Origin of the sequence: Dyadobacter sp. UC 10 (genome assembly GCF_008369915.1) — a bacterium.
Lineage (GTDB): Bacteria > Bacteroidota > Bacteroidia > Cytophagales > Spirosomataceae > Dyadobacter.
The window spans coordinates 4276604-4391946 of sequence record NZ_VSRN01000001.1 but is presented as its reverse complement, the minus strand read 5'-3'; the positions used below and the strand labels follow the sequence as shown (position 1 = coordinate 4391946).

Below are 115343 nucleotides of genomic sequence, written 5' to 3'. Positions count from 1 at the left end.
CAACCAAAAAACAGCCAATAACCCGGCAAGTGGACAATTTGAGGGGCGGGTTAGACAAATGAGCCGCTGCCCCCTTCCCCCCAATGACGCAAGGCATTCCAAAAAAAGCCCTAAGTGACGCCAGAGGGAATCAAAACAACTTTTGGGGTATTATTTAGACTAGTTATCGTTAACTTTGAAACACCTACCTTTGTGGATAAAAACGCAGATGGTACCCAGCTCTCAATCCATTTAGTTCATATGAAAAAATTTATCATTGCAGTTTGTACCCTGATTGCTTTCGGTGCGCAGGCACAGCAAAACACGCTTTTGGAACAATCGTTCTGGAAATCTTCCCCGGATGTGAATGCCGTAAAAGCGGAGATCGAAAAAGGCAGCAATCCTTCCCAATTCAACAACAATATGTTCGACCCCGTCGTGATGGCGATCAACTCCGGGGCTCCCAATGCAACCATAGAATACCTGCTTACCCAGCCAGGTAATACAGTTGACAAACTCACCCACGACGGCCGCATTTACCTGCACTGGGCTGCGATGCGCGGTAATGTGGAGCTCATGGAGTCGCTGGTAGCGAAGGGATCGAAAGGTAATTTTGTCGACGGCCACGGTGCTACGCCGATCAATTTTGCCGCCGGCAGTCAGCAGAATACCAAAGTGTACGATATCCTGATTGCGGCTGGCGCGGATCTGAAAAAAGACCTTAATCACGATGGCGCCAATGCATTGCTGATCGGGATTGCCAATGACAAAGATTTTGCGCTTACCAACTATTTCATTTCCAAAGGTCTTGACCTGAAAAGTACCGACGCGGCGGGCAACAATGCATTCAGTTATGCGGCCCGCGCGGGGAAAATTGATGTATTAAAAGCTTTGCTGCAAAAAGGCGTACCTGCCAGCCCGAATGCATTTCTGATGGCGGCGCAGGGAAGTCGCGGCGGCGCAAATACCATTGACGTGTACGAATACCTCGAAAGCCTGAAACTGAAACCGACGGTGATCGGTAAAAACGGTGAAAATGCGTTGCATTCGATCGTTCGCAAACCGAAGCAGGAGGAGATTATAAAGTACTTTCTGAGCAAGGGAGTTGACGTAAATAAGGCAGACGAGAACGGAAATACGGTTTTCATGAATGCCGCCGCCGCCAACCGCGACACTGCAGTACTCGGCATGCTGCTTGCAAAAGTGAAGGATATTAACCAGGGCAACGCAAAGGGCGTGAGTGCCCTGGCCATGGCAGTTCGCAGTAATTCACCGGAAGTAATCGGTTACCTCATCGCGAAAGGCGCCGATATTAATACAACAGATAAGAATGGCGACAACCTGGGTTTATATCTGGCACAATCCTACGATACACGCAGGGCTGATGATTTTGACCCCAAATTGAAAGTTCTCCAGGACAAAGGTTTCAAGGTTACTGCCGCTTCAAAAAATGGCAATACGCTCTATCACAATGCAGTAGCAAAAAATGACCTTGCACTCGTAAAACGGTTGGAAAGCTTACAGATCGATGTAAATGCGAAAAACAGCGAAGGTATCACTGCCCTGCACAAAGCTGCCATGGTATCCAAAGATGATGCAATGCTGAAATACCTGATTTCGATCGGTGCGAAAAAAGATATCGTGACCAACTTCCAGGAAACCGCTTACGACCTGGCCGGTGAAAACGAGTCGCTTTCCAAAAACAATGTTACAGTCAATTTCCTGAAATAATTTTCATGTCCAGCTTATTTAGAATAACCCTGCTGTTTCTGGCACTCACATTATCCCGGCCTGCGGCCACATTCGCGCAGGGAACGAGCAAATATAAATGCATGATCCAGATGACGAATTACATGGGCGAAGGCGCCTATATTGTGATTTCGCTGATCAATACCAAAGGTGCCTACGAGAAAACGCTTTACGTGCTCGGCCCGGACAAGAAATGGTACAACAGCATGAAAGAGTGGCACAAGTTTCAAGCTAAAAAACCTTCGAATATCAGTGCGGTCACAGGCGCATCGGTTACCGGCGGGGACCGAAGTGTCAATGTAATAGAGATTGAAACCGCTAAAATCGATGCAGGCTATAAATTGCGGTTCGAAAGCGCTGTGGAAGACAAAGCGTATCATGTAAAAGACCTGGAAATTCCGCTGACAAAGGAGGCGCTTTCCGCCAAGAGCGAAGGTACCGGCTATATCCGCTACGTTCGTTTCAGCCCTAATTAACGTTCCCGAGTACTTTATGACCATTTCTATATGGAGATACAGCCATTTAGCCCTGGCTGTATCTTCTTTTCTTTTACTGGCCCTCGCCTCTGTAACCGGTATCCTGCTGGCTTTTCAGCCGATTTCTGAAAAACTGCATGCCTATCGTTCCGAGCATTTCAGCGAAGCCAGTCTTGCTACCACACTCCCCCAACTCAGGAAGCAGTACCCAGGGATCAGCGAATTGTCTGTCGACGCGAACGGGTTTGTGCAGGTAAAAGGCAGCGACAAGGACGGCAAAAAACTGCTGGCCTACATTGATCCCATGAATGGCAGGATACTCGGGGTTCCCGAGCCTGAAAGTGAATTTTTTGAATGGGTCACAGCGTTGCACCGGTCACTTTTTTTGCACGAGGCAGGCCGCTTTTTCGTGGGCCTGACCGCATTTCTGCTTTTGCTGATCACGATTTCAGGTACTATGCTGATCGTGCAGCGGCAGCGCGGCTTCAAACGTTTTTTTACTAAAATTGTAAGAGAAAACTTTGCGCAATACTACCACGTGGTACTGGGCAGGCTCTCCCTGGTCCCGATCTTTATCATTGCTTTGAGCGGCACTTACCTGTCGCTGGCGCGTTTTGGCCTTATTGAAACACCACCGATTTCCTCAGACGTAAATTTTGACGAGATCCGCGCGGAGCCTGAGAAAAATGCAGCTGATTTTGAGATCTTTAAAATAATAAAACTTTCAGAAGTACAAACCATTGAATTTCCCTTTTCGGAAGATCCGGAGGACTATTACACACTGAAATTAAAAGACAGGGAAGTTACAGTAAATCAGATCACCGGCGACGTTCTGACCCAGGTCAAATACCCTGCCGCCGCCATACTGACCCAGCTCAGCCTCGACCTGCATACCGGTCGCACGAATGCGATCTGGGCAGTTGTACTGGCGATTGCTTCCGCCAATATCCTCTTTTTCATCTATTCCGGATTTGCGATCACGTTCAAGCGTCGCGCGGGGCGTGTAAAAAACAGGTACACCGCCGCTGAAAGCGAATATATTATCCTCGTAGGCTCGGAAAATGGCAGCACTTTCGGCTTTGCCAATGCAATCCACAAACAACTGATCAGCGGCGGAAAAACTGCTTTCGTGACCGAGCTCAACAATTATACTGTCTTTCCGAAAGCTTCCCATATCATGGTGATGTCGGCGACATACGGGCTGGGCAACCCTCCTACCAATGCGTCTCAGTTTGCCAAATTACTTGAAAAACATCCGCAGCCCAATCCGGTCCGTTACTCGGTGATAGGTTTCGGCTCGCACGGTTACCCCGATTTCTGCAAGTTCGCTTTTGAGACTGACCATCTGCTTGCAAAGCAAAAGTGGGCGGTGCCGATGCTGGAAATCCATACCGTGAATGATAAATCTCCCGAAGAGTTCGGGCAGTGGGCTACTACCTGGTCGCAGCACGCCGGGATTCCGCTCACGGTCAGCAGTGGGTCGCTCACTGTCAGGAATGAACGCCCGCAATCTTTGGCAGTTGTTGAAAAAACGCAGATTAATAACCCGGGAGAGGCATTTTTAATACGTCTCAGACCCAGGCGGCGGGCTGGCTTCACTTCCGGCGACCTCCTTGCCATTTACCCTGCCAGCGATCACCGCGAGCGGTTGTATTCGATCGGAAAAATCGGAAGCGATATGCAGCTGAGCGTGAAAATGCATGAGAATGGGCTTGGCTCTGAATACCTGTACAGTCTGAACGCCGGCAGTGTGATCAATGCACGCATTGTGAGCAATGCCCACTTTCATTTCCCCCAAAATGCTGCGGCTGTTTTGATGATCTCCAACGGAACAGGGATCGCTCCTTTTCTGGGAATGATCGATCAGCAAAAACCGAATGCAGATACTTACCTGTACTGCGGGTTTCGCGACCAGGCTTCTTTTGCGATTTATAAATCTGCAATCGATAAAAATCTGGCAGATCATAAGCTGCGCGGTCTGCATATTGCTTATTCGCGGGAGGGCGGGAAACAATATGTCAGGGATTTGCTTGTCAGAGATGAAGCCCTGGTGGCTGAGATATTGGAAAAAGAAGGGGTAATCATGCTTTGCGGCTCTTTGTCCATGCAAAATAATGTGATCGGGCTCCTCGAACAGATCTGCCAGAGCAGACTGGGCAAAAGTGTGAGCTACTATCAGTCCCGGAGCCAGATTTTAATGGACTGCTACTGATCTGTTTTGTATTTTGAAATATCGAAATTTCCCGAAGTCAACACCTTACCTTCGTCGGTGATCAGCAGGCAGCTGAATTCCGGAAAGCGGCCAAGGAATTCGAGACCGGCTTTTTCTCCCATCACCATGATCGACGTACTGAAACCATTCGCCTGTTCGGCGCCGGGGCCGAAGATTGTGACGCTTGTCAGGCCAGTCGCGGGATAGCCGGTTGCAGGGTTGATAATGTGCGAATAGCGTTTGCCGTTAAAAATCACATATTTTTCATAGCTCCCCGAGGTCACCACTGCACCTTCACGCAGGGGCACCACCGCAAAAAGCTCGCCCGACTGCGCAGGGTCGTTGATCCCGATCACCCAATCACTGCCGTCGGGTTGCTTTCCCCAGGCGCTCATATCGCCGGAACCATTCACGATACCGGCTTTGATGCCTTTTGCCAGCATCATCTTTCTGCATTTATCGGTTGCATATCCCTCCCCGAGTGCACCAAACCCTATTTTCATCCCTTTCTTTTTCAGGAAAATGGTCAGGTTCTCACGGTCGAGTACAATGTTCCTGTACCCTACCTTTTCCACCGATTTCCTGATTGCCGCTTCGGAAGGCATTTTTGTCATGGAACCATCGAATCTCCATATCCTGTCCATGGCCGCGAAACTGATATCGAAAGCGCCATTGGTCAGTTTCGAAAGCGCGAGCGCGCGTTCGGTCAGCTCGAAAACTTCCTGATCTACTTTGACCGGGCGGATACCCGCCTGGGCATTTACCTGAGAAACCTGGGAAGCGGGTTTCCAGTCCGAGATCAGATTTTCAATTCTGGTGATTTCCGCGATAACCGTGTCAATGTTGTTTTCGGCAGCCAGGGAATCGTTTGCTACAATGGTAATATCAAACCTTCCGCCCATCAGCAGGGTGGTCCTTTTCCGGAAAACCTGTGCTTGGGCGGTGAGCGTCCCAAGAAGAATAGCTGCAATCAGTAGTTTTTTCATGCCCGACAAAAAACCAAAGATACCTCCTGGCACCAAATTAATAGTGTTTCCTGTTATAACCACTGTTCAAATGATAAGACTTTCTGATTACAGCCGAAACGTCAATGTGGCGGCATCTTTGCTAAGCCTCGTATTGATCATTGCCCTGCTCTACGTGCTGCAAGGCGTACTGGTACCCCTGATGTTCTCGATCCTGCTGGCCATTTCGCTCTTCCCTATCACCCGCTTTTTTGAAAAATACAAAGTCAACCGGGCTACCGCTTCAATATTATCCGTCATTATCGCCATTATAGTCATCGGGTTTCTGGTCTGGTTCATCGTGCATCAGGTGATCGTGATCGGTGCCAATGGCAGCGACATGCAGGTCCGATTCATGCATATTCTGGAAACCATTCAAAAGTGGGTAACCATGCGCTTTGGTGTGGAAGAAGGGGAAATTACGAAGCAGATTACCGCATTTTCGAATCGGGTAGTCAGCAATGCGGGCGTGATCATCAGTACCGCATTCGGCTCCGTGGGTGGTATCCTGGCCAGCGTGATCATTGTACCATTATTTACCTTCTTCCTGCTTTACTACCGCGATTTCTTCCGTGAATTTTTCTTTCACGCATTCGCCTCTGCTTCCAAGGAGGTAGTGAGCCAGGTGCTCGACAAGATCTACTATGTAGTTCAGAGCTACCTGGTAGGGTTAGTGACGGTAATGGGCATTGTCGCGATTCTCAATACGGTGGGATTACTCGTTATGGGCATACCCTACGCCTGGTTTTTTGGCATTCTGGCCTCCCTGCTGATGTTGCTCCCCTACATTGGGATTGCGATCGGGTCGGTACTTCCGGCGTTGTTTGCCCTGGCCACCAAGGATAGTGCCTGGTATGCAGTAGGCGTGGTGGCGTGGTTTCAAGTTGTACAGTTTCTGGAAGGCAACTTTCTCACGCCCAACATTGTGGGCGGCAAAGTGAGTATTAATCCACTCATGGCCCTTGTAGGATTACTGCTTGGCGGTATGCTGTTCGGTCTTGCCGGGCTGATCCTTGCGCTGCCTATCACCGCAGTTTTAAAGGTCGTGTTTGATGCGGTACCTTCTATGAAAGCATTCGGGTTCCTGATCGGAGAGCCCGAGCAGTACCACCTGAAACGTTTTTCCGGAAAGATCATCATGAAGCGGTGGAAAATTCCTGCAAAGGATGCCTGAGTAAGAAGATCCGGGAAACGGGTGAAAACATACCTATGAAGTTTTGGCCCTGGCCAGAACTTCCAGTATCGTTCTGTCTTCCACGCGGTTCGACTCCCCATCGTGATAGTAAAATTCGTCGAGTTTCCGTTCGCGTTTCGTGTCGCTGATGCCCCTTTTGATCTTTTCCTGATATTCTTCCAGTGAGCGGCAATAGTAGTGGTTAAGCTGAACGGTATCAATGCTCGGCTCCGCAAAAGAATCTTCGATTTTGATTAAATGCTCATTGACACAGAAATAACCAGGCTTGTATTTGAAACAATGCGACTTGAACGCCGACTGCACATACCTGGGCTGCACGACGCTTTTGATGTGTTTATTGGCTAGAAAATCAATATCCGAGCGTTTTGTAAAACTTTCAAGCTGGCCTCCCAAAGGCCTGGTTTTATGCCCGTTAGAGCCAAAGATCAGCCAGCTCAGACCGAGCCCTCCGTAAGGCTCATAACCTTTCAATTGCCGGGTAAAATCAGCATCGCCTGTTTTCGGGACAATAAATTCGTCGGTATCGATAAAGCCTATCCACCGCGAACTGTTGCCGAAATGATCCAGACAATGCTGATAAGCTTTCACGTGCTTGTTCCTCCCTGGAATTTCTGTAACTGTAACAATATCAGCCAATCCCAGTGAATCGATCGTTTCTGCAATAGGCTTTTTGCTCCCGTTGTCGTAAATAAAAAAATGCGTCACTCCGATTTTCCGGTGATAGTCCAGCCACTCCGCCAGGTAATCGTTTTCGTCTTTGACAATGCAGCAAAGCGATAAATAATGCGAATCATCCGCAATGCGCTGGCCTCCGTTTGAAGTAAAAAGTTTCGAAAAAAGGGACTTGATGGAAAACATTTATCAGATTTTATGTCGGCAAAAAAAAGCATATGTGCACGGCGCATTTCTGTCACCGAAGGTACCTACTTTCAATTTGTTCACAAAATCCAGTCAGCCGGACTGCATATTTCCCTCTTGCGATCCGCTTTCCTACTCCACCCTTTCAAGCTGTATGTCGACTGCCTGCCAGTTTCCGCGGTGCGCCGGAACCATTCCCGGAGTTACCTGGAAGGATGGCGTAAACAATACGCTCGCTGATCCGATTGCCTTTGCAGGTTTGAGCCCAAACTTCGGGTATGCATTTGCGTAGGGACCAACGACTTTCATTTGAAGCTCTTCCCCACCGCGCAGCTTCGCTTTTATCGTGTATTTCCCAATGGGTATATTTAAAATCATCGCTCTCGAATAGCCGATCTTTTTGTAAACTTTAAATGATTTTGTCTCTCCGTAATACCCTTTTCCTTCCGGGATCAGGTCAATTTCTATCTCACCGTCGGGTGGGAGGTAATTAGGTACATTGTTATCCCAATCCACCTGATAATCAATACTAATCGCGCCGCCATAATAATTGGAAGGGTTACCGGGCTGCTGTAAAACTTCGTCCTTATCCCCCACCCCGAATGACTGCTGCACAAAGTTCTTCACCATCCCGGTTTCGGAAGCAAACCCGGAAGTATTGTCATCGGCCGGGGTAAGTCCCACCACCGCTCTGCTGGTGCCGTAGTCAATGGTATAACCCGTCGCATAATAATGCACCGCTCCGTAGGGCAGATTAATTTCATAGTACCCGTTTTCATCCGATTCCGCAGAAGCCCCTGAATAGGATCCACCTACAAGTGTTACACGTGCACCTATATACGCACCCTTGATCGGCTTACCGGCCAGGTCGGCCACATAACCGCGCAGAAATCCTTTCTTCACTTGCAGCGAGGGGAATTTGGGAGATCGCGGCTGCATATCACCCATTACATTTACCTCGTATTCGTTGCCTTCGATAGAGAAAGTTTCATGCCCGCCGATTACCGGCAGTTCCGGCTGATCGGGCCAGCCTTGCTCCTCGCCCGGCACCACGTCCGGGTCGGTAGTGGTGCAGCCTGCCAATAACAGCGCTGACCAAAATAATTGCTTCAATTTCATTTTTCGCGACTAATAGTTAATGATTGCCGCGAAGTTAGAGCGCTTGTTCCCGGAAATGAATTCCCGTCGACATACGTCATTTCCCCGGCGACAAACACCATTAGTCCTCCTCCACAAACCTAAGCCCGGACCACCAGCACCGATGGGGAATGCAAAAGCCAGGGGCTGTGCGCATGGACAGCTTGCTGCCAGCTTTGGTAGCTGATCAGCATCAGGTCCAGCTTCTGCAGAAAATCTTTTTCGAGTCCGTTTTCATTGTAAAATTCAATCTGCCCGGGCGAGTCGGTTTGCATTTGCAGGATAGTATCGCGGATCCCTGGTTCGTGCCCCATCAGTCCCGTCGGGTCCATGATCGTAATCCGCATTTTATCGTCACTGGTCAGCCTGGCTGCAAATGCAAGCAGGAACTGATCGGAAGCGTTGAAAACCGGGATGAAGATATGCTCGGTTCTGGTCAGGTTCTTGTCAATCAATAAAGCAACCGGCACTTTCACCGACCTGATCACATGACTCGTGCGGTCGTCGAAAATTTCAGTGTGAAACAGCTTTTCTTTGCCGGTAATGGTGTCAAAAAGGCGGACCGGGCTGATGATTTTATTGGTAAAACCCAACAATTTTCCCAGAAAGGTCCCTTCAAATACGCCGTGACCAATGCCCATCATCAAAAGATCAAAATCACCCTTGTTGGCGGATTCAATGATGTCGTGTTCTATATCCTGTGAAGGTTTGAACAGCGTCGTAACAGGCACTTTCAGCATTTCGGCCTCTTCTGTTACCGGCCTGAAGGTTTCGGTCTCATACTCCTGCGTATCGACCTGGCTTAAATAGCTGCTCGGGGAGAGATGCAGTGCGGTCAGATTTTTTGTCACCTGGCGGGTAACGAGCAGACTGGCGAGTTTGAGCATTTTCCGCCCGCTTTGCGGACTTGCAAAGGCGATCAGCACCGAAAAACGGTCGCCCGCAGAGCCGGCCGAATCCAGCACCGTTTTTTCTTCGGGCATGAACCGATCGATCAGATCGAGGGCAGGACCTGTCATGCAGGTAGTGAGCAGCGCCATGATAACCATCATGGTAAATATTTGCGGAGAAAGTACACCAATATCATATCCGATATTCAGAACCACCAGCTCCATCAGCCCACGGGTATTCATCAGCGAGCCAATGATCAGACTGTCCCGCCAGCTTTGCTTCACAAAACGGGCGGCCACCGCGCTTCCGATAAACTTACCGACCACAGCCGCCAGCATGATAATGCCGGTCATTTTCCACAGATAGAGATCGTTCAATAGGCCAACCTGGGTACGTAATCCGGTAAATACGAAGAACAAAGGCAGCAGCAAAACCATAGAAACGTCTTCTACCTTTTCAATGAAAATATTCCTGAATTTATGGTTCGAAGGCATGATCACCCCTGCCATAAACGCCCCGAACAGTGCATGAATGCCGATAACCTCGGTGCTGTATGCCGAGGCCAGCAGTACCACAAAGAAGATGGCAACTACGGGCTTGGTTAACCCCTCCTTATAATCGTAGTGATCCCCCAGCCTTTTCAGGAAAGGTTTGACCACATTCAACATCAGCAAAACGTACGCAACAGCCAGCAAAATGGTGTAAACGGAGCTTACAAAAGAACCCGCTTTCACGATCGCGATTACCGCCGCCAGGATACACCAGGCGGTGATATCGTCGGTAGCGGCACAGGTAATGACCATCATACCCAATCTGGTTTTCGACAGCCCCCGCTCCTGAACGATCCGTGCAAGTACCGGGAATGCCGTGACACTCAACGCAATACCTGTAAACAAAGAAAAAGAAAGAAAACTGATCCCTTCCGGCGCAAACTCCTGATAAAGCAAAAGCGCCAGCCCGACGCCGAGGGCAAAAGGCAGAACAATACTGGCGTGACTGATCACAATCGCCTCCTTTGCCTTGGTTTTCAACACTTTGAGATCCAACTCCATACCGATGATGAACATAAAAAGGATCAACCCGATCTGGCTCAGAAATTGCAGGTTACTAAGTGAGGCTTTTGGAAAAAGAAATGCTGAAAACTCTGGAAAGAGCGTGCCCACAAGTGAAGGGCCCAGAAACAACCCCGCAGCAGTTTCGCCAATTACAGTAGGCTGACCAATTTTTTTACAAAACCACCCGAACACACGGGCAACTATGATAATCGTGATGATCTGTAAAAGAAGGATCGCCAGCGGACTTGTAAGATCATGCAAAAGTGTGCCGCGGAACTGCTCCAGAGAGGAAGTAGTCTGTGCCGGTATAATGGCAGCGCCCGAAGGGTTTTCCAGCTTTTGGCCTTCCGTTATAAACCAGTAAACTGCCCCGGAAAAAACGGCCAGCGTGATTACATAGAAAAGTATATTGCGCAGATTTTTCATGAGATCGTTGGAGTGAAGATCCGCAAAATACGAAAGGTGATCTCAAAAAAGGGTAAAAAATGGCTATTTTATGGAACCAGGCCTCATAAATTTTACAGTAATATACCGGGAGCAATCGCATGAAGTACAGGTTCCGAAAGGCCGGTACTTTTCATTGATGAGCCTTTTATCCGATTATCTGCACCTTTCCGGCTTCGGGATTTGTTCCGGCATGGGAAGCTGCGGGACCTGCGAAGTATACATTCGCGGACGGATCGTACCGGCCTGCACCATTCCGGTCGACGACGCGCTGGCCGGCAGTATCATCAATATTGATGCAGCGAATGCACGCTGAGTTGTTGCAGCAATCAGAATGCACACAATACCCTATTCTGTCTGGGCGATGGAAGTCCCGCTCAATCGGATCTGGTACGGCCACTGTTCTTCCGGCGCGACGGTTTTTTGCCTGCCAAACGGGACTACCCAGTGTTCGGTAGGCGCGCCACTCACAACCAGCCACAAATTTTGGGTATCGGCCGGTACTTTGAACTTCAATTTCCCTTTCGCTTCGCGCGACATTTTGCCGTAAACACGGGTACCGTCCTTTTGAAATGCTACGAAGCCGTAGCGCCACCCTGCATGACCGGATTTATAATCACTATACCCCTTCGCACCCGCAATGCCCTCAAATTCAGGCGTTACCATTTTAACCGAAGCCGGGACAGTCAATGCAATTCCGTTGTAGCCATAATTTTGCGGGCAATTTGCTGAATCCACCTTCCACCAGCCTCCCTTCGCAGGATTAAGCCTGGTCGAATGCTGGTTGGCATATCGGGCGGCCTCTTTTGCAACCCTTTTCAAATCCCAGGTCATAAACCTGCCTGCTGCCTCAAACATTTCGTCATTGAATTTCTCCTGACTCACGCCTGTCAGCCTTTTATAGGTCATTACCGGATCTTCCCCTTCCTGCGTCGACCGGCATAATTCCCCGAAAAACGTCTTTCCATGCTTTTCAGACCAATATTCGAGCACATAAGGCGAATGGTACATATTCTGCGGATGCAGGAATGCGTAATGCGTTTTTTTGAGGTAACTTTTTAAATGGTAGTTCTCAAATGTCATCCATTCAGGATAAACCTGCCATAACATGTATTGCGCCGACATTTCCATAATCGGTCCGCGCGGGCCTGCCTTGCTGTCTGACCGGGACATATATTGAAATGCGTGGCCAAGCTCATGCGCCAGCGCCCCGTAAGGTGCTTTTGACATCCTTACGGCCGGAGTCCACAGTATACCGATCTTATTTTCAACACCGCCGCCAAATGCAGTCTGCTCGTCCCCGCCGATCACGTACAGAATCATTTTATATCTGTCTGTCAGCGAGTTACCTTTCTGCACCAGTTTAAGCTCGTTAACATAGTAACCATAAAACCGCTCGCACTCTTTCAGGGCCTCGTTGACATCAAACCTTTTCGCTGAATCGGCATTTTTTGCAGGGTCAGCACCGAATTCCCTGTGCCAGAAAATGGCGATATTGGGCGACTGCACCATGCGCTGGTAACTGAATTCGCTTTCATTGCTATGGTAATCATTGCCATCGGGGACACGCATTACTTTGCCAGGCAGGTAAAGCGATTTTTCACCGGTTGCACTCTGCTGCGCGCTGACGACCGGACTGCGCAAAACGAGCAGGTAACAAAGGAATTTGAATAAAATGGTGAACGAACGGTAGCATTTCATCACTTCAAAGCTTTATGGTTGTATGGAAATGCAAAATATGCAGTTTTCCCAGCGCTTGTTCCGCAGCCGCATTGATGTGTTAAAATAGGTAATGAAACGGTTAAAATACATTCCAAAAGCTGACCCTGCCGATTCTGCCTTTCCAATCAGCAGAAAAGAGTTCGAGGCGGTTTACCGGGAGAACTGGCGTGAGCTGTACGATTTTGCTGTTGCCAAAACCCACGACAAGGACGTAGCGGAAGAAATCGTGCAGGCGCTTTTTGTGAATATTTGGGAAAAACGGGACCAGCTCCTCATTTCCAATCTGAGAAGCTATCTGTTCGTTTCGGTCCGCAACAGGATCATCGACCACTATAAAGAGCGGATCTTCTCCGACCTCAACTCCGCGTCCGACACCACCGCACCGGACTACCCTCTTTTTCTGGACGAACTCGAAGCTGCGATCAGCGAAGCAATGAGCCAGCTTCCGGAAAAGACCCGGGATATCTTTCTGCTCAACCGTTTTGAAGGAAAATCAGCATCCGAGATTGCCGACAAACTGCACCTCCCCCCGCGCACGGTCGAGTACCACATTACCCAGGCGCTGCGTAAATTGAGGGAAAGCCTGCGTAAGAGCATCACCATGCTTCTGATTTTTATAAATATCATATTTTAAAGAAAATTTGGCGTTTATGAGTTTTAACTTATAAACTTTCCAGGAAAAAATTATCCGATTTGCGGTGGGGCGCTGCTTTTCAGTCTTACTAGAAAGGCTCCCATCCATTTCGTATGAGCAAAAAAAACTTCTACCAATTACTTGATCGTTACCGCGCCGGAAATTGCACCGACCAGGAAAGCCGGCTTGTGGAGCAATGGTTTGCAATGCTCGACGAAGAAGTGCCCGAACGTAGCGCGGAAGAGAACAAGGCGATCGAAGAGCGGATCTGGCATTCGATCCTCGCCAATGAAGATACCGGGGCCGAAGTACCTGCTTATTCATTTCCGTTGTGGAAATGGGCCGCGGCGGCTGTGCTGGTTTTAGGGATAGGACTGGCCGGGTATCAGGTACTTTTGAAAAAAACTCTTCCTGTCGCCACTATTGAAAAGACACTGCCTGACAACCTGATCACTTACATTAATAAAAGTACGCAGCCCGAAACCGTCACATTGCCCGACAGTTCGGTGCTGCGATTGTCTCCGGGAACCAAAATCTCCTACCGTGCCGGCCTGGCAGGGAAGAACAGAGAGGTATACCTGGCGGGAAGGGCTTTTTTCGATGTATTCCACGATACGGGAAGGCCATTTCTAGTCCACACCGGCGAGGTGGTGACCAAGGTGCTCGGAACCAGTTTCTGGGTGGAAGGAAGCAATAACAACAGCGCCATTGAAGTGTCGGTCGTGACGGGGAAAGTTTCTGTATCGAAAAAAACGAATGGGGAAGCCGACCTGAACAGTAAGGTCAAAGATGGTGTGATCCTGACGGCCAATCAGCGCGTCAAGTACTCCCACGAAACGCATGCATTTGAAACAGGTCTGGTAGCCAACCCTCAGCCTGTGGCCAGTACGGCGAAAGGAGGATCAGCGCCGGCCACATTCGTATTCCAGGACACTCATTTCATTGATGTGATTGAAAAACTGGAAAAATCTTTCGGGGTAGAGATCATCCTCGGTAACGATGCTATGCGCGAATGCCTTTTCACTGCCGACATTACGCAGGAACCTTTATTTACCAAACTGGACCTGCTATGTGCCGCAGTGAATGCAACTTATGAAGTACGTGGAACCCGCATTCTGATCAGCGGAAACGGATGTGCGCCAACTCAATAAGCAGCAGATTCTTTAATATAAAAAAGAGCCGAACGTGTTACCAGCACATTCGACTCTTCAAGATTTCCCCTCTTTTCCCCGGCATTTGGAAGACGTCAAGGGAGCGAGTGGGGCTTTGTTAAACCTTTTCACAGTCCTAAACAAAACATGTAAAAGTAATGAAAAACCGAATACGTCTCCATCCTCTCTTGATTCATATTATGAGGATCAGCTTCTTACAGTCTGTTCTAGCTTTTTTGACAATGACCTTTGCCTACTCGCACAGCGGGCATTCGCAGGATCTTCTGGACCGTTCGGTCACGATCCGGATGGAGAATACCCCGGTCAGTAAGGTGCTGTCGCGCATTGAGCAGCAGGCCAGGGTAAGGTTTGTATATAGTTCCAATACCATTGGTGCCAGCAGAAAGGTAACCGTAAATGCAGTGAACCTGCGCCTTTCCGAAGTTTTGGACCTGACCCTTAATCCCCTAAATATCACTTACAAGCTGGTAGGCGGACAAATCATGCTGCAAAACCTGCCGGCAGAAACCGCACCCTCTCCGGCACAGGCAGAAGAACCAAAACCTGCCGACCGGAAAGTATCAGGTAAGGTTTCCGATGCCAAAGGGGCTCCGCTGCCCGGCGTGAGCATTGTGGTGAAGGGTACGCAGCAGGGTACCAGCAGCGACGCCGATGGCAACTTTTCGGTGGTTGTAGCCGACGATAATGCCAGTCTGATCTTCTCTTTTGTGGGCTATATCAGTCAGGAAGTGGCCGTGGGCACGCAGTCGAACATTGAAATTGCTTTGAAGGAAGATGAAAAATCACTGGATGAACTGGTGGTAGTAGGTTATGGAAAGCAATCCACGCGCCAGCTTTCCAGCTCGGTTTCCACGGTGAGCGGGAAGGATTTTGCCGATTTGCCGGTTTCCCAGTTTTCGCAGAAATTACAGGGAAAGCTTGCAGGCGTACAGATCTCGCAAACTACGGGAACGCCCGGCTCGGGCATGGCGATACGGATCCGCGGCGCGGCGTCGATCACCGCAGGGGCCGATCCGCTTTATGTGGTTGACGGTAACCCGATCGTAGGCGGTATTGCCAATATCAACCCTAACGAAATTGAATCGATCAGTGTTTTGAAAGATGCTTCCGCCACGGCCTTATATGGTTCAAGAGCCGCGAACGGGGTTGTTTTAATTGAAACAAAAAAGGCGGTGCCGGGTAAAACGCGCATTGATTACAGTACTTACATCGGTGCCCAGCAGGTACCGCAACGCGGCCGGCCGGATATGATGAACGCGCAGGAATTTGCGACCTGGCGGAAAGAAATGGCAGAGGAAAGAGGCTTGCCCGTTGATCCTGCTTTCCAGAATCCCCAGCAATATGGCGAAGGTACCGACTGGTACGATGCCATCACGCGCACTGCATTGATGCAGGACCACAGCCTGAGCCTGAGTACCGGCACCGAAAAATTCAGTACCACGGCAACAGCCGGTTTTTTACAGCAGGATGGTGTGATCCTGGGCTCCGGTTACAAACGCTATTCGCTTCGCGTAAACACCAATTTTCGCCCGCACGAAAAGCTGAATATCGGTATCAACGTCGCGCCGACTTACTCCACGAACTCGAATACGGGCGTCGATGGCGTGGGCAGCATAGTGAACGAAACGCTGCAAACTACTCCGCTCGCACCGCTTAGAAACCCGGATGGTTCCCTCACACTGACAGCCACTTCTCCCGGTATGTTTCCGACTCCAAACTATGCCCGTACACTAACAGACCGCGTTGTTGACAACAGCGACACACGGATTCTGGCGAATCTTTTTGCGGAATACCAGATCACGAAAGAGCTTTCTTTCAAGACTTCGGCCAATATTGACAAAGGCGATGGTAGGAGTTTTGCATTCAATGGATTGACGACGGGTGCGCGGGGTACCGGCTTGTACAAAGTCCCTTTTTCCAAACTAAATCAGTCGAAGTATCTTTCCTGGGTTAATGAAAACATCCTGACGTTCCAAAAGAATGTAGGCGACCACAACTTTGATGCGATCGTAGGTTTTACTGCGCAGCGTTACAGAACTGACACAAGCAATATCAACGGAAACAACTATCCCGACGATAAAGTAAAAACGATCGCTGCCGCGGGTACGGTCACGGCTTCGAGCAGCATTCAGGAGTGGAGCCTGCTCTCCTATCTGGCGCGGGTGAATTACAATTACAAAGGCAAATACCTGCTTTCTGCGTCGATCCGCCGCGATGGTTCTTCGCGCTTCGGGACGCGCAATCGCTGGGGTAACTTTCCTTCCGTTTCTGCGGGCTGGATTTTGAGTGAAGAAGAGTTTCTGTCTGATATTCAAACCATTTCCTTCCTGAAACTTCGCGCGAGCTGGGGTATTGCGGGTAATTTCAATATCGGTAACTACACCCATATTCCAACGATCTCTACTGCCAATTATGTGTTTGGAAAAACCGTCGCCGGCGGCCGCCGGGTGGACAACCTGGCCGATCAGGGTATTGGATGGGAAAGCAACGAGCAATTCAATATCGGTCTCGACCTGAACCTGTTCAAGGACCGGATCAATTTCACCTATAACTATTACCGCAAAAAAACGAGCGACCTGCTTTTCAATGTGCGGGTGCCGCGGGCTTCGGGTTATGCCAATATCCAGACCAATATCGGCGAGCTGCGTTTCTGGGGCCACGAGTTCTCTGTCAATACTGTGAATGTGCAGAATAGCGCGCTCCGCTGGACTACCGATTTCAATATCTCGTTCGACCGCAACCGGGTGAAGTCGATGGGGACAAAAACCAATGAGCTGATCACGGGATCAGGCAGCGGACTCATAGGCGGCGACCACGTGACGCGCGTCGGCTACCCGATCGGAATGCTTTACGGTATGCAGCACGAGGGGGTTTACAAAAACCAGGAAGAATACGACAACTCACCCAAGCACAGTACTTCCCAGGTAGGTACCGCCAAGTTTAAGGACGTCAATGGCGACGGGATCATCACAGTCGACGACGCGACGATCATCGGTAACCCCCATCCTGACTTCATTTTTGGTATGACCAATAACCTTTCCTATAAAAACTTTGACTTTTCACTCACTTTATCAGGCACTTATGGAAACGACGTGGTGCGCGGTGCAGAACAGACACTGACCAACCTGGACGGCGTATTCAATGTACTGGCCAATGTAAAAGACAGATGGAGATCACCTGAAAACCCGGGAAGCGGCCGGTACGGAAGTCTGGAAGCAGGCACCACTTACCTGGAACGCGACTGGTGGGGAAGCCAGATGATGTACGACGCTAGCCACATTTCGATAAACAATATCACGCTCGGCTACACGATCCCGCTCAAAAGTAGCGCTGCGATCAAGCGGCTACGCGCTTATGCAAGCATTCAGCAGGCGCACATTTTCACCAAATATCCGGGCGCCAACCCGCAGGTGAGCCTCAGTCAGAGCACAACAGGTTTAGGGATTGATGGCGGTTCCTACCCTGTTCCGCGCACCTATTCACTCGGCTTCAATGTAGGTTTTTAAATTTTTGGACAACATCATTAAAATACGAAGGTCATGAAATCAAAGACCCTATCAGCAATATTGGTATTATCCGTGGTACTCGGCTCGTGCAGCGACTTTTTGAATATAGAACCTCAGAATGCAGTAGTACCCTCCAACTTCTTCGAATCTGAATCAGATTTCAAACAGGCAGTCGATGGCACTTATGCGCCTTTGCAGGCACTTTACAACAATGAATCGGGCTGGGCGATGGGCGAAATGCGGTCGGACAATACCCACTTTTTTTACAATATCGACTACCGCTCCCCTATTCCGGAAGAGATCGATGAGTTTGTGAACGGCTCAGAAAATTCGATCACAGCCGCCAAATACTACTCCGATTTCGACATTATTGCCCGCGCCAATCAGGTGCTGGCACAGATTGATGATTCAGGGCTGGACGCGGCGGTTATGGCAAATTTCAAAGGGCAGGTCCTTTTCCTGCGCGCACTGGCCTATTTTGATCTGGTGAAATACTACGGCGGTGTTCCGTTGCATCTGGAACCGGCTTCGGACCTGGCCACTGCTTCCCTGCCGCGCTCATCGGCGGAGGAGATCTATGCCCAGATCATTTCAGACGCAACCCAGGCCAGCGAACTCTTGCCCAACAAAGCAACGCAGGAGCCCGGCAGGGCTACTTCCGGCTCCGCATTCACGCTTCTGGCCGATGTTTATCTAAATCAGAAAAACTGGGCGGCTGCGGAAGCTGCGTCAGCCAAGGTGACGGGCTACTCACTGCTGGCCGATTATGCTTCTGTTTTTGATCCAAATAATAAAAACAATGCGGAATCGGTGTTTGAAGTACAGTTCCTGGAAGGTACCACGCTGAGTTTGCACAGCTATTTCCCCTATTATTTCATCCCGTTGACGGTCAACCACGCGCAGTATACCAAAGGCCCGACCGGCTCGCAAACTGCCCCGGGCTCTGGCTGGAATACGCCCACGGAAGATCTGCTGGCTGCTTATGAAGACCGCACGAAAGACAAGCGTTTCAATGCGTCTGTCGGTTTCATTACCGGGCCTTCGCAGGTCTCGGACACGAGTTATGTGAATTTGCCTTATATCAAAAAATACCAGTACCCGCATTCGATTTACGGGCAAACCAACCAGAATTTTCCGGTGTACCGGTATGCGGAAGTGCTGCTGATGCAGGCTGAGGCGGCCAACGAGCAGGGTAAGGCAGCTGACGCAGCTGGCTTCCTGAATCAGGTGCGCAAGCGGGCCGGACTGGCAGATTCCCCTGCGAAAGACCAGGCTGCATTGCGGGCCGCGATCCTGAAAGAGCGCCGCGTGGAACTGGCTTTTGAAAACAAACGCTGGATCGATCTGGTAAGAACGGGCAATGCCATAGCAGTGATGAATGCATATGGCGCAAAACTGAAAGCAAACCCGGCCTACTATTACCTGACCGCAGCGACTTATAACCTCGATCAGAACAAATTGCTTTTCCCTATTCCTTTTCTTGAAATACAAGTAAACCCCGATCTGGAACAAAACCCGGGCTATTAAGCATCCGGCCGACTTATTTCCTAAACCCTGAACCCGGCGGCGGGGACCAACTGGTTCCTGCCGCTTAATTTATCACCAAAATCACTGAATCATCACCTAGTCCCTTTACTATGCATTTATCAAAAAACACCTGTTGCCTACTGCTCATTGCCAGCGCTTTTGGTGCAAACCAAAGTCAGGCGCAGGACATGAAAGGCAAAACGCCGGTCCGGTTTGAGAAGAAAATGATCGCATCGGAAAGCTTTGAATCTGTGGCCGTTTTCGATGTCAATAATGACGGGAAACCGGATATCGTGTCCGGCTCCTACTGGTACAAAGGTCCCGAGTTTTTCGACCGGGCTTATCTGGGCGACGTAAAACGTCACGGCGAATACTGGGACGAATTTCTGACGGTACCGATGGACGTGAACGGCGACGGCAAAATGGATATTGTCACTGGCGGCTGGTTCAACAAATCGCTGCTCTGGCGCGAGAATCCGGGCAACGATAAACCGTGGACCGACCACCTGATCGACGAAACGGGGAACGTAGAAACGGGCCAGGCGTGGGATATCGATAATGACGGACAACTGGAAATCGTGCCGAATAACCCTAACCAGCCACTGAAATTCTATAAACTGGAAAGAGACCAGAATGGAAAAGGTACGGGCAAATTCACGAAAGTGCAGATCGCTGACAAACAGGATCACGGACTTGGTTTCGGGGACATCAACGGCGACGGCCGGGGTGATATCATCATCAGTAGCGGCTGGCTGGAAGCGCCCAAGAATGTGATGAAAGACAAATGGATCGCCCACAATGATTTCAATTTCGGAGATGCGAGCGTGCCTATTATTGTGGCTGATGTAAATGGCGATGGCAAAAACGACGTGATTGTAGGCCAGGCGCACAGCTACGGGCTGCATTGGTACGAACAGAAAAAGGACAATGCCGGCAAGATCAGCTGGGCGAAACACAGCATTGACCCTTATAACTCACAATTTCACTCGATGGCGTGGGTGGATATCGACGGCGACGGAAGCAAGGAACTGGTGACCGGCAAAAGATACCGCGCGCACAATGGCGGCGATCCGGGCGAAAAAGACCTGGTAGGTTTGTATTATTTCAAATGGAACGGCGAAGCATTCGTGAAGCAGATCATTTCACACGGACCTTATGGCGTCGGAAAGGGGATCGGTGTGTATTTTGATATAGCGGACCTGACGGGAAGCGGCCGGAAAGATATTATCGTTGCAGGAAAGGACGGGCTGGCGGTGTTTTTTAATAGGGGTAACTGATCAGGTAGGCTCTATTACTGAGGATCTGCCCACATTAGTCACCAAGCATTTCTTGCATAACCTGCTTTAATTTCTTGATTTCTATTGCTGACAGGTTACCAATTTTAGAGCCTAACCTCGATTTATCAACTACACGAATCTGATCGGCCGCAATCGATCCTTTTTGGTTTTGAACCGTGCAATCTACCCGCCAGGGGTAATTTTTGATGGTTGACGTGATTGGCAAGATGACTACGGTACGCAGGTATTGGTTCAATTCATCTGGACTGACGATCAGGCACGGCCTGATTTTGGAGATTTCACTTCCTTGTGTCGGATCCAGTGATATCCAGTAAACGTCGTATCGTTTGATTACCATGCCCACTCCTCCCGATCAAAGTCAGTCATATTGTCTTCTAACAAAGGCTCATCATCCCCGGCTGCACGCATCTCGATCGCTGCCTCTGCCCAGCCTTGCCGGGGAGCTGGTTTTATGACAATTGAGCCATTCTCCACTTCCAACTCAACGCTCGACTTGAATGACAGATTCAACCTTTGCAATATCATCGAGGGAATAATGATTCCCTGGCTATTTCCTATATTGATAATATTCGCTTTCATGATGTTATAACATAAATGCCATTTTTAGAACAAATATAATGAAAAGTTATAACATCACGGTATGTATCAGTGACCGCCAGATGACTGTATGCTCCCCAAGTCACATCCCTGAAACGGGCAGGCCGCTCGGGACTTTTTCGGGAATGCTTTTATCGAAAGATTCGTCGTTGAGGGCGTTCAGAAATTCGACGATCCTGTCAATATCCTTGAATTTTACATTGAGCTGGCTCACGAGTGAATCCATTTGGTACATTTCCACTTTGGGGTTTTCAATCTTTCCCCCGGTGAGGTCCTCGTAAAAAAGCATAACCTGGTCCAAAGTTTTAAATGCGCCGCTGTGCATGTATGGCCCGGTGTAGCGCAGGTTGCGTAATGTGGGCGTGCGGAAACCGTAGTTGTTATCGCCGCCCGCATCCGTTTCCTTCCGGTTGGGTGTGTCCGGAACGCCGAGGGTATGCAGCTTAAAATCCGAGAACATCGGCCCGGAATGACATTTGGCGCAGCCTGCTTTCAAAAACAGATTCAACCCTTCTTTTTCTCCCGTGGTCAGCGCGCTGCTATCGCCCCGCATGTACTGGTCGAACCGGGAGTTATTGGCGATCAATGTTCTTTCGTAGGAGGCAATTGCTTTCGCCAGATTATCTGCGTTCACCGGATCAGTTTGTGCGCCGAATGCAGTTGCGAACAGACTGCGGTATTCCGGGATCGCTTTCAGTCGTTTCACCACATCATCGACCACCTTATCCTCCGCATAACCGTGGCCGCGCATTTCTTCAAAAGTCCGGATCGGGAATAAGGCCTGTTCTTCCAGACTTTTAGCACGTAGATCCCAGAACATACCTGCCGAGTCGGGATGGTAAGGTTCGTCGTTTTTAATTCCGTTGAATGCTACGTTCAGGATACTTTGTGAGTTTCTCTTGACAAAAGGAATATCGTTCGGATCAAGAAAAAAGCGTTTCGATCCTCTTCCCATACCGCCGACGCCAATCGAAGTTTCCAGGAATTCGGCGTAGCTGAATTCGGGCTGGTGGCAGGTGGCGCAGGCCACGTCTTTATTGCCTGACAATATCGGATCAAAAAACAGCAGCCGGCCTAGCTTCACTTTCTCGGGGGTGGAAGGATTACCAGGCGGGTCGGTCACGTACTTAGGTAATGCGCCCAGATCGGCGAGGGATTCTATTTTGGGCTTGCGTTTGGGTTTTGAAGATTCCCGATTGTTACCGCATGACCAGCACAACAAAATAGCAGCCCACAACAGCAACAAAGACTTTAACGCTTTTACAAAATCACACATAACTAACCGGCACTTTCCAAACGGGATATCTATTTCTAAGTCGCGCACCAACCATTTTTAACCATGTTATCCTGACTTTTATGGTTTTAATGATCAAAATCATATTTGGCGCACCTCCCGCCCCGGCCCTTATCCAACTCTACTTTCTGCGCGAAACCCTTTGCGGCTAAATAGTAGCAAGATCACATTGTATTATAACTGACCGAAGTCAAATTATCTGCCATTGATAGAAAAATTGAGAGATGGATACAACCACAGGTTCGTCGGAGGATAGTGGCTTGCTGATTCCGCTGCAATAATACGATGAATGTTTTGTCGTCGGCAAGATTCCGGCTTCCTTTGAGCCCGGAAACAAATTCCGCTTTTATCAGTCCTACTCCTATCATGAAAGGTTACCTTAATCTTTTTGATTTTACGCAAAAAGTAAATTACAAAACCGAAATTCTGGCAGGCCTTACCGTCGCGATGACCATGATGCCTGAATCCCTTTCTTTTGCAATTCTGGCAGGCCTGCCCCCACTGGTGGGCTTATATGCGGCATTTATCATGGGACTCGTTACCGCTATTTTCGGTGGGCGGCCCGGGCTTATTTCCGGCGGCGCCGGCGCGACGGTTATCGTGCTGATCGCCCTGATGCAATCGCACGGAATCGAATACGTATTTGCAGCAGTGGCCCTCGCTGGTGTTATACAAATATTGGTCGGAATATTCAGGCTCGGCAAATTCGTACGCCTCGTGCCGCAGCCTGTGATGTACGGCTTTGTGAATGGCCTTGCGGTGGTGATATTTATGTCACAGCTCGAACAATTTAAAACTGTCGTAAACGGGCAGACGGTCTGGCTTACCGGCACGCCTCTGCTGATCATGGGCGGCCTGGTGCTGCTCACGATAGCGATCACTGTTTTGTTACCCAGGTTTACCAAGGCAATTCCGCCTTCGCTGGTTGCTATTGTTGTCGTTTTTCTGGTGGTCTGGGGGTTTAATATTGATACCAGAACGGTCCGCGACATTGCTTCCGTCAGCGGCGGTTTTCCTCCTTTTCATATTCCGCAGGTACCGGTCAGCCTGGCCACGCTGCAAGTTATATTTCCTTACGCGCTGATCATGGCGGGAGTCGGACTTACGGAAGGATTGCTGACGCTCAACCTGGTAGACGAAATTACTGCGACGCGCGGAAACGGGAACCGTGAGTGTATTGCACAGGGAAGCGCCAATATTCTCAACGGATTTTTCTTTGGAATGGGCGGCTGCCCGATGATCGCGCAAACGCTGGTAAACCTTTCTGCCGGTGCCCGGGCGAGGCTTTCCGGGATTATCGCTGCCTTGACAATCCTCACGATCATCCTGGTCGCCGCCCCGGTGATCGAGCTCGTCCCGATGGCCGCATTGACCGGCGTCATGATCATGGTGGCGATCGGTACTTTTGAATGGATCAGCTTCCGGATCATCAACAAGATGCCCAAACAGGACGTATTTGTCGGGATACTGGTAGCTGTGATTACCATTTACCTGCATAATCTCGCGCTGGCGGTACTGATCGGGGTGATCATTTCGGCATTGGTATTTGCCTGGGAAAGTGCCAAAAGGATCCGCGCCCACAAATCGATAGATGAAAACGGAGTCAAGCATTACAAAATATACGGCCCGCTTTTCTTCGGTTCCGTGGCAGCTTTCAGCGAAAAATTCGAAGTGATGACCGACCCGCAGGAAGTGATCATCGACTTTTCGGAAAGCCGGGTTGCCGATATGTCGGGGATCGATGCGCTGAATAAAATTACCGGGAGATATCAGAAAGCAGGTAAAAAAATACTCCTGAAACATCTTAGTCCCGATTGCAGGAAATTGCTGCACAATGCAGGCACCGTAATCGAAGTGAATATTATAGAAGACCCGACTTACCCGGTGGCGATGTAGATGGTATGCTTTTTTAAACATGATTGCCAATCCTTGGTCAACCTCTAAAAAAGTATCAACTATATGGGTAATAAACGACTTTTTGTAATGATTGACGATGACACCGACGATCATGAAATATTCAAAATGGCAATCAGTGACCTTAACAAGTCCCTGGACTGCTTATTTTTCCCAGATTGTGAGTCAGCGATCTCCCATTTCAGCAATACATCGGTAACACCTCCCGGCTACGTTTTTATAGACCTCAGCCTGCCCAGGATCAACGGAGATCAGTGTTTACAGGAGTTGCAAAAATTAAAGGAATTTGATGATCCCTGCATAGTCATATATTCCACATCTATTCCAAATGAATGGTACCCGAAACTTGAAAAAATCGGAGTGGACAGATTTATGGAGAAAACATTTTCAGTACCGACATTGACTTCACAGATCAATCACCTGATCGAAGCCGACTGACTTGTTGTGCAAAGCACTTACTAAAATGAAGGCCCTGCTTAAAAACCGGCCAGGAAGCGTTGTATTATGCATACCTCCTGGCCGGTTTTTATTTAGATCTTAACGCTTTTACCGGTAGCCACCGATTTATAGATCGCCTCTACGACCCTGATATCCCGCAATCCTTCCTCTCCCGGGGCAATTAGATCCGTATTGTTCATAATTGCCATACAATCCTCATCCAACTGCTTGGCCTGCTGACTTTTAACAGGAAAATTAATAAGGGTACCGTCGGACATACTGCCCTTGTTACCATTATAGGCTGACTGCGGCTCCATTTTCACCCACCCTTTTTCATAATTGACCTGCAGGTAGTTCATATTGATCCCAAAGCTGGTTTGGCAGGCTGCCCGGGCACCACTCGGGAAATCGAGCATGAACATCATCGTCTCTTCCACCTCTTTGTAAATTTCGGGGCGGGTGGTAGACGCCTGCGCGATCACACTGACGGGCTCTTCACCGGTTGCCAGCCTCGCTCCCTGCAGCGCGTACACGCCCATGTCCCCCATTACTCCGCCTCCCAGCTTTTTTTTCTGCTTCCAGTGGTTGGTCCGGTTGTCGACATACCCTGCCGCACTGTTTACCATTTTCACTTTCCCAAATTTCTGTTCTTTCGCTACCTTCATATAAGCCTGAATATTAGGATCATGCTGGCAGCGGTAGCCGATCGCCAGCTTCACTTTATTGCTCTTGCAAGCCGCTATCATCGCTTCACAATCGGCTACGGAAGGCGCCATTGGTTTTTCACAAAATACATGCTTGCCTGCCTTCGCCGCACGGACTACATACTCCCGGTGCATAGAAGGCGGAAGCACCACATAAACAATATCGATATCGGGGTTATCGGCGATTTTATCGAAGTTTTCGTAGTTGTAAATGTTCTTTTCCGGGATATTGTACTTGGTTTTCCAGGTTTCTGCTTTGGCCGGGGTTCCGGTAACGATGCCTGCCAGGTAACATTTTTCAGTCAGCTGCAAGGCGGGGGCGAGCAGGTCGGTACTGTAATAGCCCAGACCGACAAGTGCAACGCCCAGTTTTTCCTTTTTTGGGGAAGTGGATGCGAGCAGGGAAATACCCGGAAACAACGTGGCCGCTCCGGCCAGGCTTAACGAGGATAAAAATTCACGACGTTCTAGTAGCATAGTCTGATCAAATATTTTAAAAGGTATTACCGGAAAGTTATCAACAGGTCACTGAAACTTGTTCCTTAGTGCTGCCTCAGCCTATTTGTTACAAAACTCAGCAACCATGCATATTTACTTGATAAATGAGTTGCCGATCGTAAAAGGTATGTGTTACCGCTTTTAACTACGGGCGATCATCTGTTTAGCCCGAACTCCTCATTGACTCCATGCACAGCGATTGTCATCACTTTGTTTTTCTGCACGAGTTTTAACTGACCAGAATATTCAGTGCTCCATTCACTTATTTTTTCGCCTCTATTTACATCCAAAGTAACTTGATATCCTGAATCATAAAAATGGTCAATGTAGCCGTTTTGCTTCACTTCCCTTTTTAAGAAACTCACGATCACCAGTTTGCCGCCTTTCTTAAAAAAAGCTGTCTTGCTGCCACTGACAACAAATATGAATTTCCCTTTGGTCAAACTAGTCGAGTCGAAAGTAAAGAAACTTGCATTACCGTCAACTTTTACAGGGTAGGTGTCTATAAATTCGACCTTATCTGACACTTGACTAGTCTGATTGTTAATTTCCTGATAACCCCATAAAAGGAGCAAGGTTAGTAGATAACTCATATTAACTTAATAGTTTAATGTCAAAACAGTAACAGTACATTATGATTAACAATATAGGAAGTTTGAACACCACAATCTCTTTCTACAATGGTAGCTTACCAGCCCTGACAGCCAATCCAAAAAATCAATTCGCAATGATCCGATTACTCCTATTCTGCTTTTCTTTTTTATTAACATCCGGGATATCAACTCACTCCCTTGCCTGGCAGGACGAGTCGCCCGTTGCAGTAATTCTTGATACCGATATGGATTCGGACGTTGACGATGTGGGTGCGCTCGCTATGCTTCACGCCTACGAGCGGCAGAAAAAAGCCACGATCCTTGGAATAATCGTTACCAGTGACGATAAATACAGCGCTTCCTGTACGGATGCGATCAATGTGTGGTTTGGCCGCAAGGATATACCGATAGGCGTGAGTCAGAAGGATTCGCTGCGGGAATTTTCAAAATACACCCGGCAGATCTCCGGGCAATTCCCCAACCGTTTCAAGTCTAATGCCGAAGCCGAAGACGGTACCACAGTTTACCGCAGACTTTTGTCAAACGCGCCGGATCAAAGTGTGGTGATCGTCACGATCGGCCATTTGACTAGTCTCAGTAAGCTGCTTGATTCCGCACCGGATTCCAATAGCCCTTTGAGTGGACGCGATCTGGTCAGGAAAAAGGTTAAGCGCTGGTCGTGCATGGGCGGGCAGTTCCCGGAAGGCAAGGAGGCCAATTTTTACCGCCCGGACCCGGCTTCGACCATAAATTGTCTGACCAAATGGAAACTTCCTGTGACATTCGCGGGCTGGGAAGTTGGTAATCAAATTGTTACGGGCGGCGCTTCTTTCAAGGCACACAGCGACCCCAAAAGTCCCGTCTACAAAGCGTATGCGCTTTACAACGGATTTCAGGGCCGCGCCAGCTGGGACCAGATTGCTTTGCTGGAAGCGGTTGAAGGTGCAGAAACCTATTTTACCGTAAAAAAAGACGGGCACTGCAAGGTTGCTCCCGACGGAAGCAACAAATGGATAGCACCTGCAGACGATTCACAGGGTTACCTCGTTATTTGCGCGCCGGTTGAAAAGATACGCGGGCAGGTCGACCGGTTAATGCTCGGCAAATAGCCGCCCGCATTTCCTATCCGGCCAGGGAATGCGCTTTGACGATTGGCAGCAGTTCGGAAAGGTTATCGATGATAAAATCGGGATTTGCCTCTGCAAGCTGCTCACGTGTATGGGCTCCTGTTGTTATTCCAATGCTGAAACGGCAGCCGGCATTTTGTCCCTCTTCAATGTCAATCGAAGAATCCCCGACTTTGATCACACTTTTTGCATCGTCGATACCCAAACGGTTCATTGCCAACGCGATCATATCCGGTTCGGGCCGGTTTTTTTCAACATCCGACGCAGTTACCAGCTCATCAAAATGAACACCCTGCTTCCAGCCAATCTTACCAATCAGCGCCTCGGCCGTTTGCCGGTTGTAACCTGTATTAAGCACTACGATCACCCCGCTTTCTCTTAATGCTTCAAAAACTTCGGTCGTGTTGGGTTGCCCGGTAACTTGCAGGGTTCGGTAAGCCTCGTCCAGCATAACCTGGAATTTCTCAAATATCCCGGAAGCCAGCTCTTCGTCGATAATTCCTTTGGAAGCCAGAACACTCCTGATCGCCTGCAACTTTTCTTTCCCCGCTCCCTCGGCCAGCACTTCGTCCAAAGTAAAGTCAAACTGCCTCTCATTGACAGCTTCCATAAGCGTTTTGTAAACCACATTATCTTCATCGACTGTCGTGCCCGCCATGTCGAAAACTACCATTTTGATCATTTCGTGAATGTTTTTAAGTCCTTAATTATTATTTAAATGCCGCCTCAACCGGCCCTCCTATCCAAACCTGCGGGGTTTTGAGCTTAAATATCGCCGCAATTGTCGCCGCCGTATCAAAGGTCATGATACTCTCCTTTACCTCATTGTCTTTTCGTATCCCTGGCCCGGTAATAATCCAGGGAATCTGCATTTCCTGCATGGTAATCGCGCCGTGGCCTTTGTTGATCCCGCCGTGATCCGCGGTAAAAATGATGGCTGTTTTGTCCATCATACCCGCTTCCTCGATGCTCCTGATAATGCTGCCGATGTGCGTGTCGGTGCGCTCTATGGCCGCGTAGTAATCGGGCGTGCCGTGACCAGCATTGTGCCCTACGCTGTCGACATCGTGCAAATGGATGAACAGAAAATTGGGTTTCTTTTCTTTAATGTAAGATGTTGCCGCTCTCGTCAGGGCCAGGTCACCGTCACAGTTCTGGTCTTTGTTCACCGCTTTTTTGGGGAACAAATAACCGATCCCGTCCCACTCGTAAATCACGCCGATCTCGCTTTTGGGTTTTTCTTTCCTCAATAAGGCATAAACCGTCGGGAACATACCGTATTCATCCAGTACCCGGGCAGGCAGGTCCGGCGACTGGCTGCCCCATTTGGTATAGCCGTGCAGCTCGGGGCCCGCTCCCATCACCATAGAAGCCCAGTTAGGAGCGCTCGACGAAGGCAGGACCGTCCTGGCCTGCAATGTCCAGGAGCCTTCCTTCATCAGCTTGCGAAGGTTGGGTACTTTGGCATTTTCAAAAGCATATGCGCCGAAACCATCCGAGCCGATCAGGATAACATGCTCGATCCGGCCCTGCGCAAATGCATTTTGAAAAGGGTTTAACAATAAAAAAAGGATTAGGAATAGCACTTTCTGCAATCGTTTCATACAGGTGTCAGCGGTTTGTTTGTTATTTCAAATGATGTTCGTAGTAATGATTTTCGACCTTACCGTCATCATACAATTTAAGAATCGCATACCCGGGAAAGTTTCCTCAAAATGGTAAGCGCCGGCTGAGATTATCTGACTGTCAGTAAGATGATCTCAAAGGTAAATAAAGTTCTGTTTATTAATACTAAACATATGTTAAATAAATATTAATCAACTGATTTTTGTTGACCCTATCCTGCTGACCACCGTGCCGCTAACTACATCGCAATAGGTCTAGTGTATGTGGGCGCGTGCTATTTTTTGCTATTCTTGCAACATGGGAGGATTTTTCATTTTAGAGGTTGGCCGCCGCATTAAAGAAAAAAGGCTTGACAAGCGAATGACTCTGCAGGAACTGGCAGACAAATCGGGCGTCAGCAAGGGATTGGTTTCACAAATTGAGAACGGCCGTACTATCCCATCGCTGCCAGTTATGCTTGGCATTATCCAGTCGCTGGAAATTGAAGTCAGCGAGTTCTTTCAGGGGCTGAGCCTCCTGGAACCGACAATCCTGGTAAACCGCCGGAAGGACTATGCTCCGTTTCAGAAAGAGGATGCGAAAGGCTTCAATTATAGTCGGATGATGATGCGCAACCTGCCTGCCAGCACCATTGATTTTGCCTTATTGGAACTCACCACGGAATCGTACCGTGAAGAAGTTACGACCGATGCCTACGAGTTTATTTATATTATAAAAGGTCAAACCGAGTGCCGGGTAAACGGACAAACAATGGTTTTGGAAGAGGGCGATTCCATATTCTTCGATGGCCGCCTGCCGCATGTGCCCAAAAACACTTCCGATAGTAACTGCCTCCTGCTGGTACTATACTTTTTCGATCAGAACAGTTAGTTACGTTGTACTATATACGCTGGCCGGCTAATTCTTGAAATAACAGCTGCCGGGAGCATACAAATGCATGCAGTGAGGGTTCAAAAGCGAATACCTACCCTAAGTGGCTTAAATTCAATAGCATACTCAAAAGCGGATTGGGCCTCCGCCAGGCTGAATTCCTTTCCTATTATTTTACTAAACGGAAAACGAGCGTGACAGCGGCCAATAAAATCCACAGCGTATACGAAATCCTCATAATTATAATTATACAGTCCCTTTATAGTCAGCAACTTGCGAACAACCTGCTCCGCATCGATTACGACCTTCCGGGCGCTGAAAACTGCCCCTATCCAGACAGCGATCCCGCCTACATCCAGTGACGCAACCCCCGTTTCCATTGCATCGGGCGCGCCACTCATATCAAAAACCACATCGAAGTTTTCCGGTACCTGAGAATCCGTTTCTGATCCGCCCGGGTTCTTGAGCAGGTAAGTATCGTCGGCCCCGAAAGCTGTGGATTGCGCGAGCCGGTCGGCATTGATATCTGCTGTACAGATTTTCGCTGCACCCGCATCCTTACAGATGGCCGAGCATACGATTCCCAGCAAGCCCAAACCCGTAATGAGCACACGCTTTCTCCGCAGATCCCCTGCAAGCCTCAATGCACCTGCCACCGTCGCTACGGCACAGTTGATTGTCGCAGCCACGTCCAGCGGGACGCCGGCCGGTATTTTCAACACCGCCGTATTCTTTTTTAAAACACAATATTCGGCCAGGCCACCATGAAAAGCATCATGCTCGGTGACCTGGGCGTGGCCGTATTTAAATAATCCGGACGCTTTTTGCGGCATACCCCTCAATGCCTGGACGGACGCAGGATCTGCTGAAAAAATACTCCATGTAACAATGTCACCCGGGCTGAGCAAACTGCCTGCATAGTCCCTGCCCGAATGCTTGATGCCGGTTTCCACTACCTCACCCACAATTTCATGACCGAGGATGGTAGGCGTTTTTTCATGCCGCAAGCCGCAGAAAGTATGCAGGTCGCTGCCACAAATGGTGGTGTAAAGATTTCTGACCAGAATCTCTTCGGGCGCGACTACCGGTATCTCCTTCTCGACCATTTGCATGTCCTCCCCTGCCTTATTAAAAATGAATAGCGTTGCCAGATTCATAGAAATGGATGTCGGATGCTGCCTGGATTCAAATGTAACCAATCTATGTTTATTAATACTAAACATTAGTTTAATAAATTGCAAACTTGCCGACGAGCAGACTTGCCGGGCAGCAGTGACATCATTTTTTAACGAACGCTTCGGTTATTGAAACTGATCATTTTGTACAGGGTGATAGATTTCACCAGGGTTACCCGCCCGAAATGGAGGTCACATAAGCAGGCGATTTGCATGCAGATGGAATTGTGAAGAAAAATACAACCAGACGCTATGCGCCTATTGAGTCCGGCCTGATAAAGGGTCAACCGGTTTCCACCGCTTATGCGACCAGAGCCAGGTAGCAGGATCGAGATCAATATCCTTTTCAATCATTTTATAATACTGCCGGGTAATATCCAGCGGCTTACTTGAAGCAGGATTTTCTGTTATCAAATGAAAGGTATAATTATAATGAAAGCGCGCAACTTTCCTGCACTGGAGATAAAGTACCACCGCATTAGAAGCCAGAGCAAGACGTTCGGCACCTAGCTGCACGCTGGTATTTTGGTTTAAAAACTCAATACTGTACTTCGAGCTTCCCGGGGCGGGCCGCTGATCGGCTATCACCACTACCAGCGCGGGGCTGTCGGGCGCCCGTAAAGCTGACAGGGCGGCTTTGTAAAAATTCTTCTTCAAAATCACAGTAACGCCCATTTGCGAACGCATTTTATGTACCCAGCTATCGATACGCAGATTTGAAATGGGCGTATATGCAGTGTATACCTGAAAATCCACTTCCCGGGGCAAATTGATCAGGTATTCCCAATTACCATGGTGGGAGGCTAAGACGATCGCGTGTTTGTTTTTAGCGTACAGATCGCTCAACAGCTCTTTGTTACTGTAAGTAGCCAGCTTCATTCTGGCGGCGGGACTGGCGAGGGCAAAAAGGACCGGCTCAACTACCAGATCTCCCAAATGTTTATAATATGCTTTCACCAAGGCTTTTCTTTCCTCCGCTGTTTTCTGTGGGAATGCATTTGCGAAATTTTGCATTAATATCTCATGCCTGTATCTGAGCACATACCTGGTGATGATATAAATGATGAAGGACGCAGATCGGCAAATTGCCAGTAACAGGTTCAAACCGATAGTTATTTTTCTGAACAAAATAGCATTTTACCCGAGGTAGGAAAATCCTGTTTCAAAGCTTAATGGTGTAGCAAATATCCGACATTTCGTTTAATATACCAGTATTTACCAAAGGGTACTTACGGGCCTTTTAGCAAAGATGCTTCGTTTATGACCATTAATTTGAGGGTTTGTATTACATCGGGCCAGCGGCATTATTCAAGGCCTCAACAACCACATTCGGGCCAAGTTTCAGTTTGAATGCATTGTATTTGTAAGCCTTCGCACCCTGCATTGCGATTTCCGCAGCTTGCCAGAAAGTTTTTTCTGTGGCCGGTTCTCCCACCAATGCCTTTTCCGCCTCTTTCAATCGCCACGGCTTATGCGCCACGCCGCCCATCGCCAGTCTGGCATCTTTAATCACCTTCCCGTCCATACTCAAAGCAGCTGCCACCGATACCAATGCAAAAGCATAGGAAGCACGGTCGCGGACCTTCATGTAATAACTGTTTTTGCTGAATCCATTATCAGGAATCTCCACCGAAATGATCATTTCATCGTTTTGCAGCGTGTTATCCTTTTCTGGCTGGTTGCCCGGAAGCCGGTGAAATTCTTCAAACGGAATGCGTCTTTCCCCTTTCGGCCCCGCCACCAAAACAGTCGCGTCTAATGCGACCAATGCAACGCACATATCGCTTGGGTGCACGGCAATACATTGCTCACTCGCGCCAAAGACAGCATGCATCCGGTTCAAGCCTTCCAATGCGCCGCAGCCGACACCCGGGTCGCGCTTGTTGCAAGGCAAGGCCGTATCGTAAAAATAGTGGCAACGTGTACGCTGCATTATATTTCCGCCTACCGTCGCCATATTCCGGATCTGTGCCGATGCTCCTGCATTCAATGCCTGCGAAAGCAGCGGGTGCTTCTCAATAATCAGTTTATGATCTGCTACCTGGCTGTTCAATGCCAGCGCGCCGATGACAGTTTTGCCGTTTTGCTGCTGAATATCTTTGAGAGGGACTTTATTAATATCCACCAGCCTGGTCGGTGCGGTAATGTTCCGCTTCATCAAGTCGATCAGGTTTGTGCCGCCGGCGATGAACCGCGCATTGCTGCTGTTTGCCAAACCACTGATGGCTGCCTTTACGGACTTTGCGCGTTCATATTGGAATTGCATCATGATTTCTGCCCCCCGTTTTTGATTCCTGAATTGCTGTTACAATGTTGGAATAAGCTCCGTAACGTCAAATAATACCGTCATAAATCCCTTTATGTCGTTTTCATTTTTAGCATGATCTCCATGAATGCAAGCCACTCGGCTTTTTTACACCATTTACCAGCGGGTTAACAGGCGCGGTTTCAAATGGCGTGCTTAGCTTTTTCCCAGGTTGTATCCAGCAGCTTTCTCGACCGTTGCAGGCGCTACGGCAATGGCGTTCAGATTGCAAGTTGTCTTAAATCGTACCAGTTAATGGTGATCTCAGGCTGCGCGATGGGCCTGCCTGAGACCACTTTTTTATCATTACTTCGCGATAGAAGCCAGATTAATGACGAAACGGTATTTCACGTCGCCTTTGATCATCCGTTCGTAGGCTTCGTTGATCTCCTGAATATCGATCATTTCAATGTCTGCGACAATATTATGTTCGCCGCAGAAATCCAGCATTTCCTGCGTTTCGGCAATGCCGCCGATCATCGACCCGGCAAAGCTTTTACGACCCATAATCAGGCTGAAAGCTGCAACCGGCAGCGGATTTTCAGGTGCTCCAACAAGCGCCAGCGAACCATCCACGCGGAGCAAACTCAGGTATGCGTCGATATCATGCTCGGCCGAGACGGCGTCAAGAATGAAGTTGAGCTTGCCCCGGTAAGCAGCCATTTGCTCCCCGTCTTTCGACAATACCACTTCATCTGCACCAAGTCGCTTAGCCTCCGAGAATTTCGATTCGGAAGTAGTGAATGCAACCACGTGCGCGCCCATTGCTTTGGCGATTTTGATCCCCATGTGGCCCAAACCACCAATCCCGACAACCCCAACCTTGTGCCCCGGCCCCACTTTCCAGTGTCGTAATGGCGAGTATGTAGTAATTCCTGCACATAATAAAGGTGCTGTCGCCGCCAGATCCAGGTTTTCAGGAATGCGGAGGACGTAATTTTCATCGACCACCACGCTTTCGGAATAACCACCGAAAGTGGGCGTGTCCAGGTATTTGTCCGGCGAATTGTAAGTGCCCGTCATACCCGGTTCGCAATACTGTTCCAAACCTTCCTGGCAATACTGGCACTCGCGACAGGAGTCCACCATACAACCCACGCCCACGATATCGCCCACTTTGAACTTGCTCACATGATCGCCGACTCGGATGATTTCCCCAACAATTTCATGCCCCGGAACGCAGGGATAAATCGTACCGCCCCATTCGCTTCTGGCAGTATGAATATCCGAGTGGCAAACACCGCAGTATCGGATTTTAATTTGTACGTCGTGCGCAGTCGGAACCCTGCGGCTGATATCCATTGCGTTTATAGGCGCCTCGGCTGCTGTTGTGCCGTATGCTTTGATGTTTGTTGTTTCTGTCATGATAAAAAATACTTGTGGTTAAATCTGTTTTACATCCATTTGCAATCATAGCCGGATCATCCGGCAACTTCTTCCGGGAATTTCCCATGTTCAGGATCATTCTTCCGAAGAAGCTCACCGCCCTGTGCGCAGGCAAAAATGTCCTTTTTTTTGTTCATGCTGTCTTATTTCAATTTTTTGAAAATTTCCAGCATGGTCACTGAATCCAGCGAATTCATATCTATCAGCTTCAATGCCTTTACCATTTTCAAAGTTGTCGTTTTGTAATGCTGGAAATGCGGGGTCTTTAAATGCGACTGGTAAGCGGCACTATCGGCATAAATCTCCACGATCCGGATCTGATTGGGCTGCTCTTTGATAAACATTGGAAAAATGGCCACCACACCCTGCTCTTTTTCGACCGAAGCTGCCGCTTCTTCCTTCAAAATGGCATTGTACTCCGTCAGAAACTCCGGCACGATCTCGATTTCCGAAATCCGCACCATCATATCCTTTTCAATGACAGGAGTCAGAGGTTTTGAAATGACCGTTTTCAACGTATTCCCCTGCGTTTTGCTGACATACTTTTCAATCAGGTCAGCAATTTCCGCGAGTTGGTTTTCGGTAATGCCCGTATTCATTCCCATTTTCACGTGAGCCTGTAATTGCGAGGTAACGCCCGGCATGGCAGCCAATGCAGAAATGGTCACGATCTCGCGCTGCCGGAAGGTGAGCACTTCGCTTTCGAAAATGTCGGCAAACAAATGTTCCTTCAAAAAAGCATCAATCCTTGGCGCAAATTCGCCGAAGCCGGGAGCCGGTTTTGTCTGTGCTGTTTTCGTCAAATTTTCCAGCACTTTCCGCCCCTGCTCGTACTTATCAGCGGTTTTTTTACTTGTTGCTGCCGCTTTCCCCTGCTTGTCATTCTTTCCACCCGCTTTCCGCTCTTCAACCACGTTCATTAATGTATGGATCGCATTTAAACTCCTTGGAAACCCACAGTAGGCATAAAGCTGGACAAGGATTTCCTTGGTTTCTTCAACGCTTAATCCGGCGTCCAAACCAGCACTGAGCTGCGTTGACAGGCCTTCCATATCGCCTTCGGCGGTTATTGCGGCGATGATGGAGATGCTTTGTTCTTGCGGGGTCAGGGTTTGGGATGTCTTATTTTGCGCCATCATACGCTTGGCGGTAATAACCAGGATGAGAAATAGGATGATTTTGTATTTGCGCATGCTGATCGTTTTTATTGTTTGTTAACTACCGCATATTCCTCCTCTGTAACCGGTTGCAGCCAAACTACATTTTGCTCCCCTTCATAATTGGTAACCGCGATATGCACCATTTTGATCCTGGCTGAGGCTCCGTGCCAGTGCTCTGTGTTTTCGGAGATGTTAATGACGTCGCCTCTTTTGATGGGCCGGGCTGGTTTGCCTTTTTCCTGGTAAAATCCGGAACCCTCGGTTACGATCAAAACTTGTCCTCGCGGATGCGTGTGCCAATTAGTGCGGGCGCCTGGCTCGAAAGTCACGCTGCCCATTGCAAAATCGTTGTTTTTATCTTTCGATATCAGCGGCGTCAGGAAGGCGTTTCCGACAAAATAACTTTCTGGCAGTGGATTCCCCTTTGGAAAGAGCGGGGTATCAGGCAGTTGTATCATGGTTGCTGGATTTTTAGTTTTTGAATAAGCCGCGATCGAAAGCATAGCGCCAGGTAGCAGCAGGATGTAAGTTATTGATTAATTGAAGCATATCATTGTTCTACGATATCGACGGCGCCTGACTCCATTATTTCCGCAGACTCACATTTACACAAAAATCCGTTAACACTTTGGAAAATAATGGGTTAGATTATCCGCATTACCTGTACCTTCTGTCAGTATAAGGCATTATTCCAAGGCTTTGTTGGTCATAGTTGTTCGAAACACCTTTTCCATCTTCTCCTCTTAATCAACGTTAACAATGAACAGACAAAATTTTACCCTCACTATCCTATGCATTGTATTACCCCTCCTCACTGTCACGCGCTCTGCGGCTCAGATAAATGCAGGATCAACTAAAAACCAAAAGCTCCAAAGCCTGATAAAGCGTGGTGAAATCAGCATGGAGACTATGAATAAATGGGTTGAAAAACCGGGGGCTAGACATACTATTGCTGCCTCAAACCAGCCCGGCACCCATTCAAAGCTCGCTGCCTTCACCGGCCCTACCCGGCAGGCAAAACCCCCGCGGGCAATGCAGCGAAACAGGACCAGGCCTGATACAGTCGCTAAAACCTGGCTAAAAAAAGCCATTCTTGCAACAGGAAAAAGAACTCCGGCAGCGCGGCCACATTCGTCTACCGCCCGGAAATCCGCTACAACGGCCGTACCCCCAACCTTATATGTCAATTATCTTGCGGAAGGAACAGGGGAAGGTGATACCTGGGGAAATGCATTCACAGAACTGTCAGATGCACTTGCATATGCAAAAAACAATGCCGGAGTTGAACAGATCTGGGTAGCGAACGGAATTTACCATCCGCTTTATGATCACAATTATACGGATGAGGGACCCGATCCACGCGACAAAGCTTTCATCATGCTGCCGGATGTAAAAATATATGGAGGGTTCGCAGGAAATGAAACATCGGTCAATGAACGTGATCTGAACATGTCTGCCGGGTCAGAACTTGGAATCGGAGGGGATATTGTAACCATTCTGAGCGGCGATTTTAACGACGATGACTTCTCTGACAACAACACGAATGAGAATGCTTACCATGTTGTTATCTCCGCCGGTAACCTGGGGAGTGCAAGCCTCGACGGATTTGTAATTGTCGGCGGAAACGCCAATAGCCCCACTTCAATTACGGTTAATGAAGAAGAGATCTTCGGAAATTCCGGCGGCGGTATAGCAGCTTTCAATTCGTCGCCTTCTCTGAGCAATTTGCTTATCAGTTACAATGCCGCCGGGCTTGGCAGTGCTTTCTACGGTTTTGAATCGGATTTTGTGATGACCAATGCATTGATCGGCATCAACTATGCGCTGGGACGCGGCACCGTGTATGCCGACAATTCTTCCCCTGTAATTACCAATGCGACCATCACATCAAATACTGCAGATGGTACCTGCGCCGGGGTGGTTTTGACGGGGGCCGGTACCGCGGCGGCAATCAGAAACTCCATTATCTACGGCAATTACGCTGCTGATATAACGGAGGTATCTTTCGAGGAGGGCGCAAATGCGTCATTTGCATACAGCATCGTTGCAGGAAGTGGCGGAAGCAGTGCCTGGAATGCCGGTTTCGGAACTGATGGAGGAAATAATCTGGATACAGACCCCTTATTCCATTACGGTTTTCCCGGTTTGCGGCCTGGCAGCCCCGCAGTGAATACGGGTAATAATCTATATTTTCAGGCAGGACAGTCTCCCGAGTTGTCAGCGCTCACCACCGACCAGAGAGGGACAGTAAGAATCACAGGAGACGCAGTCGACATCGGCGCCCTGGAAAGTCTGTATGGAAATCTGAGCTCAGTCCTTACTCCGAACAGTGACGGGGTATTATTTGTTAAAAAAGGCGGCGCCGGTTCAGGGAATGGAGATAGCTGGGACAATGCCGCACCCGAGGTGGCCGACGCACTTTTTGCCGGTCAATTCAAACCCGAAATTTTTGAAATATGGGTCGCCGGAGGAACATATCTTCCACTTTACCGGCCCGATAACTTATCCAACGCCGATCCGAAAGATCAGGCTAACACGTTTCTGATGGTGGACGGGATAAGCCTATACGGCGGTTTCGCAGGGACGGAAACCACCCGCGAGGAACGGAATCCCGGCCTTACCGCCAATGCGAGTATTTTGAGTGGGGACTTTGAAGAAAACGACAATTTCAATTTCACTGAAATACTTGATAATGAAGATTTTGATCCAGGGTATGAGGACAATGCCAACCGCCTGATCACGATGGTCGCCTTGCAGGATTTCGGCGTGGCGTTAAATGGGTTTAAGATAGAAGGTGCGCAAAATTTGTTCGGCAACCCGGAAGAAACAATCCTTGTCAGCGAAACGGAAGTACCCGCCGGTTTCGGCGCCGGGATTTTGGTCATGGATTCCGATGCATTGATTGAAAACGTTGTTTTGAGGAAAAACATCGGAATTCTGGGCGGTGGCATGATGGCGTTTAATGCTTACGTGACCATCACGAATTCCCTTATCTATCACAATATTGATGCCGGCGCCGGAAGCGGAATAGCTATTTTCGGGTCCTTTTATCCTTCCGTCTTCCTGAACACCACTATCACACAAAACCTGTCCTTATCAAGTGGCCCCGCAGTAGGTATGATCGCATCAGAAACCTGGATCGCTAACAGTATTGTTTACGACAATATAATAACAGAAGATTCATCACCCGAAGGCGAGATTTCACCTCTGTCCAACTTTATGGCCCTGGGTTCGATTGCATTTTTTTCAAATAGCATCGTCGGAGGCAGCGGGGGCAGTTACGACTGGAAACTTCACGATTACGAAAATGGATCAGATATCCATGACGGAGGGCGAAATCTCGATGAAGATCCCGGATTCAGCGACATCGGGAATGAAGATTTCTCACTTACGTTATGCAGCCCGGCAATTGATGCAGGCGACGCCGATTACTACCTACCCGGCACACTCCCTGTAAAAGACCTGGCCGGAAACAACAGGATATTCAACGGCAGTATGGACATGGGCGCTTTGGAATTTCAGGGTGTGCGGCCGGCAGATGTAACTGCACTGGCCGCAGACGGAAATACAAGCTCATACCTTTTTGACAACAGTTACCCCCACACTTTTAGCACGGACGGAGCGGTATGTGACTCAGATCTGTTAACATTGATACCGACCAGTCTGACCGGCACCGTAAACGCCAGGGTGTGGGTTGATACCCAGGTACAAACATTCAATGATGCCGTGTATCTGCAAAGACACTTTGACATTGTTCCGGAGGACGATGCGGAATCAGCGACAGGTCGCGTGGTCCTGTATTTCACCCAGGAAGAATTTACCGCATTGAACATGCAGCTTACTTCTTCGGCCTATTTGCCGACCGGCGACCCGGATGGGGAAGAAGACCGAAAGGGTAACCTGAGGATCTACCAGTTTCACGGACCAAGTGAAGATGAAAGCGGAAACCCTTCATCTTATGGCGGTTCGCGCAGGGTGATTGATCCGGATGACAATGATATCCAATGGAATACCGGCCAGAACCGATGGGAAGTAACTTTTGACGTTGATGGTTTTAGCGGTTTTTTTGCCGGTACTGCCACTCAGAATCCGTTGCCAGTTCGCCTGATCAGTTTTGAAGGCAAGCATACCGACGATCAGAAAGTGCGGCTGGACTGGAAAGTGACCGAACAGGAAAATATTGGTACATACCAGGTAGAATACAGCGAGAATGGAAAATCATTTAACAAGATCGGCCACGTTATGGCAAATACACTGGCCAGTACCGATTACAGCTTTACAGATTCCCATACCCGTTTTGGTCACCGCGCTTATTATCGTTTGAAAGTGTTGGAGTTAGATGGAAAAACGGCATACAGCAAAATCGTCTCGGTTAAATTGCCTGAAATAAACGGAATGATAGCATACCCTATCCCTGCTAAAAACGAGCTATGGATCGATTGGCAAAAGACCAATGCAGCGTCTGTGGATTTCGTTGATTTGACCGGCCGGATAATTAAGACCGTCAAAAAATCAGCAAACTCCCAGAAGATAGACATATCAGGATTTTCCCCGGGCGTATTTTTACTAAAAGCAGAAGGGAATAATGTATTGAAAGTAATTAAAAACTAGCTTGCCGGCGCGTTTTGACAGCTTTTCACTTCCGCCACCGGATTGTAAGCAACAGCTTCATTAATTATTTGCCGGGAAAATTAATCTGAGTACTGAGTAGAATAAAAGCGTTTTTGTTTATATAAAATAAAACTACATATATAAACAAAAACGCTATAAAAATGCTCGCACATTACCTAACCCTTTCCTTCCGGCGAATGTGGCGGCAACGCCAGGTTAATATGATCCGGGTGTCAAGTCTCGCTCTTGGACTTGCCAGTGGTCTTGTCATTTTTCTGGTGGTCAACTATATGTTCAGCTTCGACCGGCACCATCCGAATATGGGCCGGTCTTTCTGGGTGGTGACCGACATTAAAAGAGAAACCACCATGCAAACGGATGCGGCTCCCCGCCCACTGGCAGAAGAGCTGCGCAGGAAGTATCCGTTTGTAAAAAGTGCGACGAGGCTCGAAACCGTCTTCGGACGCACGATCAGCGTGCCGGACGGAAAAAAGGGCTGGGTCAAAAAATTTAATGAAGCACGGAATGTCTGCTTTGCCGAACCACAGTATTTCAATCATTTTTTGGTCGAATGGATTTCCGGCAATCCCAAAACCGCCCTGTCTGAGCCTAACACGATTGTGATCAGCGAACGCTATGCACGCAAATATTTCGACGGCGCCGATCCGATCGGTCGCACGTTGCGATTAGACAACCGTGTGGATCTTACGGTGACGGGCATGATCAAAAACCCGCCTGCCAACACCCAGCTGCGTTTCGATGCATTGATATCGTACACTACCATACCAGGCATGGAACAGAGCGGCGCAACGGCCGACTGGGAAGGCCTGCAAACGATGTGTTTTGTATTGTTGCGCGATGGAGCAAGCCCGCAGCAGTTGCATGAGGCCCTGGACGCGATCCGTAAAAACAGCCTGCCTGCTGAAAAAGCAGCGCAATACGACTATCATATGTTGCCGCTGGAAGACCTCAACCATGAACGCAGCGGCATGGCGCCACGGCCAGTCTTGTACGCCCTGACGGCCATCGGGTTACTGCTGGTTTTGGCTGCGTGCATCAACTATATCAATCTGGCAACCGCCCAGGCTTTGCAAAGAGCAAGGGAGGTGGGCGTGCGTAAAGCTGTCGGAAGCAATCAATTCCAGCTGATCAGGCAATTTATGCTCGAAACAGCGATACTGACGTGCATCGCCATTATCATATCCCTGATGCTGACCCAACTGGCTATGCCGCTGGTCAATCGGACGCTGGCTACGCAAGTGGATATGCTCCACCCCGCCATATCCATCCTCGATCTGCTGCAGCCAAAAGCGCTGGTATGGTTTCTTGCTTTGATTGCCAGCGTCATCATACTGGCCGGCCTGTATCCTGCGTGGGTGCTGTCCGGATTTAATCCGACAAAAGCATTGACGGGGCAACTCACTACCAAGACAGTCGGCGGATTTACCATCCGAAGGACATTGATTACCGCGCAATTCACTTTGTCACAACTTTTTTTGATCATCGTGCTCGTCATCACGGCGCAACTCCGCCACATGCAGAAAGTAGATTGGGGTTTCAGGCATGATCGGATGCTTACGGTCTGGCTTTCACCTCCCAACCCTGTACCTTATGATCAGTTGCGTCAGAGCTGGTTGCAGTTACCCGGCGTCGAAAACGTCACATTTGGCAGCGATCCGCCCGCCTCACCCTACAACCGCCCAACTCCGTTCAGCTATCACATTGCCTCCAAGCCTGAACCTTTTGAAACGCGTCTGCGGGCGGCCGATGAACATTATATTCCCTCATTTGGACTGTCCCTGGCAGCAGGGCGCAATTTTCGTTCAACCGATACCACTGCGCAGGAAGTACTGGTCAACGAAGCGCTGGTGCGACAACTGGGCGTTTCGCCGGTAAGTGCTGTTGTGGGTAAAAGAATGCGAATCAAGGACGCTGACCGTATCATTGTCGGCGTGGTAAAAGATTTCAGAAGCGGCGATCTGCATCAGTCGATCCAGCCCGTTACCATCGTCCACGACCTCGGACATACGACTATGGCTGTACTCACATTGTCGCCGACTCCTCCTGAAACGACACTAAAAGCCATCGAGCAGGTTTGGGATGAAGTCCTGCCGGACCGCGTTTACAAAGCCGACCATCTGGATGATTTGCTGGGATCTTTTTTTGATATGGAGCGGCTGCTGGCAGGATTTGTCCAGGTGTTCGCATGCATTGCAATGGCTATGAGCTGCATTGGACTTTACGGATTGGTAACATTTATGGCCGAAGGCCGCGCCAAAGAAATTGGCGTGAGGCGTGTACTGGGCGCACGCACGCAACAATTACTATGGATTTTTGGCAGAGAGTTTGGCCGCCTGATCCTGATCGGCTCCCTGATTGCCGCGCCACTGGGATGGTGGCTCACCGGCAGCTGGCTGCAGCAGTATGCCCACCGCATCTCAACGGGCGTCTGGCTAATTGCGGCCACATTAGGCTTGACCCTGCTGATCACCGCATTGACCGTACTGGGACATGCTATGAAAGCAGCGGTTGCGGATCCGGTGAAATATCTCAGGGCACAGTAAGAAATTTTGCATAGAAAGGCGCATTACATTTTAATGAACTCTACCCGCCGGTTGCCAGCCTTACCCACCTGGGTTTCGTTGGTATCAACGGGCTGAGTCTCGCCCTTTCCGTCAGTTTCAAGCCGGGCACCGTCGATGTTAAAGTGTATAATCATTGCCTCTTTCACGGCAGCGGCCCGGCGTTTCGAGAGATCGATATTGCTGGCGTCGTCGCCATCCGCGTCAGTATGCCCGACAATCTGCACCTTCATCGATGCATTCTCCTGCAGTACGCGCGTAATTTCTTTCAAAGTACCATAGGACTGTGGCAGGATCTTATCGCTGTTTACGTCAAACAAAATTCCGTGCGTGGTAAACCTGCCTTCGGTCACCAACTTGTTACGGGTATCGGCAGCTCCGACTGCCAGGACTATATTACTTATGAAAAATGCACCGCCTTTTTGGTTAAAATCGGGATTGATTGCAGCAAATGCCAGAGTATTTAAGGGTGCTGCGCCGTCAAGTGCTCGGGGAAGGTCCAGGATTTTGGTACTATCCAGATAAACACGCACGCGCTGTTTTTGTCGCCAGATGGAAACACGCGTGCTATTCTTTTCCGTCCTGAATTCCGGCACCCCGTACTTGCTTTGCCTGCCGATCAGATTGGACGAATAAATTAGCTGGCCTTTGTCCGAACCGGTTGGCTGAAACGAAATCTTAAAGCTGGGCGCTTGCATGCGGTCGGACTCGCCCCACTCAAATACCTGGTCCGCATTACTGGTCTGCATCAGGCTGATCATCAGTTCGCCGATGTTCGAAACCTGCTTATTCGCAAGCAGGTCAAGTTGAAGCGTAAAGTTCTCAGGAAGGTCAGCCGTCAGGTTTTCAGGATAAAAGATCCCATTTTGATTCATGCGTAGCCATTTTCCGGCGCGACCTTCAACAGTAACCAGCTCGGCGCCCGAGCGGGTATTCCAGTTTGCAGGGAAATCTCCGACTTCATCCTTGGAGAAATCTTCGTGGGCGATGATTTTTTCACCGGGGATAAAGTCAAAGCGTGAATAGGATGTAATATCTCCGGCAGCAGCGTTTTTATCGCCGGCATTGGGGACCGCATCCGATTCCGCGTTATTAGCCGGCTCTTCATTCTGCCTGTTCTCTACTGAGCTGTCAGGCTTAGTTGCGCTCTCTTTCTCCTTTTTTTCGAGGGCCTTATCAATTGAACGGTCGACCTGGTCAACTACTTTTTGCTCGACCCTGTTTTTGATCCGGTCCAGCAGCTGGGCCGGGCAGCAGATCGATATTGCACTGAAAATAATAACCAACAAAAAATTTTTCATACTGAGTTAAAATAAACATTTGCGTCCCGACCAGTAAGTGAAACTTGTCGCGGCTCGTTTTCAATAACAGGTTCGGGTCAAAAATACACCCGCGAACAATAGCAAACTATCCCTGAAATCAGCCATTTTGTAACCGCCTAACTATCAGATTATCTTGCCGCACAATTCGGATCTTTTTTACACTGCAGTGCGTCCTTCCCGCTGCGGTCAGTGCATTTCTTTGCGTTCGAAAGAAATGAAACCCTATTTTTACAAAATCAAATATCAGTAACAGCTGCGCGGCAGCCAGGGATACTTTGAAGTCAGAAAATCAGCGGTTCCATATTACAATACCATTATGTCCATTTCAGCAGAATCCGATTTAACCGGAATGCAAAATGCCAGTGAGGCGGTAGCCTGTACTTTGAAGAAGATGACAGCCTATGCGCAGCCTGGCATGACAACCAAAGAGCTTGATGAATATGGCGCCGAAATACTGGCCGGATTCGGGGCAAAATCAGCCCCGCACTCGACCTATGGCTTTCCCGGCTGGACTTGCATCAGCGTGAATAATGAATTTTGTCACGGGGTACCTTCCGACAAACGGAAATTGAAAGAAGGCGATCTCATCAATATAGACGTTTCGGCAGAGCTGAATGGATTTTGGGCTGACAACGGCGGATCATTTGTTCTTGGAAAAGACATTTATCAACATGAAAAGCTGATCAATGCCTCCAAAGAGATTTTGTTGAAAACGATCAACAGCATAAGAGGTGGCGTCAAAATAGCTGATATAGGCCATTTAATGGAAACAGAGGCCAGAAAACGGGGCTTCAAAGTGATCAGAAACCTGGCAGGGCACGGCATTGGCAGGGCGCTTCACGAACAGCCGAACGAGTTACTGAACTTTAAAAACAGTTCTGACCAGAGACGGTTCAGGAAAAATTCGGTCGTCGCAATCGAAACCTTCATTTCGACAACATCGTCTTATGCAGCCCAGCTGAGCGATGGCTGGACGATGGTGGGAGAAAAAGGCGGATTTATGGCACAGCATGAACACACCATTGTGGTGACGGACAAAGCCCCTCTTATCCTGACCAAAATGAACGGGATCTTCAAATAGCGATACCGGCAAAGCTGTCTAGCTCTTTGTTAGCACTTCATGCACACGCGTATATTTGATTTGCGGATAACGGTCGTTGTCGAGCGGGTGGAGTTTGGGAAGTCCGCTAAGCATATCATGCAGGTATTGCATGCCCTGCCAGGCGGGAAATACTTCTTTCTTTTGTGGAAATAAGGTACGCGCAATTTTGATCATCGCGGCCAGCAGTCCAAGTCCTCCGATCCGAAATATTCCAAACTTTTTCCCTTTCGCCAGACTTGCCGCTTTCGCCAGGTCGCGGACGGTCGCTACTTCTCCTGCCACCCGCAGGTAACGGGGCGTTTGCAGGTCCATGGCAGCGGCTGCGGTAAATTGGGCTGTGTCTTCAATGGTCGTAAAATCCATCGGCTGATAGGAGCTGCCCCAATAAATCACCTTTTTCAGGCCGAACTGTACAAGCGGTGCCTGGCCGGTGAGCAGATCGGCGAACATACCATTCAGTATTGATGTGGCCTGTATATTTTCCTGATCCAGTATCTCACTAAAGTCCCGACGCAGGTCCAGGTTTCGGTTTGTTCCCGGTTTCAGTTTGGTGTAATCGATGCAGTAGTCGGAAGGAATAAACCTTTTTACCCCTGCCTCCACAGCCGCTTTGACGAGCCTTACCTGCAAGTCCACAATCACTTCACGCAATCCCGAGAGCGCCGAAACCACACAAGCCGCACCGGAAAGTGCTGCAACCAGCTCACTGCGGTCATTGAAGTCGACCATGATGACCTCCGCGCCGCTTTTCATGAGTATATCAATATTCCGGTTCGTGCTTCCATTTCTGATCAAAGCCCTCACTTTTGCCCCTTTTTCAGTTAAATAGTGTGTAATTCTTGTTCCTAAATGCCCGCTTGCCCCGACAACTATGATCAGGCTACTTCCAGCTTTATCCAAATCTTGATACATAGGTATTTCGCACTGATGAGTTTGTATGTATAACACAGCTATAATTATCGTTCACTATTGATACCACAAAACAGGCTGCCTTTGCAGACAGCCTGTTTTCTTCACTTTTCACTCCGCACAATCTTCTATTACATTTTAATAAAAGGAGTCGCGATATCCAGCGTTTCCTGTTTTGTCAGTATTTCGTCAAAAGCCTCCGTTGCCGCTTTGAATCTGGTTGAGTCTCCGTCAGGGATGCCAGCCAGGTCAAGATCCAGCAGGTTCAAACCACCCTGAACAATCGTAGCTTCGCTATTCGATCCCTTGTAAACCGGAGCAGGGGAACCTTCATCCAAAGTGATCCACGACTTGATCGATTTGCTGTTACGGATCTTGGCCAGTATTTTCCTCGAAATAGAAGCATGGCGAGCCTCTACCGAATGCACCTGCAATGCGTATTCAAGGATTTGCGGATCATTGATCAGCGTACCGGCCTGACCTTTGTAAGCGCGGACACCAGTATCTTCAAATGCGTGTGAAAGGAATACGAACGTATCGAAATTGGTGAATGCAGCGTAAGTGCCGCCCACGGTGAAATCAAATGTAGGTTTTGCTGCAAACGGGTCTATTTTCAGTGCGCTTTCCAGGAATTTCACGTGTGCAAGTTCATGTTTTTCAATTTGTTCGAAAACAGGCTTGTACATATCAGGGATCAGGCCGGAAGCATCGTTACCAAGCTGGTAAAATTCGTTTTCCAGGTATTCCAGGGTAAGCGCGAATTTTAGTACTTCAACAGCGTCAGCCGACTGTGCATAAGCTTTGTTGATCGCACCTGCAAGGATGACTGGCGTAGCGGCAGCAGCTACTTTCGAACTGATCTTGTTTAAAAAGAAACGGCGGGAAGTGTAGCCAATACGGTCTACTGCGTCGCCATCAAATTTTTCGAATTGGTCAAGTATATTAAATAGGTTCATTTTGATCCGATGTTTTGATGTTATTGATTATGATGGCAAGCCGCTTCCGCTGATCTTATTTACAACGAATGGCTGAACAGCAGGCAGAATAACGCCTGGCTTTACAGCTTTGTCGAAACCTGTGACAGGATCGACCACATCGTCGCCAGAAAAGTCCATCGAATTGGGTTTGATCAGGTCGCGGATAGCCGCAGCGTGGCGGGCTTCCACCGAAACGATCTTGCCGGCAATCAGCAGGTAATTAACATCTTCAATCAGGTTTCCGGCGCCGTTGTAAGCCTGTACACCTGTGTCTTCGAATAATTTGGCAGCACCCAGTACGCTGTCACGGCTCGAAAAGTCGATCCCTCCGAAGTTAGGCGTAAGTCCTTTGATCGCCGCCGCACCCAATGCAGCCTTGAAAAACTGACGGTGAACGATCTCGTGGTACATAATATCAGTAAGGATCGTTTTTTCTTCTTCCGACATTCCTGTGTAGGGAGTCTTCATTACCTGAATGTAGAAGGCAGCTTCCAGTTGTTCCAATGCATATGCATAGTTCAGGATACCGATATCGCCCATACCAAGGTCGACTACCTCTTCCCCGGGAACATTATGATCGTCCAAAGTACATCCCATTACGAAGGCACCTGTTGCAGCAGCGACTCCCGCTGATCTCAGAAAATAGCGCCGATTAACCTTTTCAAGCATAGGGCCAGCATTTTTTAGTAAGTTGTTTTCCATTACGGCAAATCCGGTTTTGTTGAGAGAAAATTCTTTTACAACACTTACGGATCGGCTCCCACAAAAGATCAAAAGGATTTGTAACTTTCTTAGAGCTTATAGGAGTAAAAATTTTGTATTAAAACAAAACACAGAATTTTATACTAAAATCATCGATTTCATAGCATTATACCAATAGCCGGTTTTAGTCGACAGACGGAAATTATCCCGAATATTTCCGCCCCAAAATATTGCCCGCCGTAAACCATTTCGCATTCATTTTTTTCTAATTTTGAAACAATCAGTTCATTGCTACTAAACATTCACTAATTCAATCTGTTAGACTATGAAAATGAAATACCTTTTAATGATCATGCTGGCGGCGAGCGTTGCATTTGTAGCAGCCCGCAACGCAGCCGAAAATCTGGCCGGTACCTGGAAGTACACCGTTTCGAATGTACCTCCGGAGTACGAAACCGGGACGATGACTTTTGAAGAAAAAGACAATAAAATGGTCGGTTATCTGGGTGACACCGATCGCGCAGAAATGAAAGAACTTACCGTTGCCGATGATAAGGTTACTTTCAAACTGGATTTTCAGGGTGGGTTGCTGACCTTTAATCTGGTACAAAAAGGCGATTCCCTGAAAGGTATGGTCGTTTCAAATGACGGCGAATTCCCTATTGCTGCTGTAAAGGCTGCGAAATAAATACTAAAAACAAAAAAAGCCTCCGCCATTGGCTGATTTGGCGGAGGCTTTCACATGATATAACGATCTAACTTTCAAGCCAGGCTTTGAAGGCAGGAGCCTTTTCCCGGCTCACGATTACTTCCTGGGGCGTCTGCGGCCGGAGCTCAATTTTCAGTTTCCCATTGAAATAAGTGTGGATCTTATGGATCGCGTCGATCCGCGCAATAAACTGCCTGTTCAGCCTGAAAAAGTTCAGCGGGTCAACCAGCGCTTCCAGCTCTTCCAACTTGTAATCCACCAGATATTGCCGCCCGTCGCCGCCTACGAGGCATGACATTTCATTTGCAGTATAAAAATAAGCGACCAGTTCCTGATTGATCGGAATTAGCTGCTCACCGTTTTTCACCAAAAACCGCGTTTTGTAGGGTTTCCTGCTAATATCCAGACTATCCAGAAGCGTTTCAACTTTTCTTGCGTAAGCTCTGGGTGAAAAATCTTCGCGGATCACTTCATATTTACGGATCGCCTCCGCCAGCTCGGGCGCTTTGATCGGTTTCAATAAATAGTCAATACTCTTGACGCGAAAAGCTTTGATCGCATATTCGTCGTAAGAAGTAGTAAAAACGATCGGGCTGTGGGCGGGGTATTCTTCGAAGATCTGGAAGCTCAGGCCGTCGGAAAGCTGGATGTCAGAAAAGATCAGGTCCACCGCCTCTCCTTTCTCAAACCATTTCAATGCCGACTCGACACTGTCGAGCACCGCGGCGACTTCGATCTTAGGGTCAAGTTTGCGGATCAGTTTTTCCAGTCGCTCGGCAGCGGGGTATTCATCTTCAATGATTAAAATTTTCATAGCTAATACACAAATGCGTCCGGCATTATTATACCAATTGTCCCAGTAGCGGGATTTTCACTGTAAAAAGGTCTTTTTGTCTGGTAACCTCCACCTGCTTGTCACTCAGCAAACTGTACCGGTTCATGATGTTCTGTAATCCTACGCGCGTTGATTTTTCCAGGATTGTTTTTTCAAGGATGTTGTTTTCCACCACCAGATAATCTTCGTCTTCGTCGCTGATCGTGATTCTCAGAGGATTTTCACGCGAGGCTACATTATGCTTGATCGCATTCTCGATGAGCATTTGCAGGCTCAGCGGGGTCACGTGTTGTTTTAATGTGTTATCAGAAAGCCGTTTGTTCACCTGCAGATTTTCCCGGAAACGGATTTTGTTCAAATACACATAAGCATCCACGAAGGCGATTTCCTCCTCCACTGTCACCGTATTTTTATTGCGGCTCACCAGCACATACCGGTACACGTCCGAAAGACGCTCGAGGTAATCCTGCGCATCGGTATTTTCATCGTCGATCAACGCGGCGAGGGTATTCATGCTATTGAACAAAAAATGCGGATCGAGCTGATTTTTAAGCACTTCCAGCTGCGATTGCACGCCTTCCCGCATCAGCGATTCGGTTTTGCGCACGTTCATTTTCCAGGATTCGAAAAAATAAACGGCTTCATAAATCAGGAAAACGATGACAGTAGGCACAATGCTGATCCGGAAAGTGATCATAAATGCATCGTGGTGAAAATACGGCTTGCAGATCGTTTCATTTAAAAACACACTGATAACCAACACATAAAGCAGCCCCAGCCCCGATTCGTACAATACCCGACGGGTCGTCTGGCTGTGATCCGGGAAAGCGCGCCACATGCGTATGATAATAGCCCGGTTACCTTCCCAAAGCACGAAAGTGATTAATGTAGAAAACAGCACACTCATCCCAAAGGCCGGGCTCAGTTTCAGGAATTCCTCGAAGCTGATCATCGCCGGGATCAGTATCCCTGCCAGCGGGATGCCGATCATGCGCATCTTTCGATCATTTGGTGTGTAGGCTGGTTCGTTCATTGATGGTTTCAGGAAATATACGCAGCGTGTTTCAGTGCATTAAATTACCAGTTTGCGCCGACTTCGGCATCAAAACGTGTAGCGGAAATAGGGAACGGGAAAGAACCCCTGCTGATACTGGTTCGCGAGCCGGTTAGTCCGCGGGTTATAGGTTTGCTGGAAGATATTTTTATTGGCCGATACATTTTGCAGATCCAGCGATGCTTCAATGGTGCTTTTCTTCATTTCTTTCCGGTAAGAAAACCGCAGGTCTGTTCTGAAATAGGGATTTTGTTTGACAGAAAACGCCTGTCGCTCATCATAAACCGCCTCTTTCCGTACTTGCGACGCGGCCAGGTTCAAAGGAGTAAAGTACTTTCCGCCTACCAGTGTGCTCCGGAGATTAAACCCTAGTACGTGATCCTTTTTTTGCCCCATTCTGATCTCTTTGCCTGCCAGCAGGTTTACCACATATCGCGTATTAAAAGCAGTATTACGTTCGATGCCGTCGCTTCCTTTGTATTTGGAATCAAAAACGGAACTTGTCAGCAGAAAGTAGTAACCCCGGTCGAAATACCTTTCCAGCGTCAATTCAATACCCATATTCCTGCCCGAGCCTTCGTTGACCAGACTATCCCGCTCAGCCGGCCCGAAAGATGCACCGGTATTCAGCGTGGAAAACGTGGAGCGCCGCATTTCGACGGGCACGTTGTTTAATACCTGATAATAGGGTTCAATTTTGAGCATCAGTCGTTCTGTGAGCCTGTTTTCATAGCTCATTACAAAATGGTGACTTTTGGTAAAATCCAGATTGCGGTTAGTCTGCACTGCTCCGCTTTCGCCCGGGGTTTCTATAAAATAACTGTACAGGCTCTGTGTCTGGCTGTTTAGTCCATACCCTACACTCAGGGATTGTCCGTTTCCAAATCCATATTGCAGGCCCGCGCGCGGTTCCAGGGCTGCGCTGTTGTTCAGACTGAAATGCTGGAAATGCAGGCCCGTCGTGAGCAGGAACTTCGGCGAAAACCGGTAGCGCCATTGTGCATAAGCCTGTGTCAGCGTGGTTTTTTCCCCATTCACATTCACCCGCACACTATCCAGCTTGCCTCCGTTGTGAATGGATTTATTGAAGAGGTCAAAGCCGAGCAAGTCCACGGTTACCCCCCCGTACAAACTGCTTTTCGCATTCATTTTATGCCGCAGGTTCAGTACTGCCGAGTATTTGGCGGTATTGTATTTCGATTCACCGCTGGGAAATGCCTCTCGTGTTGCAATGCTGATCGAATCCCCGCTGAATTTTTCCCTCGTAGTACTCATTCCGAGTGTCAACCGGGCAAAGGTTTTTGCGGAGATATTGTAGTCGTAAGCCAGTCCCGCAATATTGGTTTTATAGGTCACGCGGGTGTTGGTATTCTCGGTTCCGTATAAATTAGTAAGTGTGGTATCCACTTCACTTCCCAGAAAGTCGACCTTACTGCCGCCCAGTATCCCGAAAAGTGACAATTTACCTTTTTGTCCGGTGGGTACGGTTACTTTAAAATTGAGATCCTGATAATCCGGCACCGCACTGCCCGTGCCAAACTGAATACCCAATGCTTTGAAAACGCCGAGCGTGGAGTAGCGGTAATTAATTAAAAAAGAAGCTTTTGATTTTTTGGAAAAAGGCCCCTCCGCCCCTGCTTCAAAACCATTGAAACCAATTTGCCCCAAAAATTCATATTGCTGATTGTTACCCTCCCGCATCCGCAGGTCAAATACCGAAGACAATGCATTTCCATATTGGGAAGGAAACGCGCTGGTCAGGAAATCGGATTTGCTCAGTACATTATTATTCAGCATACTGATCGGCCCGCCGGTAGCCATGAAAGAACCGAAATGACTCGGGTTAGGAATATTCAAACCTTCAAGTTGCCAGAGCATGCCGGTCGGCGAATTACCTCTTACCACAATATCATTCCGCGAATCGTCGCCCGACACCACGCCCGCGAAATTGGCCGCCATTCTCGAAGGATCTCCCAGCGAGCCTGCGTAGCGTTTTGTGTCTTCCACATTAAATGACCGGCCGCTCACAAGCGTGAGTTCATTGTTGGTTTTACTTTTATCCGCGGCGCGATCGGCGGTTACTACGATTTCATTCAGCGCCTGGATATTTTCGGTCATCGTCACATTCACGATCACCTCCTTACCCGAAGTCACGACCAGATTGGGTAGCCGCTGCTCTTCATAACCTACCATCGTTATGCGAAACGATTGACGGCCTAGCGGAATGCCGGTAATCCGAAACTCCCCGTTTACATCCGTAGTCGTCCCCACCGGACTGGCCCCGTCGGCTTGCAGCAGCAAAACGGAAGCGCCGATCACCGGTGCATTGGAAACTTCATCGCGGACCATGCCGCGAATCGTTTGGGTACCCTGCTGCGCGAAGACCGTACCCGAAAGAAAAATTGTCATGGCTAATAGTAATGCTCTCATGTCTGCTGTTTTTAAATGAATAGCAAGACAAAACTTGTCAACACCGAAGTAAAGCAAAACCGCTTCCGGGGCGAACCGTCGAATTGCCAAGCCGAAGCGAATTAATCCTGCGCTGAGTTGTAGGAGATAAATGGAAGATCATTTCGTAGTAACTACACGCCGAAAACTGCTAATCTGCGGCGAGATTAGTCTTCCCTGCCGAAGAATAATCACAATAACCACGTGCTCATTCCAAACCGCTTAATCCTTACACAAAAACTTTTTTTGTAGTCAGTACAAAATGTTGTTTTACTATAAAAATTAAAAAAATGAATCTCTTACAAAAGTTACCCATTAGTCTCGGACTGGCCTGTTTGATGATGCTCAGTAGCTGTTCAGAAGATGCTTTGCAAACAGCCGATCCGCTTGAAGGACAAAAAAGCTCGTCTTTGAGGGAGGGACAGGAAGGTGGAGGAATTGTGGTTCTACCCAGCTTCCCGACCACTAATGGGCCCACTGGCAACAATGTTTATGCAACCCGCTGGGAACGGGATATTCTGACCAGCCCGGATGATTTACAAATGCTGCCCACCGGGTCTTCAAGCTTTACACATCTCTGGGGCAACAGCAATTACCCCTGGACTAAACCGCTTCCAGCTATTGCGGGTGCAACCAATCCTGCTTCCATTGCAACGGTTACTACGAATTCAAACACCTGGTCGCCAAATGGAAAACGATCGGCCGTGAAAACGAAATTGCGGTATTTGAAACCGGGCAAAAAGTATGCAATTACTTTCCGGGTTGCGACAACCCAGTTCAATGGCCATCTGCTTCCGTTCGCAGCAGCATATGCCAAACAGGTGTATCTGGTCCGGTCCTATTCCACCGGCGCAGTAGCCGAGTACATTGATATGACCGGCAAGCAGGCGGTGTGGGTTGATAAAACAATTACATTTATTGCAGAAGAATCAGAAATGACACTTTCCTTCTCAGCTATCAATGCGAATGCGGGTGAATACTCGTACGCCCACATTTTTGTTGACAAGAATGCTATTCAGGAGGTTAACTGAAAACATCACTTCCCTTTCTCTCAGGAGCTGCTCATTCCAGGGCAGCTCTTTTTTTGTTTGGTAAAATAAAAGACACATTCAGTCACCGCAGACTGCGATACATTAACCATTGCGTAACCGGTAGTTAATATTCGCATAATAAAGCCCATCTACTTTTGCAGCGTCAAAAACAAGGCAACACAATCGGCCAGCAACTCTCCTGAACCAACTTTTGATACTCAAAACTCAATTGCACTCCGGCTTAACCTGTGCCAGGCGAAGTGTGCTCAATTGTCCCGACAGCAACCACTAAATTTAATTACAAACAAAAGATGAATCGATCAATTACAAGACGTATTGCGTTGTTTTTCATGCTCTTTTGCGCCGGCCTTACGGGTTTTGCGCAGGGCAATGAGGCAACCATTATCGGAAAAGTAACGGAAGTGCAGGCAGGGCCGATCCCCGGCGCGACCGTTCTGGTCAGAAACGAATCTACCGGTTTTCAGGCTGGTACAGTTACCGATATCAATGGGGACTACATTATCAAGCAATTGCCGCTTGGTTCGCCATACTCCATTACGGTTTCTTTTATTGGTTTTGGAGAACAAAAGAAAACGGGCTACGCACTAAATCAGGGCGACCAGCTGAGGCTGAATTTTGAAATGGAAAGCAGCGCAACTGAATTGCAGGCTGTGGATATCAAAGCCAATTCGCTAAAAAATACAGTGGTAAGCCTCGGCGCATCCACTGCAATTACGGCAAAAGATATTACCAAACTGCCGGTAAACGGACGGAATTTCACCTCACTAATAGAGCTTTCTCCATTGAGCAATGGCAACAGCCTTGGCGGCCAGCTGGGGTCCTCTACCAACTATACAATCGATGGTATGACCTCGCGCAGCACCATTGCGGGTGGTGAAACCGGAGGTACCTACGCCATCTCCATGGAGGCAATCCGCGAGTTCAAGGTGGTTACCAATGAATATGATGTTACACTCGGCCGCGCGGGTGGTGGAACGATCAGTACGGTGACCAAATCGGGTACAAACCAGCTGACCGGTAGCGTATTTAACTTCATGCGTGCAGACTGGCTTTCAAGCGGTTACGATTTGAGAGGAAATAAAAGAACGCAGGACTTTTCTACAAATCAGTTTGGTATGTCACTGGGCGGTGCATTGAAAAAAGACAAAGCACACTTCTTCGTAGCCTGGGACCATCAGGCCGACTCCCGTCCCCTTTTTATCGCTAACCTGCAATCAGAAGCGGACGTAGCTGCTAACAAGGTAACGCAGGAAACGCTGGACAACTTCCTTGACATAGCAAGATCAAAATACGGTGTTTCCAACAATCCGCAGTTTGGTGCATTTGGCAAGAAAAAAGGTACTGACGCGATTTTCGCAAGAATTGACTGGCAGTTGAATTCCAAGAACCTGCTGACGCTCCGCAATAACCTGATCAAGGAAAACGACAAGCTGTCGGAAGGTGACAACACGGGCATTAATGCATACGAATCTTATATCGACCGTGAGCGGTTCAACAATAGCATCATGGCATCGCTACGTACCATCGTGAGCCCAAAAATCACGAACGAACTGAAAGTGCAGCATTTCTATCAATATGAAGCGGTAATCCCAAGCTCGGAGCTTCCTTCCGCCGGTATTCCACGTGCGATTGTAGAAAACGTCAACTCAACTTCGGGCACAAACAACTACATTAACTCGATCCAGATCGGTGGTCAGCGTTTTTCTCCCGAATGGTTCAGAGGACAGGTGTACCAAGCGGTCAACAACCTTTATTACAATACGGGTAAAATCAATTTCACTTTCGGTATCGACGTGATGTTCAACCGTATGAAGTCAGTTTACGGCAGCGAAATGAACGGACGTTTCTATTTCACCGGTCTTGATAATTTCAACAACCTGACGCCTTACCGTTACGCCCGTGAAATCAACTTGCTGGCCGATCCGAGCTCAATCGTGAACTCGCTCGCAACAGGTCTTTATGCACAAATGGATACCAAGCTGGCCCGTGGTCTGGATATGATGGCAGGTTTGCGTTTGGACAACACACAATACCTGAACAAAGCGAATTTCAGCCAGGTCGTATTTGATGAGTTGGACCTGCGTACCGATAATAAGATCAATACAACGCAATTACAGCCACGGGTACAGTTTACGTGGGATGTAAATGAGCAAAGCAAAGACATTATCCGTTTCGGTGCGGGTATCTTCGGCTCGCAGCTGAACCCGTATTCGATGATCAACAACATGTTATTCGACGGAACGAAAGTAGCAGCCGTTGAGATCCAGGGTGCATTGGTTCCGAAACCTAACTTCCCGGGTTACCGCGAAGATCCTTCGACCGCGCCAGGTGCCGATTTGTTCAATACGCCGGGTATCGAGCGTCTGATCACGATCAACATGAACAATGCCGACGCAAAAATCCCGGTTCTTTACAAAACGAACTTCTCGTATAACCACTTTTTCAGCGACCGGCTGCGTATCGGTGTGAGCGGTTATGCTTCATGGGCGCGCAACAACTATATGTATGTGGACCGCAACATGGTAGAAGATCCCTATTTCCGCATTGCAGCAGAAGCCAACCGTGGCGTATACGTGCCGGCCGACAAAATCGCTACAAAAAATGGTGCTACCAACTGGCTGGACAGCCGCAAGACTACGAAAGTAGGCCGTGTCCTGGAACTCGTGAGCGAGGGTAAAAAGAACCAGTTTGCATTCGTAATTGATGGTACTTACCGTTATTTCAAAGATGGTCAGATCACGTTCTCGTATACCTGGAACGATTCAAAGGACAATACATCCTACAACGGTAACGTAGCAAACACTGCAACGCTCGATTTGATGGTCAATGACGATCCGCGCGATCTGAGCCGCATTACTTATGCGAACAACCATTTCCGCAACAAAGTAGTATTCTACGGAACTGCGCCAAGCATCTGGGGTGTGACACTCGGTTTGCGTTACTCCGGCATCGGCGGAACGCGCTACTCCATGGCCGTGAGCGGTAACATGAACGGTGACTTCGTTTCTTCAAACGACCTGCCCTACATTTATGACCCTAACAGCCCTGAAACGCCGCAAACCGTACGTGACGGTATCAATGCAATCCTCAACAATCCGGAAGCAGAACAAAGCATTAAGGATTATCTCTTGAGAGATATGGGTAAAATCGCTGAGCGTAACGGAGGTATCAATGGTTTCTACGGGGTGTTTGATTTGAGATTGGCGAAGAAATTCAATTTCTACAAAAATCATGGTTTGGAAGCATCAGTTGACATTTTCAACGTAGCTAACCTCCTGAACCAGGACTGGGGCGTAGGAACCAACCTGGGCAAGCAAAACCTTTACACCATCAGGTCATTCGACGCGACAGCCAAAAGATACGGATACGGCATGAGCAACGGAATCGGTGTTTCCAACCTGAATGGTAGCCCTTACCAGATCCAGATTGGCCTGCGGTATGCGTTTTAATTAAAGGAGGAAAGGGAGGATGGAGGAAAGGAGGATGGAAACAGGAAAAACCCTTCCACCTTCCTCCGTTTCTCCCTTCCTCCTTCCTCCCCAATTCAATCATTCAATCATTGATGAAAAAACTCCTTTACATCTTAGGCATTGCCATTTCGCTGAATGCAACTGCCCAGGACTCCCATGTCGTTTTGATCAGCATCGACGGGCTTCGTCCTGAATTTTATAAAGACCCGAACTGGTCGATGGTGAACCTGCGGCAGGGAATGGCGACCGGCGCTTATTCCGACGGCGTAACGGGCGTTTTCCCTACTGTCACCTACCCTTCCCACACTACGATCATTACAGGCGTAAAGCCCCTCAAACACGGTGTGCATTATAATACCCCGCCGGAGCCGCTGGAAGTGACCGGGAAGTGGCTTTGGGAATATAGTACGATTAAAGTACCGACCATTTTCAGTGTGGCAAAGGATAAAGGTTTAAAAACGGCTTCCGTTTTCTGGCCGGTTTCAGTGGGCAGCCCGGCTACTTATAATATTCCGGAGTATTGGTATTTGCCCGAAACAAAGGGTGGCAAGCGGAATATGACCAAAGCTTTGTCCGAGCATTCTTCGCCGAAAGGGTTGTATGAAGAAATACAGCAAAACGCTACCGGCAAGCTGGAAGAGATTGATTTCGATGGAGACTACCTGAGCATCGACGATAATATGTCAAGGATCAGCAGCTACCTCATCCGGCAGTACAAGCCTTCCTTCCTGGCCGTGCATCTGGTGGCGGTCGATCACTTTGAACATGAAGAAGGCCGCGACGGAGATAAAGTGAGGGCGGCTCTTTCCAGTGTGGACCGTGGGATCAAAGCCATTATTGAAGCGACAGAAAAAGCGGGAATCCGTGAGAAGACGACCTTTATCATCACTGGCGACCATGGCTTCGTAGACATCCACACGGCGATCGCGCCGAATGTACTGCTGGCAAAAGCCGGCTTGTATGACCCAAATAACAAGGCAAACTGGAAGGCCTATTTCCACAGTTCGGGCGGCTCTGCATTTTTGCATTTGAAAGACAAAAACGACACGAAGACGCTTGAAAAAGTAAAACAGCTGCTCAAAGAACTGCCTGTTGGTCAAAAGCATCTTTTTGCCGTGAAAGACCGCGCCGCACTGGACGAGGTCGGTGCCGATCCCAACGCAGCACTGGCGCTGGCGCCTGTCCAGGGTATTACAGTGAGCGGAGTCGCGACGGGCGATTTCACCCGCGCTTCCAGCGGTGGTACACACGGTTTTTTCCCTGATTTTAAAGAAATACAAACAGGTTTTGTTGCATTTGGGAAAGGTATCAAACAAGGCGCGGTGGTACCGGAAATGGGCTTGCAGGACATTGCCCCGCTGATCGCCAAATTGCTGAACCTCGATTTCCCTACTGCTGACGGGACCTTGTACCCGGGGTTATTGGCGAAGTAATTCACAAATCACTCTCAAATAGGCAATTATACGTTAGCAAAAAAGCTGTTCGCGTCATAGATTTACATTTCAGGATCTATTCCTTTTGTATTCTATGACCGAACCTTTTTCTCCACCCCGCTCCTCCTGGTTCCTGAAATTCTGCGAATGCACCCTTGGCGTACTGGCGGCATTGACAACACTCACATCTGTCCTGAACTTCGCTCCGGTTTCATTCCTGCATCGATATGGACACTATTTCAATAACCTGCTGATCACCATCGTCTTTGTCTCCTTTCTGGGCGGCCTTTGTTATGCCATAATCTGGCACGAAAAAGAGAAGGCGGGTGAAGGCAACAGCGGTATCCGGCACGCAGTTTTGCAGGGATTGATACGCTACTGGCTGGCATATTCGATATCGGTTTATGGTTTTGCCAAAATCCTCAAAACCCAGCTTCAGTCACCGGAATTTAACCTTGATATGCCGCTCGGCGATTTGAGCGGGTTCGCCCTTACGTGGTACTATTTTGGTTACTCCTACACCCTGGCGGTAATCCTGGGCTTGTTTCAGGTTGGAGGATCTATCCTGCTTCTTTTCCGCCGCACAACATTGATCGGTGTGATGGTATTGCTGCCGGTGATGGTCAACATTGTCCTGATTAACATGTTTTACCAAATCGCCTCGGGCGCATTCTTTAACTCGGTTATCTATACGATCAGCCTCACCTTTTTGCTGCTACTGGATTTCAAAAAGCTCAAAGCTGCATTCTGGGATCTTGTTGAAAGGTTGCCGCGGGTATCTGATAAATCAGGTGTACTCAAAAATGCGTTGCGCTTCCTTGTCATCGCGGCGGCTTTTACCACTATTCAATCCTATTTCGTAATCCATAAGACCGACAACGTGCTCAAAGGGACCTGGAAGGTAGAGAAGCTGACCAAGAACAATCAGACAGTCGAGTCGGCAGCCTGGCTGACGGACACCAAGGCCTGGAACAAGGTATATTTTGCAGGTTGGAGCGGCTGTGCATTCAGCCCGAATCCCTACCGGTACAAGGCAGATGAAAGTCTCACAGGATCGTACGAATTCGATAGCCTGAAAAACAGTATCCGCTTTATTCACGCTAACCCGAGCCGTGCCGACCGGCGAATAGACACATTGATGATCTCCGTCCGAAACCGTTCGCCAAAATCAATGCAGCTGCATTTCATCATGAGCCGCGACACAATAGAAATGCAGCTGGCGCGGCTTAGATAAGATTCGATCCTACCAGCGGAGCGATTTAGTCAAGTATCAGAGGATAGTAAAAGTCCAGCCTTCCATGAACAAAAAAGTCATCTTAATCTCTATTGTCGTCGCAGTCGTCGTTGCGCTGGTTTATGTGGTTTTATCCGAAAAGCCGGCTGCAAAAAAATATCAGGAGCCTGTAAAACCGTATCCCTATTACAGCGAGGATGTAACGTTTAAAAACAGCCAGGCCGGTATTACCCTTTCAGGGACATTGACTTTGCCTGAAAAAGAAGGCAGTTTTCCGGTGGTGGTACTGGTCACCGGCGGTGGGCCGCAAGACAGGAATTCGGAAGTTTTAGGACACAAACCTTTTCTTGTTATCTCAGATTACCTGACCCGCAAGGGTATTGCCGTTTTGCGGTACGACGACCGTGGTACGGCGAAGTCAACCGGACAGTTTATAACAGGTACCTCGCTGGATTTCGCCACGGATGCTGAAAGTGCGGTCGCCTATCTGAAAACCAGAAAGGAAATCAACCCGAAGAAAATCGGTATCGCCGGACATAGCGACGGCGGACTGGTAGCCTCGATCGTCGCATCGCGTACAAATGATCTGGCATTTGTGATTTCACTGGCCGGGCCGGGCGCAACGGGCGTTGAGGTGCTCAGCCTTCAATCCGAATTGATCGCCCGCGCTGGCGGGGCCAGTGAGGCGGACATTGCGATCATCAAAAAAGCTAACCGCGAAACGAACGATATAATAAGGCAGACAACGGATACTTCGCAGCTTCGTGCCAAACTCACTGCATATACCAAAACGCATTTGCAAAACTATCCCGCGAAAGCAATTCGTCCCGGCATGACGAAAGAAGAGGCTTTTGAAAGACAGATCAATTCCATTTGTACGCCCTTTTTCCGGTTTCTCTTTCAGGTTAACCCGGCGGATTATTTTAGTAAAATCACTTGTCCGGTACTGGCTTTAATTGGCTCGAAAGACTTGCAGGTAGATGCGCGGCAAAACCTTCCGGCAATCGAAAAAGCTGTAAAAAGCGGAGGTAATGCAAATGTGACAGTTCAGGAACTGCCCGATCTCAATCACTTTTTTCAGAAGTGTAAAACCGGCCACCCGAGCGAATATGCAGATCTGGAAGATACCTTTTCACCCATAGCGCTGGCGGCTATGTCGGACTGGATATTAGCGCAGGTTAAGTGAGGTAAATGCTGGGCTAGTTCTTTTCCCCTATCTCGTTCCTGCGCATCGGCATCGCATCTATTTTCCCGAACAATTCTTTTGCAGGTACCACGCGCTCGGCCCTGTGCTTCTCGCCGCCGTCGCGACCAATCAGGATGAATGTAAAATCGTTTGAAGTGTCCACTTTAAATCGCTTCCATTGTGCCGCGTTCTCCCTGGAAAGCTGGTATGGAATTACGTTGATATCCCTTTCCCGCAAACCGGCATCGTTCGCCCGTAACTCCTCCGACTGCTTTTCGAACAGGCTTTTTCCATTTTCAGTATAAAATAAAATTACCTGCCTGGGCTGATCGTCGGTGGTTATCATCATCATCATCAGTGTTAATAGTAGCGTTTTCATCATGCTACTCCTATAATAATGATACCAGGCACCGGTTAACTTTCTTTCAGATACCCTTTCAGCAGCGGGCGAATTTCTTTCGAACTTGGTTTTGGCGCAACAGCTTCAATTATGGTCCCATCTTTATTTATCAAAATATATCTGGGTATGCCTGACAGATAGTACTTTTTCGAAATTGACCCTGGCTGATCGACCAGATGATTGATATGCATTCCCTGCGGGACGTTTTTTGTCTTCAAAGATTTTTTCCAATCATCAACTTCCGTATCGATCGACACATACAAAAAAACCAATTGATCGTTTCCCTTAAATTCTTGGATCAGCTTCTGCGACGAGGGAAATTCCGCCCGGCATGGACCGCACCACGTTGCCCAGATATCTATGTATACCATTTTCCCTTTTAAATCTTTCAACGAAAACTTCTCACCATTTGCGGTGATACCTGTAAAATCCGGAGCGGGCTTGCCGGTCGCCAGGGCTTCCCACTTTCCAAAACTTTTCGCCAGACTTTTTGTGTAGACTGTCGATTCCGCAGATTTGAGAAAGTCTGCGCGGAGCCGGATAAGCCCAGGGGTAGCGCCTTCATTTCTAGCCCAGTAGGCGATGTTTGCACCGCGAAAATGTGTTTGTAAAAATGGCGACTGAACTTCTCTCCGGATAAAATTGTCGCAAATAACTGCCCACTTTCCATAGAGCGAATCCTTATTCAAACCTTTTATTTCTTCGGCAACGTCGCTATAAATTTTCAACCGAAGGTGATTAGACAATATCCGCAAATATTCATCCATGTGCACAGCCAGCGCTACCGAGTCTACTGGCAAATCTTGTATTGCTTGTTGTAATGTTACCGGAATATTCGGCCGGTCACGATGCTTCTTATAATATTCGGTTACAAAATATTGCTGAAAACGATACAAGGTCATTTTGCTTTTAGAAGCCATAATCTGCCTTGTGGGGTTACTTACACCTTCATCTTTTGCCCAATCCAAAAGCAACTGGTTAAGATCACTTTGAAGCGAATCCCGACGGATAACAATTTCCTCAGGTGGAATGTCGCCGATGTATGTGCCTTTCGGCTCCTCCCATTTCAAGCAGGCTTTCTTGCTATTTTCCAGAAACTGTTGTGTACCTGCGGAGCTGCCGGTAAAGTGCAATCCACTGTCTGTTTTATTCGTATCATAAGCTATGGAGAGTTCGTCTCCGGGACTCAGGAAAAGCTGAACAAACTGATCCCCGCTTCTTAGTTGGGCAAAAAGAGGTTTATCGAGAGATAAGGACAAAAATGCATTGCCGCTACTGTCAGAGGTGGTTGTTGCCAATAGCAGCGTATCCAGATTAAGCACATCTGTTGCTGTGAGGTCTACTCTTCCATTCTTATCTTTTAGCTTTACCAAGCTGATTTTTACGCTGCGATCCTCCTCTTTTACACAACCAGAGATGATCAAATTCACAAGTAAGCTGAGAAGAATAAGCCTTGCAGACTGGAACATTGGAATGATGATGTTTTTAAGTATTTGCTTAAATGTTTTTGCAGAATTGGGATGCATTTTAAGTCTCTTTCAAATACCCTTTCAACAGCGGCAGGATATCCTCTGAACTTGGTCTAGGCGCGTGGGTTTTCAGCATTTTCCCTTTCGCGTCGATCAATATATATCTGGGAATGCCCCAAAGGTGATAGTTATCCCAGATCGCGTCGGATTGGCCGTCTTGCTTTTGGTGCATATGGATACCGGCGGGGACACTTTTGTCAGGCAAAAATTTCTTCCAGGTATCCATGTTCGAATCGGTTGAGACGTACAGAAATACAATTTTATCACTGCCCTCAAATTCTTTCACCAGCTTTTTGGAATGCGGAAATTCCTCCCGGCACGGTCCGCACCAGGTAGCCCATACGTCGACGTAAACGAGCTTTCCTTTGAGGCTGCTCAGCGAAATCGGTTTACCATCGGCGGTGGTTCCTGTAAAATCCGGCGCAGGTTTTCCCGGCGCGAGGACTGCCCATTCATCGTAGCTCTTTTGGATCGCTTCTTTATAAAGTGGATTACGCGCAGTTTTCTGGTACTTCGTCCAGAGCGAATTCACCTCTTCCGACAGTCCGTCACTCCTAAACCAGTAATTGATATTCGCAGCTTTCAAATGTTCTTCCAGAGGCCGAATGTAGTTTTTCGATTCAATTTCCCTGCTCGCAAAAGTCGGGTGACTTACCTCTGGGCCGTCGGTTTGGGAGCTGTCCGTTCCCTCGTCTGCCGGCCAGATGATGCCGGATTGAAGGTAGGTCGCCAAAAGCCGACCGTATTTATAGCAATTGGCAGCCAATGCAAGCGAATCCTGCGGCAGATCCGCCATCGATTTTTTTAGCATTGGCGACATACCGGGATCTTCCATATCATAGCCGAAATTGGCAGTCACGTAGCTTTGCGTGTATGAATAGAGAATAATGCGGTTGTTCGTCTCCATGATCTGCAAAATTTCCGGCTTTACCGTTTTGTCTTTTTTGAGATCAGCGAAATGCCGGGCCATTTGTTTTTCCAGAGAATCCCTCTTCGCTAAAAATGCGTCCAGAGTCATCTTCTGAAATATTCTGTAATCAAAAACCTCGTAATTCCCGTAAGTTGAATTTATCTTTTGCAAGTATTGATTGACAATCGCCCCGTCGCCGCTGTACGTTACCGATTGGTCAGTTTTGCTTTTCATAGTTGTCACCATCTGATTGTCTCCCGGACTTATGAGAAGCGGAACAAAGCTTTTCTTCTGATTTACATATACAAAAACAGGGTGGTCAACCGACAGCTTAAATTCACCCTTTCCCGTACTGTCAAACCTGGTTTTCGTCAGCACAACCGGATCCAGGTTCAGCATGTTGAATGTAACCAGTTCCAGTTCCAAATTTGCCACACTATCAAGCTCTGCGATGATTGTAACCTGATTCAAGTCCTTTTTTTCACAACCCGACAGACCGACATAAAGCAGTAAACTGAGAAAAGTGATTTTGAAGAGATGGAACATTACGAAGGAAGTTTTGTGATAAAAAGGGATCGATAGCAACTTGATATACTGCGCATAAGTCTGTATTGATGCAAGTATCCTATTATTTACTAAAAAAAATGCTGCATTCCGGTCGAACGCAGCATTAAGATATATACTAGCAATCAGGCGATTTTATTTATTCAATGCCTTCCGCACCGCCGGCGCCACTTTTTCTCCAAGCAATTCAATGGACTTCATCAGCATTTTATGATCCGGCCCGCCTACGTCGGTATGAAGCAGAAAACGGGTCAACCCGAACATTTCCTGGTTTTGCAATATCTTCTCCGTGACCTGATTGGGGTCGCCCACAAACAACGCGCCTTCGATGCTCCGGCCGCCTTCAAACTGTCCTCTCGTGTAAGGTGCCCAGCCGCGGCTGCGACCTACCCTGTCCATCTGGCCCGCATAATTTTCAAAATAGGCATCTGCCAATGCGGCACCGTTCTCCCCTACCAATCCGTGCGAATGCGTGGCGAGCTGCATTTTAGCGGGATCGTGGCCGGCATTGATGTATTCTGTTTTGTACAAATCAAAAAATGGCTTGAACTGCGCCGGCATCCCCCCGATGATCGCGATAATCAACGGAAAGCCCAGCTTCGCCGCGCGCACCACCGACTGCGGCGTGCCTCCGACAGCAATCCAGATATCCATTCTTCCGTTAACGGGGCGCGGCAAAACCTGCTGACTTTCCAGCGCAGCCCGGTATTTTCCTTTCCAACTGATCGTCTCGGTTTCATTGATCTGTTTCAGCAATTCCAGCTTTTCGGTAAATAACCCGTTATAATCATTCAGATCGTAGCCAAAAAGCGGGAACGATTCAATAAAGCTGCCCCGGCCGACGGTAATCTCGGCACGGCCATTTGAAAGCAGGTCCACAGTTGAAAAATTCTGGTAAACGCGCACGGGATCATTGGAGCTCAATACGGTTACCGAACTGGTTAGCTTGATATTTTTGGTCACTGATGCAGCTGCGGCCAGGATAATTTCCGGACTTGAAACGGCATATTCGGCGCGGTGATGTTCACCGATCCCGAATACATCCAGCCCGACTTCGTCAGCCAGCTTAATCTCTTCCAGCATATCCTGTAACCGTTCCTGAGGGGATTGAAATGCCCGGGCCGTCTTGTCAAAAGACAAATCCCCGAACATACTTATACCTATTTCCATGATATTGAGTTGGTCTATTTTAGTTAGTAAGAAAGGGAAATTTATATATAGAAAGTTCAAAAGAGGGTTTTGTGGCATGCTTTAAGCAGTAGGCTATTGGCGTAGTTACCAAAAAATGGTAACTTCGGGTTTGACCTACAAGTCGTATGTACAATGGGTAAAAACACATCCATATCAATAGGCCAGCATTTCGATTCTTTTATTCAAGATCAAATAGATACCGGCCGATATAGCTCTGTCAGTGAAGTAGTCCGGGCGGGACTTCGCTTGCTGGAAGAACAAGAGCAAAAACTCATATTGTTGAGACAGGCGCTAATTGACGGCGAAGAGAGCGGCCTTATCGAAAACTTCAATCCCATAGAATTCAAAGCTAAATTGGGGAAAGATCACGCCGGAAATGAGTAATTACCGACGAGGACCGCTACCGGAATCTCCTCCAAACCTCACAATAACCTCCAATGCGCCAGATATTTTTCAGCAAAAAATGGTTGCTCGGTTTTGCCCTGGCGCTGGTTTATATTCCTTTGCGGACTTACCTGAATGTGCCGCAGGACGTTTGGGCTACAATCCTGCGCAAATTGCCGCTCTTCTGCATGGAGATTGTGATCAGCACGGTCTTCTATACCAGCTGGATCTATCTGGTAGACTGGGGGCTGCGGCAGCTGGATTCACTTACCGGAAGCAGCGGATCAGGGGAGTTTAAATTAGTAAATCAACTTATTGCGCTGATACCGGCCATTTTGCTGGCAATCCTTTTCAATATGATACTCAGTCATACCTGGCGTTTGATGGACAGCTTATGGAGCCACACACCCAGAATGGAGTTTCGTAACAGGCCGGCTCCGATGGTCCGCCTGCTCTGGAGAAGAGCAAATGAGGCACTGACGGTACTGGCGTTGATCGCGGCTTACTACCTGTGCGTCAGCGACCAGATCCAGGAAAGGTTAAAAAAGGTGCAGATCAATGCGGAAAAGCTTGAAAAAGAGAATCTTAATGCACGTTTCCTTGCCCTGAAAAACCAGATCAGCCCGCATTTTCTGTTCAATAACCTCAGCGTGCTTTCTTCGCTTGTGGAGTCACGGCCGGAAAAATCGAGCGAATTTATTCAGCAGCTTTCGATGGCTTACCGCTATATTCTCGAACAGGCAGAACTGCATCAGATCAGTTTGGAAGAGGAGATCAAATTTCTGGAAACCTATACTTATTTGCTCCGCACGAGGTTTAAAGATAAGATAGTGATGGACATCAGGCTCTCGCCGGAAGATTTGAAGCGCTATTCGGTGATTCCGCTCACTTTACAGCTTTTGATCGAGAATGCGGTGAAACACAACACCATGTCGGTATCCAATCCACTTACCATCGTTATTTCAATCGAATCGGGTATACTGATTGTTAAAAATCATTTGCAGCTGAGAAAACTAAGTGAACCTACGACAGGACTCGGGTTAAAAAATATCGTCAACAGGTACAAGCTGCTGCTCGGCAAAGAAGTTGTTATTGAGAAAAACGCCGATCATTTTGTGGTAAAAATCCCGCTCATAGCATGAAGGTACTGATCATTGAAGACGAAGAACTGAGTGCGGAAAGGCTGGAAAATTTGTTGCGCGCCATTGATACAGACATTCATGTGCTGGCTATCATTCCCTCTGTTTTTGAGACGATATCCTATTTCCAAAACCCGACCAACATCCAGCCAGATCTCATTTTTCTGGATATTCACCTCGAAGACGACAACGGGTTCCGGATCGTGGAAAGTCTGAACCTGATGATCCCGATCATTTTCACGACCGCATTCGACGATTATATGCTGAAAGCTTTCAAAACGCACAGTATTGATTATTTGTTAAAACCGATCAATCCGCTGGAGTTACAGGCTTCGCTATTGAAATTTCGAAAATTGAGGGAGCCTGCCAAAGAAAAAAAGGAAGCTCCGGCCGCCGGTCATGCGACAGAAAAATACAAGGACCGGTTCCTTGTATCGGCCGGCCCGCGCATCTTTACATTTAAGACTTCCGAGATTGCATATTTTACCATCGAACAGCGGGCCACCTTTCTGCGGCTTTTCGACGGCCGCCATTTTGCCGTGGAATACAGCCTGGAAAAATTGACGCAGCTGCTCGACCCGGCCAGTTTTTTCCGCATCAACCGCACTTTGTTGATTTCCATTCACGCAATCCGGGACATCCACACGATCTCCGCGGGTAGGCTCAAAGTCGAGCTGGACCCGCCTGCCTCTCAGGAAGTTTTTGTTAGCCCGGAACGTATAACCGAGTTCAAAAGCTGGCTCGGGCGTTAATAGCAAATTCAGTTCCGCAACGGAAAACAGGCCCTTGCGCTCTGAAAAAAGCTCTTCCGACATTTATAATTTCATTTTACCAACGTATTCTGGAATTTGGGTTTAAACAAAATCCACTCGCAATGTCCGCGGTTAAGTTTAATGTCCACAAAAAATTTCACCTGTTTCAAAGCAAGACCAGAAACTGGGAGGCGAGCCCCGAGGACCTGCTTTGTTACCGGTTGATATTTATCATTTCGGGCCAGGGGCAGTTTGTCCTCGATGGCACAATTCATTCTTACTCCAAAGCAGGTCTCATCTTCCTGCCGCCTGATCAGCAGCCGGTTTTCCAGGAAGACCGCGGCACCGAAATTTTCATCATTGCATTCAACACGCACCTGGATTACGACTTTCAGAAAAAGAAAACATTGGATCCCGACTTTGCAGATACTTACAAGCAGGCTGCAAAGCTGTGCAACAACTACCGGCTTACTCAGGGCAAACCTTTACCCAACGACCGCGACGGCCAGACTATCACCTACCTGATCAACCAGATCGCCTTTGAAATCACCCAGAAACCCTCCTCCCATTTAAAACTGATCAAAGGCAGCATTGATCTGATCGTGACGATTTTGGCACGTAACAATTTTGAAACTAAAAAAACCGAAGAAAAACCTACGCAGCAAATGCTCACCGAGCGCATTTTGGAATACCTGAAAACGGAGCTGAACCAAAACAAAACGGTCCGCATTCCGGAACTGCTGATGCATTTCAATGTTTCGGAGGAGGTAGCAAACCTGTTCATGATGAACCGTACAGGCATGTCGCTGCGCAATTTTATTTTCAAATACAAGGCAGACCTTTTCAAGAGCCGGCTGCTGAAAGTGGACGTAGCGGAAATCTCACCCTATTTGCAGCCCCGTTGATATGCATTCCCCCCATAACCGGTTTTATGCTTGCAGTCTCCTTTAATCGAGTGTTTAGACATGCATTAGAGAGTAAGTTTGTGGCTTTCTGTCGCTTTAAAGGAGTATTGAAGCGATACGACACCTAAACCCGCATACAATGAGCATACATACCAACAGGAGAGATTTTGTCAAAATGGCCGGCCTTGGCGCGCTGGGCTTCACCATTTTACCTTCACTTTACGGCAAAGTTGCCGCCAGCGACCGGGTACGGGTGGCTCACATCGGTCTCGGCGGAATGGGTAATAACCACATGAAATGGTTTGCGAATTTACCGGAGGTCGAAATCGTAGCACTTTGCGACGTGGATGAATTGCACCTGGGCGAAACCAAGCAGAGGCTGCTTACCATGCAGCCCAATGCAAAAGTGGATACGTATGGAGATTTCCGTCAGATACTCGACCGGAAAGATATTGACGCGATAACCGTCGCTACTCCCGACCACTGGCATGCTCAGATCGCAGCGCTGGCATTTCAGGCAGGCAAGGATGTATATGGTGAAAAACCGCTTTCCTACAATCTGAAAGAGGGGAAAATGATGCTGAAAAACCTGGAAAAGTACGAACGCGTATTTCAAATGGGTAACCAGATCCATGCGGGGGATAACTTTCACCGGGTGGTCGAGATCATCAAGTCCGGCGCGATCGGTAAGGTGAGTACGGTGAGGTTGTGGAAAACGGCCAATGCCAAAGAAATAGGCTCGCCGGTTGCCCAGGCCGTGCCGAAAACCCTCAACTGGGACATGTGGCTTGGACCTGCGCCATTTACGGAATACGTTCCCGAAAAATGTCACTTTACCTACCGGTATTTTCTCGACTATTCCGGCGGCGAATTCGCCGATTTCTGGTGCCATATTGCCGATGTAGTTTACTCCGCACTCGCCCCTACCGGCCTGAAAAAGATCAATGCCCGGGGCGAAGCCTTTGCCGGAATTGCCGATGCGCCCAAAACGCTGGACGTGGATTATGAATTTGACAACCTCAAAATTCTATGGACAATGGCACCTCCGAACGTTCCGGGAGCGGCCGAGAAAGGGATTGGCGCCTATTTTGAAGGTGACAGAGGAACATTAATGTGTGATTATAACACCCGGTCGATTACCATCAATGGCGAAACAGTTACTGACCTTCCCACCATTCCGATCACCAACCCGAGGTCGCCCGGGCACCAGCAGAACTTTGTCGATTCTGTCAAATCGAGGAAACAGCCGGAGTCGAACCTCGCCTATGCGCGCGAAATGACGATCCCGATGCATTTGGGGTTAATCTCTTACAGGTTAAAAAGAGAACTTACCTGGAATGCGGAGAAGGAAAAATTCGTGGGGGATAAGGAGGCGAACAGGTTGTTGTCGCGAAAGCCGCGTAAAAAATGGGACCTGGCCTAAACTGATTACTAAGCAGTTACGGGGCTATTTTATGAGAGATTGAAAAACTTCGAAATAGCCCCGGACCATCTTTTCCCAACCACAATTCTCGATCGTATATTGCCGGAATACCGGTTTATCTTCTTCCAACGGCTCATTTTCAATTACTTCGTTCAGGCGCGCAGCCCAGGCTTTTGCATCGCCCGACGGAAGCAGGTAACCGTTTTTCCCGTCCTGAATTGCGTCGGGAATACCGTCGATATTAGCGGCGAAAACGGTCGCCCCGGCGATCGCTGCTTCGAGGCAAACCAGCCCAAAACCTTCCATATCGCCTTTTACCTTAATATTGGGCATAATAAAAGCGGCAGAATGCGATAACAGCATTTGTACCTCGTTTGTAGGCAGCTTTCTCAGGTGCCTGACGCGGGCGGCAATATCAGGTTTTTCCAGTAACTGCCGCAAAGGCGCATTGTCGGTCGGAAAGCCTAGAAATAAAGAGATTTTTTCAGCTATTCTTTTAGGTAAACGAGCGAGCAACTTTTCTATCCGCCCCGGCGAAGCCTCATAAGCCCCGATCAGCAACAACAGGAAATCTCCTTTCAACCGCGGCACAACATTTTCAATAAACCAGGACATTCCCTTTCGTCTGACAGGCCGGCCAAGGGCTACTAATATTCGCTCATCATTATACGCAATGCCATGGTCAGCAAGCAGTTCCCTAATTGAGCCAGTAGCCGACGCTGTTTCACCACTCGTGTCGACTCCATTTGGGATAACGACAAGTTTATTTTGATCAATACCCAATCGCTGCGCCTCTCTGGCGGTGGCATTGCTTACGGCAATTAATTTGTCAAAACGATTGAAACGCGGGAGAATAAACCGGTGGTAGATCTTACTGGGAAAAACCACATCTAATCCATGCAGGGTAGCAGTGCGTTTAAGTTGACCATACCCTTTGTGACGTGAGCAAAAAGCGGCGATCAGACCGTCGTTGAAATGAATGATACGGATACCCGGGTTGTTTGCACAGGTACGCAGAATCCTTTGTTTCAATAACAAAAAATAGCTCAGGGTGCTTTCATTCCCATCCAGGACAATGCGGTGCACTTTGCAATGCCGCTCCATGCCTGTTATGAGCTCGAAGCTTTGCTTTTCCATTCCACCCACAGCCGGGGGATATTTGTGGCTGACAAACAATACTTCCATGGCGATCAGGAAAGGGTTTTTTTACCCCGGACAAACAGCGCGTAAAACAGTGCGCCCATCAGTATCCAGAAAAGCTGACGGGTGCGGCGCAACGCAGAAACCGAGAGCCACAGCGTAGCACTAGCGATCCCTATAACACCCAGCATCAGCTTGTTACCTATTTCCTCTACGCCTATCTGCCCCGGCACAAATGCTCCCGCTGACTTAACGAGCACTACGCCCATATCCAGCAAAAGCCCATGCATGAGCGTAACATCATAGCCCAGCAGTTTTAAAATGATATAAAACTCCAACGAACCGATCAGCCAGTGAAGCAGAAAGCAGATGAATGCGAAAAGCAGTTCTTTAGGATGGTTTATTGAAAATTGGTAAAGTGCTATCCTGACTTCACGGATCTTACTGTTGACACGGCTGAGTCGACTTTCTGAGGTACTATTCCCAACAAGTAATTGCAGTTTGCGAGCGCTTTTAAGCCAGAAAAAGCAAATAGCAGCCAGCAGCAGCAAGGCCGAAACCATCACCACAATGTAACCTCCCGGCAATGCACCGCCACCCGGCCCGGTACCGGAAACCATCCAGAACATGGATACAACAAATAGTACCAGCTGACTCAAAATCATTAAAAACCGATAAATGATCACCGAGGTAAGCGCGGGTTGCTGCGCAATACCGTAGGGTTTTAATAAAAATACCTTGAACATATCGCCTCCTGCAACGCTTGCGGGGTTGAAGGCACCAACCGTTTCGCTGATGTGCCTGACTACGAAAATCCTGGTATGGGAAATCAGGCTTTTGGATTCGCCAAGGCAAAACCACCAACCGACCGCACCACACCAGTACGCAACGAATGTACTGACGATGACCCAGATAAACCCCGCCCCCGCCTTTCCCAGCGCACTTTTAACCTCTGCAAGATCAGTATGCCGGATGAATTGAAACAGCAATACCAACATACTGAGCACCAGGACAATCTTGAAAATGCGGATATGGGCGGGACTAATTTTCAATTTTAATTTTTTCAGTTGGTGCGGTCAAAGCAATCAGATCGCTAAAATAAATCCTGGCGAGTTCATCCCAATCATAACTCTGGCTGTATTGCACTGCATTTTTGCTCAGCCGGGCTTGCAAGGCGGGATTTTCGATGATCTGTTTGATCTTTTCCAGATAGGCCGCAGCATCATAAGGCTCGCATTTATACCCGTTTTCCCCTTCCTCAATAAAATCGCGGCTGCCTCCGCCATCGGCCACCACAGGTACCAGGCCCGACGCCATCGCTTCCAGCACCACATTCCCGAAAGTCTCCGAAACAGAGGGAAATACAAATACCGAGGCCGATGCGTACAAGACGGATAACTGTTCATGGTCCAGCTGTCCCGGAAAAATAGCATCCGGCATACGCGCTTCGCATTCTTTACGCGCCACTCCGTCACCGGCCACAATAAAATTATAAGAAAGCCCTCCTATGCGGACAGCGTTGTAAATGTCGATCAGCGTTTCGAGGTTTTTTTCCCAAACCAGCCTGCTCGCAAACAGTATAGTGGGATAATCGTTTCCTGTGCGTGTGCGGAGGTATTCCCGGTCTTTCTTTTGAGGCGAAAATAATCCGGTATCCATGCCGCGCTTCCAGATTTTCATGTTTTTAGACGACATGCCAGACTCTGCCAACTCCCGTGCTATACTGGTGGACGGAATATAGATCTTGTCGCAAAGATCATAGAACCGGTTCTGCCTTTTTCGAATGAGGTTTTCAACCGGTTTCACCAAAAACGGCAGGTATTTGAGATAGTAAGCGATGTAGCTGATGAAATGGGTGTGATAAATAGTGGTAACCGGCACCGATCTGCCCCGCGCATATTTAAGTGCGAAGTGGCCCAGAAACGACGGCGTGGCAATATGTATCAGGTCGGGGGCAAAATCATCGAGCCTGGCCCAGGTGCCCCGGTTTGCCAGCGAGGGCAGTCCGATCATGTAATTATTGTTAAAAGGAATGCGCAGGGATGGAATTTTCAGGCATTCAAAACCCTGAATCCGGTCGGGACCGCTGGCACAGATAAAGAGAAATTCGAATTTGCCGGGATCCAACCGCTCGAAAAGCTGGAACATCGTGCGCGCCGCTCCGTCAAAATCAGCGATCAGGATCTCTGCGAAAAAGGCAACCTTTACTTTTCTCATAGCCTAACTTTAATCTGCTAATGTAGCTCCCGGATATTTCCTGCGGATGAAATTTTTGTTACCAAAATGTCAACGCAATTTTTGTTTCTAATAATTCAGGCCGGAGCAAAAAAACAGGTAAAGCGTTGAGAATGGCTTTGAATAAGTTTATAATCGACGAAAATTTTGCAGGTTCATTTTTCGGCGCCCACTTTTTCAAGTAAATACCCGCCCAGCGGAGACAACGTGTATCCTGGCTCGTGAGAGACGGTAAGGCCGAGATTTTTGAGCTTCCTGACATTCAGCTTCAGCCATTCTTTTTCCTTTTTCACTTTAACCGCAAGGTCGGCCGCCCGTAAAAGCGGATTCTCCTGAATCGCTTTCAGAATTTTAATCGTCCATTTCCCCTGGTTGCTCGCCATATCAAGGCGTTTCAGCTTATCGAGTAGCTCCTCCAATTCCTGGTCAGTTACGTCCGTCTGCTCCCGCAACTTTATCCGGGGGTCTTCTGAAACATAACGAACGCCCATCTTATAGATCGTTCCCTCGCTAAATTTGTCGAGCAGTGACAACATCCTGTCCAGATCCGAAAAACCTGCCTGGTTTGCATCCGCTGTGGTAATATGCTCTCGGTCACACTCGGTCATTGAAGTAATCTCGATGATGCCGATCGCTGTATTGATCCGGCTTCCTGCATTTACACCCTGATTTTTCCACTTGCGAAAAGCGAGTGAGATTTTGCCTGACTTAATTCCTTCGAGATGATTTACGGTAAAAAGCATTTGTTAAGATTTTAGTATACGAAAGGGAATGATCTGACTGATCTACCACCTGAAATAATTGACATAAAACTTGAAATTAAAATGACGTTAAAAGTAAATTAAATTTATTCGGCAATGGTTAATCCAGCCGGAAGGTTTCGTCGTACATGCTGCTGAACCATTTCCAATTTTCACAAAAAGGCAGCTTATGAAGATTCTCAACCAACCTTTAAAGCGGACAATTGTTGCCGCTTCGCTCGTATTCACCCTATTTCTTGCATCTTGCGAAGACCATCGGGTGCCACCGACAGAGCAGGCATTGCCGGACAGGATATTTTATGCACTCTCCGACAACAACCAGCTCCACGAAATTAACATCAGGAATACATCAAGCCCTGTCCGCTCGTTCGCAATTACCGGCTTGCAGGACAATGAAGTACTTGCGGGGATTGACTTCCGCCCCGCCACCGGCCAGTTATATGCGATCGGTTCCCTGAGTAACCTTTATCAGGTAAATATAAAAACCGGTGACCAGGAAGGAAAAGCGACCAGGATCGGGATGAACCCTATTGCCACCATACTGAACGGGTCGAGCATCGGGTTTGATTTCAATCCGACAGTCGACAAGATCCGTGTGGTATCCAATACCGCCCAAAATCTCCGCCTGAACCCGGAAACCGGAGCTGTACTCGCCGGTGACTCACCATTGAACGGACCGGCCAGCCCGAAAGTAGGCGCTGTGGCTTACACCAACAGCCGTGCGGGCGTCACTGCCGCGCCAGGCGTAGGTACCACCCTGTATGACATTGATCCGGAGGCAGATATGCTTTACATTCAGAGTCCCCCTAACCCCGGCACGCTCGTTCCTGTAGGTGCACTGGGGCTTGATATTTCAGAAGTGGGCGGGTTCGACATTTCGCCCGATATGAATCCGGCAGATGTATATCCTATTGCCTCGGTGAAATTCGGTGGAAAATGGGAGCTTGACTTTGTAGACCTCAAAACGGGGAAACTTCAAAAGCTGGGCGATTTGCCCGCAGGTGTTAATATCACCGGTATTGCGATCCCTGCTATGCCAGTTGCCTATGCTCTCGACGGTGCAAATAATCTGAAAATATTCAACCCGGCTGACGGAAGCGAGTACGGAACCAAAGCAATCGGCGGGCTGCCCGGCGGCGTCATGCTGGAAGGTATTGATATCAGGCCAGCCAATGGAAGATTGTATGCTTTGGGTAACGACAGCAAACTGTACAGCGTAGATCTTGGAAGCGGCGCTGCGATGGAAGCCGCTGTCCTGAAAAAAATGGACAATAGCCCGTTGATGCTCGACGGCACTTATTTTGGAGTCGATTTTAACCCCGCAGCAGACAGACTTCGCGTTGTAAGCGATAAAGGGCAGAATCTTCGGATCGATGTCGCAACCGGAATTACTACCAAGGATACTGCTTTGAAGATTGGTATGGATACTCCATTTGTTACGGCAGTGGCTTATACCAATAGTTACCCCGGGGTGGTCGCGGCTAATACCACGTTGTTCGATATAGACAGCCAATCTAATATGCTATACAAGCAAATCCCGCCGAATAACGGAACGCTTGCAGACGGTAAGGCCCTGGGAATCGACGTTGCCACAGGCATTGGGTTCGATATCGGCAATTTCACGGGAAAGGGATATGCCATATTCACGGTTGGCGGTACGACCAGCTTCTACACAATTGACCTGGCCTCAGGGAATACCCAGCTTAAATACAGTTTTAGTACACCTGTCAAAGGGCTTGCGACAGGATTTGGTCTTTAAATTCGGTTTAAAGCAAACAGGCGGCCTGACATTTTCGGGCCGCCTGTTTTTTTGTGCCTTTCGCTGGTGACAACACCAGAGCAACCTAACGCCGTTGCCGGTGTTGTCACCGGCAATTTGCATAAAGTCTCGTAGATGTTTTTATGCCATCAGGATGTTGGTGACAACACCAACACAGGCAAAGAACACCAACAACGGAAAAGGGGACGACACAGGCATAATTATTTTTTGTAACAGGGAAATAAAATACTTCCCGCTATGACTATCTGCCAGCTTCTTCCGTTTGCGTTATTTCTATCGATCGCCCAGCTTGCCGCTCAAAGCACACCTGATAGTATCCCCAAATATGTCAAAGTGCCCGCAGGCTACCTGATGGTACTGAGGCAGGGAGATAATGTCTTTACCGAACTAGAAAACCTGGCTTCCAGGGAGCAGATCCCTTCCGCAAATCTTACCGGGATGGGTTTCCTAAATACCACCTTCGGCTTTTTCAATTTCAAGACAAAAGAATATGATCCCAGAGATTTCAAAGATGTGGAACTTGCTTCTATGCAAGGTTCTATTGCGTGGCAAAACGGCAAACCCTCGCTGCATTGCCACGGTGTTGTGACCGGAAAGGATTTCAAAGCTTATGGCGGGCACTTACTGAAAGCTACCGTGAGCACTGGCTCTGTGGAAATTAGGATAACCGTGCACGATAAACAATTCCAGCGGCTCATGGAAGAGCCGCCGGGCGCTAATGTGCTCAATCTGAAATAGTAGCAGTTAATTTTTAGATTTTTTCAAATCCTTGATATACAGGATCACCGATTCAATATCCGTGTCGGACAATACACCCACAAACGAGGGCATTTCTTCATTATAACCTTTGACAATCTTTTTTGAAGGTGCTAAGATCGACTCCCTGAGGTACTTTTCGTCAGCGATCTCTTTGGTACCATCGTCAAATATCCTTTCCGATTTGTAAAGGTTTTTAAAGGGTGGCCCATACATTCCGTCTGTTTTGGTCCCGGGCGAGTGGCAACCGAAGCATGCCATTTTCTGAAATATTTCCTGCCCCTTTTCAGCAGAAGCTATTTCCACTTTAACCGGTTGTGATGCCATTTCTTCTTTATTGGCAGTCAGCAATGCCAGGTCCACATGATCGAAACCATACTTTTTAAAATCGATGTCATCCGAACTGTTTACAGTGAAATAGAAGTGGTCGTTGATCTTCTTACCGTCTTTCGCTTTCAGGCGGTACCCCACTTCCATCTGCATTACTTCTTTCATATCCGGGACCAGCAATAAAACCTTTTTACCATCCGCTGAGAGATAAGCTCCCGCTACGGGCAGCATTTCCTCTCCTGTGCTTCCGTCCAGTTTGAAGTGCCCCGAGCCATATTCTTCCGTGCGCTGATAGTTATATCTTTTGATTTCAAAATTGGCAGGATCCAGCGCGGTCGATTTGTCGATTTCAGTATCAAAACCGATAATAATACCCTGGTTACCAGCCCGGAACTGGCTGGGCATGTAGCTTTGCTTGCCAGTATATCTAAGTCTTATCAGCGAACTGATTCCGGTCGAAGCCGATCCCCAGAGGTTGAAACCCGTCACATACATTTGTTCATCAACCGGGCTGAGTGCGCCTTTGGAAGTAGGTGCGGGATAATAGGCATTGATATAAGAAACACCGCCCTGCATAATTTTCGAAGTGCTGTCGATCAGAACGCGGAACAGCCCCGGCGTGCCAAAAGAGAAATGGATCAGATTACCATTCAGCGGTCCCATCTTGTTCCCCGTCACCCATGCCTGTCCAAGGCTCGACCGGTCGACGCTGTGCGGTATCCAGGTCAGAGGAGGTGCAATTTCAGGATTATCGGTACGATGGGCGGTCGGGATTACCCCGTAATAATCTCCTTTTTTTATCACATAAATCGGTGTGGAAGGAACAAAGTTACCCTGCTGGTCGGTGGCTGTAAGTACGCCGGTTTTTGGATTAAAACCGAGGTATGGTCCTCTCAAACCAGTTGCGATGACTTCAAATTGTTTTCCATCCGGAGAAATTTTCAGGATTGTACCGTTCTGGTCGGAACCTGTCCTGAACCCTTTCCCAGGAGCTTTGGAAGTCATTCCCGGTCCGTTGCTCAAACTGCCTCCCTTGGCAATGTAAAAGCTTCCGTCAGCCACGTATACCATGTCCGCCGCCCATTCCCGCGATTCGGCGGATTGCGACATTACATTTGAGAAATTTTCGTAATAATCGGCATTACCGTCCCTGTTCAAATCGTGGAGCTTCACAATACCGTTCCGGTCAAAAACATAGATAAAGTCCTTGACCACCTCGATGCTCATCGGCTCGTGCAAGCCCGAAGCAAATCTTCTCCATTTAACATTTTGCAAATCCTTATCGATCCCTTCGACCGTCCAGACGTCCCCTTCAAATGTAACCACAGCGGCCCGACCGTCGGGGAAAAAGGCGATATCGGCTAACCGGACATTGCGTTTCCAGGGATTATTTAAAGGTAATGTAAGCTGATCGGTCACAAATGCGGCGGTGTCCGGGGATAGTTTTCCTTTTGTAGTAATGGTCTCTTTCCAGGCTGCGGGGCCTCCCTTTTCGAAATCCGGAAACAATTCCGGCTTCGTCCGGCATACTTTTTCAAATGCTTTTAATTCCTTCGCTGGCCCCTTCCACATCACAATCATCCCCAACGCCTGTTTGGCCGATGCCGGAAGTTTAACGGTGATGTACTTGTTCTCATTTATTTCAAGCTTCCAGTCGACTTTCCCGGCAATCCCGATTGCAGTCACGCTATCCTTATTGGCACCCTGATAGATATACGCGACTTTCCCTTTCACCTCAGCCCCAGCGCCGTTACTGACTTCCGCTGCGGTTAAATACAGCTCCTTATCAACGGTTTCAATCCGCAAGTTCCTTGTAAATGCCACCTGATCTCCGAACTTTCTGCTCCCCGGCAACTCATATATTTTTGAATTACCTACCGAGTAAGACAGAATAGCTTTGCTTCCGAAGACATACGAACCATTCCATCTTGCCTGATCGGCGGGCAAAGGTTTCCAGGTTGGCTCTCCTTCCTGTTGTCCATTTCTAAAAACAGGCTTTCCCACGGTCCAGCCCGCATAATTACCCGTTGCAATTTTCGGTTCACCTGTCAGCCTGGCGATTTCATTGTTCTTGTTAAAAAATTTTTTATAGGAAACCTGCGCCATCAAAACCATTGGCAAAAATTTCCCCGTCCACGCTACCGACCATCTTAGCTGATCGGTGTCAAAGCAGGCATAAGCGCTGTCGCCGAGCTGCAAAGCCAGTGTGCGCGCAGCCTGATTGTCTTTGGGAAACCCTGCACCAATATTCCTGGCATCTACGGAAGTAGAAATATAAGGAAAGCCCGGCTCTACAAAAGCGGCAAGATTCGCAGAATCCGGCTGGTCGGAAACAATGTGCTGGTATTTGGTATAACCGGTAAGCATAACAGTCGCGAGGGACAAAACCACAACAGAAACAACTCCCCACTTCCTCACCTGCTTTTTAACGTATTGAGACATGTAAAAACGAATTAAAAGATCTAGTCCAAAAGCCATCATCAGGCAAAACCTCCTCATTCGATTTAAATCAATATATTTGAACTAAACCGTACTCCTATGTTTTCTTTTTCCGGGTTAAAAAAAGATCACACCTCCGTTTCTACGGAAATCCTGGCCGGCATTTCCTCGTTTCTGGCAACCGCCTACATCATCGTTGTTAATCCGTCTATTTTAAGTCAAACGGGCATGCCTTTTCCGGCAGTACTGACAGCCACGATCCTCGTTTCGTTTTTCAGCTCAATGATGATGGGCCTGTATGCCAACAACCCGATCCTGGTCGCGCCGGGAATGGGATTGAATGCGTTCTTCACATTCACAGCCGTTTTCACTTATAAACTTACCTGGCAGGTAGCGCTGGGTACTGTTTTTTGGTCGGGGATATTTTTTTTACTGCTGTCGGTTTTCAATATCAGGTCCTATATCGTTAAAGCGATTCCCAAACCACTCCGCTACGCAATCGCCTCGGGAATAGGTCTTTTCATCACACTCATCGGCTTTGCAAATGCAAAGTTCATCATCGCCAACCCGGCTACCATGATCAGTCTGGGTAACCTGAATGCCGCTACGCTCACCTTCCTTGCGGGCTTGCTTATTACGGTCGTACTGCTGATCAGAAATGTAAAAGGGAGCATTTTGATAGGTATTGTACTGACCACCCTGCTCGCCTGGCCGATAGGTCGCTGGTGGGGAGGAAGCGAGACGGTGATCACGATTACCAAACTGGTGGCCCCGCCCGATTTTAGTCTCCTGTTCCAACTGGATCTGGTCAACTCGCTGAAATGGAGCCTGGCACCGGTTATTCTGGCATTTGTTTTCACGGATATGTTCGACAGCCTTTCCACCTTTGTCGGCCTTTCGGAAGCTTCCGGCCTGCTCGACGAAAACGGCGAGCCGCGCAATATCAGACGCTCGCTGATCGTGGATGCTTTTTCCACCACCGTTGCAGGGCTTACGGGCAGCAGCCCGGGCACTGCCTATATTGAATCGGCGGTGGGTATTGAGCAGGGCGGGAAAACGGGCCTTACTGCTGTGGCAGGTGCTGTTCTGTTTTTGCCATTCCTGTTTTTATCGCCATTGCTAAGTGCAGTCCCGGCCATTGCTACTGCGCCCGCGCTGGTACTTGTAGGTGTATTTATGATGAAACCCGTCGTCAAAATCAACTGGAATGAGCTGCACGAGGCATTTCCTGCATTTCTCGCAATGGTATTGATCCCCTTCACCTATTCCATTACCCAGGGCATTATCTGGGGATTTTTGAGCTGGACAGTCCTGCACATCCTGACAGGCCGCACCCGGGAAATCAGCCTAGCGCTGATTATCATTGACTTATTCGCTCTTCTTGCATTAATTTTTTAATCCGTTTCATGAAAAGACTTCTGTTGTTACTCTTTCTCTATTTTGTTCAAATCCATATTCATGCCCAGGAAATAATAGGTATTCTGGGTGCTTTTCCACCGGAACTTAAACTGTTGCGGGAAAATATGGTGAGCCCGAAAGATACCGTGATCCGGTCGGTGGGATTTATTACGGGAGAACTGAGGGGCCAGAAGGTGGTAATCGCGCAAACGGGCATAGGAAAAGTGAATGCGGCTATCACTACCACCCTGATGCTGGATCACTTCCGACCAAAACAGATCATTTTTTCAGGGATTGCTGGCGCCATCGACCAGGCGCTGCGGCCGGGTGACATTGTGATCGGCACCAGCATTACTTATCATGATTTCGGAGCGCTAACTGACGAAAAAATGGATTACTGGGTGACTAGAAATCCGCTGACTGACCAACCCAATCCTACTCATTTCAAATGCGACCCTATGCTGGTCAGCAAAGCGGTGCAAGTAGCAAAGGGACTCCGATTTACGCAGATAGGCGGCAAATCCGGGAATCGCGTCCCGGCAGTAAAGCAAGGGATCATCGTTACCGGCGATGTTTTTGTTTCTTCCAAAAAAGTCACCGAACGACTTCGGAAAGACCTCCACGCAGCTGCTACAGAAATGGAGGGTGCGGCTATTGCGCAGACCTGCTTTCAGCAAAATGTACCCTATCTAATTATCCGCAGCATGAGTGATAATGCCGACGACAATGCATCGGAAGATATGGGCAATTTTTACGATATAGCTGCCGCCAATGCAGCTACGCTCGTGATGGCCGTGATTGAAGTAAAAAATTAAGTCAATAGTATATATAAAAAATCCCCGCACATGGCAGGGATTTCACTGATTTTGAATCTATCCTTACTACTCTTTTGGTTTGGCTTTTGGCGTGGTGTTTTGGCTGCCTGTCGCATTGCCCGACTTGCTGGTAGCTTCGCCCTGGTTGCCAGGTAACCTGGTTTTATCCGTTGCTTCCCCATTCGCCTTTCCTCCCGGCTCGCTGCGTTTTCCGGCGCCAGTTGCCCGGCCTGCCTGCGTGGCGGTGTTAGGACTATCCTTAGCCTGCGCCTGGCTTCCGTCCGAGGTTTTGCGTTCCCCCTGAGTGGCAGTGGCGGAGCTTCCGGTATCCGCCGACGTTTTTTGTTTTGGATTTGTGGATATGGTCGTGGCTTGTGCAAAAACGGCCCCTGATGCAGTCAGGAGGAATAATGCCACGGTTAAGATTGAATTTTTCATGATGTTTGACTGGTTTTAGCTGTTGAAAAAACCCTTTTCGCTAAATAACCATTCCAGCAACATCATTCCAGGACGACCGCAGAGGGGGCATCACCTTTTTTCAAACTGGACGGATATTCGAGTTTAAGTTTTTTCCCTTTTTCGTCAGCTTCTTCGAGCAGCTCAAAAGTCCGGCGCTCGCCGACCATCAAAAGTGCCTGAAAAAGGATACCGGCATATTCACTTTCTTTGCTGCCCGGTCCCTTTTCCTTTGCGAGATCATTGTAATGACCAAAAAGTTCTTTCCCTTTCCCCATGGTGTTTGTTTTGCTTGAACCTGCTTCAAATCTGTAAAATTGCGTGCCTTTCGATAAACACACGCCAGGCTGCATGCCTCGTTGTTGTCGAAAAGCATTGAAATTGGGCTACTTACTTATTTGATGGAGCAGATTCGGCGGGCTTTGTCTGTGGTTTTGTGGCGCAGGAGTTAAGGGTGGCTCTTGCGTCTTTCACGGACTTCTGCCTGCATTTGCGTAAATGTTTCGAAGGGCGCCTGCTTAGCGAAGTAGTTGACAACGTGGGCAGGGATCATCCCGCCAGGATCTACGCGTAACGTGTATTCGATTTTTACTTTCCGCTCAGCGACTGGTACGATCTTCCACACACTTTGCGAATGATTTATCCTTACAAGCCCTTTTTTGGGTGCGACCTCCCCCGGCACAGCAGGTGAACTAACGGTCAAAATCTTTGTAACAGGGTCTTGTGTGATTTTTAAATGGGTGACAAAGTCGCGGTTTTCCAGAGGCCAGGGCAAGCTGACTTCGGTGTAGTAATACATCTCGCGGTCAGAAACCTTTTTCAGCAATTTGCATGACCGGGCATGGCACATCCATTTCGTTGTCGCCGGAATATCAACAAGCAGATCTGCGATTTCCTGCACCGTAGCATCCATGACATATTCGGCGCGTAAAGCTTTGATCCTCGAACCAGGTAGGGCCTTGCTGTATACAACAACGCCTTCCTTTTTAAGCGCGATTACCCAACCGGCATCAACCTCCGGTTGGGCAATCGCAAAAACGGCCGGGAAGAAAATCCCGGTCAGGATGACAATCAATTTTTTCATGGCTATACAAAACTGTCACTCGAATTCGCTCAGTGCCAGGCAATTCTTCCGGAATGCCGGATCTGCTGTATCAATTGCAGCAAATCGCGTTCAAATTGAAAGGTGCGCCGGCGGAGGATTTAAACGTGTATTAATATACGTAATCCCTCTTCTGACAGATCCATTTGCAGCATGACAATTCAGACAGCCCCTACCCTTTTTTTCCGTTCAAATAAAATGATAATGTAGCACGGTAGGTATCTAGCACAGCACTTCCTTTTTGTGCGGAAAAGGCATAGCCGAAATCGGCCTGGTATTTTTTAAATATACGCGCTCCTGCGCCGACGGTCACGAGTTTTTGGTTTGTCTTCCTTTCGTTTTCGTTGTAGTAACCAGCTCTCAGTGCCACAACGTCATTGTACCAGTACTCTGCGCCTACTCCGATCATGATCTCCTGCATTTCCTCCTTAAAGCCTCCGGGTGCATCGGTGAACGATTTGAAAATCGCTTCGAATGATTTTGGGGAACTGACGATGGAACCGCCGACTGGCGTGGGCACCAGCAGCTTGCTTGCGTCGGCGATTAGATTAATCCTGTGACGCCCGGTTGCAGAGTACGATATTCCGCCTCCAACCCGGAGTTTTGCAGGCAAAAAGTACTGTCCTCCGCCAACTCCATAATCGATTTTGTTGCCAATATTTGCCAAAACAGCCCCAAACGACCAACTGAAGTCCTGACCTGTAGATTCGTCTTTCAACCGTTTTCTGTAATAAGCGCTGATATCTGCTGCAATCGCCCGGCCGGGTTTAACACTGTTGCCAGCCACGACGCCCTGCCCCCAGTCGGAAGAAATATATTTTAATGTAAGCCCCATTGAAAAGTTCCTATCGAGCTGCCGTGAATACATGCCGCTTATTGCAATGTCGTGCGCACGGTTACCTGCACCGCCCGTAGTATATACATCATAATCAAAGTACTGGACTGATGCAGCAACAGCTTGTCTTTCGCCCAGCTTCTTGTAGGCACTGGCGTATCCTAACCACATTCCGTCGACGAGATTTGGCAACCAGGGCGTGTAAGAAACCGATGCACCGAAATCCTCCCTCGCCGCAGCCAGTTTCGAAGAATTGATATAAGTTGCATTTGCGTCGGGACTTAACGCAGCGCCGGCATAACCCATTGCAGCTGTTCGAGCATCGGGGTTGATTTCAAGCATGTAAGGAAGCCCAATCGGGATTCTGACCGAATCGACAGGCTGTGCTCCGGCTTGCGCAAGGGTTAATAAGAAAAAACTCAGGGACAGGATTTTTCGATTCATAGCAGACAGATTTAGGTGCAGGTTTCATGACGATCGGTTACAAACGTTCAACGGCTACCGTATCTTACTTAGTATGAAAATTTTCAAGGTATTTCCTGGAAATATTTTGGTGGCAAATCACCTGAAAAATGCCAGCTGAGATCTTTTGATAAATCAAACAAACACTTCATCCTCAAAAAAGTATAAGTGCCAAATTGTTCTTTCTTAACTAAATACTATCTTTCGCTTCGATACACCCGTTCCTCTATAAAGTACTCTTGAAACCTGATAGCACGCAACACGTTGCAGATCAATTTGCAAACATTGCATTATGCAAAATCCCCCCGTTAAATGCCGGAGTAACACTGTCAGATCAGATTTCAGTTTTCTTTTCCAGGCTACTTGATACAGACGATTTTCCCGCGAGATGGTTTTGCGGCAACTGGTCCGACTTTCATGGCTGGCTTTACATCATTTCCGATCTGGGCATTTGGGCAGCGTATTTTGCGATCCCCGTCCTTTTGCTGATCGTTTTTCGAAAACGAAGGGATTTACCCTTCCATCGGGTATTTATGCTGTTTGTGGCTTTCATCCTGCTTTGCGGACTTACGCATTTAATTGACGCGTCGATGTTCTGGTGGCCTGCATACAGGCTGAGCGCGCTGGTCAGGCTGTTTACTGCGATTGTTTCCATTTTTACTGTCTTTGCGCTGTACAGGACACTTCCTCTGATTGTAAGTTTGCGGACTGTCCGAGATCTCGAATGTGAGATTGAGAAGAGAAAAATAGTGGAAGAAAAGTTGGCAGCCAGCGAATTTCTACTGTCGGAGGCAGGGCGGATCAGCGAGGTAGGCGGCTGGGAAAACGATCTGACAACCAAGGTCAGTACCTGGTCTAAAACAATATATGAGATCCTGGAACTCCCTAAGGAATACCCGCTCAATCAGTTAAGTTTATACAGCCACATTCAGGAGCCCTACAAAAAAATCGCTGAAGAAACGGTAAGCCAGGCGATAGAAACTGGCCGGGAGTGGGATGAGGAGCTTGTGGCGACCACGCTTACGGGCAAGTCGGTTTGGGTAAGGTTTACAGGCAGACCGCTTTTTGATGAAAACGGAAAAGTGACGAAACTGCGGGGGATTTTTATGAATATCGACCGCTACAAAACTGCTGAACTGGCTTTACACAAATCGCTTGAACTTACCACCCGGAACAATGTGCAGCTGAAAAATTTCACGCATATTCTTTCACATAATATCAGAAACCACGCTACGAATATGGTATTGCTTTCCATGCTTGTTGACAAAGAAAAGCTTGACGAGGAAAATGCAGTGCTATTCGAGAAAATGAATGAAGTGTCGAATGGATTGAATTCGACGCTGGAAGACCTTTCCAGGGCGATCAAAATCAAGGAAAGTGTGATAGAACCGGAAATTATTGACTTGAAAGAGCTCACTGAAAAGGTTCTCCATATTTTTGATACAGACCTCAATATAAACAATGCCGATGTTAAAATCCGGTTTGACGTAGTCACTGTGTTGTTTCCAAGAGTATATTTGGAGAGCATCCTGACCAATCTGATATCCAACGCAATCAAATACCGTAACCCTGCCAATACGCCCCGGATCGAGCTGACCTCTTATAAGGACCACGATGAAAAGACGGTACTCGAATGCCGGGACAATGGTCTGGGAATCGATATGGCCCTGCACGGAAAAAAGCTTTTCGGACTGTATAAAACATTTCATAGCAGCAAGGATGCGCATGGGGTCGGGCTGTTTCTTGTGAAAACACAGGTCGAATCACAGGGAGGAAAAATTGAAGTAGAAAGTGCGCCGGGCAAAGGATCGGCTTTTAAAATAATTTTCAATGAATAAGGTAAATAACCTCTGGGTAGTAGACGATGACGAGATCTACCGTTTCGCGATCAAAATCATTATCAACAGGGCAGGGATTTCGGAGCAAACATTCTACTTCAACAATGGACAGGTGGCGATTGATGCTTTCATCGACAATCTGCACACGCCGGATCAATTGCCCGACCTGATTTTGCTGGATCTGAACATGCCCGTCCTCGACGGCTGGCAGTTCCTGGATGAGGTAAGTAAGCTGCTGCATAACGTCCCGAAAAAAGTAAATATCTTTCTGGTGAGCTCATCCAATGACGAAGAGGACGTTGCCAGAGCAAAATCATTTGATATAGTACAGGATCTGATCGTCAAACCACTGACAACCAAAGCGCTGAATGACATATTGATTCGCCTGCAGGAAGGTCCCGTCGCCTGCTGATTTCATTTTTTTTATCCAACTGTTTTTCGCAGTGTGCCCTCCGGCAGTGCTTTCGCGCTATCTGCTGGCCATATTATTGTTCTGATAAAAATATCTGATATTTTTAAGATCATTTATTTGATACTTATTATATCATTATTATTTTTGTAGTGTTACTAGTCATTGACCTTCAACAAGCTACAAAATGAAAAGTATTCACATCAACAACAATCACCCCAGCACATTGACAAGCATCCGCAAGCACATGCTGGAATATTTACTGATCTTCTCCTGTGACGAAGTCACGAAAGCGCACATCGCCGGTGTGAAAGAATTTTTTGAGAGGCGTTACGGCTGCAGGTTCGCTGCCAATCTCACACCGCACATGACAGTAATGCAATGCGTCATTCACGAAAGCAAGATCGACCGCGTTATCCAGGGATGTAGAAGAGCCGCTGAAATATCCGCCCCATTTGATATGGAGCTTGATGGTTTTAATAAGTATGACCACGGCACCATGTATGTGAATGTCGCGGATGCTGCATCGGAAAAGATCATCGCTATCGTTAAAAAACTCAAGGCGGATATCGACAAACATATACAGCAATGGTCGCCGGCCGAGCATGAATACTGCAAAGACCCGCACTACACAATCGCCAGGAACATGACCGACAAGCAGATGGAGCAAGCGTGGTTTGAGTGGAGGTACCAGCAGTTTTCAGGCAGTTTCCACGTGAACGAAATGCAGCTTTTAAGAAGGTCGCTGGTTAAAGGCGACAAATTTCAGATCGTTGAACGATTTCCTTTAAAAGGTCTTCCTGATGTGGAATTTGTTCAGGGGGCTTTGTTTTAAAGTAAAGGCTGTCTGTCAATACTTAATCTGCTCTTCCGTGTAGTACGTTTTTCTGCTACCCACTGTCGCATTTCTGATTTGTCCGCCCGTCGGGCTCGTTTTTCGCTTGTGATTGTGAACAGCCAAAAAATCGCGGATTTCGCCTGAAATAATGTCGGGATTTGATTCTTTGATTTTTTTGATCGCATCCTGCACAACGCTTTTAATCGCTTTGGCAAGGCGGCTTATTTCTTTTGCCGGGATTTGATTCGCTACTGACTCGGGATGTATTTTCGCCTCCCATAGAATTTCGTCGGCATACGCATTGCCAATTCCCCCGATGATTTTCGGGTCACAGATGACTGTCTTAATTGGTGATCTTCGTTTCCCGAGTTGTGCTGTCAGCCACTCGGGAGTCATTTCATCAGATAATGCGTCCACTACGTCATTATCCTTTGGATTGAGTGTTACCCTGGCTGCCTTCTGATAATCCGACAGTACCAGCGTGCCGGTTTCGTCGAAGAGAAATGCTGCTATAAAATCTTTGGGCAGAGTTTCGGGCACACTTAACTGTCCGTGCAGCATCAAATGCATTGAAACAACTTGTCCGTCGCCGAAATCGAAATAAAGCTCTTTGGCCTTTCGACCGACACTTTTCAATTTTTTGCCCGCAAGTGCTTTTTCAAACTCCTTTTCAGACGTTTCGATTTTTGCACTTTTGCCAAGCTTCACTGATTGCAGCTTCTTGTTCTTAAAACGCTTTTCGAGATTGCTTTTGAAAATCTCGAGATCGACAATTTCCGGCATATTGGTTCAGTTGTTGGATTAGATATAATATGTGAACTTCAAAAAAGCATGGTTCAATTCACAAATTCAAGAATGTCCGCAGGCTGGCAGTCCAGCACCTGGCAAATTTTTTCGAGCGTTGAAAAACGAATTGCCTTCGCCTTCCCGGTTTTCAGTATTGACAAATTCGATAAGGTAATATCAACTTGTTCAGCAAGCTCAGACAGTGACATTTTGCGGCGTGCCATCATCACGTCAAGATTTACTATAATAGGCGCGGGTTAAATGGTTAGCGCGTTTTCATCTATAATAGACAGCCCGCGGTTGTAAATAATTGCAATAGCGTAAATAACCAGACCATTGATCAGCCCATCACCCAAATCAGTGAACAACTCGAAATGCTCGGTCGTCACATTTTTATGCATTAATCTATTAAAAATGATGTAGTCGGCAATTTTAAAAACATCGGAAATTGCGAAAACAGCTGCGAGCAAAATCAACCTGCGATAAACGTTTCTAATAAAAGTATCTTTCAACCTCGCCTCGCCAAATATTTTGCTGAATAAATTCAGTATAGCGACACCAAAGCTCAGAAAGATTATGCGGGAAACAGATGTGTAGTAGCCTGGTGCTGAGTTGGGTTCGATTTTAATTTTGTACCGGTCGGTAATTGATATCAATCTGATCAGACTATCTGAAGTAAACGTAGCCTGCGGCTTAACCTTTTCACCAAATTTCCGCACGTCGTAGGTCATACCTGAATCACCAAAGCGATGCTGGATACCGAAGAAATTAGATATTGTTGAGAAAAAAACCAGTGAGGTGATGATCTTAACTATAAGCGGCTTTTTAAATTACAGGGCTGTCGTTGCCGGTGTTTTCACCGGCACAATTCATGTGCGCTGCGTCTGGCTGTTGTTGGTGACAACACCAACAATTGCGGTGGCATAATATCACCTTATTCCCTAACCAAAAACGGCTTGGTAACAAACAGACCGAAATATGCTTTTTGGGATTTCAGATCCACAATATCCCCAAAAAAATCATCGTCAAACCGGCTCGTATACCCGATTTTCAGACCTGCCTGTAAACCGTTAAAATTGCCGTCTTCCCGTTTGGTCAAAAAATAAATAGGAATGTCGATATTGAGCTTTTCACTTTTTACGAGCCAAGTAAGGCTTGGGTTCAGACCAACAATCGGCACTTTGTCCTTCGTCACCATCTGCCGGAGCTCGGCCTTGATCCGTGAATCAACACTTCGGACAGGCTCGCCGAAAGTAACCTCCGAGCTGAATGCGTGGCCATTGTTACCAACTGGAAATGAATAGTTTAAGATATCATCTCCACTGGCATGGTTGATTACCAGACTGTAAGAGAACGAGTAGTAGGTATATAGACTCCTGAATTTGGAGAATGCAATATTGAAATTCTTCCCGATCCGTGTAGTGGCCAGTGGCTTAGCGGCGAGCGAATCAGTAATATAATCGAATCCAACCCGGCTGGCGCTGAAACGGGCTGTGAATATCCACGGCGTGGCAAAAGTATCAAGATCAACCGCACCCGCTTCTATTAATTCCTTTTTGTCCGACTCGTCCATATCCAGAAACGTAACATCTTTGGCGGGATCCATCTTTTTACGCTCACGCACCTTGTGCTTTACATCGATAAACTTCCGCAAATCGCTGATTGGCAGTCGCCCCGGAATAGCGGTACGCCCCATAGTCCTCTGCCAGGCGACTGAAAATGTGGTTCCGGTGGTGATCCCTTCCAGGTCCAGAAAAGTTGCGGTTTTGGGCTTTTCAGAAAATGATTGTGAAAGACCAATGTTAAACAGGCTTTCGCCCGCATTGAGCGAAAATCTGGCCTCAGCCTGCGTATCCGAAAAAATTGAAGTCAGGCTAATACTCGGCAGGTTGCTGACTGTACCCGTGCTTGTGGTATTTCTGTTGGATTGCAGCTTTTCGTTCAGGCTCTTTTTGGCAATCACAGTATCCTGTTTTGAAAAATCATCTCCCGGCTGGGCATAGCTCGAAAAACCAAACAAGGCACTGATAATCGACAAAATACATAAAAGTACATTTTTCATCTTCTGCGAAGTAAACTAGCTGGCCCGAAATTCACCTCCACTAAAATCCGTATCACCGCCTTTGAGAGTCCTCGGCCCCACTCCTGTTCCGGGTACCGCGACGCCATTGTTCGTCATGCGTATGGAATATCTGGTCAGACCATCTTTCCCATTAACCTGCCACTGATACTCGTGGCCACCGGATTCGATTATCATTTCCTTCGAATCAATAGAATCCCTGGCGCTGATAATCTGGTTACCATCCAGAAAAAAGGTCAGCGTCCCATGCTCGACCATTGTGCTGATGTAGAAATTGGAAGAAAGTGTCTTGAATCGCGCCATTGCTGATGAAATTATGGGAGTATTCAAATCGATGTAAGAGCAATATACTGAAAACCGACGGCTCCTGCATTGATTTATCATTGAAAATAAGCCTCTGATCGCAGCTTTTACAGTAGGTTCCGGGCATTCATTAATTTTAAAAGATACCCAACGCATTATTCTTTAAGTCGACTTCATCAGAAGGCTGCCAGGACATTCAAATTCTCAATTCATGAAAATAAAAATACTGACCTCAATCTTGTTGACAATTGCGACTACATTCTCAGCGAAAAGCCAGTCGTTCAACAACTTCCCCGTCACAACACAAAAGCCCCCGCTTCATGGGAAGCATTGGATGGGAATTACCGGGAAGCCACTGGCAGCAACTGCCGGCGCGATGATTTTCAGCAAAGGAGGAAATGCGGTGGATGCATCCTGCGCCATGCTGGCCGCAACCTGCACGATGTGGGACGTGCTAAGCTGGGGAGGTGAAACACAGGCTTTGATATATAATCCTAAAACGAAAAAAGTGATCGCTATCAATGCGATGGGTGTGGCCCCTACCGGCGCAACTGCTGAGTTTTACAAAAGTAAAGGAATGAAATATCCGCCCGAATACGGACCGCTCGCCGCTACCACACCCGGAACTCCGGGCGGGCTGATGACGATGCTCGCAGAATATGGTTCCATGAGCCTCAAAGACGTTCTGGCACCTGCGATGCAAATGGCGGAAGGCTATCCGATTGAAGCGCAGACTGCGAATGCGATCGAAAAGGACAAGGCCGAAATTAAAAAGTGGCCGTATTCTACAAAAGTATTTTTGCCGCATCTGGGCCAGCAACGGGAAGCACCTGACGCGGGGGAAATTTTCGTGCAAAAAGATCTGCTGGCCACACTGCAAAAGCTCGTTGATGCCGAACAGCAGGCTTTAAAGAAAGGAAAACAACGAAAGGAGGCTATCTATGCAGCTTACGACCGGTTTTATAAAGGTGATATTGCCAAAGAAATTGCAAGAAGCACCCGGGAACAAGGGGGGCTGATTACTGAACAAGACCTTGCCAACTGGAAAGTAAAAATCGAAGAGCCGCTTATGGTCAATTATAAGGGAATCGAAGTGTATAAAATGCAGCAGTGGACGCAGGGGCCGGTGATGTTGCAGGCGCTTAATATGCTCGAAAACTTTGATCTCAAAGGGATGGGCTACAATTCTTCGAAATATGTGCACACGCTGTATCAGGTAATGAACCTGGCTTTCGCCGACCGTGACTTTTACTACGGGGACCCCGCTTTCGCGCCGGAGGAACCGATGAAAGGATTGCTTTCCAAGGAATATGCTAAGGAGCGGATCAAACAGATCGACCTTGAAAAAAACGATGCGAAGGTGCTTCCGGGCGATCCCTACCCTTTTGAAGGAAAGAAAAACCCATATACGGATCAGATCAAAAAGTGGGGGAATTTCCATGCGGCCCTGGATCATAGTGAAAATGGACCCAGCGAAAAGTTTATGAAGGAATTCACTGCCGGCACCACTTCGGTAGAAGCGGCGGATGAGGAAGGTTGGGTAGTGAGCATTACGCCCAGCGGCGGGTGGGTCCCGGCCTGCATTGCCGGAAATACGGGCGTAGGATTAAGCCAGCGGATGCAATCTTTCGTACTTGATCCCCGGGAAAACCCATTCAATGTAGTGGAGCCGGGCAAAAGGCCACGCGTTACCCTTACACCAAGTCTCGCCCTGAAGGACGGAAAGCCATTTCTTTCCTTCGCCAAGCAAGCCGGCGATGAACAGGATCAGCTTTTGCTGCAATTCTTTTTAAATATGGTCGAATTCGGAATGACGGTACAGGAAGCGACGGAGGCACCCAGCTTTAAAACACTGCAAATGTATGGCAGCTTCGGTGCGCATGAAAAAATCCCTGGCGGCTTAATCCTGAACGAAATAATGCCCGATTGGACCAGAAAGGAGCTTTCCCGGATGGGCTATAAGCTATCTTACCAACCCAGAACCAGCGGGCCGATCAACGCGATTTACTTCGACTGGCAGCACGGCAGCTTCTGGGGCGGATCGAGTAATCATGGCGAAGATTATGGTTTCGGCTGGTAATAACCGCCGAGCTACTTACATGCTATTTTTTGCGGTCGATGATCCTGATCATTCCGAAGGCAGGTCCGAATTGGGCCTGCCGGTAAAATGACGACAAGTGCTCGCCGGTAAATAACCCAACCATCGCCTTGTCCGGCGCATTGTGGTCCAGCCAGCTTGTTAACTCCTGCATCAAAGCAGATCCCACGCGTTTCCTCTGCCAGCCGGGATGAACCACAACGTCTTTCACATAATAAAAACTGAAACCGTCCCCAAGCAGCAACGCACATCCAATAACCTGGCTACTTTCCGTATTTTCAGCCACCACAGCATATTGAACAGCTTCCAATTGCCTTTGCAGTTCTGCATGCGAAGCCTCATTTGTCCAGCCAACCGCATTCAGCAACGATCTGTATTCGGCAGGAGAAGGTGCCCGACCTACTATACGCACAGAATCCGGTAAGCTGGCTGATACACCCTTTTTTTCATTCGACGGAGCAGCAAAACTGATGTAATATCCATTCAGATCCCTGATTGTATACTCGTCGAAGCCGTACCCCTGCTTTTTGAGGGGCGAGACAATATCCGCTTTCCTTTCCTGATGCAATTGATAGAGCACCTCGATATGCTGGACGCGCACCCAAATGTATTGCCCATGCGGATACTTGGCCAGCTCGGGATTGTATGAAAACTGAATAAATGCGCCATGCCAGGATACGCCACCGTGACTTGGCGGGTCTCCCCAGGTCCACTGTCCCGGAAAACCGAGCACTTCCTGCCAGTAGCGAATGGACGCAGATACGTCGCTGACAGACAAAACCGGCTCAGCGTGTGAAAATACGGGTTGCAGATCCTGGGTCATTTTACAGTAAAGTATCCGTTGTGAGGCGCATTTCGGTCAGGTGTTTTTTGAAGCCCACTTTTTCATAAGCTGTCACGGCAGGTTTGTTATCGTCATACACCTGCAGGCGAACTTCTGGAAGCCCTTTCGCTTTTGCCCATTCAACTAAACTCTTTATAATTAGCTTGTTGATTCCCTTACCACGGTGCTCCGGAACGACATACATAAAACCCAGGAAAGCATAGCGATCGAACTGATTATAGGGCTTGGCGGGCAGGATCCGTGCGTGCCCGCTGCCGGCCAGCTGGCCATTGACAAGTGCCACCACTACTTCCGCTTCGTCGCTTTCGATCATCTTAGCGAGATCGTAATATTTAAAATCTTCTTTTACAAACGTCTCGTCAAACGGTCGCTCGGCTTCAACGATACCTCGCTCAAATTGTAACAATGTGGGCAGCTCTTCCAGCTTCGCTTTTCTGATTTCAATTGCATCCATATTTTTCTTGCTAAGTTTCTGATAAACAACCGTTGCTTATACCTTGGCAAAGAAACTAAAATATGGAAACACTATTTGCTCTCCCAGGCAACGTATCAACAGAAATTCGTTCTTTTTGGTACCGGAAACACGCCATTCGGGTCAAGCAGTTTTGCCGGAATGTTCTGCACCCGTAAGCCGCTTTCCTTATATTCAATTTGCAAATTTTCAAAGAAAAGCGAAGTACTTTCGATCAACCACCGGCCGGTCGGCGACCTGACATTTGCCTGATCGAATACGTTTATAATTTCCGGCTGGCCATGAAGCAAGAGATTGGGTAACAGTTGATGGGTAAAAATAAAGCTTGCAAACTGAGTACTTTTCAGTAGCTGATCCAGTTCAAAAACGCTTCTGTCGGCCCACTTGTCTATCATTTCATCATTTTCCGCATAATTAATAAAGCAATCTATCTCAAAGCCGGCATTCAGGACTTCACAAACAGCGATGATACTTTGACTGTCGGCAGTGTCAATCTGATAAACGACGACCTGCTGCTTACCAACATTTCTGATACGAAGCGCCAGGTCCGTAAGTACGGGCATGTTCTTTCCCAGCAAGATCAAATGCCTTTTTTCGCTGGCCAGTTTCAAGGCAAACTGCTGGCCCCACACGGTATCTGCTCCCCTCAACACGGTATAGCTCATGGAAAGTGACGGATTTGATAAAAATTCCCGTTGCATTTTTAAGGTGAACCGGCTTTAAGTTGTCGTAAGAAAATACAAAGAAAACCAGGATCTCTATGAGGCGAAATACTGATTTATCATTACTCAATTCCGCGATACCTCCGCACAACCGGCTACCTGAATACCACGAGCTGCTCTCTCGCAGTTTCAATTTCGATATCCATAAATCGCTGATGCTGGAAAAGAAACTGACCGCCGTGCGCGCCATGGCGCAGCTGACAAAAAGTGGTATTACAGTCTACGATATGCAAAAACGGACGCACATTTATACTTCTGGCAGCTTTTATCAATTATATGGCTATTTCAAAGAACACCCCGGGGAAGTTTGCAATGATGTTTTTGACAAAAAAATACATCCTGACGACCTCAAAGAACTGAACCGGAACGGATATGCCGCCATGCAGTTTTTAATGAGCCTGCCGGCGGGAGAAAGAAAGCAGTACAAAATGGTAACCGAATACCGTATCCGCACGAATGAAAACAAGTATGTAAGCGTGACGGAACAACATCAGATCCTCGAATCGGACGCTTCCGGCAACATCTGGCTTTCGCTTGGCATTCTGGACATCTCGCCCAACCAGTCTGAACGGAAGCATGTACCGTTTCAGATCATTAATTTTAACACCGGCGAAATGATTTGCCTTGAACCGAAAAACCAGCCTGTCCATCCCCTTTTGACCGCCCGTGAAAAAGAAGTCCTGCAGATGATCGGTGATGGTAAACTGAGCAAGGAGATTTCGGACATGCTGAAAATCAGCTACCATACCGTCAATACACACCGGCAACGCATTCTCGAAAAGCTGAAAGCCAACAATTCCATCGAAGCATTGGAAGGCGCCAGGCGTCTCGGCCTGATCTGAAAGCTGGCGGGATATTTTAGGGATTTCCGGAAAGCAAACAAAAGAGGCCATGAATCCTGTAATCCGCCATTTCTTTACCGCCGATCCCACGGTGCTGGTTTATAAAGACATACTGTATTTGTACACCGGCCATGATGAAGCGCCCGTCGGGACTGAAAACTACGTCATGAACAATTGGCTTGGCTTTTCTTCTGCGGATCTTTTGCATTGGAAAGATCACTCCATCCTGCTCCGTGCCACCGATTTTCAATGGGCCTCGGGAGACGCCTATGCTTCCAAAGTAATTGAAAGAGCGGGGAAATTTTACTGGTACGTATCTGTTACACAAGCCGCCCAGCCCGGCAAGGCGATTGGTGTCGCTGTGTCAGACGCGCCTGCCGGCCCATTTCGGGACGCGATTGGAGAGCCGCTCGTAAAGCATCAGATGCTTCCCGCGACAGTCAACGAAAAGGCCAATTTGGATCCTGCCGTTTTAATCGACGACGATGGGCAGGTTTATATGTTTTGGGGCGCTGGGAAATGTTATTTTGTCCGGCTAAGTGAAAATATGACTGAACTACATGGAGAAATCCGGGTGATCGATTTGCCTGGTTTCCAGGAAGGTGCGCACATTCATAAGCAAAACGGCTGGTATTATCTGTCGTACGGTTACGAAAAACCCGAGCAGGTCGCCTACGCCATGTCGCGGCGTATTGATGGCCCATGGGAATTCAAAGGAATTTTAAACAAAGTCCCTTATAACTGCGAAACAAACCGGCCGGCTATTGTGGAATTCAAAGGAAAAAATTACTTTTTCTATCACAATGGCGCATTGCCTGACGGTAGCAGTCACCGCCGCTCTGTTTGCGTGGATGAATTGTACTATAACGCCGACGGTACGATACAGCAGGTGATCATGACGGGATGAAGCGGGCTGAAATGACCGGCAGACGATTTTAACACTTAATAGTAGTAAAATACAGAAAATCTGCAGTGCGGAAAATATTACGCTGATGCACGGCAATCTGCCTGTTAACCTTAAAGCGATCTGTTTAGATGCAAGTATTCGGGAAAAAGTGGTATTTGATTTTCTGCATGGCGGGATTTATCGCGTTTCATGCCTGCAAACAAAGAATTGCAACGGAAAAGCCAGCTCCTGATATCAGGGAAATCAATCAAAAAGAAATCCCGAAAGGCAACAAGACCATAGCCATCACCAGCGTACTGATCATAGACGGGAACGGCGGAGAACCGATTACAGACGGCTGCGTGATCGTGCGCGACGGCCTTATTGCGGAGGTCGGGAAGACATCGGAAATCATGGTGCCGGCGGAAGCCGAAAGAGTAAGTGGTGCCGGTATGTCATTGCTACCCGGATTTATCGACGCGCATTTTCATCTCGACGGGGTCGAAGGCCTGCCTTCCCTCTTTCTTCAGAACGGTGTCACTTCCCTGCGAGACCCCGGAGCATGGATCGAAGCGTACGACGGGGAACGAAAATCCGGTAAGGCTGTTCCGCGCCTATTTCTCGCCGACCCGCATATTGATATGTTCCCGCCGGCTTATCCAAAGGATGCGTATGTCGTGCGGGATGCGGAAGAGGCAGTTAATCAGGTGCACCGAATGGCTGATCGTGGCGCTTCTGTGATCAAGGTTTATTTCCGCCTGCCACCAGGCATCATCCGCGAGGTTTGTAAAGCTGCGCATAGCCGTGGGTTACCGGTGACCGGCCATCTGGAAACAACCGAAGCTATGGAAGCAATCAATGCAGGCCTCGACGGGATCGAACATATTACTTCTTTCGGGCTGTCGCTTATTCCTCAGTTAGAAGGCGAAAAATACAGGCAAATTGTACTCGCTGATAATAACGCCAGGAAAAGGGGAAGATACGAGGTTTGGCAAAAAATAGAAGTTGATAGTCGGCAGGCAGATTCTCTTGCCAGATTTCTCGCATCCAAAGGCACATTTGTAAGTCCGACGCTTGGAGCATTCGAGTATCAGCAGGAAACTAATGTACCGCTGGACACGGTGAGGCTGGCTGGTTTTGATAAAATGAAAAGACTAACGGGTAAGCTGCGAAAAGCGGGGGTCCGGATCGTTACCGGGTCGCACGCTATGATCCCCTATGCCGGGAAAGGGTGGGCTTACCAACGCGAAATGGAGCTGCTGATCGAAAGCGGATTGAGCCCGGCCGAAGTAATATCGGCCGCTACAATCGAGAATGCCCGCTTTTTCAGGATTGATGACAGATTAGGAAGCATTGAAAAAGCGAAGGTGGCGGATCTGGTGCTGGTAAGAGGAAATCCGCTTGAAAACTTTGCAGCGGTCAGGAATATCGAGAAAGTAATGTTGAACGGTACGTGGGTGAAGTGAAAGAAAATCACTTAGTTTGGAGTTTCTTGCCAAGAAGCTGGCTTTCAGTGATTATCCAAAGCCCTTAACTCAACGATATGCAAAAATTACTACCCTTCCTGCTACTACTGTTCCTATTTGGGGCAGGCGCCCCGGCCATTGCTCAATTCGAGACCGAAAAATTAGACTTACCGGGAGATAATCTCAATTTATATGCAGTGATGAGGCTTTTTCAGGAATCAAAAACACTGGAAGCTTTTGAAAGAAGCCTGAACTCGGAACAGTCGGAAATCAATAACCTCGACCTCAACGGAGACGAAAATATTGACTACATCCGTGTGTCGGACAATGTGAACGGTGACATTCATACCATTACTTTGAAAGTTGCGGTCAGTGAAAATGAAGACCAGAATATTGCCGTCTTTTTCGTGGAGAAAAATAGTGACGGAAAAGTACTCATTCAGCTGGTCGGCGACGAGGACCTTTACGGAAAGGATTATATCATCGAACCCAACAATACCGAAACCGCCAATCCCGGCTATTCTGGTTTGGAAACGGTAGGAACGACTCAAAGCAGTCCCGTTTCGGTAAGCTCCTGGCCAATGGTGCATTATATTTTCGTGCCTGGTTACTCGGTCTGGCATTCACCCTGGCGCTGGAACTATTACCCCTCCAACTGGAAACCCTGGCGGCCGCATTACTGGCATTACTACTACGGGTACCACTATCACTGGCATAAATATTACAATGCGCGCTATCGCAAATGGAAGTATTTCAGGAATCCGGGATGGTATGGGCAGTATTACGGTGCAAATTTCCGGTCGAGATCGATTATTGTACGCACGAAATACAATCGTGGAGATTACAGATCGACCTATTCCCGACCTGCATCCGCGAGGGAAGGTTCCGCATTGTTTGTTAAAAGAAACCCCAAAGCCAGGTCCGCCGGTTACCGTGTTCCTTCATTTGACAAAAGCGGAAAGCCGGTGATCGTCAAGCCGGCAGTACCGGCGAAACCAGTCAATAAAAAACCTGTAAAACGAAAAAAACCAGGGCCCACGACTACTACGCGACCCGGCCCATCACGCCCCACAGATCGCCAGGAAACGCCGGGACCGGTAACCAGACCAGCTACAAGCCGGCCGGCACCAGACAAGGGGGTTAGCAGACCTTCTTCCCGTGAACGGGTAAAACCGACAACGCCCGCTTCTTCACGTGAACCTAAAAAACGAGATTGAAATAGAATTTACAGGTTGTCCAGATATTTCTGTCCTCCCAGGTACTTCATTTGTCTCACAATCTGGCCTGTACGCTTATTAACATAGTTTGACGGATTTCTGATTGAGAACCGGATGGGGTTAGGCAAAACCGCTGCAATGCGCGCGGCCTCATACCTTGTCAGTTTTTTTGCTGATTTATTGTAATAGCGCAGCGAAGCCGCTTCCACACCGAAGGTCATTTCTCCCATTTCGGCTACATTGAGATATACTTCCAGAATCCGTTCTTTGTCCCAGATCAACTCGATCAACACAGTAAAATATACTTCAAGTCCTTTTCGGAAATAGCTTCTCCCGTGCCAAAGAAAAACGTTCTTGGCTACCTGCTGAGAAATAGTACTTGCCCCCCGCGCACGTTTCCGCTTTTCGGTGACCGCATTATAGATCTGGTCAAAATCGAAACCCCAGTGCTTTGGAAAGTTCTGATCCTCCGAAGCAACTACTGCCAAAGCCGCTTCTTTCGAAATATTCTCGTAGGATTCCCAATCGTGAAAAAGCTCGGTGTCTTTGTCTTCTTTGAACGCTTCAATCTTCCTGGAAAGCATATAGGGTGTTACCCAGACCGGTAAGAACCTGAGAATGACCACCCAAATAATTGATATTCCAAAAAACAGGAGCAGTAATCTTAGCGCAATAAATCGCAGACGGCGGACAAAAGAACTTTTCACTTCAAGAAAACGAGACCAAAGGACAAAAACAGCGTACAAAGAACAGAAACTAATCAGGTTTAGACAAAGAAATCAAAACCAATATTTAGCGAATCACCCGTATCTGTCCTTTACTATGATGAATGAAGAAATCCTGAGTTTTGTCTGGCGGTTTCAATACTTTGAGAGCGCAAATCTCCTCACAGACGATCAGAAGTGTATTTCCGTGATCCGGACCGGTCACAAAAATACCAACGCCGGCCCAGATTTTCTGGAAGCCTGTGTGGTGATCGACGATGTGCATTGGTACGGGAATATTGAAATCCATGTGCGCTCTTCCGACTGGTTTGTTCACACCCACGAAACTAATCTGGCTTATGAAAGCGTGATCCTGCACCTGGTTTGGGAAAATGATAAGCCCGTGCTCAGGCAGGATGGCACATTAATTCCAACGTTATCGCTCAAAGGACTCGTGAAAAGCAGCATCCTGGAAAGGTATGCATTGTTGCAGGACCTCGATGACGCCATTCCCTGTGCGTCGATGTTTCGTGAGGTGCACGAGATCCATAAGTATGCAATGCTGGACCGTGTGCTGCTGGAACGCCTGCAAAGAAAGGCATCTGCGGTTATCGAGCTCCTGGAAAAAAACCGCAACGATTGGGAAGAAACGGCTTATCAGTGGCTGGGAATGCATTTTGGCTTTAAACTCAACGATCCCGCTTTTCTAAGGCTTACCCAGATTGTACCGTTGAAAATCATTCATAAACACCGGGACAGGCTGCTTTATATCGAAGCAGTTTTACTGGGGTGCGCCGGCCTGATTCCCGAAAAATCGGATGATTTATATGTGCGGGCATTACAAAAAGAGTTCCGGTTTCTGAGCACCAAGTACAACCTGGCCGACAAGCAAATGCAGTCTCACGAATGGAAATTCGCGAAGCTCCGTCCGGCAGGGTTCCCTACTATCCGATTAGCGCAACTCGCCCGGTTACTTAGCTTTGAAAGCAACCTTTTCTCGACCATTATTTCTGTTAATTCGTTTGAAAGAATGCAGGAATTGTTTCAGCTCAGCCAGTCGGAATACTGGGTCCGCCACTATGTGTTTGATAAAAAAGCAGCCACGCCGGTACCATCCATGGGAAAAGATGCCGGCTCATCACTGATTATCAACGGAATAGTGCCTGTTTTAGTGGCATATGCCAAACAACGCCGCCAGCCGGAGCTCCTGGATAAAGCCGTATACTGGTTGTCTCAGATTCCTTCCGAAAACAACCGGATCACAAGAGAATGGGCGACACTTGGAATGCGGGTAAAAACCTCAGCCGACTCGCAGGCGCTTATCGAGTGGTATAATAACTATTGCCTGCCAAAAAAATGCCTTGAATGCACAGTAGGCGCCGGATTGGTACGCTCGGCTAACCTTTGACCAGATTCACTCCGGTAAGCAGAAATACGGTACCAACCAGAAAAGGCACGATCGATTCCCACTTGGAAACGGTCAATCCGAGTACCGGTTTGTCAGACAGGAATGCGATGCACGCAAAAAGCAATACCGAAATGCCGAGGATCGTCAGAAGCGCGCCAAAAAAACGCTTGAACGGAGTGTTTTCCATTGAATTGGTGAAAAGAGAAGATGTTTTTGGTAAAATTACAAATATGCGCCTTATCCTATAAAATTGTATGCCGGGTCACTGCACTGAAAAACCCATTTTTCTTCCTTCTTCAACCATGAAGGCGAAAGCCGCTTCGTATTCATTAGGTATGATACCTTCCAGGATTGCTTCACGGACAATTTCCTTGATGACCCCAACTTCCTTCGCGGGTTTCAGGCCGAAGGTCTGCATAATCATCTCTCCCGTGATCACCGGCTGAAAGTTGCGCAGCTTGTCGCGTTCTTCCAGGTCTTTCAGCTTTTGCTCGACCAGGTCAAAATTGCTGATATACTTTTTGACCTTTTCCGGATTTTTGGAAGTAATGTCGGCGCGGCAAAGTTTCATCAGCGCCTCAATATCCTCACCTGCCTCCACCAGCAGGCGTCGCATCGCCGAGTCGGTAATATCTTCTTTGGACAGAACGATCGGGCGCAAATGCAGCCGCACGAGCTTTTTGACAAACCGCATTTTTTCATTCAACGGCAGTTTCATCCGTCTGAAAATAACCGGAACCATCCTTGCGCCCACTTCTTCGTGGTTATGAAATGACCAGCCGATCTTTTTATCGAATTTCTTGGTAGCCGGTTTGGCAATATCGTGCAGGATCGCCGCCCACCGGAGCCAGAGGTCCTCAGTATGCTGCGATACATTGTCGAGCACCTGTAATGTGTGGTAAAAATTATCCTTATGTCCCTTTCCTTCAATGTTTTCCACACCTTGCAGCTCGATCATTTCAGGAAATATAATGGCCAGTAATCCCGAGTGAAATAGTAGTTTGAAACCGTAGGAAGGTGTTTTTGAAAGAATAATCTTGTTCAATTCATCAGAAATCCGCTCGGCAGAAACGATGGAAATACGATCTTTCATTTTGACGATCGCGTCGAAAGTATCCGCTTCGATATCAAAATTCAACTGACTGGCAAAACGGATCGCGCGCATCATACGCAGCGGATCATCGGAAAACGTGATATCAGGCGCAAGCGGGGTGCGGATAATCTTCTTTTTGAGATCTTTTACTCCGTCAAACGGATCGATCAGATCGCCAAAAATGCCTTTTTTCAGGCTGATCCCCATGGCATTAATCGTAAAATCGCGCCTGTTCTGGTCGTCGGCCAATGTTCCGTCTTCCACTGCCGGTTTGCGTGAGTCGGCACGGTAGGACTCTTTCCGGGCTCCTACAAACTCGATTTCCAGATCGCCCTGCCGGATCTGTGCTGTTCCGAAACTTTTGTAAATGCTCACAAAAACATCCGGCCCGAGCTGACTGGCCACGAGTTCAGCCAATTCGATGCCGCTGCCGATGGAAACGATGTCAATATCCTTGCTATCTCTTTTGAGTATCAGGTCCCTCACAAACCCGCCGATCACATATGCTTCTACATTCAGCTCTGCCGCAGCCTTCGCCACAATCTCCAATATCGGGTAGCCGGATAATTGCTCTTTGAAATTCATGCGGCAAAGGTAATATTTTCTTGTTTTGCCCGCGCCGGTGCAGAAAGTTTAGCGGGTTAATTGATAATCGGCGATGAGGCTGTTTACCGATACATGAAGCAACACCGAAAGATTCCTGATCATTTCAACTGTTAATTTGCGCTTCTTGTTTAATACTTCCGACACCCGGCTTTTCCCGCCTACCGCCTCTGCCAGATCGATCTGCTTCAACTGCATTTCTTCCATCCGGATTTTAATTGTTTCAATAGGATCCGGCTCTCCAATCGGATAATGCTCATCTTCATAAGCCCCGACAAGCAATGCAAGCACGTCACACTCATCGCTTTCCGGTGTCCCAGCAGGTGCATTAAAAAGTTCGCCAAGCCGCTTCAGGGCGGTGCGATATTCTTCTTCTGTTTTAATCAGTTTAAGCATGTTTCAAATCGTATTTGCATTAATCCTGTCGTATTCCTTGTGCGTGCCAATGAAACGAATGTAAACGAGCTGTTTACTAAAATTAAAATGTGCTACCAGCCTGTGAGAATTACCTTTGATATTAAATACAATCCTCCCATTTTTTAAAATGCTGGCAGTTCCGAAAGCAATTTTAATCTCAGCTGGTGACTTAAAATCATTTTTAATTATTGTGTCAAACCAGATTTTCAGGTATTGTTCCGTTTCTGGATGAATTTGCCAATACTGAACCAACGTACTTTTAGCAAAAATCCTTTTCATGAAATGTGCATGGTCAAAAATAACAAAAGTTCCCAAATTGAGAACTCTATTTAGACGCTTGCTTTCAAAAAAAGTCACATTAAATTTTACCCCTCCGTATTCACCATAAAAAACGCAGTCCTCGGAAACCTGTTGAAAAGCTCGTCTTTGAGTTCGTTGCTGATCGGAAGCTTTCCAACTGCTTCCGACATGCATTGCAACCAGGCAACTGCATCGTCTTCGGTAATTGTATGAGGCATGTGGCGGGCGCGCATCATCGGGTGACCATATACGTCCGAATACAACTGGGGACCTCCCAGAAATTGTGTTAAAAACAACCTTTGCTTCTCCTTAATCAGATCTTTGTCCGTTTTGAAAAGGCGTGAAATCAGCTCGTGGCTGAATACGAGATCGTAAAAATTGTCAGTCAGCATCCGGAGCGCCTCGTCGCCACCTATCCGCTCATATAATGATTGATTCTCCATTTCAATGTGCACCTTGCCTCTCCATTTTACAAAAAATTGCAAGCTGCTTTTACTGATAATTGTGATAAACTAATTCTCAAAACGCAAATGCTTGACAGACTCCCCTGAACGGGCAAGCTCTGTCAGCGATTCGATGCCGATTTCCAAATGCTTTTTGACAAAATTCGTGGTGACTTTCTGATCACTCTCTTCCGTTTTCACACCCTCCGGGACCAGCGGATTATCCGACACGAGCAGCAATGCCCCGTGCGGGATTGAATTGGCGAAACCGACTATAAAAATGGTCGCTGTCTCCATATCGATTGCCATCGCACGGATTGCGCGCAGGTATTCTTTAAATTCATCGTCGTGCTCCCAGATCCTGCGATTCGTCGTATAAACAGTCCCTGTCCAATAGTCCATTTTTGCCTTTTTAATGCTGGCCGAAACGGTACTTTGCAGGCGGAAAGATGGCAATGCAGGTATTTCCGGCGGCATATAATCGTCGCTGGTACCTTCGCCCCGGATCGCAGCTATAGGCAGGATCAGGTCGCCGATCTGTGTTTTTTTGAGTCCGCCGCATTTACCCAGAAACAAAACGGCCTTCGGGTTAATCGCCGACAGCAAATCCATCACCGTCGCCGCCATCGGGCTTCCCATTCCGAAGTTGATAATGGTAATATCCTTGTATGTAGCAGTTTGCATAGCCCTCCCCTGGCCTCTTACCGGCACATTGAACTTCTCGGCAAACATGCTCACATAGTTACCGAAGTTGGTGAGAAGAATATAATTACCAAACTCCCCGACCGGCGTGCCCGTGTAACGCGGGAGCCAGTTTTCCACTATCTGCTCTTTAGTATTCATGAAGTCAATGCGTTAATTGGCCAGGTTTGTTGCGATGCGTATCTTCGTTCTATGGAATCTTTGAACCTTCCCGAATTTGCTTATAAAGTTAAGCAGGTTAACGGGAAACCGCATATTTTCGACATTATACGAAGGAAATTCGTATCCCTCACCCCCGAGGAATGGGTTCGCCAGCATTTTATTCATTTGCTGATTTCCCACTATGGTTATCCGAAATCCCTCTTTGCGATCGAGACTGGTTTACAATATAATACCCTTGCCAAAAGGAGTGATATTATGGTTTTATCGTCCAATTCGCTGCCATTTTTACTCATCGAATGCAAAGCCCCTTTCGTACCCATTACCGAGGCTACGTTTGCGCAGATCAGCCGGTACAACTTCACATTACAACCTCAATACCTGGCAGTTACCAATGGAATGAGCCACTACTGTTTTAAGGCAGTCAACGGCCAGATCGACTTTCTTGATGACTTTCCACCTTATGGCGCCAGCAATTCCAGAGCGTAGCTTGTCACTAGCAGTTCACAAAAAATAATCCAATAACGTCGGAATAATTTAATATATAGTTTACATTTGAGATTATATAATTTAATTTAATATATAATTGAAATGAAGACACTACTGACTGCTTTCATTCTAATTTCAGGTTTAAGTAGTTCTTTCGCGCAGAGCGAGGATCAAATTTCCAGAAAACTGGATCTGGACGGTGTGCTCACTGTACATATCACGTCTGCACCCCAACCTGAAATCGTCCCGGTGAGCTTGCATACCTATCATAGCTTCCCGAAATCAGATGTAAATCATTTCACAGATTCGCTGACCCCTGACAGAAGCGAAATCTTTCTGAGAAGTCCGTTCAGAACATTGGGAAAATCCACGGTTTACATTGCAGATTCCAGTTATGAGCTTGTAGGTGAGCCCGGTGATACGGTCAATATTCTGGTTATGAGCAAATCATCAGATAATCAGCAAAGACCACTTGTTGCGTTTGAAGGGAAAAATAAGGAAGTCCAGCAGTATTATCAGGCGAAGACCAGGGTCATGAACGACCCGCTTCAAGCTTGCATGAACGAAGGAATGAGCGTAGCAAACCTTGCACCGTTCAAGAAAATGATGGATTCGACTTATCAGAAATACGAACAATTCTGGTCTAAATATCAGAAGAACCACACTTTGCCCGACTGGTTCAAGACTTATGAAACTAATGCGCTGAATTACGCAGACGCGTGGCTTCGTGTGTATATGGTTTGGTACCAGACTGGGTATCAGAAGAAAAACCAGGTAATCCCCGATTCCTATTATGATTTCAGGAAAAGAATCAAAGTAAAAAATGAAGCCTCCATGTACGATTACGAATACCTGCGATTTCTGCGAGAAGAAATTTTTTCGCAGATGCGGCATTCAAAACAGAAGATTTCGCTGGGAGGCTTTGGTCAGTATGCCAGACAGGAATTAGGTGAAAAACTTGGTTCATTTGTGGAAATATGGGAGCTGAGCGGCTCTGTGGATAACCCGAACTGGGTGGAAACGAAATTCAGCAAACAGTTTCCCGGTGAATATCAATACCTGGTCAACTACATCAGAAGCCGTGCCGCAGCTAACATCAAGTTGCTGAAAACCGGCGACAAGGCGCCCAATTTTGCATTGGTGGATTCGAACGATTCACTGGTTTCGCTAAATGAATACAAAGGCCAGGTCGTGTATCTGAGTTTCTGGTTCACGAGCTGCGGGGCTTGTATCAAGGAATTCCCTTACGAAAACAAGCTTGTCGAGCAGTTTAAAGACAAGCCTGTTAAAATCATCAGTATCTGTACAGGAACTCCGGGAGCGGCAGACGACCAGCAGTTGCCCAAATGGAAAGCAACGTCCAAGAGGTTTGGATTAAAAACGATTGACCTTTATTCAAATCCCGCCTGGACGAAAACATTGCGTGGGAAATATAGGATCAGTGCTTATCCGCATTATGTACTGATCGGGGCAGACGGAAAAGTCATCGAAAATTTTGCGGACAGGCCGAGCCAGGGAATCGCTGCCAAAATCGAAAAAGCGCTCGCTGATGCCGGCAAATGACGAGTGGGTTTAAACAAATAAAGCCTGCCACAAACGGACAGGCTTTAAAGCAATCTATTAGCCATGAAAATTATTTCCCGGCAACCAATTTCACGTCGATTGTAAAATCATCATTGATCATTTTGTCGCCCAGGTTCTCGAAGAATGACTTCGAATTGTACTTAATATCGTATTTCGAACGGTCAACCACCAACTTACCGGTTGCTTCAGCACCCGCAGCTGTTGATTTAACAGTTACCGGAAAAGTTACCGGCTTGGTAATCCCTTTAATTGTCAGGTCGCCGGTCACATCATAAACACCCGCAGCTTTTGGGGTTGCTTTGGTAACCACGAAGGTAGCGGTAGGATGTTTCGCAACAGAAAAGAAATCTTCTGATTTAAGGTGACCGATCAGCTTGCCATTGTATTCTTTGTCGGTAAGGTCTGTACAGGTAATGCTGTTCAGGTCGGCAACAAATTTTCCGCCGGTCAGTTTCGCTCCGTCCATCGTGATGGTTCCTTCTTTCAGCGCAATTGTGCCGGTATGTTCACCAGTTACTTTTTTACCGTTCCAGGTAAGTTCGCTTTTAGAGGTGTTTACTTTCAGATTATTAGCTTTCTTGCCGTCCTCAGCCGAAGCTGATGCAGAAACAAATGCGGCTACTGCCAGAGAAGCGAAGAAAAATTTAACGGATTTCATTGTAGTTTTCATTTTAAATTGAACTGTTTATTGTAGTTATAATAAGAGTGAAAATTATTGTTCGGCTTCACGCAGTTTATCCAGTAACGCGCTGATCTGATCCGCTTCTTCGGGAGAAATGATATTAAAACGGTCTTCCCATTCGTCTACAGAGGGATCCAGCTGAGCTAACAACTGCAAGCCATCTTCCGTGATCACCACGTCCACAGCCCGCCTGTCGTTGGGACAGGAAGTCCTTTTTGCCAGATTTTTTGCGAGCAGCTTGTCTACCAGTCTGGAGGTGTTCGAATTTCTGTCAAGCATCCGCTCCGTAATGTCACTAACCTTGATCGGCACGGTTTGCTGCCCGCGCAAAATGCGCAGCACATTATATTGCTGGGGTGTGATATCGTGTTCCTTAAAGAATTCAAGCTGCTTGTATTCCAGCCAATTAGTCGTATAAATCAGGTTCAGTGCCAGCCGCTGGTAGGGGCTCCGAAATTTTTTTTGTTTTATATCAGTTTCAATGGACATGGTGTCGTTCTTTAAATGCAAATAAATAATGTATATACATTTAATGTAGTAACATCTATTAGTCAGAGTATAGTTCCGGCCTTCAAGAAAATATTCGCCTCTTTCTTACTTCGATTTAGTATATTCTTCTTTTTCAATGATTTATTTACAAAAACCACTCGTTCTAGCCTCCAATTCTCCTAGAAGAAAACAGCTCCTCACCGACGCAGGATTTACTTTTACCGTCGATGTGAAACCTACTGACGAAAGTTTTCCGGCCGATTTGCCTGCAAAAGATGTGGCAGCTTACATCTGCGAACAAAAAGCAGCGATGTTTAAAGGAGACACAGAAGGGCAGATCGTGCTGACAGCGGACACTGTGGTAATAGCAGAAAACCGCATTCTGGGAAAACCAGCCAACGCTGCGGAAGCTTTTGAAATGCTGAAAATGATGTCAGGAAGAAGCCATGAAGTGGTTACTGCGGTAAGCCTATTGAATGGAAATCACCTGGAAACCATCTCGGATACTGCCACGGTTTATTTCCGCGAGCTGGCAGAATCGGAAATATCCTATTATATTGACAGATGTAAACCATTCGATAAAGCCGGTGCGTACGGTGTGCAGGAATGGATCGGAATGACCGGCATTGAGAAGATAGTAGGATCGTTTTATACGATTATGGGCCTGCCCGTTCATATTGTTTACCAAAAATTAAAGCCCTTTTTCCGGGATTGAAATTCTTTCAATGATCGCCGACAAATCGAAATTTATTCCCCGGGTTTGTTACGAAATTTTTGTCCGCTCGTTCTGTGACTCCAACGGGGACGGGATCGGGGATCTGAAAGGGATTATTTCCAAACTGGATTACCTCGCCGACCTGGGCATCGAGGCGATCTGGCTTACCCCTATCCACCCTTCTCCAAGCTACCACAAGTATGACGTTGTCGATTATTTTGGCATCGAGCCTGAGTATGGGACAATCTATGATTTCCGGAGATTACTTTACGAGGCACACACTCGGAATATCGAGATATATCTGGACCTGATCGTAAATCACACCAGTACCTTGCATCCCTGGTTCACTGAGGCGAGAAAAAGTCCGGATAACGAATTTCGTAAATTCTACTGGTGGATGACCCCGCCGCAGATTGAGACGCTGGGCATATCAAAAAGAGAGACTTCCGACGACTCACAGGTAGTATATCCCTGGCATGATAATCCCGAGGACCAGGAAAAATATTACGGATTGTTCTATCAGGGAATGCCTGATCTCAACTATCATTCTCCTGCATTGCGGTCGGAACTCGAAAAGATCATCGATTTCTGGCTGGTAGAAATTGGCGTGGACGGTTTCAGGCTCGATGCAGCCCGGCATATTTTTCCTGATTGGGAAAAACAGCATAGTCTGGAGTTCTGGGATTTCTTTGCAGGTTTAATCAAAAAAAGTAACCCGAATGCCTTCACAGTAGGAGAAGTGTGGGCTGAAACGGAAGAAGTCGCACCCTATTTCGCCCACCTGGACGCTACCTTTCATTTTGATCTCAGTTTTGCACTCCAACGTATTTTAGTTAGTGAACAAGACGAAAACCTGATCCAGAAGCTGCTGGAAAGCTACACGGTTTTTGCCCGGTATAATCCGCATTTTATAGACGCGATTATGCTCACCAATCACGATCAGGAGCGGATCGGGAGTGTGGTCGAAAATCATGCTGAAAAGATAAAACTGGCCGCCAGTATCCTGCTCACGCTCCCCGGACAGCCTTATATCTACTATGGAGAAGAAATAGGCATGCTCGGTGCGAAACCAGACCCGTACATCCGGGAGCCCTTTTTATGGTCCGACAGGGAAGAGAACAACAACGAAACCACCAGCTGGATAGATGCAAAATTCACCACTTCCAAAACGGTGACGCCGCTTTCCAGGCAGATCAATGATCCTGACTCGACCTACAACCATTACCGTACCTTGATCCGCCTGCGCAAGGCTCTGCCTGCATTGCACCAGATTTTTGAACCTAACCTAGCGCATGTGGATTTGTACGACGACCAGATCATGGCATTTTTACGGACGCACGTCTCCAATCCATTGCTGGTTATTCACAATCTGAGCGGTTTTGGAAAAAACATAACGATGCCGGGCGTATTAAGCGACTTCCGTCACGTCGTCTTCACTAATGATCCTAAAATAACCACCGATTTCTCAGGAGGAACCCTGAATGCCTATGCTTCGATAATCCTCGCTGGGTCCGACACCGCCGATTCTCCGCGCATTGAACAGTAGTTGCAGCAATGCATGCCGCTTTTTAGTCAGATTTCCTTCGAACTTCCCAATACTCTTGGTTATGAAAATTGCTTTCAGTTTCCTCATTTCTGCACTGTTGATCACCCAGGTTTCCCTGGCCCAGAAAAACTATCCCACGATGGGAAAAGTCATTTATGACGATCCTGCACTGGAGAAACTGATCTCAAAAGATGCCAGGATTGAAGTGCTGGCTTCGGGCTTCGAATGGTCGGAAGGACCGGTTTGGGTGAAAGAAGGCGGCTTTTTGTTGTTTTCTGATGTGCCGAAAAACAGGGTCTATAAATGGGACGAAAAAGCAGGTTTGTCTGTTTTTCTTGAACCTTCCGGCTACACCGGCAAGGGTGTTTACAGTGACGAGCCCGGCAGTAACGGATTGATCATCGATAGCAAAGGGCGGCTGGTTTCCTGCGAGCATGGCGACAGGAGAATATCCGCAATGCCGCTGAATATTGGCGGAAAAGTGACGCTTGCGGCCCACTTCGAAGGAAAGCGTTTCAATAGTCCAAATGACGTCGCGGAACATACAAACGGCAGCTACTATTTCACCGATCCGCCTTATGGAATGAATAAAAAACACGCCGATCCGACGCGTGAAATACCGCAGTTCGGTGTATACCGGATCGCGAAAGATGGTAAGATCACACAGGAAATTGCAGACCTTACCCGCCCCAACGGGCTGGCATTTTCACCCGACGGCAAAACTCTGTACGTAGCCCAATCTGACCCTGAAAAGGCGTTTATTATGTCCTACCCCGTAGATGCTAGCGGCAAAATCGGTTCCGGAAAGCTATTATATGATGCCACGCCTATGCTAAAAACCGGAAAAGCCGGACTGCCGGATGGACTAAAAATTGACAAAGATGGCAACCTTTGGTCATCAGGCCCGGGCGGAATGCTGATCCTGACGCCAGCGGGAAAACTTCTGGGGCGGATTGAAATGAACGAGCTCACCTCCAATTGCGCCTGGGGAAATGACGGGTCCACACTCTATATGACCGTCGATGGGTACATTTGCCGGATCAAAACCCAAACAAAAGGGGCAGGCTGGTAACTATTTTTCGACGCGCCTGACCGATCTGAGTGTACTTTCAACCTGGGCCTTCACAACCGCCCAGTTGTTTTTGCCGTTACGGTAAATATTGGTGTAAGCTTTGTAAAGCGTCCTCTCATCATCATTAATCCGGTCGAGCTCGTCTGAAATCACTTCCCTGGACGAAGATTTAGCGTTTTTGTATTCATTAATCAGGACGTTGTACCTTCTTTCAAGAATATCGATTTCATACAAAACAAGATCTCCAACCTTATCCATTTCTTCATATTGGGCAAGCAGGTTGCCGCTGGCGGAGGAACCACGCTCATTATTGTCGGTGACTTTGCTGTAATCACGCCGGTAGGTATCGTCAGAGGAAGATGAACCATTGCTTCTGTACCTGTCCGAATCTGTGTCATAGCTGCCGGTAGTCCCATGGCGCTGATCATACCTTTTTTGCAGCGTAGAAGAACAGGATAACTGAATGATTGCCAGTACAATCAGACAAAAAATAGTGTACGATTTTCTCATCGTGTGTTAAATTAAAAGTTGTGCCTTAACCCAAGGCTGAGGGTAGGGTTAAAGTAGAATATTTTTGGAATTAATTCAAGGTATCCGCCTCCTTCTACAAAAAGCGAGGTCGGTTTTTGCCCGAAAAAAAATTCCAGTCCTAATGTAGCTGACGGACCTGTCGAAATGTTGGTGGTATGTACCGACTTTACGTCCCGATTCGGATAATATCTTCTCGAATTCACTTGTACCCCCGGTCCCGCATAGGCTGACATACGCTCATTAAAAAATGGTACGTACCACACATAAGTCGCATTGAACATGATCCCGACAGCTGCCAGATCATCATTGCTTACTTTATAATTCTGTTTATTTTTAAATAGGCCGATATAACTTCCGACACTAATATCCAGTGCATTACGTTCACCGTATTTCCTTACGCTCACCCCAAAAGGCTCCCCTACCTCGACTCCTACCGCCCAGTCCTGGCTTTGGGAAAATGCGGTTGATACGGATAATAAAAGAACGGATAGCAATAGTAGCTTTCTCATATTCGCAAGCATATTTTCTGTAATTACATTTGACTAAACAGATAAAACAAGGCAAAAACAATGCCATTGCCAAGAAGATGTAACTGATTTTCCACTCAATCAAATTCGGATAGCTCTTTTGGTTCAAGACCATTTTCTTTCTAATATTGGGCTTATTTAAGTTTCAAGCCGTATTTAAAACTAACACCTGCACACGTGGCCCAAGAAAAAAAGAGTCAGATTTTTAATGCAAAAGATTTAATCGCTTATTTTCTTGTTGCAGGCACCGGGGCAGTTATCCAATTAGTTTCCAGCAGTTTAATTCAGGACTGGTTTGGTATCTCCTGGAGCGACTCCATTGTACCTTCTTATCTGGTCGGATTGATCTGGGGATTCATTCTCACCAAGCTTTTCGCTTTCGACGCCCGCCGCAGCAACCAGACGCGCCGTGAAATGGTCAAATTTTTTATGGTAGCAACGTTTTCACTGATCGTCACCAAGGTGGGCGCTGACGTATCCTACTACATCGTCACCAATACGCTGGGATTTGACATTTACGAGGCAAAGCTACCTTTTGGGAAGAAGGAGGCGAATATTACTGAAATGGCATGCTATATTTTCGGTCAGGGATGCAGCTTCGTCAGCAACTACATTTTGCACAAAACCTTCACTTTCAAAAGCACAGGATTTTACGATCGCCTGAAAGTGCTGATCAAGTGATCAGAGCCGCTCGACGATCACCGCAGATGCGCCGCCGCCGCCATTACAAATCGCAGCCAATCCGTACCTCGCGTTTCTTTGTTTCAAAACCGAAAGCAATGTGGTGATAATGCGCGCTCCCGAAGCGCCCAGGGGATGTCCCAGCGATACCGCTCCTCCCAATACGTTCACCCTGCTTACATCCAGGTCAAGCATTTTAATGTAAGCCAGGACCACTACCGCAAAGGCTTCATTTACTTCGAAATAATCAATATCGGAAAGCAACAATCCGGCCTTTTTCAGGACTTTTTGAGTTGCTAAAACCGGTGTTGTCGTAAACCAGGCAGGATCCTGCTCAGCGTCTGCATACGCAACAATCCGTGCGACCGGAGCCAGGTTTTCTGCATTCACGATTTCCTTTCCTGCCAAAACCAATGCTGCGGCTCCGTCGTTAATGGTCGATGCATTTGCCGCAGTGACTGTTCCGTCTTTTGAAAAAACAGGTTTCAGAAAAGGGATTTTATCAAACTTTACTTTTTT

The 115343-nt window shown here is 47.8% G+C and carries 105 protein-coding genes (1 of these 105 cut by a window edge); 47 read left to right on the top strand and 58 right to left on the bottom strand.

The window, feature by feature from the left end; translation table 11 throughout:
• Positions 1 to 240 precede the first annotated feature (240 nt).
• The 3 genes from FXO21_RS18280 to FXO21_RS18270 are packed head-to-tail and all read left to right on the top strand — an operon-like array spanning position 241 to position 4416.
• Positions 241 to 1710, top strand: coding sequence for an ankyrin repeat domain-containing protein (locus FXO21_RS18280; RefSeq protein ID WP_149641434.1), 1470 nt, complete (start codon positions 241 to 243; stop codon positions 1708 to 1710).
• A 5-nt stretch (positions 1711 to 1715) separates the two neighbouring features.
• Positions 1716 to 2204: a DUF2271 domain-containing protein gene (locus tag FXO21_RS18275; RefSeq protein ID WP_149641433.1), complete on the top strand. Its 489-nt coding sequence runs from the start codon at positions 1716 to 1718 to the stop codon at positions 2202 to 2204.
• Between the two features lie 16 nt (positions 2205 to 2220).
• The gene (locus FXO21_RS18270) at positions 2221 to 4416 is read left to right on the top strand and encodes a PepSY domain-containing protein (RefSeq protein WP_149641432.1); all 2196 of its coding nucleotides are present in this window, start codon (positions 2221 to 2223) and stop codon (positions 4414 to 4416) included.
• Here the strand turns inward: FXO21_RS18270 and FXO21_RS18265 are convergent.
• A complete protein-coding gene (locus FXO21_RS18265) occupies positions 4410 to 5402 on the bottom strand; it encodes an FAD:protein FMN transferase (protein ID WP_192579241.1) in 993 nt (330 codons plus the stop codon). The two genes, FXO21_RS18270 and FXO21_RS18265, sit on opposite strands and share 7 nt — an antisense overlap.
• 70 nt (positions 5403 to 5472) lie before the next feature.
• Here FXO21_RS18265 and FXO21_RS18260 point away from each other — a divergent pair, with 70 nt between their 5' ends.
• On the top strand, positions 5473 to 6594 hold the full coding sequence (locus tag FXO21_RS18260; protein ID WP_149641431.1) for an AI-2E family transporter: 1122 nt from the start codon (positions 5473 to 5475) through the stop codon (positions 6592 to 6594).
• Between the two features lie 33 nt (positions 6595 to 6627).
• Here FXO21_RS18260 and FXO21_RS18255 read toward each other — a convergent pair whose 3' ends face one another.
• The 3 genes from FXO21_RS18255 to FXO21_RS18245 form a co-directional block, all read right to left on the bottom strand.
• On the bottom strand, positions 6628 to 7473 hold the full coding sequence (locus FXO21_RS18255) for a glycosyltransferase family 2 protein (RefSeq protein ID WP_149641430.1): 846 nt from the start codon (positions 7471 to 7473) through the stop codon (positions 6628 to 6630).
• Positions 7474 to 7605: 132 nt separating this feature from the next.
• A complete protein-coding gene (locus FXO21_RS18250) occupies positions 7606 to 8592 on the bottom strand; it encodes a carboxypeptidase-like regulatory domain-containing protein (RefSeq protein WP_149641429.1) in 987 nt (328 codons plus the stop codon).
• A gap of 119 nt (positions 8593 to 8711) precedes the next feature.
• Positions 8712 to 10982 carry a cation:proton antiporter domain-containing protein gene (locus FXO21_RS18245; protein WP_149641428.1) on the bottom strand — a complete coding sequence of 757 codons (2271 nt, stop codon included), beginning with the start codon at positions 10980 to 10982 and terminating at the stop codon, positions 8712 to 8714.
• 70 nt (positions 10983 to 11052) lie between these two features.
• Between FXO21_RS18245 and FXO21_RS18240 the strand changes: the two genes are divergently transcribed.
• Complete coding sequence (locus FXO21_RS18240) at positions 11053 to 11316, top strand: 2Fe-2S iron-sulfur cluster-binding family protein (RefSeq protein WP_149641427.1); 264 nt, start codon at positions 11053 to 11055, stop codon at positions 11314 to 11316.
• A gap of 32 nt (positions 11317 to 11348) precedes the next feature.
• On the opposite strand, the gene FXO21_RS18235 is transcribed toward FXO21_RS18240, so the two are convergent.
• Entirely contained in the window at positions 11349 to 12701 is a 1353-nt protein-coding gene (locus tag FXO21_RS18235) for a DUF6055 domain-containing protein (protein ID WP_192579240.1), read from the bottom strand.
• Positions 12702 to 12792: 91 nt separating this feature from the next.
• Between FXO21_RS18235 and FXO21_RS18230 the strand changes: the two genes are divergently transcribed.
• The 5 genes from FXO21_RS18230 (at position 12793) to FXO21_RS18210 (ending at position 20838) form a co-directional block, all read left to right on the top strand.
• Positions 12793 to 13356: an RNA polymerase sigma-70 factor gene (locus FXO21_RS18230; protein ID WP_149641426.1), complete on the top strand. Its 564-nt coding sequence runs from the start codon at positions 12793 to 12795 to the stop codon at positions 13354 to 13356.
• A 113-nt stretch (positions 13357 to 13469) separates the two neighbouring features.
• Positions 13470 to 14507, top strand: a complete 1038-nt coding sequence (locus tag FXO21_RS18225) for a FecR family protein (RefSeq protein WP_149641425.1) — start codon at positions 13470 to 13472, stop codon at positions 14505 to 14507.
• 242 nt (positions 14508 to 14749) lie between these two features.
• Positions 14750 to 18034, top strand: coding sequence for a TonB-dependent receptor (locus FXO21_RS18220; protein WP_225865746.1), 3285 nt, complete (start codon positions 14750 to 14752; stop codon positions 18032 to 18034).
• 33 nt (positions 18035 to 18067) lie between these two features.
• Entirely contained in the window at positions 18068 to 19561 is a 1494-nt protein-coding gene (locus tag FXO21_RS18215; RefSeq protein WP_149641423.1) for a RagB/SusD family nutrient uptake outer membrane protein, read from the top strand.
• Between the two features lie 110 nt (positions 19562 to 19671).
• Positions 19672 to 20838, top strand: a complete 1167-nt coding sequence (locus FXO21_RS18210; RefSeq protein WP_149641422.1) for an FG-GAP repeat domain-containing protein — start codon at positions 19672 to 19674, stop codon at positions 20836 to 20838.
• A gap of 34 nt (positions 20839 to 20872) precedes the next feature.
• Here FXO21_RS18210 and FXO21_RS18205 read toward each other — a convergent pair whose 3' ends face one another.
• The 3 genes from FXO21_RS18205 to FXO21_RS18195 form a co-directional block, all read right to left on the bottom strand.
• The gene (locus FXO21_RS18205; RefSeq protein WP_149641421.1) at positions 20873 to 21196 is read right to left on the bottom strand and encodes a type II toxin-antitoxin system PemK/MazF family toxin; all 324 of its coding nucleotides are present in this window, start codon (positions 21194 to 21196) and stop codon (positions 20873 to 20875) included.
• Positions 21190 to 21438, bottom strand: coding sequence for an AbrB/MazE/SpoVT family DNA-binding domain-containing protein (locus tag FXO21_RS18200; protein WP_149641420.1), 249 nt, complete (start codon positions 21436 to 21438; stop codon positions 21190 to 21192). The genes FXO21_RS18205 and FXO21_RS18200 overlap by 7 nt, the downstream gene beginning before the upstream one ends.
• 100 nt (positions 21439 to 21538) lie before the next feature.
• Positions 21539 to 22780, bottom strand: coding sequence for a cytochrome-c peroxidase (locus FXO21_RS18195; RefSeq protein WP_225865745.1), 1242 nt, complete (start codon positions 22778 to 22780; stop codon positions 21539 to 21541).
• A 336-nt stretch (positions 22781 to 23116) separates the two neighbouring features.
• Between FXO21_RS18195 and FXO21_RS18190 the strand changes: the two genes are divergently transcribed.
• Positions 23117 to 24646, top strand: coding sequence for a SulP family inorganic anion transporter (locus tag FXO21_RS18190; protein ID WP_149641419.1), 1530 nt, complete (start codon positions 23117 to 23119; stop codon positions 24644 to 24646).
• Between the two features lie 63 nt (positions 24647 to 24709).
• Positions 24710 to 25102, top strand: coding sequence for a response regulator (locus FXO21_RS18185; RefSeq protein WP_149641418.1), 393 nt, complete (start codon positions 24710 to 24712; stop codon positions 25100 to 25102).
• Between the two features lie 92 nt (positions 25103 to 25194).
• On the opposite strand, the gene FXO21_RS18180 is transcribed toward FXO21_RS18185, so the two are convergent.
• Complete coding sequence (locus FXO21_RS18180; protein ID WP_149641417.1) at positions 25195 to 26283, bottom strand: Gfo/Idh/MocA family protein; 1089 nt, start codon at positions 26281 to 26283, stop codon at positions 25195 to 25197.
• Positions 26284 to 26459: 176 nt separating this feature from the next.
• Positions 26460 to 26897, bottom strand: a complete 438-nt coding sequence (locus tag FXO21_RS18175) for a hypothetical protein (RefSeq protein WP_149641416.1) — start codon at positions 26895 to 26897, stop codon at positions 26460 to 26462.
• A 134-nt stretch (positions 26898 to 27031) separates the two neighbouring features.
• Here FXO21_RS18175 and FXO21_RS18170 point away from each other — a divergent pair, with 134 nt between their 5' ends.
• A complete protein-coding gene (locus FXO21_RS18170; RefSeq protein WP_149641415.1) occupies positions 27032 to 28006 on the top strand; it encodes a nucleoside hydrolase in 975 nt (324 codons plus the stop codon).
• 13 nt (positions 28007 to 28019) lie between these two features.
• On the opposite strand, the gene FXO21_RS18165 is transcribed toward FXO21_RS18170, so the two are convergent.
• Both FXO21_RS18165 and FXO21_RS18160 read right to left on the bottom strand, forming a co-directional pair.
• The gene (locus FXO21_RS18165; RefSeq protein ID WP_192579239.1) at positions 28020 to 28706 is read right to left on the bottom strand and encodes a phosphonatase-like hydrolase; all 687 of its coding nucleotides are present in this window, start codon (positions 28704 to 28706) and stop codon (positions 28020 to 28022) included.
• A gap of 28 nt (positions 28707 to 28734) precedes the next feature.
• On the bottom strand, positions 28735 to 29628 hold the full coding sequence (locus FXO21_RS18160) for an alkaline phosphatase (RefSeq protein WP_149641414.1): 894 nt from the start codon (positions 29626 to 29628) through the stop codon (positions 28735 to 28737).
• Positions 29629 to 29911: 283 nt separating this feature from the next.
• Here FXO21_RS18160 and FXO21_RS18155 point away from each other — a divergent pair, with 283 nt between their 5' ends.
• On the top strand, positions 29912 to 30520 hold the full coding sequence (locus tag FXO21_RS18155; RefSeq protein ID WP_149641413.1) for a helix-turn-helix domain-containing protein: 609 nt from the start codon (positions 29912 to 29914) through the stop codon (positions 30518 to 30520).
• 80 nt (positions 30521 to 30600) lie between these two features.
• Here FXO21_RS18155 and FXO21_RS18150 read toward each other — a convergent pair whose 3' ends face one another.
• The 6 genes from FXO21_RS18150 to FXO21_RS18125 all read right to left on the bottom strand — a co-directional run bounded on the left by FXO21_RS18150 (position 30601) and on the right by FXO21_RS18125 (position 37004).
• The gene (locus FXO21_RS18150) at positions 30601 to 31677 is read right to left on the bottom strand and encodes a zinc-binding dehydrogenase (protein ID WP_149641412.1); all 1077 of its coding nucleotides are present in this window, start codon (positions 31675 to 31677) and stop codon (positions 30601 to 30603) included.
• 276 nt (positions 31678 to 31953) lie between these two features.
• Entirely contained in the window at positions 31954 to 32823 is an 870-nt protein-coding gene (locus tag FXO21_RS18145; RefSeq protein WP_192579237.1) for a lysophospholipid acyltransferase family protein, read from the bottom strand.
• Positions 32824 to 32980: 157 nt separating this feature from the next.
• The gene (locus FXO21_RS18140; RefSeq protein WP_149641410.1) at positions 32981 to 33964 is read right to left on the bottom strand and encodes an FAD binding domain-containing protein; all 984 of its coding nucleotides are present in this window, start codon (positions 33962 to 33964) and stop codon (positions 32981 to 32983) included.
• Between the two features lie 342 nt (positions 33965 to 34306).
• The gene (locus FXO21_RS18135) at positions 34307 to 35365 is read right to left on the bottom strand and encodes an NAD(P)-dependent alcohol dehydrogenase (protein ID WP_149641409.1); all 1059 of its coding nucleotides are present in this window, start codon (positions 35363 to 35365) and stop codon (positions 34307 to 34309) included.
• Positions 35366 to 35529: 164 nt separating this feature from the next.
• Complete coding sequence (locus FXO21_RS18130; RefSeq protein ID WP_149641408.1) at positions 35530 to 36579, bottom strand: carboxymuconolactone decarboxylase family protein; 1050 nt, start codon at positions 36577 to 36579, stop codon at positions 35530 to 35532.
• An 11-nt stretch (positions 36580 to 36590) separates the two neighbouring features.
• Positions 36591 to 37004 carry a (R)-mandelonitrile lyase gene (locus tag FXO21_RS18125; RefSeq protein ID WP_149641407.1) on the bottom strand — a complete coding sequence of 138 codons (414 nt, stop codon included), beginning with the start codon at positions 37002 to 37004 and terminating at the stop codon, positions 36591 to 36593.
• 301 nt (positions 37005 to 37305) lie between these two features.
• Here FXO21_RS18125 and FXO21_RS18120 point away from each other — a divergent pair, with 301 nt between their 5' ends.
• Positions 37306 to 41157 carry a choice-of-anchor Q domain-containing protein gene (locus FXO21_RS18120; protein WP_149641406.1) on the top strand — a complete coding sequence of 1284 codons (3852 nt, stop codon included), beginning with the start codon at positions 37306 to 37308 and terminating at the stop codon, positions 41155 to 41157.
• A 161-nt stretch (positions 41158 to 41318) separates the two neighbouring features.
• The gene (locus FXO21_RS18115) at positions 41319 to 43721 is read left to right on the top strand and encodes an ABC transporter permease (protein ID WP_149641405.1); all 2403 of its coding nucleotides are present in this window, start codon (positions 41319 to 41321) and stop codon (positions 43719 to 43721) included.
• 23 nt (positions 43722 to 43744) lie between these two features.
• Here the strand turns inward: FXO21_RS18115 and FXO21_RS18110 are convergent, their stop codons facing one another.
• Positions 43745 to 45040 (bottom strand): OmpA family protein, encoded by a 1296-nt coding sequence (locus FXO21_RS18110; protein WP_149641404.1) that lies wholly within the window; start codon positions 45038 to 45040, stop codon positions 43745 to 43747.
• A gap of 337 nt (positions 45041 to 45377) precedes the next feature.
• Between FXO21_RS18110 and map the strand changes: the two genes are divergently transcribed.
• Positions 45378 to 46142 carry a type I methionyl aminopeptidase gene (gene map, locus FXO21_RS18105; protein ID WP_149641403.1) on the top strand — a complete coding sequence of 255 codons (765 nt, stop codon included), beginning with the start codon at positions 45378 to 45380 and terminating at the stop codon, positions 46140 to 46142.
• Positions 46143 to 46160: 18 nt separating this feature from the next.
• On the opposite strand, the gene FXO21_RS18100 is transcribed toward map, so the two are convergent.
• The 3 genes from FXO21_RS18100 to FXO21_RS18090 all read right to left on the bottom strand — a co-directional run bounded on the left by FXO21_RS18100 (position 46161) and on the right by FXO21_RS18090 (position 48751).
• Complete coding sequence (locus tag FXO21_RS18100; protein ID WP_149641402.1) at positions 46161 to 47075, bottom strand: NmrA family NAD(P)-binding protein; 915 nt, start codon at positions 47073 to 47075, stop codon at positions 46161 to 46163.
• Between the two features lie 128 nt (positions 47076 to 47203).
• Positions 47204 to 48028 carry a ferritin-like domain-containing protein gene (locus tag FXO21_RS18095; RefSeq protein WP_149641401.1) on the bottom strand — a complete coding sequence of 275 codons (825 nt, stop codon included), beginning with the start codon at positions 48026 to 48028 and terminating at the stop codon, positions 47204 to 47206.
• Between the two features lie 27 nt (positions 48029 to 48055).
• Positions 48056 to 48751 carry a ferritin-like domain-containing protein gene (locus FXO21_RS18090; RefSeq protein ID WP_149641400.1) on the bottom strand — a complete coding sequence of 232 codons (696 nt, stop codon included), beginning with the start codon at positions 48749 to 48751 and terminating at the stop codon, positions 48056 to 48058.
• Between the two features lie 325 nt (positions 48752 to 49076).
• Between FXO21_RS18090 and FXO21_RS18085 the strand changes: the two genes are divergently transcribed.
• Positions 49077 to 49439 (top strand): hypothetical protein, encoded by a 363-nt coding sequence (locus FXO21_RS18085; RefSeq protein ID WP_149641399.1) that lies wholly within the window; start codon positions 49077 to 49079, stop codon positions 49437 to 49439.
• Between the two features lie 67 nt (positions 49440 to 49506).
• Here FXO21_RS18085 and FXO21_RS18080 read toward each other — a convergent pair whose 3' ends face one another.
• The 3 genes from FXO21_RS18080 to FXO21_RS18070 all read right to left on the bottom strand — a co-directional run bounded on the left by FXO21_RS18080 (position 49507) and on the right by FXO21_RS18070 (position 53779).
• Positions 49507 to 50274, bottom strand: a complete 768-nt coding sequence (locus FXO21_RS18080; RefSeq protein WP_149641398.1) for a LytR/AlgR family response regulator transcription factor — start codon at positions 50272 to 50274, stop codon at positions 49507 to 49509.
• Positions 50275 to 50302: 28 nt separating this feature from the next.
• A complete protein-coding gene (locus FXO21_RS18075; protein WP_149641397.1) occupies positions 50303 to 51328 on the bottom strand; it encodes a sensor histidine kinase in 1026 nt (341 codons plus the stop codon).
• A gap of 69 nt (positions 51329 to 51397) precedes the next feature.
• Positions 51398 to 53779 carry a TonB-dependent receptor gene (locus FXO21_RS18070; RefSeq protein WP_149641396.1) on the bottom strand — a complete coding sequence of 794 codons (2382 nt, stop codon included), beginning with the start codon at positions 53777 to 53779 and terminating at the stop codon, positions 51398 to 51400.
• Positions 53780 to 54087: 308 nt separating this feature from the next.
• Here FXO21_RS18070 and FXO21_RS18065 point away from each other — a divergent pair, with 308 nt between their 5' ends.
• The 5 genes from FXO21_RS18065 (at position 54088) to FXO21_RS18045 (ending at position 62172) form a co-directional block, all read left to right on the top strand.
• Positions 54088 to 54828 (top strand): hypothetical protein, encoded by a 741-nt coding sequence (locus FXO21_RS18065; protein WP_149641395.1) that lies wholly within the window; start codon positions 54088 to 54090, stop codon positions 54826 to 54828.
• Positions 54829 to 55139: 311 nt separating this feature from the next.
• Positions 55140 to 58298 carry a TonB-dependent receptor gene (locus FXO21_RS18060; protein WP_149641394.1) on the top strand — a complete coding sequence of 1053 codons (3159 nt, stop codon included), beginning with the start codon at positions 55140 to 55142 and terminating at the stop codon, positions 58296 to 58298.
• 113 nt (positions 58299 to 58411) lie between these two features.
• Positions 58412 to 59752, top strand: a complete 1341-nt coding sequence (locus tag FXO21_RS18055) for an alkaline phosphatase family protein (protein WP_149641393.1) — start codon at positions 58412 to 58414, stop codon at positions 59750 to 59752.
• Positions 59753 to 59846: 94 nt separating this feature from the next.
• Positions 59847 to 60986: a hypothetical protein gene (locus tag FXO21_RS18050; RefSeq protein WP_149641392.1), complete on the top strand. Its 1140-nt coding sequence runs from the start codon at positions 59847 to 59849 to the stop codon at positions 60984 to 60986.
• A 64-nt stretch (positions 60987 to 61050) separates the two neighbouring features.
• The gene (locus FXO21_RS18045; protein WP_149641391.1) at positions 61051 to 62172 is read left to right on the top strand and encodes an alpha/beta hydrolase family protein; all 1122 of its coding nucleotides are present in this window, start codon (positions 61051 to 61053) and stop codon (positions 62170 to 62172) included.
• A 13-nt stretch (positions 62173 to 62185) separates the two neighbouring features.
• On the opposite strand, the gene FXO21_RS18040 is transcribed toward FXO21_RS18045, so the two are convergent.
• The 4 genes from FXO21_RS18040 to FXO21_RS18025 all read right to left on the bottom strand — a co-directional run bounded on the left by FXO21_RS18040 (position 62186) and on the right by FXO21_RS18025 (position 66745).
• Positions 62186 to 62554 (bottom strand): DUF4174 domain-containing protein, encoded by a 369-nt coding sequence (locus FXO21_RS18040; protein ID WP_149641390.1) that lies wholly within the window; start codon positions 62552 to 62554, stop codon positions 62186 to 62188.
• 32 nt (positions 62555 to 62586) lie between these two features.
• Positions 62587 to 64098 carry a TlpA family protein disulfide reductase gene (locus FXO21_RS18035; protein ID WP_149641389.1) on the bottom strand — a complete coding sequence of 504 codons (1512 nt, stop codon included), beginning with the start codon at positions 64096 to 64098 and terminating at the stop codon, positions 62587 to 62589.
• 1 nt (position 64099) lies between these two features.
• Positions 64100 to 65557: a TlpA family protein disulfide reductase gene (locus FXO21_RS18030; RefSeq protein WP_149641388.1), complete on the bottom strand. Its 1458-nt coding sequence runs from the start codon at positions 65555 to 65557 to the stop codon at positions 64100 to 64102.
• A 153-nt stretch (positions 65558 to 65710) separates the two neighbouring features.
• Positions 65711 to 66745, bottom strand: a complete 1035-nt coding sequence (locus tag FXO21_RS18025; RefSeq protein ID WP_149641387.1) for an LLM class flavin-dependent oxidoreductase — start codon at positions 66743 to 66745, stop codon at positions 65711 to 65713.
• Between the two features lie 153 nt (positions 66746 to 66898).
• Between FXO21_RS18025 and FXO21_RS18020 the strand changes: the two genes are divergently transcribed.
• The 5 genes from FXO21_RS18020 to FXO21_RS18000 all read left to right on the top strand — a co-directional run bounded on the left by FXO21_RS18020 (position 66899) and on the right by FXO21_RS18000 (position 71369).
• Entirely contained in the window at positions 66899 to 67150 is a 252-nt protein-coding gene (locus tag FXO21_RS18020) for a type II toxin-antitoxin system ParD family antitoxin (RefSeq protein ID WP_149641386.1), read from the top strand.
• A gap of 53 nt (positions 67151 to 67203) precedes the next feature.
• Positions 67204 to 68292, top strand: a complete 1089-nt coding sequence (locus tag FXO21_RS18015) for a sensor histidine kinase (RefSeq protein WP_149641385.1) — start codon at positions 67204 to 67206, stop codon at positions 68290 to 68292.
• Positions 68289 to 69041: a LytR/AlgR family response regulator transcription factor gene (locus FXO21_RS18010; RefSeq protein WP_149641384.1), complete on the top strand. Its 753-nt coding sequence runs from the start codon at positions 68289 to 68291 to the stop codon at positions 69039 to 69041. Before FXO21_RS18015 ends, FXO21_RS18010 begins: the two co-directional genes overlap by 4 nt.
• 122 nt (positions 69042 to 69163) lie before the next feature.
• Complete coding sequence (locus tag FXO21_RS18005; RefSeq protein WP_149641383.1) at positions 69164 to 69946, top strand: hypothetical protein; 783 nt, start codon at positions 69164 to 69166, stop codon at positions 69944 to 69946.
• 139 nt (positions 69947 to 70085) lie between these two features.
• Complete coding sequence (locus FXO21_RS18000) at positions 70086 to 71369, top strand: Gfo/Idh/MocA family protein (protein WP_149641382.1); 1284 nt, start codon at positions 70086 to 70088, stop codon at positions 71367 to 71369.
• A 24-nt stretch (positions 71370 to 71393) separates the two neighbouring features.
• Here FXO21_RS18000 and FXO21_RS17995 read toward each other — a convergent pair whose 3' ends face one another.
• The 4 genes from FXO21_RS17995 to FXO21_RS17980 all read right to left on the bottom strand — a co-directional run bounded on the left by FXO21_RS17995 (position 71394) and on the right by FXO21_RS17980 (position 75487).
• Positions 71394 to 72554: a glycosyltransferase family 4 protein gene (locus tag FXO21_RS17995; RefSeq protein ID WP_149641381.1), complete on the bottom strand. Its 1161-nt coding sequence runs from the start codon at positions 72552 to 72554 to the stop codon at positions 71394 to 71396.
• A gap of 5 nt (positions 72555 to 72559) precedes the next feature.
• On the bottom strand, positions 72560 to 73561 hold the full coding sequence (locus FXO21_RS17990) for a lysylphosphatidylglycerol synthase transmembrane domain-containing protein (protein ID WP_149641380.1): 1002 nt from the start codon (positions 73559 to 73561) through the stop codon (positions 72560 to 72562).
• Positions 73551 to 74726: a glycosyltransferase family 4 protein gene (locus FXO21_RS17985; RefSeq protein ID WP_149641379.1), complete on the bottom strand. Its 1176-nt coding sequence runs from the start codon at positions 74724 to 74726 to the stop codon at positions 73551 to 73553. Before FXO21_RS17985 ends, FXO21_RS17990 begins: the two co-directional genes overlap by 11 nt.
• Before the next feature lie 173 nt (positions 74727 to 74899).
• Positions 74900 to 75487, bottom strand: coding sequence for an ASCH domain-containing protein (locus FXO21_RS17980; protein ID WP_149641378.1), 588 nt, complete (start codon positions 75485 to 75487; stop codon positions 74900 to 74902).
• A gap of 187 nt (positions 75488 to 75674) precedes the next feature.
• Here FXO21_RS17980 and FXO21_RS17975 point away from each other — a divergent pair, with 187 nt between their 5' ends.
• Complete coding sequence (locus FXO21_RS17975; protein WP_149641377.1) at positions 75675 to 77264, top strand: DUF4394 domain-containing protein; 1590 nt, start codon at positions 75675 to 75677, stop codon at positions 77262 to 77264.
• A gap of 258 nt (positions 77265 to 77522) precedes the next feature.
• The gene (locus FXO21_RS17970; RefSeq protein ID WP_149641376.1) at positions 77523 to 78023 is read left to right on the top strand and encodes a PPC domain-containing DNA-binding protein; all 501 of its coding nucleotides are present in this window, start codon (positions 77523 to 77525) and stop codon (positions 78021 to 78023) included.
• 6 nt (positions 78024 to 78029) lie between these two features.
• Here the strand turns inward: FXO21_RS17970 and FXO21_RS17965 are convergent, their stop codons facing one another.
• Complete coding sequence (locus tag FXO21_RS17965; RefSeq protein WP_149641375.1) at positions 78030 to 80813, bottom strand: DUF6797 domain-containing protein; 2784 nt, start codon at positions 80811 to 80813, stop codon at positions 78030 to 78032.
• Positions 80814 to 80909: 96 nt separating this feature from the next.
• Here FXO21_RS17965 and FXO21_RS17960 point away from each other — a divergent pair, with 96 nt between their 5' ends.
• Positions 80910 to 82208, top strand: coding sequence for an NCS2 family permease (locus tag FXO21_RS17960; RefSeq protein WP_149641374.1), 1299 nt, complete (start codon positions 80910 to 80912; stop codon positions 82206 to 82208).
• Between the two features lie 8 nt (positions 82209 to 82216).
• Positions 82217 to 83023 carry a 5'-methylthioadenosine/adenosylhomocysteine nucleosidase gene (locus tag FXO21_RS17955; RefSeq protein WP_149641373.1) on the top strand — a complete coding sequence of 269 codons (807 nt, stop codon included), beginning with the start codon at positions 82217 to 82219 and terminating at the stop codon, positions 83021 to 83023.
• 66 nt (positions 83024 to 83089) lie between these two features.
• On the opposite strand, the gene FXO21_RS17950 is transcribed toward FXO21_RS17955, so the two are convergent.
• From FXO21_RS17950 to porV, 4 genes are all read right to left on the bottom strand, one after another.
• Positions 83090 to 83461, bottom strand: coding sequence for a hypothetical protein (locus FXO21_RS17950; protein ID WP_149641372.1), 372 nt, complete (start codon positions 83459 to 83461; stop codon positions 83090 to 83092).
• 62 nt (positions 83462 to 83523) lie between these two features.
• Positions 83524 to 83757, bottom strand: a complete 234-nt coding sequence (locus FXO21_RS17945) for a hypothetical protein (RefSeq protein ID WP_149641371.1) — start codon at positions 83755 to 83757, stop codon at positions 83524 to 83526.
• A gap of 170 nt (positions 83758 to 83927) precedes the next feature.
• Positions 83928 to 84563 carry an START domain-containing protein gene (locus FXO21_RS17940; protein ID WP_149641370.1) on the bottom strand — a complete coding sequence of 212 codons (636 nt, stop codon included), beginning with the start codon at positions 84561 to 84563 and terminating at the stop codon, positions 83928 to 83930.
• 190 nt (positions 84564 to 84753) lie between these two features.
• Positions 84754 to 85860, bottom strand: a complete 1107-nt coding sequence (gene porV, locus FXO21_RS17935) for a type IX secretion system outer membrane channel protein PorV (RefSeq protein ID WP_149641369.1) — start codon at positions 85858 to 85860, stop codon at positions 84754 to 84756.
• Between the two features lie 257 nt (positions 85861 to 86117).
• Between porV and FXO21_RS17930 the strand changes: the two genes are divergently transcribed.
• From FXO21_RS17930 to FXO21_RS17920, 3 genes are all read left to right on the top strand, one after another.
• On the top strand, positions 86118 to 87716 hold the full coding sequence (locus tag FXO21_RS17930) for a sensor histidine kinase (RefSeq protein ID WP_149641368.1): 1599 nt from the start codon (positions 86118 to 86120) through the stop codon (positions 87714 to 87716).
• The gene (locus tag FXO21_RS17925; protein ID WP_149641367.1) at positions 87709 to 88128 is read left to right on the top strand and encodes a response regulator; all 420 of its coding nucleotides are present in this window, start codon (positions 87709 to 87711) and stop codon (positions 88126 to 88128) included. Before FXO21_RS17930 ends, FXO21_RS17925 begins: the two co-directional genes overlap by 8 nt.
• A 184-nt stretch (positions 88129 to 88312) precedes the next feature.
• Entirely contained in the window at positions 88313 to 88960 is a 648-nt protein-coding gene (locus FXO21_RS17920; protein WP_149641366.1) for a 2'-5' RNA ligase family protein, read from the top strand.
• A gap of 15 nt (positions 88961 to 88975) precedes the next feature.
• On the opposite strand, the gene FXO21_RS17915 is transcribed toward FXO21_RS17920, so the two are convergent.
• From FXO21_RS17915 to FXO21_RS17895, 5 genes are all read right to left on the bottom strand, one after another.
• Positions 88976 to 89746 carry an Fpg/Nei family DNA glycosylase gene (locus FXO21_RS17915; protein WP_149641365.1) on the bottom strand — a complete coding sequence of 257 codons (771 nt, stop codon included), beginning with the start codon at positions 89744 to 89746 and terminating at the stop codon, positions 88976 to 88978.
• A gap of 53 nt (positions 89747 to 89799) precedes the next feature.
• Complete coding sequence (locus FXO21_RS17910; RefSeq protein WP_149641364.1) at positions 89800 to 89976, bottom strand: helix-turn-helix domain-containing protein; 177 nt, start codon at positions 89974 to 89976, stop codon at positions 89800 to 89802.
• A gap of 30 nt (positions 89977 to 90006) precedes the next feature.
• Positions 90007 to 90480: a hypothetical protein gene (locus tag FXO21_RS17905; protein WP_149641363.1), complete on the bottom strand. Its 474-nt coding sequence runs from the start codon at positions 90478 to 90480 to the stop codon at positions 90007 to 90009.
• 203 nt (positions 90481 to 90683) lie between these two features.
• Positions 90684 to 91811 carry a hypothetical protein gene (locus FXO21_RS17900; protein WP_149641362.1) on the bottom strand — a complete coding sequence of 376 codons (1128 nt, stop codon included), beginning with the start codon at positions 91809 to 91811 and terminating at the stop codon, positions 90684 to 90686.
• A 15-nt stretch (positions 91812 to 91826) separates the two neighbouring features.
• Positions 91827 to 92132 (bottom strand): hypothetical protein, encoded by a 306-nt coding sequence (locus FXO21_RS17895; RefSeq protein WP_149641361.1) that lies wholly within the window; start codon positions 92130 to 92132, stop codon positions 91827 to 91829.
• A gap of 211 nt (positions 92133 to 92343) precedes the next feature.
• Here FXO21_RS17895 and FXO21_RS17890 point away from each other — a divergent pair, with 211 nt between their 5' ends.
• On the top strand, positions 92344 to 94212 hold the full coding sequence (locus FXO21_RS17890) for a gamma-glutamyltransferase family protein (RefSeq protein WP_149641360.1): 1869 nt from the start codon (positions 92344 to 92346) through the stop codon (positions 94210 to 94212).
• 22 nt (positions 94213 to 94234) lie between these two features.
• Here the strand turns inward: FXO21_RS17890 and FXO21_RS17885 are convergent, their stop codons facing one another.
• The 3 genes from FXO21_RS17885 to FXO21_RS17875 form a co-directional block, all read right to left on the bottom strand.
• Positions 94235 to 95053 carry a GNAT family N-acetyltransferase gene (locus tag FXO21_RS17885; protein ID WP_149641359.1) on the bottom strand — a complete coding sequence of 273 codons (819 nt, stop codon included), beginning with the start codon at positions 95051 to 95053 and terminating at the stop codon, positions 94235 to 94237.
• 1 nt (position 95054) lies between these two features.
• Positions 95055 to 95528: a GNAT family N-acetyltransferase gene (locus FXO21_RS17880; protein ID WP_149641358.1), complete on the bottom strand. Its 474-nt coding sequence runs from the start codon at positions 95526 to 95528 to the stop codon at positions 95055 to 95057.
• A gap of 95 nt (positions 95529 to 95623) precedes the next feature.
• Positions 95624 to 96247 carry an SDR family NAD(P)-dependent oxidoreductase gene (locus tag FXO21_RS17875; RefSeq protein ID WP_149641357.1) on the bottom strand — a complete coding sequence of 208 codons (624 nt, stop codon included), beginning with the start codon at positions 96245 to 96247 and terminating at the stop codon, positions 95624 to 95626.
• A gap of 59 nt (positions 96248 to 96306) precedes the next feature.
• Between FXO21_RS17875 and FXO21_RS17870 the strand changes: the two genes are divergently transcribed.
• The 4 genes from FXO21_RS17870 to FXO21_RS17855 all read left to right on the top strand — a co-directional run bounded on the left by FXO21_RS17870 (position 96307) and on the right by FXO21_RS17855 (position 100679).
• Positions 96307 to 97110: a LuxR C-terminal-related transcriptional regulator gene (locus FXO21_RS17870; protein WP_149641356.1), complete on the top strand. Its 804-nt coding sequence runs from the start codon at positions 96307 to 96309 to the stop codon at positions 97108 to 97110.
• Between the two features lie 49 nt (positions 97111 to 97159).
• Positions 97160 to 98017 carry a glycoside hydrolase family 43 protein gene (locus tag FXO21_RS17865; RefSeq protein WP_149641355.1) on the top strand — a complete coding sequence of 286 codons (858 nt, stop codon included), beginning with the start codon at positions 97160 to 97162 and terminating at the stop codon, positions 98015 to 98017.
• A 128-nt stretch (positions 98018 to 98145) separates the two neighbouring features.
• Positions 98146 to 99462 (top strand): amidohydrolase family protein, encoded by a 1317-nt coding sequence (locus FXO21_RS17860; protein ID WP_225865744.1) that lies wholly within the window; start codon positions 98146 to 98148, stop codon positions 99460 to 99462.
• A 77-nt stretch (positions 99463 to 99539) separates the two neighbouring features.
• Positions 99540 to 100679 (top strand): hypothetical protein, encoded by a 1140-nt coding sequence (locus FXO21_RS17855; protein ID WP_149641354.1) that lies wholly within the window; start codon positions 99540 to 99542, stop codon positions 100677 to 100679.
• Between the two features lie 8 nt (positions 100680 to 100687).
• On the opposite strand, the gene mtgA is transcribed toward FXO21_RS17855, so the two are convergent.
• Positions 100688 to 101386, bottom strand: a complete 699-nt coding sequence (gene mtgA, locus FXO21_RS17850) for a monofunctional biosynthetic peptidoglycan transglycosylase (RefSeq protein WP_149641353.1) — start codon at positions 101384 to 101386, stop codon at positions 100688 to 100690.
• A gap of 115 nt (positions 101387 to 101501) precedes the next feature.
• On the opposite strand from mtgA, the gene FXO21_RS17845 reads away from it, so the two are divergent.
• Positions 101502 to 102791, top strand: coding sequence for a DUF2851 family protein (locus tag FXO21_RS17845; RefSeq protein WP_225865743.1), 1290 nt, complete (start codon positions 101502 to 101504; stop codon positions 102789 to 102791).
• Here the strand turns inward: FXO21_RS17845 and FXO21_RS17840 are convergent.
• The 6 genes from FXO21_RS17840 to FXO21_RS17815 all read right to left on the bottom strand — a co-directional run bounded on the left by FXO21_RS17840 (position 102781) and on the right by FXO21_RS17815 (position 106490).
• Entirely contained in the window at positions 102781 to 102978 is a 198-nt protein-coding gene (locus FXO21_RS17840; RefSeq protein ID WP_149641352.1) for a hypothetical protein, read from the bottom strand. The two genes, FXO21_RS17845 and FXO21_RS17840, sit on opposite strands and share 11 nt — an antisense overlap.
• A 75-nt stretch (positions 102979 to 103053) precedes the next feature.
• Positions 103054 to 104469, bottom strand: a complete 1416-nt coding sequence (locus tag FXO21_RS17835) for a CCA tRNA nucleotidyltransferase (protein ID WP_149641351.1) — start codon at positions 104467 to 104469, stop codon at positions 103054 to 103056.
• A 48-nt stretch (positions 104470 to 104517) separates the two neighbouring features.
• On the bottom strand, positions 104518 to 104883 hold the full coding sequence (locus tag FXO21_RS17830) for a helix-turn-helix domain-containing protein (protein WP_149641350.1): 366 nt from the start codon (positions 104881 to 104883) through the stop codon (positions 104518 to 104520).
• Positions 104884 to 104886: 3 nt separating this feature from the next.
• Positions 104887 to 105183: a type II toxin-antitoxin system HigB family toxin gene (locus FXO21_RS17825; protein ID WP_149641349.1), complete on the bottom strand. Its 297-nt coding sequence runs from the start codon at positions 105181 to 105183 to the stop codon at positions 104887 to 104889.
• An 86-nt stretch (positions 105184 to 105269) separates the two neighbouring features.
• Positions 105270 to 105647 (bottom strand): globin domain-containing protein, encoded by a 378-nt coding sequence (locus FXO21_RS17820; protein WP_149641348.1) that lies wholly within the window; start codon positions 105645 to 105647, stop codon positions 105270 to 105272.
• Between the two features lie 69 nt (positions 105648 to 105716).
• On the bottom strand, positions 105717 to 106490 hold the full coding sequence (locus FXO21_RS17815) for an AMP nucleosidase (RefSeq protein ID WP_149641347.1): 774 nt from the start codon (positions 106488 to 106490) through the stop codon (positions 105717 to 105719).
• Positions 106491 to 106541: 51 nt separating this feature from the next.
• On the opposite strand from FXO21_RS17815, the gene FXO21_RS17810 reads away from it, so the two are divergent.
• Positions 106542 to 106997 carry a type I restriction enzyme HsdR N-terminal domain-containing protein gene (locus tag FXO21_RS17810; RefSeq protein ID WP_149641346.1) on the top strand — a complete coding sequence of 152 codons (456 nt, stop codon included), beginning with the start codon at positions 106542 to 106544 and terminating at the stop codon, positions 106995 to 106997.
• Positions 106998 to 107099: 102 nt separating this feature from the next.
• On the top strand, positions 107100 to 108560 hold the full coding sequence (locus FXO21_RS17805) for a TlpA family protein disulfide reductase (RefSeq protein ID WP_149641345.1): 1461 nt from the start codon (positions 107100 to 107102) through the stop codon (positions 108558 to 108560).
• A 70-nt stretch (positions 108561 to 108630) separates the two neighbouring features.
• On the opposite strand, the gene FXO21_RS17800 is transcribed toward FXO21_RS17805, so the two are convergent.
• Both FXO21_RS17800 and FXO21_RS17795 read right to left on the bottom strand, forming a co-directional pair.
• Positions 108631 to 109239, bottom strand: a complete 609-nt coding sequence (locus FXO21_RS17800) for a YceI family protein (protein ID WP_149641344.1) — start codon at positions 109237 to 109239, stop codon at positions 108631 to 108633.
• Positions 109240 to 109293: 54 nt separating this feature from the next.
• Entirely contained in the window at positions 109294 to 109752 is a 459-nt protein-coding gene (locus FXO21_RS17795; RefSeq protein WP_149641343.1) for a MarR family winged helix-turn-helix transcriptional regulator, read from the bottom strand.
• Positions 109753 to 109888: 136 nt separating this feature from the next.
• Here FXO21_RS17795 and FXO21_RS17790 point away from each other — a divergent pair, with 136 nt between their 5' ends.
• The 3 genes from FXO21_RS17790 to FXO21_RS17780 all read left to right on the top strand — a co-directional run bounded on the left by FXO21_RS17790 (position 109889) and on the right by FXO21_RS17780 (position 113085).
• Positions 109889 to 110467: a Maf family protein gene (locus FXO21_RS17790; protein WP_149641342.1), complete on the top strand. Its 579-nt coding sequence runs from the start codon at positions 109889 to 109891 to the stop codon at positions 110465 to 110467.
• Positions 110468 to 110477: 10 nt separating this feature from the next.
• A complete protein-coding gene (locus FXO21_RS17785; RefSeq protein ID WP_149641341.1) occupies positions 110478 to 112013 on the top strand; it encodes an alpha-amylase family glycosyl hydrolase in 1536 nt (511 codons plus the stop codon).
• 61 nt (positions 112014 to 112074) lie between these two features.
• Entirely contained in the window at positions 112075 to 113085 is a 1011-nt protein-coding gene (locus FXO21_RS17780; protein ID WP_192579235.1) for an SMP-30/gluconolactonase/LRE family protein, read from the top strand.
• Here the strand turns inward: FXO21_RS17780 and FXO21_RS17775 are convergent, their stop codons facing one another.
• Complete coding sequence (locus FXO21_RS17775) at positions 113086 to 113595, bottom strand: hypothetical protein (RefSeq protein ID WP_149641340.1); 510 nt, start codon at positions 113593 to 113595, stop codon at positions 113086 to 113088.
• Between the two features lie 11 nt (positions 113596 to 113606).
• A complete protein-coding gene (locus FXO21_RS17770) occupies positions 113607 to 114125 on the bottom strand; it encodes a hypothetical protein (protein WP_149641339.1) in 519 nt (172 codons plus the stop codon).
• 195 nt (positions 114126 to 114320) lie between these two features.
• On the opposite strand from FXO21_RS17770, the gene FXO21_RS17765 reads away from it, so the two are divergent.
• Entirely contained in the window at positions 114321 to 114824 is a 504-nt protein-coding gene (locus FXO21_RS17765; RefSeq protein WP_149641338.1) for a GtrA family protein, read from the top strand.
• On the opposite strand, the gene FXO21_RS17760 is transcribed toward FXO21_RS17765, so the two are convergent.
• A protein-coding gene (locus FXO21_RS17760) for an acetyl-CoA C-acyltransferase (protein ID WP_149641337.1) crosses the window boundary here: on the bottom strand, positions 114825 to 115343 show its end. 666 nt of this gene lie beyond the right edge of the window; 519 of the gene's 1185 nt are visible here — the last part of the coding sequence; its start codon lies beyond the right edge, outside the window; the stop codon is at positions 114825 to 114827.

Excerpts from the sequence above, each read along its gene's own strand:
- FXO21_RS18280 (WP_149641434.1), top strand. The coding sequence starts at position 241 with ATGAAAAAATTTATCATTGCAGTTTGTACCCTGATTGCTTTCGGTGCG.
- FXO21_RS18275 (WP_149641433.1), top strand. The coding sequence starts at position 1,716 with ATGTCCAGCTTATTTAGAATAACCCTGCTGTTTCTGGCACTCACATTA.
- FXO21_RS18270 (WP_149641432.1), top strand. The coding sequence starts at position 2,221 with ATGACCATTTCTATATGGAGATACAGCCATTTAGCCCTGGCTGTATCT.
- FXO21_RS18265 (WP_192579241.1), bottom strand. The coding sequence starts at position 5,402 with ATGAAAAAACTACTGATTGCAGCTATTCTTCTTGGGACGCTCACCGCC.
- FXO21_RS18260 (WP_149641431.1), top strand. The coding sequence starts at position 5,473 with ATGATAAGACTTTCTGATTACAGCCGAAACGTCAATGTGGCGGCATCT.
- FXO21_RS18255 (WP_149641430.1), bottom strand. The coding sequence starts at position 7,473 with ATGTTTTCCATCAAGTCCCTTTTTTCGAAACTTTTTACTTCAAACGGA.
- FXO21_RS18250 (WP_149641429.1), bottom strand. The coding sequence starts at position 8,592 with ATGAAATTGAAGCAATTATTTTGGTCAGCGCTGTTATTGGCAGGCTGC.
- FXO21_RS18245 (WP_149641428.1), bottom strand. The coding sequence starts at position 10,982 with ATGAAAAATCTGCGCAATATACTTTTCTATGTAATCACGCTGGCCGTT.
- FXO21_RS18240 (WP_149641427.1), top strand. The coding sequence starts at position 11,053 with ATGGAACCAGGCCTCATAAATTTTACAGTAATATACCGGGAGCAATCG.
- FXO21_RS18235 (WP_192579240.1), bottom strand. The coding sequence starts at position 12,701 with ATGAAATGCTACCGTTCGTTCACCATTTTATTCAAATTCCTTTGTTAC.
- FXO21_RS18230 (WP_149641426.1), top strand. The coding sequence starts at position 12,793 with ATGAAACGGTTAAAATACATTCCAAAAGCTGACCCTGCCGATTCTGCC.
- FXO21_RS18225 (WP_149641425.1), top strand. The coding sequence starts at position 13,470 with ATGAGCAAAAAAAACTTCTACCAATTACTTGATCGTTACCGCGCCGGA.
- FXO21_RS18220 (WP_225865746.1), top strand. The coding sequence starts at position 14,750 with ATGACCTTTGCCTACTCGCACAGCGGGCATTCGCAGGATCTTCTGGAC.
- FXO21_RS18215 (WP_149641423.1), top strand. The coding sequence starts at position 18,068 with ATGAAATCAAAGACCCTATCAGCAATATTGGTATTATCCGTGGTACTC.
- FXO21_RS18210 (WP_149641422.1), top strand. The coding sequence starts at position 19,672 with ATGCATTTATCAAAAAACACCTGTTGCCTACTGCTCATTGCCAGCGCT.
- FXO21_RS18205 (WP_149641421.1), bottom strand. The coding sequence starts at position 21,196 with ATGGTAATCAAACGATACGACGTTTACTGGATATCACTGGATCCGACA.
- FXO21_RS18200 (WP_149641420.1), bottom strand. The coding sequence starts at position 21,438 with ATGAAAGCGAATATTATCAATATAGGAAATAGCCAGGGAATCATTATT.
- FXO21_RS18190 (WP_149641419.1), top strand. The coding sequence starts at position 23,117 with ATGAAAGGTTACCTTAATCTTTTTGATTTTACGCAAAAAGTAAATTAC.
- FXO21_RS18185 (WP_149641418.1), top strand. The coding sequence starts at position 24,710 with ATGGGTAATAAACGACTTTTTGTAATGATTGACGATGACACCGACGAT.
- FXO21_RS18180 (WP_149641417.1), bottom strand. The coding sequence starts at position 26,283 with ATGCTACTAGAACGTCGTGAATTTTTATCCTCGTTAAGCCTGGCCGGA.
- FXO21_RS18175 (WP_149641416.1), bottom strand. The coding sequence starts at position 26,897 with ATGAGTTATCTACTAACCTTGCTCCTTTTATGGGGTTATCAGGAAATT.
- FXO21_RS18170 (WP_149641415.1), top strand. The coding sequence starts at position 27,032 with ATGATCCGATTACTCCTATTCTGCTTTTCTTTTTTATTAACATCCGGG.
- FXO21_RS18165 (WP_192579239.1), bottom strand. The coding sequence starts at position 28,706 with ATGATCAAAATGGTAGTTTTCGACATGGCGGGCACGACAGTCGATGAA.
- FXO21_RS18160 (WP_149641414.1), bottom strand. The coding sequence starts at position 29,628 with ATGAAACGATTGCAGAAAGTGCTATTCCTAATCCTTTTTTTATTGTTA.
- FXO21_RS18155 (WP_149641413.1), top strand. The coding sequence starts at position 29,912 with ATGTGGGCGCGTGCTATTTTTTGCTATTCTTGCAACATGGGAGGATTT.
- FXO21_RS18150 (WP_149641412.1), bottom strand. The coding sequence starts at position 31,677 with ATGAATCTGGCAACGCTATTCATTTTTAATAAGGCAGGGGAGGACATG.
- FXO21_RS18140 (WP_149641410.1), bottom strand. The coding sequence starts at position 33,964 with ATGATGCAATTCCAATATGAACGCGCAAAGTCCGTAAAGGCAGCCATC.
- FXO21_RS18135 (WP_149641409.1), bottom strand. The coding sequence starts at position 35,365 with ATGACAGAAACAACAAACATCAAAGCATACGGCACAACAGCAGCCGAG.
- FXO21_RS18130 (WP_149641408.1), bottom strand. The coding sequence starts at position 36,579 with ATGCGCAAATACAAAATCATCCTATTTCTCATCCTGGTTATTACCGCC.
- FXO21_RS18125 (WP_149641407.1), bottom strand. The coding sequence starts at position 37,004 with ATGATACAACTGCCTGATACCCCGCTCTTTCCAAAGGGGAATCCACTG.
- FXO21_RS18120 (WP_149641406.1), top strand. The coding sequence starts at position 37,306 with ATGAACAGACAAAATTTTACCCTCACTATCCTATGCATTGTATTACCC.
- FXO21_RS18115 (WP_149641405.1), top strand. The coding sequence starts at position 41,319 with ATGCTCGCACATTACCTAACCCTTTCCTTCCGGCGAATGTGGCGGCAA.
- FXO21_RS18110 (WP_149641404.1), bottom strand. The coding sequence starts at position 45,040 with ATGAAAAATTTTTTGTTGGTTATTATTTTCAGTGCAATATCGATCTGC.
- map (WP_149641403.1), top strand. The coding sequence starts at position 45,378 with ATGTCCATTTCAGCAGAATCCGATTTAACCGGAATGCAAAATGCCAGT.
- FXO21_RS18100 (WP_149641402.1), bottom strand. The coding sequence starts at position 47,075 with ATGTATCAAGATTTGGATAAAGCTGGAAGTAGCCTGATCATAGTTGTC.
- FXO21_RS18095 (WP_149641401.1), bottom strand. The coding sequence starts at position 48,028 with ATGAACCTATTTAATATACTTGACCAATTCGAAAAATTTGATGGCGAC.
- FXO21_RS18090 (WP_149641400.1), bottom strand. The coding sequence starts at position 48,751 with ATGGAAAACAACTTACTAAAAAATGCTGGCCCTATGCTTGAAAAGGTT.
- FXO21_RS18085 (WP_149641399.1), top strand. The coding sequence starts at position 49,077 with ATGAAAATGAAATACCTTTTAATGATCATGCTGGCGGCGAGCGTTGCA.
- FXO21_RS18080 (WP_149641398.1), bottom strand. The coding sequence starts at position 50,274 with ATGAAAATTTTAATCATTGAAGATGAATACCCCGCTGCCGAGCGACTG.
- FXO21_RS18075 (WP_149641397.1), bottom strand. The coding sequence starts at position 51,328 with ATGAACGAACCAGCCTACACACCAAATGATCGAAAGATGCGCATGATC.
- FXO21_RS18070 (WP_149641396.1), bottom strand. The coding sequence starts at position 53,779 with ATGAGAGCATTACTATTAGCCATGACAATTTTTCTTTCGGGTACGGTC.
- FXO21_RS18065 (WP_149641395.1), top strand. The coding sequence starts at position 54,088 with ATGAATCTCTTACAAAAGTTACCCATTAGTCTCGGACTGGCCTGTTTG.
- FXO21_RS18060 (WP_149641394.1), top strand. The coding sequence starts at position 55,140 with ATGAATCGATCAATTACAAGACGTATTGCGTTGTTTTTCATGCTCTTT.
- FXO21_RS18055 (WP_149641393.1), top strand. The coding sequence starts at position 58,412 with ATGAAAAAACTCCTTTACATCTTAGGCATTGCCATTTCGCTGAATGCA.
- FXO21_RS18050 (WP_149641392.1), top strand. The coding sequence starts at position 59,847 with ATGACCGAACCTTTTTCTCCACCCCGCTCCTCCTGGTTCCTGAAATTC.
- FXO21_RS18045 (WP_149641391.1), top strand. The coding sequence starts at position 61,051 with ATGAACAAAAAAGTCATCTTAATCTCTATTGTCGTCGCAGTCGTCGTT.
- FXO21_RS18040 (WP_149641390.1), bottom strand. The coding sequence starts at position 62,554 with ATGATGAAAACGCTACTATTAACACTGATGATGATGATGATAACCACC.
- FXO21_RS18035 (WP_149641389.1), bottom strand. The coding sequence starts at position 64,098 with ATGCATCCCAATTCTGCAAAAACATTTAAGCAAATACTTAAAAACATC.
- FXO21_RS18030 (WP_149641388.1), bottom strand. The coding sequence starts at position 65,557 with ATGTTCCATCTCTTCAAAATCACTTTTCTCAGTTTACTGCTTTATGTC.
- FXO21_RS18025 (WP_149641387.1), bottom strand. The coding sequence starts at position 66,745 with ATGGAAATAGGTATAAGTATGTTCGGGGATTTGTCTTTTGACAAGACG.
- FXO21_RS18020 (WP_149641386.1), top strand. The coding sequence starts at position 66,899 with ATGGGTAAAAACACATCCATATCAATAGGCCAGCATTTCGATTCTTTT.
- FXO21_RS18015 (WP_149641385.1), top strand. The coding sequence starts at position 67,204 with ATGCGCCAGATATTTTTCAGCAAAAAATGGTTGCTCGGTTTTGCCCTG.
- FXO21_RS18010 (WP_149641384.1), top strand. The coding sequence starts at position 68,289 with ATGAAGGTACTGATCATTGAAGACGAAGAACTGAGTGCGGAAAGGCTG.
- FXO21_RS18005 (WP_149641383.1), top strand. The coding sequence starts at position 69,164 with ATGTCCGCGGTTAAGTTTAATGTCCACAAAAAATTTCACCTGTTTCAA.
- FXO21_RS18000 (WP_149641382.1), top strand. The coding sequence starts at position 70,086 with ATGAGCATACATACCAACAGGAGAGATTTTGTCAAAATGGCCGGCCTT.
- FXO21_RS17995 (WP_149641381.1), bottom strand. The coding sequence starts at position 72,554 with ATGGAAGTATTGTTTGTCAGCCACAAATATCCCCCGGCTGTGGGTGGA.
- FXO21_RS17985 (WP_149641379.1), bottom strand. The coding sequence starts at position 74,726 with ATGAGAAAAGTAAAGGTTGCCTTTTTCGCAGAGATCCTGATCGCTGAT.
- FXO21_RS17980 (WP_149641378.1), bottom strand. The coding sequence starts at position 75,487 with ATGCTTTTTACCGTAAATCATCTCGAAGGAATTAAGTCAGGCAAAATC.
- FXO21_RS17975 (WP_149641377.1), top strand. The coding sequence starts at position 75,675 with ATGAAGATTCTCAACCAACCTTTAAAGCGGACAATTGTTGCCGCTTCG.
- FXO21_RS17970 (WP_149641376.1), top strand. The coding sequence starts at position 77,523 with ATGACTATCTGCCAGCTTCTTCCGTTTGCGTTATTTCTATCGATCGCC.
- FXO21_RS17965 (WP_149641375.1), bottom strand. The coding sequence starts at position 80,813 with ATGTCTCAATACGTTAAAAAGCAGGTGAGGAAGTGGGGAGTTGTTTCT.
- FXO21_RS17960 (WP_149641374.1), top strand. The coding sequence starts at position 80,910 with ATGTTTTCTTTTTCCGGGTTAAAAAAAGATCACACCTCCGTTTCTACG.
- FXO21_RS17955 (WP_149641373.1), top strand. The coding sequence starts at position 82,217 with ATGAAAAGACTTCTGTTGTTACTCTTTCTCTATTTTGTTCAAATCCAT.
- FXO21_RS17950 (WP_149641372.1), bottom strand. The coding sequence starts at position 83,461 with ATGAAAAATTCAATCTTAACCGTGGCATTATTCCTCCTGACTGCATCA.
- FXO21_RS17945 (WP_149641371.1), bottom strand. The coding sequence starts at position 83,757 with ATGGGGAAAGGGAAAGAACTTTTTGGTCATTACAATGATCTCGCAAAG.
- FXO21_RS17940 (WP_149641370.1), bottom strand. The coding sequence starts at position 84,563 with ATGAAAAAATTGATTGTCATCCTGACCGGGATTTTCTTCCCGGCCGTT.
- porV (WP_149641369.1), bottom strand. The coding sequence starts at position 85,860 with ATGAATCGAAAAATCCTGTCCCTGAGTTTTTTCTTATTAACCCTTGCG.
- FXO21_RS17925 (WP_149641367.1), top strand. The coding sequence starts at position 87,709 with ATGAATAAGGTAAATAACCTCTGGGTAGTAGACGATGACGAGATCTAC.
- FXO21_RS17920 (WP_149641366.1), top strand. The coding sequence starts at position 88,313 with ATGAAAAGTATTCACATCAACAACAATCACCCCAGCACATTGACAAGC.
- FXO21_RS17915 (WP_149641365.1), bottom strand. The coding sequence starts at position 89,746 with ATGCCGGAAATTGTCGATCTCGAGATTTTCAAAAGCAATCTCGAAAAG.
- FXO21_RS17910 (WP_149641364.1), bottom strand. The coding sequence starts at position 89,976 with ATGATGGCACGCCGCAAAATGTCACTGTCTGAGCTTGCTGAACAAGTT.
- FXO21_RS17905 (WP_149641363.1), bottom strand. The coding sequence starts at position 90,480 with ATGACCTACGACGTGCGGAAATTTGGTGAAAAGGTTAAGCCGCAGGCT.
- FXO21_RS17900 (WP_149641362.1), bottom strand. The coding sequence starts at position 91,811 with ATGAAAAATGTACTTTTATGTATTTTGTCGATTATCAGTGCCTTGTTT.
- FXO21_RS17895 (WP_149641361.1), bottom strand. The coding sequence starts at position 92,132 with ATGGCGCGATTCAAGACACTTTCTTCCAATTTCTACATCAGCACAATG.
- FXO21_RS17890 (WP_149641360.1), top strand. The coding sequence starts at position 92,344 with ATGAAAATAAAAATACTGACCTCAATCTTGTTGACAATTGCGACTACA.
- FXO21_RS17885 (WP_149641359.1), bottom strand. The coding sequence starts at position 95,053 with ATGACCCAGGATCTGCAACCCGTATTTTCACACGCTGAGCCGGTTTTG.
- FXO21_RS17880 (WP_149641358.1), bottom strand. The coding sequence starts at position 95,528 with ATGGATGCAATTGAAATCAGAAAAGCGAAGCTGGAAGAGCTGCCCACA.
- FXO21_RS17875 (WP_149641357.1), bottom strand. The coding sequence starts at position 96,247 with ATGCAACGGGAATTTTTATCAAATCCGTCACTTTCCATGAGCTATACC.
- FXO21_RS17870 (WP_149641356.1), top strand. The coding sequence starts at position 96,307 with ATGAGGCGAAATACTGATTTATCATTACTCAATTCCGCGATACCTCCG.
- FXO21_RS17865 (WP_149641355.1), top strand. The coding sequence starts at position 97,160 with ATGAATCCTGTAATCCGCCATTTCTTTACCGCCGATCCCACGGTGCTG.
- FXO21_RS17860 (WP_225865744.1), top strand. The coding sequence starts at position 98,146 with ATGCAAGTATTCGGGAAAAAGTGGTATTTGATTTTCTGCATGGCGGGA.
- FXO21_RS17855 (WP_149641354.1), top strand. The coding sequence starts at position 99,540 with ATGCAAAAATTACTACCCTTCCTGCTACTACTGTTCCTATTTGGGGCA.
- FXO21_RS17845 (WP_225865743.1), top strand. The coding sequence starts at position 101,502 with ATGATGAATGAAGAAATCCTGAGTTTTGTCTGGCGGTTTCAATACTTT.
- FXO21_RS17840 (WP_149641352.1), bottom strand. The coding sequence starts at position 102,978 with ATGGAAAACACTCCGTTCAAGCGTTTTTTTGGCGCGCTTCTGACGATC.
- FXO21_RS17835 (WP_149641351.1), bottom strand. The coding sequence starts at position 104,469 with ATGAATTTCAAAGAGCAATTATCCGGCTACCCGATATTGGAGATTGTG.
- FXO21_RS17830 (WP_149641350.1), bottom strand. The coding sequence starts at position 104,883 with ATGCTTAAACTGATTAAAACAGAAGAAGAATATCGCACCGCCCTGAAG.
- FXO21_RS17825 (WP_149641349.1), bottom strand. The coding sequence starts at position 105,183 with ATGAAAAGGATTTTTGCTAAAAGTACGTTGGTTCAGTATTGGCAAATT.
- FXO21_RS17820 (WP_149641348.1), bottom strand. The coding sequence starts at position 105,647 with ATGGAGAATCAATCATTATATGAGCGGATAGGTGGCGACGAGGCGCTC.
- FXO21_RS17815 (WP_149641347.1), bottom strand. The coding sequence starts at position 106,490 with ATGAATACTAAAGAGCAGATAGTGGAAAACTGGCTCCCGCGTTACACG.
- FXO21_RS17810 (WP_149641346.1), top strand. The coding sequence starts at position 106,542 with ATGGAATCTTTGAACCTTCCCGAATTTGCTTATAAAGTTAAGCAGGTT.
- FXO21_RS17805 (WP_149641345.1), top strand. The coding sequence starts at position 107,100 with ATGAAGACACTACTGACTGCTTTCATTCTAATTTCAGGTTTAAGTAGT.
- FXO21_RS17800 (WP_149641344.1), bottom strand. The coding sequence starts at position 109,239 with ATGAAATCCGTTAAATTTTTCTTCGCTTCTCTGGCAGTAGCCGCATTT.
- FXO21_RS17795 (WP_149641343.1), bottom strand. The coding sequence starts at position 109,752 with ATGTCCATTGAAACTGATATAAAACAAAAAAAATTTCGGAGCCCCTAC.
- FXO21_RS17790 (WP_149641342.1), top strand. The coding sequence starts at position 109,889 with ATGATTTATTTACAAAAACCACTCGTTCTAGCCTCCAATTCTCCTAGA.
- FXO21_RS17785 (WP_149641341.1), top strand. The coding sequence starts at position 110,478 with ATGATCGCCGACAAATCGAAATTTATTCCCCGGGTTTGTTACGAAATT.
- FXO21_RS17780 (WP_192579235.1), top strand. The coding sequence starts at position 112,075 with ATGAAAATTGCTTTCAGTTTCCTCATTTCTGCACTGTTGATCACCCAG.
- FXO21_RS17775 (WP_149641340.1), bottom strand. The coding sequence starts at position 113,595 with ATGAGAAAATCGTACACTATTTTTTGTCTGATTGTACTGGCAATCATT.
- FXO21_RS17770 (WP_149641339.1), bottom strand. The coding sequence starts at position 114,125 with ATGAGAAAGCTACTATTGCTATCCGTTCTTTTATTATCCGTATCAACC.